The following is a 115343-nucleotide window of genomic DNA, read 5'->3' as shown; positions in this document are numbered from 1 at the left end:
TGTTAAATTTTTCAAGAACAGAAGAACAATTTAAATTAGGGCAAGTTACTTCGATTGAATTTAGACAAGCGCAAGTAAATTTACTAAATGCACAATCAAACTTAAATCAAGCTAAATTTGATGCCAAAAATGCAGAATTAATCATGCTACAATTATCTGGTGAATTACTGAATACTAATTTCTAACAACAATAATATCAATTAAATACAAAGAGCGTTGTAAAAACGCTCTTTTTTTATCACTCCTTCAAAGTAACATAAATTACTTTACAATAATAACATAAAATTCAATGACATAAGTCATAATAATCTTAAATCCCTCTCCGTAAATTTGTGATCTTAAATATAAAGATTAACATAAATATAAATAAAAGATGGAGACGCTACAAGAAGTCAAAACAAGAGTTTACAAGTTCGGAAATAAAACCGCAGATGGAAATAGTCAAATGAAGAACCTTTTAGGTGGAAAAGGGGCAAACTTAGCAGAAATGAGTTTAATTGGAATTCCAGTTCCTCCTGGTTTTACAATTACTACAGAGGTTTGTACTGAATATAACTTGCTTGGAAAAGACACTGTTGTAGAAATGATTAAACCTGAAGTTGAAAAATCAATTGAAAATATTGAAAATATAATGGGAGCTAAATTTGGTGACAAAGACAACCCATTATTAGTTTCTGTTCGTTCTGGAGCAAGAGTTTCTATGCCTGGTATGATGGATACCGTATTAAATTTAGGATTAAATGATGAAGTTGTAATTGGTTTAGCAAAGAAAACTAACAACGAACGTTTTGCTTGGGATTCATATAGACGATTTGTACAAATGTACGGAGATGTTGTTTTAGGGATGAAACCAGAATCAAAAGAAGATATCGATCCTTTTGAAGAAATTATGGAGCACTTGAAAGATAAAAGAGGTATTGAATTAGATACAGAATTTACAATTCAAGATTTAAAAGACTTAGTGTACGATTTCAAAGATGCTGTTAAAAAACGTACAGGACATGATTTCCCTTCAAATCCTTGGGATCAACTTTGGGGAGCAGTGGTAGCTGTATTTAATAGTTGGAATGGTGATAGAGCAGTTTATTATAGAAATATGCACGGATATCCAGCAGATTGGGGTACAGCAGTTAACGTACAAGCAATGGTGTATGGAAACATGGGTGAAAACTCAGGAACAGGTGTTTGCTTTACACGTGATGCTGGTACTGGTGAAAATATTTTTAACGGAGAATATTTAATTAATGCACAAGGTGAAGATGTTGTAGCAGGTACTAGAACTCCTCAACAAATTACAAAAACTGGTTCGTTACGTTGGGCTGAATTAGCAAAAGTTGAAGAAGAAGATAGAGTAACAAATTATCCTTCTTTAGAAGAATTGATGCCTTCTATTTATAAAGAATTAAACGAATACCAAGAAAAACTAGAAAAACATTATTCTGACATGCAAGATATGGAGTTTACTATGCAAGATGGTAAACTTTGGATTTTACAAACTAGAAATGGTAAACGTACTGGTGCTGCAATGGTTAAAATTGCAATAGATATGCTAAAAGAAGGTTTAATTGATGAAAAAGAAGCCTTACTTCGTATTGAACCAAACAAACTAGATGAATTATTACACCCAATTTTTGATCCTAAAGCGTTAAAAGCTGCCAATGTAATAGCACAAGGTTTACCTGCATCACCAGGTGCTGCAACTGGTAAAATTGTTTTCTTCGCAGATGAAGCTGCAAAATACAAAAACAGTATTTTAGTACGTATTGAAACTTCTCCTGAAGATTTAGAAGGAATGAACATTGCAAAAGGTATTTTAACTGCACGCGGCGGTATGACATCTCACGCAGCTGTAGTTGCTCGTGGAATGGGTAAATGTTGTGTATCTGGAGCAGGTGCTTTAAAAATTGATTATAAAAATCGTATACTTAAAGTAGATGGTCACGAATATCATGAAGGTGACTGGATTTCATTAAACGGTTCTACTGGAAATATTATTGAAGGAAAAGTTGCAACTATTGAGCCTGAATTAAGTGGTGAATTTGCTGAAATTATGAATTTATCTGACAAGTATGCTACTATGCAAGTTAGAACAAATGCTGATACCCCAAAAGATGCTAAAGTTGCACGTAATTTTGGAGCTCAAGGAATTGGTTTAACAAGAACCGAACATATGTTCTTTGAAGTTGACCGTATCAAAGCAATGCGTGAAATGATTTTAGCAGATACTGTTAAAGGTCGTAAAGAGGCTTTAAAGGAATTATTACCTATGCAACGTGAAGATTTTGAAGGTATTTTTGAAGCTATGGAAGGGCTACCTGTAACCGTTCGTTTACTAGACCCACCATTACATGAGTTTGTACCTCATCAATTAGCAACTCAAAAAGATTTAGCTGATGAAATGCATATTTCTTTAGAAGCTGTTAAAAATAAAGTTTCTGAATTAGAAGAATTTAATCCAATGCTTGGTCATAGAGGTTGTAGATTAGGAATTACATATCCTGAAATTACTGAAATGCAAGCTAGAGCTATTATAGAAGCTGCCTTAAATTTAAAAGCTAAAGGTATTGTTGCTAAACCTGAAATTATGATTCCATTAATTGGTACATTAGCTGAATTTGAAAGTCAAGAAAAAATCATTAGAGGTACTGCTAATACTGTTTTTGAAGAATACAACGATACTATTGAGTATTTAGTAGGTACTATGATTGAAATTCCTAGAGCTGCTCTAACAGCTGATTTAATTGCTCAAAAAGCTGAATTCTTCTCTTTTGGAACAAACGATTTAACTCAAATGGCTTTTGGATACTCTCGTGACGATGCTGGTAAATTCTTACCTATTTATATTGAAAAAGGAATTTTAAAAGTTGATCCTTTTGAAGTATTAGATCAAGAAGGTGTTGGTCAATTAGTTAAAATGGGTACTGAAAAAGGTAGAAGTACAAAAAAAGAATTAAAAGTTGGTATTTGTGGCGAACACGGAGGCGAACCAAGTTCAGTAGAATTCTGTTATAAAACAGGTATGAATTATGTAAGTTGTTCTCCTTTTAGAGTGCCGATTGCTCGTATTGCTTCTGCACAAGCTGCAATTAAAAGTGAAAAATAATTTAAATTAAATAAATTGGTTAACATTAAAATTCCATCTTTTTAAAAGGTGGAATTTTTTTTATACTTCATTTAAAGTATCTTCGCAATATGATAAAAGTTTGTATACTTGGCGGAGGCAATGTAGCATATCATTTAACAAATATTTTGTTGAAAACAAAAAATATTGAACTGGTTCAAGTTTATAACAGAACACTTAACCATATAAAATATTTAGAGAAATTCACTTCAGTTACCAATTCCTTAAATCAACTTAAAGAAGCTGATATTTACATTATTTGTATTTCAGATAATTGTATAGAAACCATCTCTAAAAAACTAAATTTTAAAAATAAACTTGTTGTTCATACTTCAGGAGGCATTGGTATTGATGAACTAAAATGTCAGGCAAATAAAGGTGTCTTTTACTTGCTTCAATCTTTTTCAAAAGAACGAGCTGTAAATTTTAAAGAAATCCCTATTTGTTATGAAGCTACTTTGAAAAAAGATGAAGAATTGTTAGAAAAATTAGCTAAATCAATATCAAATCATTGTTATAAAATAAATTCAAACCAAAGAAAAAGTATCCATGTAGCAGCGGTTTTTGTCAATAATTTTGTAAATCATTTATATCATATAGGAAATGAAATTTGTAAAAAAAATAAAGTTCCATTTGAAATTTTATGGCCAATTATTAAAGAAACAGCAGCTAAAATAGAAACACTAACTCCTTTAGAAGCACAAACAGGACCTGCAAAAAGAAACGATACTAAAACTCTTAAAAAACATCAAGCAATGTTAACCCAAAATCAGCAAGAAATTTATACATTGCTCACAAAATCTATTTTCAATACTTATGGAGAAAAGTTATAAAGAACTAATGCCACAAATAAACACCTTTATATTTGATGTAGATGGTGTTTTAACCAATGGAATTATTACAATTACTACAAATGGAGAACTTATTAGAAACATGTCAGTTAAAGATGGTTATGCATTAAAAACTGCTATTAATTTAGGGTATAATATTTGTATTATTTCTGGAGGGAGTAACGAAGGTGTTCGATCTAGATTAGAAGGTTTAGGAATCAAAGACATCTATTTAGGAACACACAATAAAACTATTCAATTAAACGATTATTTAAAAAAGAAAAATATAAAAATTGAAAATGTATTGTATATGGGTGATGATATTCCTGATTTCCCTGTAATGAAAGAAGTAGGCTTACCTTGTTGTCCTAAAGATGCTGTTCCTGAAATTCAGGATATTTCTTTATATATTTCTCAAAAAAAAGGAGGTAATGGTTGTGTGAGAGATGTTATTGAACAAGTTCTAAAAGTTCAAGGAAAGTGGGATTATCAATTTGATGCCAAAACAGATTAATACAATTTTAAAATAAAATAGTTAAACCATGAAAAAAATAATAACCCTTAGTATTTGTTTATTAGTTATTGGAGTTTTTAACACTTACTCACAATCTATTTTTGGGAAATGGAAAACCATTGATGATGAAACTGGTAATGAAAAATCAATAGTAGAAATTTATCAAAAAGATGGTAAAGCCTATGCTAAAATTATTCAACTTTTAGAAAAAGGAAAAGAAGATAAAGTGTGTGATAAATGCAAAGGTGCTAATAAAAATAAACCTATTAAAGGCATGGTAATCATAAACGGACTTTCAAAAGATGGTGACGAATGGAATGATGCCAAAATTTTAGATCCAAAAACTGGAAAAGAATACAAATGTTATATAACACTTGATACACCTAATAAATTAAAAGTAAGAGGTTATATTGGTTTTGCCTTAATTGGAAGAACACAATATTGGCATAGACTTGCTGAGTAGCATTTACCTTCTCAAATAAATTATTTAAGGTGAATTTTAATTTCGTTCTTTTAACATAGGCACAAATTTAAATTCACCTAATTCGTGTTTTTCAAAATCTTTTTCACTTTTTCTAATAAAAAGAGTCATAATTTGCACTTCATCTCCAACAGGTATTACCAACCTAGCACCTATTTTAAGTTGTGCTAATAAAGGATTAGGAACAAATGGGGCACCAGCGGTTACAATAATTCCATCAAAAGGAGCAAATTCGGGCATTCCTTTATAACCATCACCAAAAACTATTTTTTTAGGTTTATATCCTAATTTTGGTAAAAATAATTTTGTTTTTTTAAATAATTCCAATTGTCTTTCAATGGTAAAAACTTTAGCTCCCATTTCTATTAAAACTGCTGTTTGATATCCAGAACCTGTTCCAATCTCTAAAATTTGATCGTTAGGTTTAATTTTTAAGAGTTCGGTTTGAAAAGCTACGGTATAAGGCTGAGAAATGGTTTGTTCTGCAGCAATAGGAAACGCTTTATCTTGATAAGCAAAATCTACAAAACCAGAATCCATAAATAAATGTCGAGGCACATTAGCAATGGCATTTAACACATTTTTGTCACTAATACCCTTCTTTGTAATTGTTTTTACTAATTGATTTCTAAGACCTTGATGTTTATGCGTATCTTTCACTAATAATTTAAATTTGAGTTGCTAAAAATAGGAATAAATGCGCAAAGATTGTTATTTTTGCTTACATAAAAATAAACAATCTTATGATGCTAAAAGCAGGAGTTTTAGGAGCCGGTCATCTTGGCAAAATTCACTTAAAATTATTAAATCAATCCGATAAATACGAATTAGTAGGTTTTTATGATCCTATTGAAGAAAATGCACAAAAGGTAGCTGAAGAATTTGGGTACACTAAATTCAACTCTATTGATGAGTTAATTGAAGCTGTTGATGTTGTTGATATTGTAACTCCTACTCTTTCACATTTTGATTGCGCTAAAAAAGCTATTGAAAAAGGGAAACATATTTTTATTGAAAAACCAATAACTAAAACTGTTGAAGAAGCTGAAACATTAATAACTTTAGCTGATAAACACCAAGTAAAAGGGCAAGTTGGTCATGTAGAACGATTTAATCCAGCATTTACTGCGGTAAAAAGCTCCATAGCAAACCCTATGTTTATTGAAACACATAGATTGGCTGAATTTAATCCTAGAGGAACAGATGTACCTGTTGTATTAGATTTAATGATTCATGACATTGATGTTATTTTAAGTGTAGTGAATTCAAAAGTTAAAAATGTACACGCAAGTGGAGTTTCAGTTATTAGTGACACTCCTGATATTGCCAATGCGCGAATAGAATTTGAAAACGGTTGTGTAGCTAACCTTACCGCTAGTAGAATTTCACTTAAAAACATGCGTAAATCACGTTTTTTCCAACGCGATGCTTATATTGCGGTTGATTTCTTTGAAAAAGCAACAGAAGTTGTTAAAATGAAAGACGCCCCTAAAAACCCAGGAGATTTTGACATGATTCTTCAAAATGCTGAAGGTATAAAAAAACAAATTTATTTTGAAAACCCAACAATTGAAGCTAATAATGCTATTTTAGATGAATTAGAAACTTTTGCTAATGCCATTAACAATAACACAACTCCAATTGTTACCTTAGAGCAAGGCACCGAAGCTTTGAGAGTAGCTCATATGATAATAAACGATTTTTAAAATGACTATTTATCAAGTTGATGCTTTTACCAACAAATTATTTAAAGGAAACCCCGCTGCGGTTTGTCCTTTAAGTCAATGGATTTCAAATGAATTAATGCAAGCCATAGCTGAAGAAAATAATTTATCTGAAACTGTTTTTTTTGTTGAAAAAGAAAATCATTTTGAAATAAAATGGTACACACCAACTTGCGAAATTGATTTATGTGGACACGCTACATTAGCCGCTGCTCATATTATTTTTTCAGAATTTAACTATCAACATAAAAAAATAGAATTTCATTCCAAAAGTGGAATTTTAAGCGTAACAAAAAATAACGATTGGTACACGCTTAATTTCCCATCTGAGAAATATCAAGAAATTGTTACTCCTCAACTTTTACAAGAAGCGTTAAATTGTACTATCATAAAAACATTTACAGGCAAATGGAAATGTATGGTAGTGCTAAAAGATGAAGAAACTATACAAAACTTGAAACCAAATTTTAGCAAATTAAAAAAAGTAGCATTCTCTGGTATTATTGTGACGGCTAAAGGGGAAAATACAGATTTTGTTTCTCGTTTTTTTGCTCCAAAAATTGGTATTGATGAAGATCCAGTAACTGGGTCTGCTCACACGTTACTTATACCCTATTGGGCTTCAAAATTGAATAAAAATAAATTAACCGCTAAACAGCTTTCAAAAAGGACAGGTTTATTAAATTGCGAATATTTAAATAACCGAGTTGAAATAAGCGGACAAGCAATTACTTATTTAAAAGGTCAACTAACATTAAAATTATAAACCAATGAAAAATATTGCAGTTATAGGAGCTGGTACAATGGGAAATGGCATAGCTCATGTGTTTGCTCAAAACAATTACAACGTTCATTTAATAGATATTTCTCAAGATGCTATTAATAAAGGAATTTCTACCATTACTAAAAATCTCGATAGATTATTAGCTAAAGAAAAAATTACTGAAGCCATTAAAACTCAAACACTAAATAATATAACTTCATTTACTTCTATTGTAGAAGGTGTAAAAAATATTGATTTAGTTGTAGAAGCTGCAACCGAAAATGTAGATTTAAAGCTTAAAATTTTTAAGCAATTAGACGATGTAGCTCCTCAAAATGCTATTTTGGCATCAAATACTTCATCAATTTCAATTACCAAAATTGCCGCAGCCACCAAAAGACCCGAAAAAGTTATTGGAATGCATTTTATGAATCCTGTTCCAATTATGAAATTGGTTGAAATTATTAGAGGTTATAATACCAGTAATAACGTAACCAAAACTATTATGGAACTTTCCGAAAAGCTACATAAAGTACCAGTTGAAGTAAATGATTACCCAGGATTTGTTGCTAATAGAATTTTAATGCCAATGTTAAATGAAGCTATTGAAACGCTTTATAATGGTGTTGCTGGTGTTTATGAAATTGACACAGTAATGAAGTTAGGTATGGTACATCCAATGGGACCTTTACAGTTAGCTGATTTTATTGGTTTAGATGTGTGTTTATCTATTTTAAATGTAATGTATGATGGTTTTAAAAATCCAAAATATGCTCCATGTCCACTATTGGTAAATATGGTACAAGCTGGTAAGTTAGGTGCAAAATCTGGAGAAGGATTTTATGATTATTCAACCTCAAAAAAGGCTGAAATAATATCCAAACAGTTTCAATAACAAAAAAAGCCGCATTTAGCGGCTTTTTTAATTTTTACAAATACTTTAAGAAGAAATCCATCATATCTTCTTTTAATTGGTAATGCATTTTTACAAAAGTTTTCATTTCATCTTTCAATAAAATTTGTTTTTCTTGAAATACTATTTCTTGTGAATTATCCACTTTAGCTTTAGCCAATTCACGTTTTTTCATTCTAATTCTATGTCTTAAATGACCCATTACTTCACGTTCACGAATTATTTTATTTTGAAACCCTTCTAATTGTATCATAACCTCATTTCCAAGATTACGCATAGCTACATGTTCTAATTTTTCTTCAAAATAATCCATTTCACTTTCTTGAAATTTTAATTCTCTTTTCCAAACATCTAAGTTGAAATTAAGATCACTTAAGAATACTAACTGACTTTCCATATACGAATTGCTTTTAATATTATACTATAAAGTTCATTATTTTATTTTAATTTTTCTCTGATATAAATCATATAATAATTGTTTAAACAGAGATTGTTGCTTTTAAATAAGTACTTGTATAAAGATACAAAAAAAGCGTCTTAATTAAAATTAAAACGCTTTTTATAAATAGTTTTTTTTAACTATTAATTATTCCCTTCTTCTTCCTCTTTTTTGGAAGTTTTATTCCATATTTTAATATCATCATCTAAAGTAACACCTGATAATATTTCAACATTGATTCCATCTGAAATTCCTAATTCTACATCACGTCTTTCAAATTCTTGATCACCAACTTTGACTTCCACATAAGGAGTTTCTGTTTTTTTATCAAATTGTAATAATGCTTCTTTAATAGATAAAACACTGTCTTTTTTATCTAAAACTATATCTGCATTGGCACTATAACCTGCACGTACAAAAAACTCATCGTCTAGCGTTACATCTCCTTTAATTTTAAATTGAACTGCACCATTTTCTTCAGTTCCTTTTGGAGCAATAAAGTTTAATTTAGCTGGATACTTCTTTTTTTCTATCGCTCCTAATGATACTTCTAATACAGTTCCATTTTTTATTTTACCTACTTCAGCCTCATCTACTTTACCTTCAAAAATCATTTTTGTCATGTCAGCAATTGTAGCAATGGTAGTTCCAGCATTAAATGTGTTACTTTCAATTACTTGATTTCCTTTACGAACTGGAATTTCTAATATAGTTCCCGAAATTTCTGCTTTTACAAAAGTATTTGCTGTTTTTCCCATTCCAGCAGCTGAACCTTTTTTGATAATTTGAAGGTTATCTTGAGCATTTCTTAAATCTTGTAATGCACTATTATAATTTAACTCAGCAGTTTCAAATTCTTGTTCAGAAATAACCCCTTTCTCAAAAAGTTTTTTATTTCTATCATATAATGTTTTTGAGTTATCAAAACGTAATTGAGCATTTTTAACATTCCCTTGTGCACTATTTAAAGATTGAACATTAGGAACTACTCTAATGGTAGCTATTAGGTCACCAACTTCAACTTGTGCTCCTTCTTCAACAAAAATTTCTTCAATTATTCCTGAAACTTTAGGTTTAATTTCAGCCTCCTCCAGCGGAACTACTTTTCCTGTAGCTACTGTTTTTTTAACTATATTAGTTTTAAAAGCTTTTTCTGTTTCATATTGAATGGGTGATTTGCTATTTTTAGCTCCAAACCAAAGCAAAACAGCTATTAGTGCTACTGCTATTCCTCCAAAAATTAATGTTTTTTTCATTAGTTATTTATTTTCTTATTAGTTGTTTTTTTATTAAATATGTTGAAAAATAGTACTTAAATTATTTTTCTTACTCTTCTCTTAATGCTTCAATTGGTCTAATGCTTACTGCGGTTTGCGCTGGTATTAACCCAATTAATGTTCCTAAAACTACCAAGGTAACAGCTGCAATAATTATTACAGGAATATCTACTGTTGGATTTGTTAATGCGGCCTCTGGGCCACTCCCAATTGTAGCGTCTATCAGCATTAATACAAGGCCTCCAAATATAATTCCAAGCGCTCCTGCAATGCTAGTTAAAAATACAGACTCTAATATAATTTGTCGTTTAATTTCCCAAGGTTTTGCACCAATTGCACGTCTAATCCCAATTTCCTTGGTTCTTTCTTTTACAGTAATTAATAAAATATTTCCAATGGCAAATACTCCAGCAATTAATGTTGCTATACCCACAAACCAAGTTAAAAATTGCATTCCAGTTAAAAAACCTGTTACTTGAGCAATTCTTTCCCCTAAATTAAAACTTCCAAAGGCTCTTTCATCTTGAGGATGAACCTTATGTAAATTTCTTAAAAGTAATTTAACATCAGCTTCAATTTGTTTGATATCATATTCAGGTTTACCTGTAATCATCATCCATCCGATAGTATTTCCCCTATTATAAACTTGTTGAAAAGTAGTAAAAGGAATGTGTATATTTCCTTGTGGACCTCCAGTACCAACTTGACCTTGTTTGTACATACCAACCACATTGTAATTAATATTATTGATCTTTATATATTGTCCTATAGGGTACACATCTTTATCAAATAATTGTTTATAAATTTCTTCTTCAATAACACAAACTTTTTTCTTTTCTTTAATATCATTGTCATTTATAAATCTTCCATACACCAAATCTTTCTTTTGAACTTTATCTAGCTCTGGATAATCACCAAAGATTCCGAAATTACCAGATTTAAAATTATTAATAGCTAATGCCTGTGTTTGATGACGTGGCACCACAAATTCAAGACCTTCAATTTCATTTTTAATATTATCTAAATCCGTCATTTTTAAAGTGAGTCCTTTACCTTCTTGAAATCCTTTAAAAGGTTTACTTGTTGATTGCGCCCACACAAAAACACTATTTGTTGCAAAATTTCCAAATAACTTGTTAAAATTATTTTCTAATCCTTTAGCAGCTCCCAACAAAACAACCAATAAAAAAATACCCCACATAACTCCTATGATAGTAATTCCAGTACGCATTTTATTTTTACGTATGCTACTATAAATTTCTTGCCAAGTATCTTTATCAAATAAAAATTTCATAATTAATCATCGTTTAATGCTACAATTGGTTTAATACTTGCCGCTCTTTTTGCTGGAATATAGCCTGCAATGGTACCTGCTATAACTAATACAATTGTAGCCCCTACTACAACATACGTTTCTACACTTGGGTTTAAAATGAAATATTTTTCTAAACTATCTCCTAAAGATTCTAATGCGAAAACACCTAATAACAATCCTGAATATCCTGCGATAGCGGTCACAAATATTGATTCCATCATAATCATGCCTACAATAGCCTTAGGAGTAGCTCCTAGAGCTTTTCTAATACCAAGTTCTTTAGTACGTTCTTTTACTATATAAACCATTATATTGCTAATCCCAATAATACCAGCTACTAATGTTCCTATTCCAATAAATAATATAATTACTTTTAAGGCTAACATAAGTTGTTCAACATTCTTTGTCCCTTCGGCATAATTTCTTACTCTAATTGCTCCTTGATCTCTTGGATCAACACTATGCTTTTCTTTTAACAATTTTGTTAATGAATTTGTAAATGCTAATGCCTGATCAACTGTCAATTTTGGATTGAATGTGAGTCCTATATAATCTAACTCATCATTAGGTTTATACATTCCTTGAAAAGTGGTGAAAGGGGTGTAAATATAGCGTTCATCATTGTCTCCTCCAGGATCATTAAAAACACCTACAACTTTATAAGAAATACCTTCAATATTAATATTCTTACCTAAAGCATGTTTGTTCCCAAATAAATCTTTTTCAACAAGTCTTCCTATAGCTACTACTTTAGACCTTCTTTCCAAATCTAAATAAGTTAAAAATCTACCATCTTGAATAACAGCTGACTCTAAAGGTTGATAATCTGGATAAACACCTCTAACATTATATCTGTTTTGCTCTCCTTTATAAATCACCTGCATATTACGCTGAATATTGGGGCTGAAAAATTGAATTTTATCTTCAAATTTTTCATTTATAAATTTCATATCATCATTTCTATATTGAATTCTTCTACCACTTTGCAACCCTTTATACGGTTTTGTAGTTCTTCCAGAATTTATATATACTGAATTTGTAGCATCACCTGCAAATTGTTTTTCAAATGTATGTTTCAATCCATTTCCAACACCAAATAATAAGGTAAATAGCAAAATTGCAAATGCTATGGTAAAACCGGATAAAGCAGTTCTCAACTTATTTTTATTAAGTGCTTGGAATATTTCTTGCCAACGGTCTATATCAAACATACCTTATGCTTTTGATTTTTTTAGAGTTTTTTCATCACTAATAATTACTCCATCCTTTAAACGTACAATTCTATCTGTTTCTTCTGCAATATCTTCTTCGTGAGTAATTACAAAAACCGTCATACCTTCTCTGTTAATTTCTTTTAACAATTCCATTACAGAATGTGATGTTGTTGAATCTAATGCTCCTGTAGGCTCATCTGCCAATACAACTTTTGGCTTAGTAACCAATGCCCTAGCTATAGCAACACGTTGTTTTTGTCCTCCAGAAAGCTCACTAGGTAAATGATTTGCCCAATCGGCAATGCCCACTTTATCTAAATATTGAAGTGCTATTTTTTGACGTTCTTTTCTTCCCATTCCTTGATAATATAATGGAAGAGCAACATTTTCTAAAGCTGATTTATAATTAATTAAATTAAACGATTGAAAGACAAATCCTAAAAATTTATTTCTTAATATAGCTGCCTTTTTTTCATCTAAGTTTTCAATTAATTGACCATTTAAATAATAGTTTCCAGCATCATGGTTATCTAATAAACCAACAATATTTAACAACGTTGATTTTCCTGAACCTGATGACCCCATAATGGAAACAAATTCTCCTTCTTTTATGTGTAAATCTAGTCCTTTTAAAACATGTAATGAGTCTTTTCCTATTGGATATGATTTGTGTAGTTTTTCAATCTTAATCATTTGGGTTTGTTGTTTTAAACGAATTTATAAATTGCTATTGAGAGATGCTATTAATTTTTTGTTAAAAGAAAATACTTAATTTTACCTCATGAACATTTATAAAAACAAATCTATTATTCTTTTTGATGGTGTTTGTAACCTTTGTAATTCCTCAGTTAATTTTATAATTAAACACGATAAAAAGAAATATTTTTTATTTGCCTCACTACAATCAGACGCAGCAAAAGAAATTTTGTTACATCATTCTTTGAATAAAATTATTTTTGATTCAATTATTTTAATTGAAGACACTATTGTTTATGAAAAATCTACAGCAGTTTTAAGAATTGCAAAGAAGTTAAATAATGGATTTCAACTACTCTATATTTTTATCTTGATTCCTAAAATATTACGTGATAAAATATATGATTATATTGCCAAAAATAGGTACAAATGGTATGGCAAAAAAAATACCTGTATGCTTCCTTCTAAAGATTTAAAAAGTCGATTTTTATAACTATCAAAAATTATTTTTTATGGTAATTGTCATCCCATTCCTTTACTTTAGGTTTATGAAGTTTTCCTAAAGACTTTGCAACTAACATAGAAACAGAGGCATCTCCTGTTACATTTACAGTGGTTCTACACATATCTAATGGTCTGTCAATAGCAAATATTAAAGCCAAACCTGCTTCGGGTATACCTGCTTGACCTAAAACTATTACTAGCATTACCATTCCTGCCCCTGGTACAGCAGCAGAACCTATACTAGCTAAAGTTGCTGTGGCAATAATTCCTAATTGAACACCGAAAGATAAATCCATTCCAAACGCTTGAGCTATAAAAACAGCAGCTACTGCTTGATACAAACTTGTACCATCCATATTAATTGTTGCTCCAATTGGCAAAACAAAACTACTAACTTCTTCATCTACACCTAAATGTTCTGTTACTCTTTCCATAGTTACTGGTAATGTGGCTGCACTACTACTTGTTGAAAAAGCCAATAATTGAGCAGGAGAAATACCCTTTAAAAACGTTGATGGATTTTTTTTTGCAATCATCCAAACAATTATATTGTAAAAAGTAATCATTAAAATTAATCCTAAAATTACCGTAAAAGCATACCAAACAAGTGCTTTAAATAAATCAATACTTGGAGATTCTACAACCAATGCTGCCAATAATGCAAACACACCATAAGGAGCTGCAAGCATAATAAGGTCAATCATTTTCAATATCACTTCATTAAAACCATCAAAGAAATTTTTGACAGGTTTTGCTTTTTTTTCAGGAATTAAAATTAATCCAATTCCAAAAAATATGGCAAAAAATATGACTTGGAGCATGTTTTTATTTTCGGTAGAAGCTCCAAAAATATTGTCGGGAACGATATCAACCAACGCTTGTAAAGGACCACTACTTTTTTGTTTGTCAGCTTCCTCTTTATATTTCATAGCATCTCCACTATAATTTTGAACAAGTTCTTGACGTGTGTCTTCAGATATTGAATTTCCAGGCTTAATAACATTAACTAGCATTAACCCTATAGAAACTGCAACTATAGTAGTAATTAAATACAAACCGATAGTTCTTCCTCCCATTTTTGAAAGTTTTGAAATATCCTTTAAATCTGAAACCCCTTTTATTAACGAAGCCAATATTAAAGGCACAGCAATTAATTTTAAAGCATTGATAAATATTTTTCCAAAAGGTTTTATCCAATCTTGTACTATTTCTTTACCTCCTTCAAACTGGGTGAATACTAATCCTACTAAAACACCCAAAGCCATTCCTATTAATATTTGCCAGTGCAATGCTATTTTTTTCATTGAAATATTTTAAAATTCTCGGAAAGATAAAAAAATACAATTAAAAATACGGTGTGTTTTAAACATAAAAAAAAGCACTAAAAGTGCTTTTTCATTATAAATCAGTGTTTTGCTTTAAAATTGATACCTTAAAGAAATCGCTAAATCTAAATCGGTATCTTTACCATAATCACCAATAACTCCAATTTCTGGTCTAAAATCTAATGAAATTAATAGTGGGATTTCAAAATTATATTCAATTCCAATATTTCCATCAGCGTTTACAAATACTCCATCATCACCATTTCCAATATATTTGTTTCCATTACTCCAAAAACCAATACCAGCACCAAAACCTACATACCAATTAAAACCTTCATCAATATTCCAAACCCATTGGTAAATTCCTGAAAGTTTAAAAGCATCATATCTATCATGGTCTCTATATCCTAAATCCAATTCTAATCTATTTATTTCAGATAGTTGATGTTGATAAGAAATTTCACCTCCAAAACCATCATTATCACCTAATCGAATACCTAATGCATGTTTAGAAATTTCTTGTGATTGAGAAGTGAAAATCATTCCTAAAAATAAACTTAAACCTAAAAATACTTTTTTCATATTGTTAAAATTTTATAATTATTGCTTGTTTATTACAAAGTCTGTGCCATTTAAAATACAACGATTCATGAGTTTTTTTATTTTAAAGCAATCTTTTATTTTTAAACTTGATTTTATATTGATATCATTATTTTTATGTATTTTCAACCATAATTTTAAACTAAAAAAATAAAATGGCAGGATTAATAGATTTATTGAACAGTGATTTAGGAAAAAACTTAATAAACAACGCTAGTTCACAATTAGGAGAAAATAAAGTAAAAACAACATCGGCAATATCAACAGCTATACCTTTAATTTTAGGTGCTCTAAAAAATAATACATCTACCCAAAAAGGTGCAGAAGGTGTGCTAGGCGCATTATCCAATAAACATGATGGTAGTATTTTAGACAATTTAACAGATGTACTAGGAAATAAAGATATATTAGCCGATGGGGCTGGTATTTTAGGTCATATTTTTAATGGTAAACAACAAAATGTTGCAAAGGTTGTCAGTACAAAAAGTGGTATTGATATGAGTTCTGCTATGAGTTTATTAAAAATGTTAGCTCCAGTTATTATGGGATATTTGGGAAAACAATCTCGTCAAAAAAATATTGAAGATGCTAATGGAGTTGATAATTTATTAGGAAATTTATTAGGGTCTGGTGCACAAAAAGAACAAAGTTTAGTAACCCAAATATTGGATGCAGATGGTGATGGTAGTGTGATAGATGATATTATTGGTATGGCTGCAGGTGGTAAAAAGAAAGCTGGTTTAGGAGGTTTATTAGGAGGCTTGTTTGGAAAGTAAATTAATTACATAGAATACATAAAAGGTGAAGCTTTGCTTCACCTTTTTTTCGTTGAAAAATTTTCATTTTAAAATATAAATGTATTTTTGTGGCGAAACAAAATCACATGGAGAAATTAAAAAAACGTTGGGGACTAACTTCTAACTTTCAAGTTCTGCTTATTATTATTGTATTTTCAATAAATGGTTCTTTTGCTGCTTGGGTTGCAAAACCGGTTACTGAAATTGTAGGTATAAGCGAAGAAAATCCTTGGATTTTTTGGCCAATTAGAATTTTATTGATATTCATTATTTATCAAATAACACTCCCTTTGGTAGGTTTTTGTTTCGGTCAATTTAAATTCTTTTGGAATTTTTTCACTAAAAAAATACTACTAAGAATTGGTTTGAAAAAACTTTTTAAGGAAGTTTAGTTGCTGTTTCTTTTTTAAGAAGGTATTTATAAATCCACGTTAATGTAAAAGTTGGCAAAAAATCTGTTCCAAAAATACCTGCTTCTTCTATAAATGATACCAATCCGGCAATTTTACCTTCGGTGCCTTTAAACATTTTATAAATTAAATAAGATGATAACGGAGCCCAAATTACATCGGCAAACTCACCTATAAATGGAATTACAAAACTAAGCATTCCAATTGCATCAAATAAAATGCTTAAAAAAAGTAATTTATATTTCTTTGTCATAGGATTTTTTTAAAATTTTATTGCAATAAAAATACCAAATTAATTTTCCTTTAACTTGTCTTTATATTTTTTTATAAATTTTTCTAATTTAGGATTAATTACCGCTCTACAATAACCTTGGTTTTTATTATTATTGTAATAATTTTGATGATAATCTTCTGCTTTATAAAATGCTTCAAATTTAGTTACTTCAGTAACAATAGGGTTATCAAATATCTCCGCTTTAGTTAAGGCTTCTATAAAAATTTCTGCAACTTTTTTTTGAGCTTCAGAGTGATAAAAAACTGCAGAACGATATTGGGTACCTATATCATAACCTTGTCTATTTAAAGTTGTAGGATCGTGAGTACTAAAAAATACATCTAAAATTTCTTGAAATGAAATAATTGATGGATTAAATTGAATTTCAATGGCTTCTGCATGTCCAGTTCTACCTGTAGTTACTTCCCTATAAGCTGGGTTTTTAATAGTACCTCCTGAATATCCCGATGTAACAAACTCTACTCCTTTCAATCTTTGAAAAATTGCCTCAGTACACCAAAAACACCCATTAGCTAAAGTGGCCGTTTCAAGTTTTTTTGTCATTGCTAATGATTTTGTTGTTTGTTTTGTTTGCGAAAAATTTATGGTTATTGCAAAAACACAAAAAAGAATACTCACTAAAATTTTATTCATTTTATTTATTTTTTTAGTAAGACGTAAAAACGAATATTAAATTACACTCCTCATGTAATTTCTAAATATTTTCAAGTGTTGAAACTACTCTTTCTAACATTTCTTCTGTAAAATCTAAATGAGTTACCATGCGTAATTTACCTTGTCCCATAGAAATTAATGAAATACCTGCTCTATTTAGTCGTTGAATAAAATCTTGTTCATTAATAGAATCTATAACATTAAAAATAATGATATTTGTTTCAATTGGCTCTACGTTTTTAACCAGTTCACAATTTTGAAGAGCTACTCCAATAATTTTTGCTCTTGTATGATCAATTGCTAACCTTTCTACATGATTGTCTAAGGCATAAATTCCCGCAGCTGCTAAATATCCAACCTGACGCATAGCTCCACCAAAAAGTTTTCTAACTCTTAAAGCTTTTTCTATATGCTTTTTAGAGCCCAATAATACTGATCCTATAGGGGCTCCAAGACCTTTTGACAGACAAATAGAAATCGTGTCAAAAACCTCACCATATTGCTTAGGAGTTTCATTTTTGGCTACTAACGCATTAAACAATCTAGCACCATCCAAATGCAATGCTAAATTATTAGCTGTACAAACTTTTTTTATTTTCAATATCTCTTCAAAATCCCAGCAAGCACCTCCACCTTTATTTGTGGTATTTTCTAAAGTTACTAGCCTAGCATAAGGCACATGAATATCTGATCTACCACCTAAAACAGCTTCACTTAACTGGTTTGTTGTAAACATTCCTCTTGAACCATCAATTAAGTGAGAAGTTACTCCAGAATTTGCAGCTGCCCCTCCACCTTCATAATTATATACGTGTGCATACTTATCGCAAAACATTTTATCTCCCGGTTGGGTATGAATTTTAATTCCTGTTTGGTTAGCCATTGTACCCGAAGGAAAAAATAAGGCATCTTCCATTCCAAACATTTTGGCAATTTTTTCTTGAAGCTTATTTACCGTTGGATCAGTTTTAAAAACATCATCTCCAACTTCAGCATTCAACATTGCCTTTAACATGCCTTTTGTAGGTTTAGTTACAGTATCACTAATTAAATTTATTTGCATAGTTTAAATTAAATTATTTTATAAATGTCCAAAATTACAACTTACACTTCCAATAGGCGAACCATCAGGAATTTTAGGTGAATTCTTTTTTTCAAATTGTTTAGGATTAGCTAAAAAATTGTTAATCAATTCAATATAGCCTTCTTCATACATACGAGTTAAACTATCTTCTTTAGTCTTTTTATTCCTATTCTGATAAAACCAATTTTTCAATTCCTTTACCTTAGCTAAGGTAATAGATTTTACTTGAAAAGTTGCGTTACTATTGCTACATAATTCCAATAAATTTTGAAGTACAACAGCATTTATACTTTGTTGAATTTCGTTTTCATAGGTGCTTTTATAGTGCTTTTTAAAAGTTGACTCAACCACTATATCAATCATTTCATTTAAGCCCAGTTGGTTTTTAAAAAGTGCTTTCTGCTGTATCATTCTTGAAGCTCTTTGTGAATTAAACAATAAATCCAACACTAATTCTGAAGCTGTTGAAGCCGCATTTAAAGCGTCAAAAGCAACACCATTTTTTGAACCAAAAGACTCCCTACTTCTATTATAGTTATAAGCTCTAGGCGGAAATAATTCTAATAAATTTATTGGAATTTTCAACTTTTCAACTCTAATAGCATTCAATAAGCTTTGTAATGCTTCTTTTTCAATTAAAGCATCTATAGGTTTTACAATAGTTTGATTATCACCTTTTAGAGCATATGAATAATCCAAACCTCCGATTAATTTTGAAGTTGCTTCAACCTGATATCTATGAAAAAAATATAACGGAACAAAAACATCTTCTAAAACTGAATATGGCTGATTTTTATTTATGTTTTTAACTGAAAAATTATTAATAGCTGCTTCTCTCACTTTCAAAATTCTATCTAGTTCTTTTGCAGGGTTTGTACCATTATCCCATAAATGTGCATATATATGAGCCCCACCTTGAGCACGAGCATCAGAATCTGCGATAAATTTCATTCCTCTTTTAATCGAACTTTCAATAATAATATTTAAGGCATCTTCCTCATTCACATTTTTAGGAAAATCTTGATAAGAATATGCAACAGTTACTTTATCCCAATCACCAATTCCTTTTTCATAAGCTTTAGATACATCAATTTTATTATTGATTAATTTCACATAAGGGTGTGGATAATCCATTACCGAAGACCTATTATTATAACTTGCAGCAAAATTGTGAGTAAAGCCTAAAGTATGTCCAATTTCATGTGCAGAAAGCTGTCTAATTCTTGCTAAAGCCAATTGCAACAATGGGTTTTCATCACCCGTTTTTTCAGAAACACCTAATAGTGCTTGTGCTATTAAATAATCCTGACGTATTCTTAATGAACCTAAACTAACATGGCCTTTTAAAATTTCACCAGTTCGTGGGTCTACAATACTTGCACCATAAGACCAGCCCCTTGTACTTCTATGTACCCATTGCACAACATTATATCTAATATCTAAAGGATCTGCTCCTTCAGGCAATACTTTAAACTGAAATGCATTTTTATAACCTGCAGCTTCAAATGCTTCATTCCACCAACTTCCACCTTCTAAAAGTGCTGATTTAATGGGCTCAGGTGCTCCCCTATCTAAATAATAAACAATTGGTTCTTTTGCTTCACTAATAGTAGCACCTGGGTCTTTTTTTTCTAATCTATGTCGAATTATAAAACGTTTTTTAATTGGTTCTTCAATAGGAGTTGCATAATCTAAATATGAAAAACCTATAGCTCCAGAACGTGGATCAAATTTTCTCATTTTGTAATTATCATCCGGCAATTCAATAAATGAATGATGTTGGCGAACGGTAACAAAAGATGAATTTGGAGTTACACTTCTAATAAATTTTCCTTTTGCATCACCTTCAAAAGTCAAGATAGCCTCAAATTCAACATTTTTAGGAAATGCCTTTGTGCGTTCCATAAAAAAAGCACTTTTACTTAAATCTAATTTATAGTTTCCTTGCTTAGCATTTTGAAGTTTTCCTGCAACATTATGTGCATCTCGTAAAAAAAACTTGGATGCATCTATTAAATAGCTTTCTTTATTTTTTTCTTCAATAGGAAATCCAAATAAAACAGATTGAGCAAAAGCTTCTTCAACTGATTTTTTTTCTTCAATATTATTACTAACAGCTCTGTAATTTTGGTTAGGTTGTATTAATAATAATTTATTTCCTGCCTTTATAAATTTTACCACAGCTGTATTCCCTAACTGGCCTCTATCTATACCTATATCGTTAGATCCTATACCAGCTGCCAAAGAATTTACATACAAAAATTCTTCATTTAAATTGTTTACTTCAATAAAAATTCTGTCAGTAGAAGCATCGTAATAAAAATTAAAATAACCTTTAAATTGCTCCAATTCTTTTGCTTTTTGAAAACCTTGTGCAACTATTTGCTGAGATAGAAAAAAAATAAATACATAAATAAAATGTTTCATAAAATAGATTTTTAATTAGTAGATTAATGATCCATCTAATAAATTTAGTCTTAAAATTAATTTTCATTGTTTAAAAATGAAAGATTATTTTTGTATTACTTAAACACGGATATGATTTCAAACGAACAACTAAATAAATTACAAGAACGAATTAGCAAGTTAAAAACTTACCTTGATATTGACAAGAAAATAATTGAAGTAATAAATGAAGAAGAGAAAGCTGCAAATCCAAATTTTTGGAATAACCCAAAAGAAGCAGAACTTTTAATGAAAGACCTTCGTTCCAAAAAAAAATGGGTAGAAGATTTTAACACCATAACCACTAATTTAGAAGAAATTTCTATTTTATTTGAATTCTTTTCCGAAGGAGAAGCTTCTGAAGATGATGTTGAAAAATTATACAATACAACTTTACATTTAGTAGAAAGTTTAGAGTTTAAAAATATGCTTTCTGATGAGGGTGATAATTTAAGTGCTGTGCTCCAAATAACAGCAGGTGCAGGTGGTACTGAAAGTTGTGATTGGGCTCAAATGTTAATGCGTATGTATATGATGTGGAGTGAAAAACAAGGTTATAAAATTAAAGAATTAAACTTTCAAGAGGGTGATGTTGCTGGAATAAAAACAGTAACATTAGAAATTGATGGTGAATATGCTTTTGGATATTTAAAAGGCGAAAATGGTGTACACCGCTTAGTTCGTATTTCTCCATTTGATAGTAATGCAAAGCGCCATACTTCTTTTGCTTCTGTATATGTATACCCGTTAGCTGATGATAGTATAGAAATTGATATAAATCCATCAGAAATAACTTGGGAAACTATGAGAGCAAGTGGTGCTGGTGGTCAAAATGTAAATAAGGTTGAAACTGCTGTTCGATTACGCCATAAGCCATCTGGTATTATGATTGAAAATTCCGAAACTAGATCTCAACTAGAAAATAAAACCAAAGCCTTACAATTATTAAAATCGCAATTGTATGAAATTGAACTTCAAAAGCAACGTGAAAAACGCAATGAGATTGAAGCTAATAAAATGAAAATTGATTTTGGTTCGCAAATTAGAAATTACGTAATGCATCCATACAAATTAGTTAAAGATGTAAGAACCAATTTCGAAACTGGCAATGTAGATGCTGTTATGAATGGTGATTTAGATGGTTTTATTAAAGCATATTTAATGCAACAAGGACAAAAAGATACTAGTACAGAACTATGATAAAAAAAGAATTTGACACAATTATTTTTGATTTAGGTGGTGTTTTAGTCGACTGGAAACCTGAGTATGTTTACCGTAAAGTTTTTAATTACAATGAAGAAAAAGTGCAATGGTTTTTAAACACCATTTGTACCCCACAATGGAATATGGAACAAGATGCAGGCAGAACCATTGAAGAAGCTGTTAAACTTAAAGTTACTGAATTTCCAGAATATGAAAAATGGATTAAATTATACTACAACCATTGGCATCATATGTTTTCAGGAGCAATTAAAGAAAATGTTGAAATTTTTAAAAAACTAAAAATAAGCGGTAACTATAAAATTTATGCCTTAACTAATTGGAGTGCTGAAAAATGGGATATGGCTTTAAACTTATTTCCTTTTTTTTATGATTTTGATGGTGTCGTAGTTTCAGGTAAAGAAAAAACGAGAAAACCATACTTAAAAATTTACAATATTATTTTAAATAGATATCAAATAAACCCAAAAAAAACATTATTTATTGATGATAATTTAGATAATATTAAGGCAGCAGAAAAACTCAATATAACTGGAATTCATTTAGAAAATCCTACACAGCTTTCAAATAAATTAAATAAATTTAGCTTAAACTTTTAGACTTCTCTAAATTTATCTTTTAAAAAGCTAATAAACAGCAAAATATTTAACATAAACTGTTAATTATTCATAATAATTTGTATTTTTGAAATTATGAAAAAGTTAAGCAATCGTTATTAAAACGATTCTGAAAAATTGTTATGATAAATTAAATAGAATTATATGAAAAGAATTTTACTATTACTAATTATACTAACCCCATTTTTAAGTATTAGTCAAAACAACAACCCCAAAACATATTCAATATCAGGAAAAATTATAGATGCAGAATCTAAAATTCCTATCGAACTTGCGTCAATAATTTTTAAAAATCTAAATTCTAATGTAATTAAATATGGAGCTATCACAAACTCTCGTGGTAATTTTTCCATTGACGTAGAAGAAGGAACATATAATGCTACTGTTGAATATATTTCTTACAAAACAAAAAAATTAAACATTTCAAACATCACCAAAGATTTTAATTTAGGTACCATTTTATTAGAGCTTGATACTGAATTTTTAAAAGAAGTTGAAATCGTTGCAGAAAAAAAAGCTGTAGAATTTAAACCTAATAAAATTGTTTTTCATGTAGCGAAAGATATTGTTTCTAGTAGCGGCGTTGCTACAGATGTATTAAATAATATTCCTTCAGTTTCAGTAGATTCCAACGGAAATATTACCGTACAAGGTCAAAGTCATGTTCAAGTAATGATAAATGGAAGAACATCTTCAATGTCTGGAGTTGATGCCTTAAAATCATTACCTGCTGGCGCAATTGAAAATATTGAAGTAATTACTAATCCAGGTGCTCAATACAGTTCTTCCGCATTAAGTGTTATAAATATTATTTTAAAAAAAGGTAAAGACCAAGGTTTAAACGCATCACTTACGGCAACGGCTGGTCACAAAGATTATTCAGGAGGATTGTTTACATTAAATAATAAAGATGAAAAAATTAACTTCTTCATAAACTCATCGTATAACAAAAGTAACCCTATTAAAAATTCGTTTTTAGAAAGCGAATATTTTGAAAATAATAATACCATTTCATTTTTAAATGAAGGAAGTGAGTTTAATAACAAAAGAGAAGCTTTGTATGGAACTATAGGTACTGATTTTTACTTATCTAAAAGAAGCACCTTAACTACAAGCATTAATTATCAGAAAGTAATCAATAAAAGTAACACATTAACCAATTCTGAGATTTTTGATAACACTTATAATTTTATAGAATCTAATGATAGAAATCATAATGGAAAGTTAACTAATGAAATGATTGAATTTATTTCAGATTTTACCCATAATTTTAAAAAGGAAGGAAAAAGTTTAACAGCATACATCTCACATACTAAGGATATTGACAATGTTATTAACTCCATTGAAAATACCAACCCTAATTTTACAAACGAATATAATAAGGAAAAAAACAAACTTACAAATAACTCTTTTGAAGTTAAGTATGTGAGTCCTGTAAATAAAACTTCTACTTATACTTTAGGAGTCAAAGGAAATTATTATAAAATTCCTTTTAAATATATAAGTGGACTAGAAATTAATAATATTAACTATACTGAAAATGTAACTGCAGCTTTTATAGAATTTGAAAATGAAAGTGAAAAATTCTATTATGGGCTAGGGCTACGAACAGAGTTTATGGAATTAAAGGCAAACTATTTGACTTTAAATGAGGTTCAAAAAAATAATTATAACGAAATTTTACCCTCTGCCTATTTTGAGTATAGCCTAAGTGATTTCAAGAGTTTAAGCTTAAGCTTGTCAAGAAAATTAGCTACTCCAGGCTATTCTAGTTTACAACCTTACGAACAAAAATACAGTGAAACTTCTTCCTATATTGGAAATCCTGCCTTAAAACCTATCTATATTGATGCTGCAAATTTATCATACACATACTATGGAACTAAAATTACATTTGCACCATCACTCTTTTATCAAAAATTTAAAGGATATTGGCAAGAGGTTACTTATGAAACTGGTGAACAAATTAATACTATTAAAAAAGTTATCACTACACCTATTAATTTAGGTAAAGTAGATTATTATGGTGTTAACTTAAACACCATGTACAAACCTAATCAATTTTTAAATTTTACTGCTAATTTTAATCTTGTAAATTTTGATCAAACAGGAACATTTAAAACTATCAATGCCGCTAACGAAATTATTATATTAGACTATAATAAAGCTAGTATTGATGGTTCTTTTAGTTTATTAACACAAATAAAAATACCAAAAGTTTTTAATTTTCAAATAAATGCCAAACACCATCTAATTTCTGAAGGCTCCTATTCAACAAGAAAAGCATATACCTATGCAAGCGCAGCTATTAATAAAGATTTATTTAATAATGATGCCTCTTTTAGCTTAAGAGTTGATGATTTATTTTTATCAAATGAAATAGATAGAAACAGGTTTAATACCAACTACTTTTCTAAAAGCTTAATTAAAAATAAATATAGAACTATCTTATTTTCATTTACTTACAGATTTAATCAAAGTAAAAAAGACAGGCAAATTGATTTTAATAAAAAAGATCTTAAACCCAATTTTTAATTATTATTTTTGTTAAAATTTAACGTATGAAAATTTATCACAATCCTCGTTGCAGTAAAAGTCGCCAAGGACTTACTATCTTAGAAAACTCTAATTTCGAATTTGAAATTATAAAATATTTAGAATCATCTATCTCTAAAGAAGAATTGCAAAATATTTTAAATCTTTTAAACATATCTCCTATAGATTTAGTTAGAAAAAATGAATCCATTTGGAAAGAAAATTATAAAGGAAAAGAACTATCTGACGATGATATTATAACTGCAATGGTTGAAAATCCAAAATTAATTGAAAGACCAATAGTAATTAATAACGGTAAAGCTGTAATTGGACGCCCACCAGAAATCATAAAAACTATCCTCTAAAATTTAAGTTTTTTTTAACACTCATTTTTAATAAAAATTAACACTAAAATCAAATTTTTAAAACATTCAAAATACTTATTATCAACCACTTATATTAAAATAATACTAGTTTATTATTTAACTATTAACATTATTTACTAAACAATCATTAACACTAGTTAACACTAAATTATACGTTCCTAAACTATATTTGTAGTGTAATTAACTAAAAAAAGATTAATGAGAAATTTAACAATTATTATATTATTTTGTTTAGTCACTTTTTCAATAAATGCGAATGTTTCTACTTTGAATGATAAAGTAACTTTAACAGGAAAAGTAATTGATAACGAAACCAAACAAGCTCTAGAATACGCAACAATTGTAGTTAAAACCCTAGATAATAAAATTATTACGGGAGCAATAACTGATAGTAAAGGAGAGTTTGAAATTCAAGTTTCAAGAGGAGTATATAACATATCTATTGAATTTATTTCATTTAAAACTAAGAATTTTAACAACATCAAAGTATCTGGCGCTACAGATTTAGGTGTCATTTCTCTTGAAGTTGATGCAGAAACCTTAAATGAAGTAGAAGTTATTGCAGAAAAAAGTACTGTTGAAATTCGTTTAGATAAAAAAATATACAATGTAGGTAAAGACATGACAGTTAAAGGTGGTACTGCTTCAGACGTTTTAGATAACGTTCCATCTGTTTCTGTTGATGTTGAAGGTAATGTGAGCTTACGAGGTAATGAAAATGTTAGAATATTGGTAAATGGTAAACCTTCTGGATTAGTAGGTTTAAGCGGTACTGATGCTTTACGCCAATTGCCAGCAGATGCCATTGAAAAAGTAGAAGTTATTACCAGTCCGTCAGCTAGATATGAAGCTGAAGGTACTGCTGGAATTTTAAATATCGTTTTACGTAAAGGAAAGGCGCAAGGATTTAATGGTTCTTTAACAGCAACTGCTGGTATTCCAGATAATTTTGGTGGCTCTGTAAATTTAAATTACCGTACAAACAAGGCTAATTACTTTACAAGTACTGGCTATAATTACAGAAATGCTCCTGGTAATTCTAAAAATAATACCACCTATTTTGATGATGCTGGAGAAATCTTAAATTACAGAAACGAAAAAAGAACATACGATAGAGAAAATAATCGTTTTAACACTAGATTTGGTGTTGAATATTTTTTAACAGATAAAGCTTCAATTACTGGAACGGTTCTCTACAGAAAATCTGATGGAGATGATGTATCAACAAATTTTAGCAATTTATTTAACTCAAATAAAGATTTAATTGAAACTTTTGAACGTATTGAAACCGAAAAAGAAAATGATGAAACCACTGAATATTCTTTAAATTTTACACAAAATTTTAAAAACGATGGACATAAATTAATTTTAGATTTTCAATATGGAAAAAGTGTAGAGAATAGTAATGCTTACATCAAAGATTTTAATCCTGAAAGAAATTTTACCGATGAAGAATCAAAAGATATGTTAATTAAAGCCGATTACGTGTTACCTCTTGGAAAAGACGCTCAATTTGAGTTTGGCTTTAAGGCTGATTTAAATGATTTAAATACCGATTATTTAGTTGAAAGCTTTAACGAAGAAACCAATGAGTTTTATAACAATACTAATTTTTCTAACACATTAAACTTCGAACAAGATATTTATGCTTTATATACTCAATACGGTAAAAAAATTGATAAATTTTCTTATCTATTAGGTATTAGAATGGAAACTACAGATAGAAAAATAAATTTACTTCAAACCAATGAAGTTTTCAATAAAAAATTCACAGAATTTTTCCCAACAGTAAACTTAGGGCTAGAATTTAATGATTCTGAGAGTTTAACTTTAGGATATAGCAGAAGGTTAAGAAGACCAAGAAGCTGGTTTTTAAATCCTTTTGAATCAAGAACCAGTGAAACGTACATTAGAACTGGAAATATTAATCTTGACCCAACATACACTAATTCTTTTGATTTAGGGTTTCTAAAAAGATGGGATAAATTTACTTTCAATTCTTCTATTTACTATCAACATGCAATAAATAATATAGAAATGGCTCAAGTTGATGAATGGAGAGACAAAGAAGGAAATGTAATTACAAATCCTGATGCTCAAAACCCAAATCATATAAAAGTTATTATAAGAAGTCCTATAAATTTAAGCTCACAAGATAGGTATGGTTTTGAATTTACTACAAACTATAATCCTTTTAAATGGTGGAGACTTAACAATAGTTTTAACTTTTTTAAATCTGTTACTGACGGTGAATTTAATAATATTAGCTATGATTCTGATGATGTTAGTTGGTTCACTAGAATGGTATCTAGAGTTACTTTACCAGGAGAAATAGATTGGCAAACAACTGGATTTTATATGGGACCATCTGAAGGAGCACAATCCAAAAGAGAAGGAATGTTAAGTGTTAACCTAGCTTTCAGTAAAGATATTTTTAAAGAGAAAGGAACTATTTCTCTTAATGTAAGCGATTTATTTAACACTCGAAAAAGAAAATCTACAAGCTATTCTCCAACCACAGAATCTATAGGAGAATTTCAATGGAGAGAACGACAAATATTGTTAAATTTTACGTATAGATTCAATCAAAAGAAAAAACGTGAAAGACCTCAAAATAATTACGATGGTGGTGGTGAAGAAGAAATGTTTAAAGCATAAAAACAAAAAAGGGACAATTTATAAATTGTCCCTTTTTTTATTTATATAAAATAAAGTATTATTTTTTTGCTGCTTTTTCTTCTTTTCTATATTTCCAAGTTTCTCTAAAATACCCCACTAACCAATAAGGGATTACAAAAGTTAATAAGAAAATCATTAACCAAAACCCCATAGTGAAGATTGTTAAGAAAACTAAGAAACCTGAAAATTGAGATAAATCCATAACTGTTTTATGTTGTTTTAAACTTTTTTACAAAATTAAAATTTATTTTTAATTAATCTAACAACTTTTTATTTTTTTAATGACCTTTCTTATTTTATGAATTAAATTCTGCAAAAAAATCATTCCCCTTATCATCAACTAATAAAAATGCTGGAAAATCTTCAATTCTAATTTTACGAACTGCTTCCATTCCTAATTCTGGAAAATCAACAACTTCAACAGATTTAATACTATTTTTAGCTAAAATTGCTGCCGGTCCTCCAATGGAACCAAGATAAAAACCACCATTCGCCTTACAAGCATCTGTAACTTGCTTTGAGCGATTACCTTTTGCAACCATTACCATACTACCACCCACTTTTTGGAAAGCATCAACATATGGATCCATACGTCCTGCAGTTGTTGGTCCAAAACTACCTGAAGCCATTCCTTTCGGTGTTTTAGCTGGTCCAGCATAATAAATTGGATGGTTTTTAAAATATTCTGGCATTTCTTCTCCTTTGGCTAACATTTCACTAATTTTAGCATGAGCCATATCACGAGCTACAATCAATGTTCCTCGTAGGTTAAAACGTGTTTTTACTGGATGCTTTGAAAGTTCTTCTCTAATTTTATCCATTGGTTGATCTAAATCTAACTCAATAGCGTTTGCTAAATGTGGTGCTTCTTTTGGTAAAAATTGTCCTGGATTTTTCTCTAATTCTTCAAGAAAAATACCTTCTCCAGTAATTTTAGCTTTTACATTACGATCGGCGCTACAACTAACCCCTAACCCTACAGGACACGATGCAGCATGGCGTGGTAAACGAATGACACGTACATCATGTACAAAATATTTTCCGCCAAATTGAGCTCCTACTCCACTTTCTTGACAAATTTTTGTAATTTTTTCTTCCCATTCCAAATCTCGAAAGGCTTGTCCGCCATCATTTCCTTTGGTTGGTAAATGATCTAAATAACCAGCAGATGCCTTTTTTACAGTAGCCAAATTAGCTTCAGCAGAAGTACCTCCAATTACAAAAGCTAAGTGATAAGGTGGGCAAGCGGAAGTGCCTAAATCCATAATGTGTTTTTTCACAAAATTGGTTAGGTTTTCTTCTGTTAGCAATGACTTTGTCATCTGATATAAATAAGTTTTATTTCCTGAACCACCTCCTTTGGTAATAAATAAAAATTCGTATTTATTTCCTGTTTCTGCATAAATATCTATTTGAGCAGGAAGGTTGTTGCCTGAATTTTTTTCTTCTAACATTGTTTGAGGAACAATTTGAGAAAAACGCAGATTATCCGTTTGATACGTATTGTAAACCCCCTTTGAAATGTATTCAGCATCATTTACACCAGTATAAACATCTTCTCCTTTTTTAGCTACACAAATTGCAGTTCCAGTATCTTGGCAAGTTGGTAACTCTCCAGAGGCTGCTACCATTTGGTTTAACAGCATAGTATAAGCAACAAAACGATCGTTATCCGTAGCTTCAGGATCTTTTAAAATAGCTTCTAATTTTTTTAAATGAGAGGCACGTAAATAAAAAGAAACATCATGATATGCTGTTTGAGAAAGCAGTTCAAGACCTTCTGGTGCAACTTTTAAAATTTTTCTCCCATCAAACTCTATAACTGAAACATAATCTTTAGTTAATAACTTATATTTTGTAGTGTCCTTTGTAATAGGAAAAGGTTTTTGATATTTAAATTCAGACATCTTATTATATGTTTTTTGAAATTCATTTTAACTCTTACAAATATACGATGGAAGAAGAAAATAGTTGATATAAAAGGCGATTAATCCTCTTTGTAAATGAAAAAAAATTAAAAAATGTGACGATTTTAAAAAGTAATTTTAAGTAAATGCTCTATAGGAAGTTCATTTAATGTTTTTTGGTTGCACATAATAGCAAAACATACAATTTATTAATTTAATACTTATATTTAAACTAAAAATATAACATGAAGTACAGAATTGAAAAAGACACGATGGGAGAAATTAAAGTTCCTGCAAATAAATACTGGGGAGCTCAAACAGAACGTTCTAGAAATAATTTTAAAATAGGTTCTTCAAGCTCTATGCCAATAGAAATAATCTATGGCTTTGCCTACCTTAAAAAAGCTGCTGCACATGCAAATTGTGAATTAGGTGTTTTATCAAAAGAAAAAAGAGATGTAATTTCTACCGTTTGTGATGAAATATTAGATGGAAAACTTGATGATCAATTTCCACTCGTAATTTGGCAAACTGGTTCAGGAACACAAAGCAATATGAATTGTAACGAAGTAATTGCTAACAGAGCACACGAAATTTCTGGAAAAGTTATAGGTAAAGGAATAAAAAATATTCAACCAAATGACGACGTGAATAAATCACAATCAAGTAACGACACATTCCCTACAGGAATGCATATTGCTTGTTATAAAATGATAGTAGAAGTTACAATTCCTAGCATAAAAAAATTAAGAGATACGCTTCAAGTAAAATCTGAAGAATTTAAAACTATTATTAAAATTGGTCGCACACATTTAATGGATGCCACTCCTTTAACTTTAGGGCAAGAATTTTCTGGTTATGTTTCACAATTAAACCACGGATTAAAAGCATTACAAAACACATTGCCACATTTAGCCGAATTAGCTCTAGGAGGAACGGCTGTTGGTACTGGTTTAAATACACCTAAAGGGTACCATGTTTTAGTCGCCAAAAAAATTGCTGAGTTTACAGGGTTGCCTTTTATAACTGCCGAAAATAAATTTGAAGCTTTGGCTTCACATGATGCCATTGTGGAAAGCCATGGAGCATTAAAACAGTTAGCAGTTTCATTGAATAAAATTGCCAATGATATTAGAATGATGGCTTCAGGACCCCGTTCAGGAATTGGTGAATTATTGATACCTGCAAATGAACCTGGAAGTTCCATTATGCCAGGTAAAGTTAATCCTACTCAAGCTGAAGCTTTAACAATGGTGTGTGCACAAGTTATGGGTAATGATGTAGCAATTACTGTTGGTGGAACTCAAGGACATTACGAATTGAACGTTTTTAAACCAATGATGGCTGCTAATTTTTTACAATCAGCTCGCTTATTGGGTGATGCCTGTGTTAGCTTTAATGATAATTGTGCTGTAGGCATTAAAGTAAATAATGAGAGAATTAAAGAACTTTTAAATAATTCATTAATGCTAGTTACAGCTTTAAATCCTAAAATTGGGTATTATAAAGCTGCTGAAATTGCAACAAAAGCACACGAAAATGGTACTACTTTAAAAGAAGAAGCTATTCGTTTAGGATATGTAACTCCTGAAGAATATGATTCTTGGGTTAAACCTGAAGATATGATTGGCTCTTTAAAATAATTGTTGGCTCATTTTTAAAACAAAAAAAGCATTGAAACCTTCAATGCTTTTTGTTTAAATAATCTATTTTATTAACTAATTAATTGAAAAGACTGTTTTGCTATTTCAACTTCTTCATTCGTAGGAACAATTAATATTTTAACTTTTGAATTTTCTTTATGAATTTCGGTTAGTTTTTTAGCTCTAACTTTATTCTTCTCTTCATCTAATTCAATTCCTAAATAAGTCATATTTGTACAAACTAATTTTCTAATTACGTCAGAATTTTCACCTATACCAGCTGTAAAAACTATAGCATCCAATCCATTCATAATTGCTGCATAAGAACCAATATACTTTTTAATTCTATAAGCATTCATATCTAAAGCTAATTGACACTCTTTATTTCCTTTCTCAGCTTCAGATTCTATATCACGTAAATCACTATATCCAGTTAACCCATACATTCCACTTTCGTTTTGTAGCATAGATTTTACTTCTTCTAATTGATACCCTAAATTATTTACTAAATGAAAAATTATAGCTTGGTCTATGTCTCCACTTCTACTCCCCATAATAAGCCCCGTAACAGGTCCAAAGCCTAGAGAATGATCTATGCTTTTTCCATTTTTAACTGCGGTCATACTACATCCATTTCCTAAATGGATGGTAATAATATTAGATTTTTTAAGTTTTAAATGTGCTATTGCTTTTTCAGATACATATTTATGACTTGTTCCGTGGAAACCATATACACGAATATTTTTTTCGTTTAAAAATTTATTTGGCATAGCGTATTTATAAGCTTCAATTGGAATACTTTGGTGAAAAGCAGTATCAAAAACTGCAATTTGTTTTGCATTTGGAAAAATAGTTTCTGCAACTAAAATTCCTTCATAGTTTGGCGGATTATGCTGTGGTGCTAATGAAAATAATGCTTTTATTTTATCTTTTACCTTTTGGTTAACTACTGTAGTATTAGAAAATGTACTACCTCCATGAACCACTCTATGACCTACTGCCTCAATTTCTGAAGTAGATTTAATAACTCCTACTTTTTCATCTAACAACAAACTTACAACCTTTTCTAAACCAACTTTATGGGTTGGAATATTTACAACTTCATCAATCTTATTTTTATTTGATTTATAATGAATTTCGGCGTCATTTAAACCAATTCTTTCTACTAAACCTGAACAAATAACTTCTTCTTGAGGCATATTAAATAATTGATATTTAATTGAAGAACTGCCACTATTAATTACTAAAATTTTCATTTATATTCCTTGTGCTTGTATTGCTGTTAAAATAACCGTATTAAAAATATCATCTATGGTACAACCTCTACTTAAATCGTTTACAGGCTTATTTAAACCTTGTAACATTGGTCCAATTGCTAATGCTCCTGTTTCTCTTTGAACAGCCTTGTAGGTATTGTTCCCTGTATTAAGGTCTGGGAAAATTAAAACATTTGCTTGACCTGCAACTTCCGATTCTGGTAATTTACTTTTACCTACAGAAGCATCTACAGCTGCGTCGTATTGAATAGGTCCTTCTACTTTTAAATCTGGTCTAGTTTGTTTCACTATTTCCGTTGCTTTTCTTACTATGTCCACATCTTCACCCTTTCCTGATGCTCCAGATGAGTAAGAGAGCATGGCAATTTTAGGGTCAATTCCAAAGTTTTTACTTGAATCTGCTGATGATATTGCTATTTCTGCTAACTGTTCTGCAGTTGGATTAGGATTGATAGCACAGTCACCAAATACTGAAACTCTATCATCTAAACACATAAAAAATATTGAAGAAACTACAGAAACTCCGGGCTTAGTTTTAATAAACTGCAAAGCTGGTCTAATAGTGTGCTGTGTAGTATGAGCTGCTCCTGAAACCATTCCATCCGCTAAACCTTTATAAACCATCATAGTTCCAAAATAAGAAACATCTCCCATTAAATCTGCTGCAACATCAATGGTTAACCCTTTATTTTTTCTTAAATCAAATAAGGTATTTGTAAAATCTTCATAATAATCAGATTCAATTGGATTGATAATATTTAGTTTGCTTAAATCTAATTTTAAACCTAATCGAAGAATTTTATTTTCAATTTTATCTTTGTTTCCTAAAATAGTTAAATCAACAATATCTTGTTCAATTAAACGAACAGCGGCTGTAATAATTCTATCATCATTCCCTTCAGGTAAAACTATATGCTTACGTATATTGCGAGCTCTTTTTAATAAGTTGTATTGGAACATTCTAGGCGTAATGCCGTTTCCTTTAAATGTTATTAACTTTTCATTTAATTTTTCTATTTCAATATACTTATCAAACGTATTTAAGGATAAATTAATTTTTTCTTTATTATCTGCGTACATATGTGAGCGAACTGCTCCAATTTTATTTGCAACGTCAAATGTTCCTTCTTGTACAGATAGAATTGGAAGCTTTTGAGGCAAACCTTCAATTAATTTAACTATTGGTTCTTCTGGAATGATACCCCCTGTAAGAACTATACCAGACATTGATGGATAATTAGAAGAAATGTTTGCTTGTAAAGCACCTAAAATTATATCTGCTCTATCTCCAGGAGTTATAATTAAACAATTTTCTTCTAAATGAGTTAAGTAATTACGCAATTGCATTGCTCCTACTTTAAAGCTAGTGGTTTGGTTATTTATATGATCTTCACCAAATAAAACTTTAGCATCTACTGCTTTTGCAATTTCTTTAATGGTAGGATTATTTAATGATGGAATAAGTGGAATAGCATTTACCAAAATATCTTTAGGTAAATTCTTTTTAACACCACTTTTAACAATTTCTAAGTTCTTTTCTTGCACTTTATTTGCAATAACAGCAACTACCTCAACTTCTTTATCTTCAAAAGAATCATATGCCAAGTGCAATCCTCCAATAAACTCCTCTAATGTTTTACCAATTCCGCTAGAAACAATAATTGCAGGTATTCCAAGATTTTTTGCAATTAAAATATTAGCATCTAACTCAATAGCAGTACCTTCTCCAGAGAAATCGGTACCTTCAACCAACATAAAATCGTTTTTTTCTTCTAAAGCCTTATACTTTTCAATAATAGTATCAAAAATTTCACCATCTTTTCCTTTATTCCGCTTATTTATAAACTCGGTCCTCGTAAAAGCATAGGCATCATTGGGTTTAATATCTAAGTCAAAGTGTGTAATAATAGTGTTGATGTGATTGTCTTTTTTTCCTTTTTTTACATCATCTATTATGGGTCTAAAATACCCAACTTTAGGTGTTTTTCCTAACAGCATTCTCATTAGTCCTAAAGTTACAATTGATTTACCGCTATTAGCTTCACTCGTTGCTATATAAATGGCTTTATTCATTTTTTTAAATTTTTTGCAAAGATACTTTAATTCGTTGTTTATACCTTAGAAATTGCGTATAATTTTAGTGACATTTGTCACATATATCATTCTAAAAAATCATCTTAATTCTCTTTAAAATATTTCTATCTTTGAATTCATAAATTTAAAGAAAAATGACCACATTAATTATTAATATTAAAGAGCTACTTCAAGTTGAAAATACACCAAAAAAAATGGTAGCTGGAAAAGACATGAAGGTTTTACCAACTATTAAAAATGCTTTTTTATTAATTAACGATGATTGCATTATAGATTTTGGTCAAATGAAAGATTTATCAGAAATAACTTCTGATGAACTGATTGATGCCACTGGGAAAATTGTACTTCCTACTTGGTGCGACAGCCATACTCATATAGTTTATGCTGGAAATAGAGAGCAAGAGTTTGTTGACAGAATAAATGGACTGACTTATGAAGAGATTGCCAATAATGGTGGAGGGATTTTAAATTCAGCTAAAAAATTACAAAATACTTCAGAAGAAGAGCTCTACAAACAATCTGCAAAAAGAGTTGAGGAAGTTATGAAGTTAGGTACTGGGGCAGTTGAAATTAAATCGGGGTACGGCTTAACAAAGGAAGCAGAATTAAAAATGCTTAGAGTTATAAAAAAATTAAATGAAGTCTACCCTATCACCATTAAAGCGACTTTTTTAGGCGCTCACGCACTACCTTTAGAATATAAAAACAATAAAGTTGGGTATTTAAATGAAGTAATTCATGAAATTCTACCAATTGTAGCCCAAGAACATTTGGCAGAATTTATTGATATTTTTTGTGAAACAGGTTATTTTAGTGTTGAAGATACTGAAAAACTATTACAAGCAGCAGCGAACTATGGATTAAAACCTAAAATTCATGTAAATCAATTTACAGCAATAGGCGGAGTGCAAGCAGGGATAAAATTCAATGCTCTTTCTGTAGATCATTTAGAGGAAATGAGAATTGAAGATATTGAAGCCCTAAAAAACTCAAACACTATGCCAATAGCATTGCCATCTTGTTCTTACTTTTTAAGCATCCCATACACTCCTGCAAGAAAAATGATAGATGCTGGATTACCATTAGCTTTAGCGACAGATTACAATCCTGGCTCTACCCCTTCAGGAAATATGAATTTTGTTGTTTCCACAGCCTGTATTAAAATGAAAATGACTCCAGAAGAAGCCATAAATGCAGCTACCATTAATGCAGCATACGCAATGGGTCTAGAAAAAACGCATGGAAGTATTTGCAAAGGAAAAAAAGCCAATTTTATAATTACAAAAGAAATACCTAGTTATTATTTTTTACCTTATTCTTTTGGCAATAACCATATAGAAAAGGTTTATATTAATGGAAAGCTTATATAGATTAGTTAAGTAACTTTTCTATTTATTCTTTTTCCAATTAAATATCTTTTTAAAAAAAGATTTATTTTCAATCTGATGGTATCCTTTTGCATATTTTCCATAACCGTAGCCATAGCCATAGCCATATCCGTAACCATAACCATATTTATAGTTAATTTTAAAATCGTTTAAAACAAAACTAATATTTGAAATTTCTTCTTTACTGTACTTCTCATTAATCATCTTTAACATTCCCTTTTGAGAGTATAATTGTCTAATTACATAAATAGTAGAATCTGCATATTTTAATAATTCTACTGCATCACTAACTAAACCAATTGGAGGGGTATCTAAAATTATATAATCATATTTATCTTTTAGGCTATTAATCAAATCTTCTGTTGCCTCTGAAATTAACAATTCTGAAGGATTTGGAGGTACAGGTCCTGAAGTAATTACATCTAAATTTGGAATTTTTGTTTTTTTAATAATTTCATCTTCAGATACTTCTCCAATCAAATAATTAACTACACCCACTTCATTTGACAATTCAAAATCATCAAAAATTCTAGGCTTTCTTAAATCTAAACCAACCAATATTGTTTTTTTACCTCCCATAGCAAAAACTGTTGCTAAATTGATTGATAAAAAAGTTTTACCTTCACCACTTACAGATGAAGTTGTAATAATAGTTTTTGATTTTCCTTTAACATACCTTGTAAATAAAAACTGAATATTGGAGCGCAATGCTCTAAAAGATTCTGCAACGGTAGATTTAGGTTTTAAAAAAACTGCTAAATTATTAATTGCAGTATTTCTACCAACAACCCCAAGAATTGGAATTGGAGAAATTCGTTCAATATCATCGGTAGTGTGTATTCTAGTATCTAAAATTTCTTTAGCAATAATTACAAATAATGGCAAAATGGTACCTAGCAGTAAAGCAATCATATAATTAAATGAAACTCTAGGTAAAATTGCTCCTTGTCCTGTATCTTTAGCCGTATCTAATACAGAAATATCTGAAACACTTGCTGCTATTGCAATTTCGGCTTCATATCTCTTTTGCATAAGAAAAACATAGTTTGATTCTGTTAAACTATATTTTCTTTGATAATTTAATAATTTTTGTTCTTTATTAGGAAGTTTATTTAATTCGTAGTTATAACTACTTAGTCTTCTTTTACTATTTTCAAGGGTAACTCTAGTAATTTCTTTTAAAGAAGTTAAATTTTCTAATAAAACAGTTCTGGTAGTTTCAACATCTTTTTTAACTTGTATTAATGATGGATGATTTTCTGTGACTTCACCTTTTAATTTATCTTTTCTAATTGACAACTCTGTCAACTTACCTACCATTTCAGATATGGATCCATCTTCGATATTAATAATTGCTGGGGCTGGTATATTGGTATAACTTGTATGAGTTTTTATATAGTTTTCAAGAATATTAAAATACTCAATACGGTCTATTAAACTTTTCTGAATTTTATCTAAACTTGTGGTTTGTGAAAATATTTCGCTTCCTTCAGCAGATAATTGATATATTAAATTGTCTTGTTTAAATTTCCCTATTTTATCTTCAATCAGTTTTAAACTATCGGAAGTGTTTTTAAATTGTGCATCTATAAATTCTTTGGTGCTTCTGGCGTAATTTGTTTTTTGTTCTAATTCATCTTCAGCTAAAACTTCAACTGTTTTGTTTAAAAAATCTACTATTCTATTTTTATTGGTTCCGGTTAAAGTAAGTTCTATTAACGAAGTTCCTGCCAAACCTTTTGCGCTTACACCTTGATATAAACTAGTGACTTGGTTAATGGAATTTAATTTAATATAATAAAATTGTCCGGCCAAAGAACTCACACTACTAGCTTTTGGTTCAATTTGAGCTTTTAAAAATGGTAAGTTTATATATTCATTTACCAAATATGTTTTTGAAAATTTAGCATTTTCAAAAGTGTAAGGTTTGGTTGTTTCGTTAGTGTAGTTAATTAATCGGTAATTGTTTTCTTCATTAAAATCAACCGTTAAGGTAAATTTTTCATTATCTATAAATTGAATTTTAATGAGGGTATTCAGCAGTTGAAATTGATTGGGTTGCAATTTTAACACAAAAGGAGTTTTTCCATACACATCTTCATTTCTGAAACGACCTTCTTTTAAATAATCAACATAAAATTGCAATCTTCTTACAACTTTTTCATTATGAGATCTTGATATTAATGCTTTTCTAATAGATTCAACCTTATCGCTAACTCCTCCCCAATTGAATGCAATATTGGTCCCTGAGGAAAAAAGCGGATTTGATTTTTCTTTTACAACAATTGTAGTTTTTAATCCATAAATTTTTTCTGTAGAAATATTAAAATAATATGCTATGGCTAAGGCTAAAGCAATGGTTAAAACAAACCATTTCCAATTGTATAAAATTCTAAATAAATAATCTTTAATATTTGAAATTTGTTCACTTGGGTTTTCAATAAATTTGAATTTATTATCCATATTTAAAATTATAAATTTTTAACCAATAAAACAGTACTTGCCAAAAATGAAAGTACGGTAACAACTGTAGAGAATGTTTGAAATCCAGTAGTTCCTATCCCCCAAGATTTTTGTTTTAATGGTGCAACATAAATAATATCATTTGGCTTTATATAAAAGTTTTCAGATTCAAAAACTTCTATTTCAGTAAGGTTTACGTTGTATTTTTTTACCCCATCTAATGTTTTTCTAATTATGGTAATGTTTTGTTTGTTTCCATAAGAAGTTATCTCTCCTGAGTTCGCAATTGCATCTACAATTGAAACTTGGTTTTGTAGTAAATTTTTAGTCCCAGGAGAGCCTACTTCACCTGTAACAATAAAATTAATTCCTCCTAATTTAACAGTTACAAAAACCGATTCGGTATTTTTTAAAAATTTTTGTAATTCTATTTCAATTTTTTGTCTAATTTCTTTTTCAGTATAACCTAAAACATTTAAATCACCAATGTACGGTATTCTAATATTTCCATGTCTATCAACTGTGTATCCATTAAAATATAGATTTCCTCCTGTATTTGAACCACTACCTACTGAAGCACTGGTTTTAAACAGCGCAACTAGTTCAGGGTTCTCTGCTTTAAGGTCAATATGAAGTATATCATTAACCTGTAACCTATAAGGTTCATTATTTAACTTATAAATATCTGTTTTTTTTAATGGTTCGCCTTGAAAATACGTTGTTCTTTTAGTAGAAACACAAGACGAAAGTAAACCTAAAACTAAAATGTAATAAAATAATTTCTTCATATAAATTTTATGGAGGTTAAGGCAAATATAATTTTAAATAGCGTATTAAAATAATTTTTAAACTATTTTCGCACTAAAATAAGCTTGTATGTGGTTTAAACTTACTTCATATCTAAAATTTCTAACAACATCAACTAATCAACATGGAGTGCATTCTCCTTTTGTTTATCATTTAGTTACTCAATGTTTTTATACCAATACAAGTGTACAAAAAACAATAGCATTTCAAAAAATTAAACAATCACTTTTTAAAAATAAAAAAGCAATTGAAGTCACTGATTTTGGACAAGGCTCTAAGGTTTTTAAAAATAACGTTCGAAAAATTGCTGATATTGCTAAAGTGGCAGGAATTACTCAAAAAAGAGCATTGCTATTAATTAGGATTGTGGAGTATTTTCAAATTCAAAATGTTTTAGAAATTGGCACTTCAGTTGGGTTGAGTACTTCTGCTTTAAGCATTGGTAATCCTAAAGCAAATATTACCACTTTAGAAGGTTGTAAAAATACAGCTAATGCTGCTGAACAATTATTTCAAAAATTCAACCTTCAAAATATTGTGCTTATAACAGGAAATTTTAACAGCACTTTACCTAAAACAATTAAAAATAATGTGTATGATATGATATACTTTGATGGAAATCATCAAAAAGAAGCTACCATTAACTACTTTAAAATTTGCCTAAAATCTATACACAACAATTCTGTATTTATTTTTGATGATATTAATTGGTCACAAGAAATGCAACAAGCTTGGCAAGAAATTATTAAACATCCACAAGTTACAGTTACTATAAATACTTTTTATTGGGGTTTTGTATTTTTTAGAAAAGAACAAAAAAAACAACATTTTACAATTAGAGTGTAACTAAAATATTAACTATTTTTACCGTATGAAAATATATACAAAAACTGGAGATAAAGGACAAACTTCATTATTTGGAGGAACAAGAGTCCCAAAATATCATTTACGAATTGAAGCTTATGGAACTGTTGATGAACTAAATTCATATATTGGGCTTATTCGTGATCAAAAAATTGACGATTATACCTCACATATTTTAATAAAAATTCAAAATGAGCTTTTTACTTTAGGTGCTATGTTAGCAACACCTCCTGATAAGAAAGTTTTAAAAAGTGGAAAAGAACGCTTAAACATTCATCAAATTAACACCAATTCAGTACAATTATTAGAAGTTGAAATAGATAATATGAATGAGGAATTACCTCCAATGACTCATTTTGTTTTACCAGGTGGCCATACCACAGTGTCATTTTGTCATATTGCCCGATGTATTTGTAGAAGAGCTGAAAGAATAGTAGCTCAGCTTAGTGATGAAAGCACCGTTGATACACAAATTTTAATTTATTTAAATAGACTTTCTGACTTTCTTTTTGTACTGGCACGAAAATTGACTAAGGATAATAACGCTCAAGAAATACGTTGGATTCCTGAGAAAATAAAATAAGTTCTTTCAAAAAGTGAAAAAAAACAACAAATAACTTGCTTCTTAGTTTAAAAAATTTATTTTTGCAAAAAATTTAATACAAAAAGATTATGTATTGGACATTAGAATTAGCATCCTATCTAGCAGATGCACCTTGGCCGGCAACAAAAGATGAATTGATTGATTATGCAATTAGAACAGGAGCACCATTAGAAGTTGTTGAAAATCTTCAAGAAATTGAAGATGAGGATGAGAATTTTGAATCAATTCTTGAAATATGGCCTGATTACCCTTCCGAAGAAGATTATCTCTGGAATGAAGATGAATATTAGGTATAATTTATAATTTCAAAAAAAGTCTCAATTGAGACTTTTTTTTGCTTTAAACTTTAAATTTAAACATATTTTAAGGCAATTAAAATTTAAATATTTTAAATTCGCTTACAGTAAAAAATAACAAAAAAACTCCTTTAAAAAAGGGCAATAATAAAATTTTGAAATAATAATTATGAGTATTATAAATTCAGTACTTAAAGTATTTGTTGGTGATAAAAAGAAGAAAGATTTGAAATTGCTTCAGCCTGTAGTTACCAATGCTGCTACTTTCGAAAGTGAAATGGCAAACTTAACTAACGATCAATTAAGAGATAAAACAAATTATTTTAAGCAGAAAATAAATGATGCAACAAAAGATTTAACTCTTAAAATTAAAGCATTACAAGATGAAGCACACGATGCAAATGTTGATAGAAAAGAAGAAATTTATACTGAAATTGATCAATTAGAAGATGAATCATACGAAACTTCTGAAAAAGTACTCAATGAAATAATGCCTGAAGCTTTTGCAGTAATTAAAGAAACGGCAAAACGCTTTACTGAAAATGAATCAATTACCGTTACTGCAACTCCTTTTGACAGAGAACTTTCTGCAACTAGAGAAAACATTACACTCGACAACGAAAAAGCTATTTGGGCAAATAAATGGAATGCTCAAGGAAAAGAAGTTACTTGGGATATGATTCATTATGATGTTCAGTTAATTGGTGGTTCTGTACTTCATCAAGGAAAAATTGCTGAAATGATGACTGGTGAAGGTAAAACATTGGTTTCTACTTTACCTGTTTATCTAAATGCTTTAACTGGAAAAGGTGTTCACGTAGTTACCGTTAATGACTATTTAGCAAAACGGGATGCCGCTTGGATGGGACCTGTTTTTGAATTTCATGGCTTAAGTGTTGATTGTATTGATCATCACCAACCAAATTCTGATGCCAGAAGAAAGGCATATAATTCAGATATTACGTATGGTACAAATAACGAATTTGGTTTCGATTATTTACGCGATAATATGGCGCACTCGCCTAACGATTTAGTACAACGACCACACAATTATGCCATTGTTGATGAAGTGGATTCAGTATTAATTGATGATGCTCGTACACCATTAATTATTTCGGGTGCAACAGCCAATGCAGATAGACACGAATTTAATGAACTAAAGCCAAGTGTAGATAAAATTGTTTCTATACAAAGAAATTATTTAACTGGTGTTTTAGCCGAAGTAAAAAAATTAATTAAAGAAGGTAACACTAAAGATGGCGGATTTTTATTACTTCGTGTATACAGAGGTCTCCCAAAAAGTAAAGCTTTAATAAAATTTTTAAGTCAAGAAGGCATCAAACAACTTTTACAGAAAACGGAAAATTTCTACATGCAAGATAATAACCGTGAAATGCCAAAAATTGATGAAGAATTATATTTTGTTATTGATGAAAAAAACAACTCTATTGAGCTAACTGATAAAGGTATTAACTTTTTATCTGGAGATGATGGTGATGAAAACTTTTTTGTACTTCCAGATTTAAGTACTGAAATTGGTGAAATAGATAGCAGTAATCTTTCACCAGAAGAAACTGCAAATAAAAAAGACGAATTATATCGTGAATTTAGTATCAAAAGCGAACGAATTCACACAATGAACCAGCTATTAAAAGCATACACCCTGTTTGAAAAAGATGTGGAGTATGTAATTATGGATGATAAAATTAAAATTGTTGATGAACAAACTGGTCGTATTATGGATGGTCGACGCTATTCAGACGGATTACATCAAGCAATTGAAGCCAAAGAAAATGTAAAAATTGAAGCTGCAACTCAAACCTATGCCACAGTTACACTTCAAAACTACTTTAGAATGTACCGAAAACTTTCAGGTATGACAGGTACTGCCATTACAGAAGCTGGCGAATTTTGGGATATTTACAAATTAGATGTTGTTGAAATTCCTACAAATTTACCGCTACAACGTAATGATAAAGAAGATTTAGTTTATAAAACCAAACGTGAAAAGTACAATGCAGTAATTGAAGAAATTGAAAACTTAGTGAATCAAGGTCGCCCTGTTTTAGTAGGTACAACTTCTGTTGAAATTTCCGAATTATTAGGTAGAATGCTTGCCATTAGAAAAATACCACACAACGTATTAAATGCCAAATTACATAAAAAAGAAGCAGACATAGTTGCTCAAGCTGGTAATGCTGGTGTAGTAACTATTGCAACCAATATGGCTGGTCGTGGTACAGATATTAAATTATCTGATGAAGTTAAAGCCGCTGGAGGTTTAGCTATTATTGGTACAGAGCGTCATGATTCTCGTCGTGTTGACCGTCAGTTGCGTGGTCGTGCAGGTCGTCAAGGAGATCCAGGCTCTTCTCAATTCTACGTTTCATTAGAAGACAACTTAATGCGTTTATTTGGTTCTGAAAGAATTGCCAAAATGATGGATAGGATGGGCTTACAAGAAGGAGAAGTTATCCAACATTCTATGATAAGTAAATCAATTGAACGTGCTCAACGTAAAGTTGAAGAAAATAACTTTGGTGTTCGTAAACGTTTATTAGAATATGATGATGTTATGAACTCGCAACGTGAAGTAGTGTATAAACGTCGTCGTCATGCATTGTATGGAGATCGCTTGCAAGTTGATATTGTAAATATGGTTTATGATACTTGTAACTTATTGGTAAGAGAAAACAAATTAACAAACGACTTTCAAAACTTTGAATTCGAATTAATCCGTTTTTCTTCAACTAGTTCTCCTTTTACAGAAGAAGAGTTTAAAACTTTATCTGAACAAGAACTAACAGATCAGCTTTTTGACATAGTGTATAAACATTACAAAGAAAAATTAGAACGAAGCGCCAAAGCTGCTTATCCTGTTATTAAAGATGTTTATGAAAACCAAGGTGATAAATACGAAAGAATTGTAGTTCCTTTTACTGACGGAACAAAAGAATTAAAAGTAGTAACTAATTTAAAGGAAGCTTATGAAACAGGTGGAAAAGGATTGGTTACTGATTTTGAGAAAAATATTACACTTGCCATTATTGATGATACTTGGAAAGATCATTTACGTCAAATGGATGAATTAAAACAATCTGTTCAAAATGCTACCTATGAGCAGAAAGATCCATTATTAATTTACAAGTTTGAATCTTTTGAATTATTTAATGGTATGCTTGATAAAGTAAATAAAGAAGTTTTATCCTTCTTATTTAAAGGTGAATTACCTTCTCAAGATGCAAGTCAAGTTTCACAAGCTAGAGAACAAAAACGTGAAAAAGTACAGTTGAGTAAAGAAGATTATCAAAGTCCTACTGAAGGTACACAAACCAATCAAACTCAACAACCTCAAGTAGTTGAAACTATTGTTCGTTCTGAACGTAAAATTGGTAGAAATGAAAAAGTGACTATTAAAAATGTTATGAGTGGTGAAAATAAATCTTTAAAATACAAACAAGCAATTCCTTTAATTCAAAAAGGTGAATGGGTGTTGGTTGAAGAAGAATAAGGATAATTTTAATATAAAAAAAAGCCTGAATTTAAATTCAGGCTTTTTTTATATTTCTAGATTTTTATCGTAAGGGATACTTTTCAAAATATGATTTATTGCAGCAACCCTAGCATAGGTTTTTCGATTGGCTTTTATAATTTTCCAAGAAACTGGACCTACTTTTGTAACACTAAACATTTTGTTTTTATATTCAGTATAAACATCCCATAATTCTTGTGCCTTTTCATCAACTGGAGTCATTTTCCACTGTTTTAAAGGGTTGTTTTTAATATCTTCAAAACGTTTTGCTTGTTCTCTTTTTGATATAGACATATAAATTTTTACCAAACGTATTCCAGATTCAGTAATCATACGTTCAAAATCATTTACTTGATTCATAAAAACCTTATATTCCTCTTGAGAGCAAAATCCATTCACTGGCTCAACTACTGCTCTATTATACCAGCTTCTATCAAAAAACACAATTTCTCCAGCTTTTGGAAACTGATTAACATAACGTTGAAAATACCACTGAGTTTTTTCGTCTTCAGTTGGTTTAGGTAATGCCATGATTCTTAAATGTCTAGGGTTCATTCTTTCTGTAGCTCTTCTAATTGCTCCTCCCTTACCTGCAGCATCACGTCCTTCAAAAAGTACAATTATTCGTTCATTTTGATTAATTGCCCAAGACTGTAGCCTAATTAATTCTATTTGTAATTTTTTAAGTTTTCTTTCATATTTTACATACCTAATGGCCTTTTCTAAATTATAAGGTTCTTTAGAAAGTAGTGCTGTTAAGCCTTTATTAGTATTTAATATTTCTACTCCTTCTTCCGTTAGTTTAAATTCTTTCTCTTTCATAGTTAATCGATTTGTTTGGATGAACGATAATATCTCATAATTATATTAGGGTCGGTTAATAACGTTGTTAATGCTTCACCTTTACCATCGTAATTAAATTGAGACAATACATATCTAATACATTCTAAACGTGCTATTTTTTTATCATTAGCTTTAACTGTAATCCAAGGGCTATAACTTGTATGAGTTCTACTGTACATTTGTTCTTTGTAATGAGTGTATTTATTCCAAAGCTCCTGCCCCTTTCTATCTACTGGACTAAATTTCCAACGTTTTAAAGGTGTTCCCAAACGGGCGTTAAACCTTGCTAACTGTTCGTCTTTTGAAATTGAAAACCAAAACTTTATTAATATCAATCCATCTTCATATAGCATATGCTCGAACTCTGGTACTTGTACCATAAAGTTTTGATATTGAGCATCATTACAAAATCCCATTACTGGTTCTACAACAGCTCTATTATACCAACTTCTATCAAAAAACACAATTTCACCTGCGTTTGGTAGTTCTTTAATATATCTTCTAAAATACCATTGACCTTGTTCTACTTCTGTAGGCTTTGTTAATGCCACAACTCTCATAGATCGAGGGTTTAAATGCTCTGTAAACCTTCTTATGTTACCTCCTTTACCAGCAGCATCACGTCCTTCAAAAATAATAGCAACACGCTTTTTATTTTTAGAAACCCATTGTTGCAGTTTTACCAATTCTATTTGAAGCTTACGTAATTCATCCTCATAAAATAACTTTTTAGATACTTTATCTATTGGAATTTTTTTTTCTTTAATTATTTGTAATAATTCTTTATTTGAAGTTGCTTTATTAAAATCTTCAATGGTAAGTTTAGGAGTATCTTGCACTATTAATCATTATTTTCAACGGTTACACATTCTGCTGGGTTATTAGAAATTTGCAGTTTCGCATCAGATGGAGAAACATAAGGAATTCCTAATCCTAATCCTCGCAAAATAAATAATAATCCGATAATAACAACAAAAACAGGTATTACTTTTTGAATTTTTGTTCGTAAAGATAAATTTACAAAATTTCCTAACAAAATTGCACCTGTCATCATTGGAATTGTTCCTACACCGAATACTGCCATATATAAAGCTCCTTGGATACTGTTTCCAGTAGAAACTGAACCAATTAAAGCCATATATACCAATCCACAAGGTAAAAAACCATTGAAAAAACCAATTGAAAATAATGCTTTATTAGATTTTTTATTAAGGTATAGTCCTAATTTAGATTTGACTTTAGCTATAATTTTATATAAAGGTTTTGAAAAATTAAATTTATTGAAAATGGTAACTGGAATAATTACTAGTAGTATCATTATTACCCCCATTAAAATAGATAACCGCTGTTGAAAACCAGCTAAATATAACCCCTTACCAATTAAACCAAAAAGCATTCCTATAAATGAATAGCTTATCAGCCTTCCTAAATGATATAAAAAAGTTTGAAAAATTAATTTAGTTTTAGAACTTCTATCAACAGGAATTACAAAAGCAATTGGTCCGCACATACCAATGCAATGAAAACTGCCAGCCAAACCTAAAACAAGTGCAGTCCAAAGCATATTTAATAGGTCAGTTTTTGTTTAAATAAATAGTTTTTTTCATTTATACTCCAATCAACTCTAACGTCCCATCTACCATCAACTAAAGATTCATCTTTGATTAAAAATTTGTGTGAATCAAGTTTAATTGGAAATTTAAAGTCGATTTTATTGTTAGACATCCTCATAAATGAAATGCTTCCTTTTATTTCCTCAAAATTGAAATTAGAAGGAAAGTTAATTAATAATCCTTCTTTCACTTTTTGGATGGTTACATCTTCTCTTAATAAAACAGCATTTTTTAATTTATCAATATCTTGTTGGTAATTTAATTCATCTTTATAATAATCTTCTGATACTAAATAATGGTTGTATTCAGGCAAAAAGGTTACTTTAAACACAAAGTACAAGATAAATATTACAAATGCTGCTATGGAAATTATAATTCCTGCAGGCCAAGTTAGTTTTAATTTCATTTAATTTATTTTTATAGGTCCCGTAAAATTAGTTGAAGTAGTTTCAATTAATTTACCATTTGAATAAATTCCAATTTTAAGTTTCTCTTTTGACGAAGTTAAATCTTTTTTATTAATTTCAATAAATAAAGTTCCTTCTTTAAGTCCTTGTTTTTCTATATTAACAGCACCACCAACCATAGTAACAGTTCCTTCATGTGAAATTAACTTTACATCAACACTTTCAATGGTTTCAGTAGTTTTATTAATTAATTTTATTGTATAAACGTTTTTAATAGTTGTTGTAGTACTTTGAAATGTTTGACCTGGAAGACGTAGCACAGTTGCTTCAACATCATTACGTAAAAATAACATGGTAATTAAAACACCAATTAAGATGGTTAAAATTGCTGAATAGGCTATTAAACGTGCGTTGAATTTAAACTTTTCTTTTTTCTCTATATTATCTTCAGAAGCGTAACGAATTAAGCCTCTATCAAATCCCGATGTATCCATAATTGCATCACACGCATCAATACAAGCGGTGCAGTTGATACACTCTAATTGAGTACCATTTCTTATATCAATTCCTGTTGGACATACTTGAACACATTGCTTACAATCTATACAATCACCATGACCTAATTCTTCCCTATTTTCTCCTTTTCTTAATTTTTTTCTACCACTTTCACCTTCACCTCTAACAAAATCATAAGCTACATTAATAGATTTATTATCTAATAAAACTCCTTGCAATCTACCATAAGGACAAACAATAATACATACTTGTTCTCTAAACCAAGCAAAAACAAAATAAAAAACTGCTGTAAAAACTAATAATTTTATTAAGGTAGCTAAATGGGTTATTGGACCATCTGTAATATATCCCAAAACTACATCAGAACCTAAAACATAGGCTAGGAATACATTTGATATAAAGAATGAAATGATAAAAAAAGTGATCCATTTAGTAACTCTCTTTCTAATTTTTTCAGCATTCCAAGGTTGTTTCTCTAATTTTATTTGTTTATTTCTATCTCCTTCTATTAAATACTCCACTTTTCTGAAAACCATTTCCATAAAAATAGTTTGAGGGCACATCCATCCACAAAAAATCCGACCAAAAACTACAGTAAATAATATTACAAAAACAACACTTACCAATAATGAAATTACTAGTAAATGAAAGTCTTGAGGCCAAAAAGGAAATCCAAAAATATGGAACTTTCTTTCTAATACATTAAATAATAAAAATTGATTGCCTTTTATTTTAATAAATGGAGCTGCTAAAAAAAATGCTAATAAAATCCAACTAACAAATGTTCTATAATTGTAATATCTCCCTTTTGGTTTTTTAGGAAAGATAAAATTTCTTTTCCCTCTTTCGTCTATTGTTCCAATAGAATCTCTAAAGTTTTCTTGTTGTTCCATATTTAAATAAAAAAGGCTGTTTTCTAAATTTTTTCACCTTACAAATTTATGGTTAATTACTTATCCATCTTGATACAAAAGTGACAAAAATTAAAAAAACAGCCTATACTACTAACTAAAAAAATCAAAAACATAGTCTTCTAGCGAAGACTAATTTTTTAAATACTATTCTTCAGGCCAAGTAATATCACCTTCTGCAGCTTTTGGAGTTGCAGGTTGAGTTCCTTGCATTGAAATTATATAACTGGCTAATTGTATTCTTTCTTCTCTACTAATAGTGCTTTCCCAAGCAATCATTCCTTTTCCTGGTCGACCTCCATTAGTTATGGTATTGTAAATATTTTTAACTCCACCTCCTAAAATCCATTTGTCATCTGTTAAATTTGGGCCAATACTTCCTCCTAAATCAGATAAATGACAAGCAGTACAAGTTTTAGTTGTAAATAATTCAGCTCCTTTAGCTAAATTTTCTTCATCGGTAAAAGCAACAATATTTGAATCATCAAACTTTTCAGGATTGGCTGCTTTATAGGCTTCTACCTCTTGCTTTGCTGTTTCGATTTCAGCCGCTAACTCATCGTATTGATTATATTTTCCAAAACCAAAAATCATTATATAATAAAATATACTTGCAGCAATAGTAATATAAAATCCTGCCAACCACCAAGGTGGCAATACATTATCTAATTCTTTAATACCATCATAATCATGGTCTAACATTATGTCTTCTTCTGTTCCTAAATCGTGGGCTTTGGTTAAAGATTTCATCAACTTTTTCCATCCCGATATATTTTCTGAATTTTTATTCATGAGTAATTTCTTTAGTATTATTATCGTTATCTAATAATGGCATTTGACTTACCTCATCTATTCTTCTTTTTGGAAGTTTAAATACAAAAACTACCATAGTAATAAAAACTACAAAGAACAGTACAAGTGAAATTATAGGATAAATTTCAACACCATCAATACTTGCTAAATTATGTTTTATAAATTTTAACATACAAATTATTTTAATGCTGTTTTAGTTGTTTTAATATCTGTACCCAATCTTTGCAAATAAGCAATTAATGCTACAATTTCCTTATTTTGGATATTGCTTGATCCATAATTTTTAACAAACTCTGGATCTTGTCTTAAGTTATTTTCAATTTCTTTAGCTTGGGTTAAAAGTGCTTGTTTTGCTCCACTAATATCCTCGTCAGAGTATGGCACTCCTAAAGAGACTAACCCTTTCATTTTATTTTCTAAATTAGAAGCATTTATATCATTTTTAACTAACCAAGCGTAACGAGGCATAATAGATCCTGGCGATGTAGATCTAGGATCTAACATATGATTAAAATGCCAATTATCATTATATTTTCCTCCAACTCTATGAACATCTGGTCCAGTTCTACGAGATCCCCATAAAAATGGAAAATCATAAACAAATTCACCTGCTTTAGAATACTCACCATAACGTTCAACTTCAGAACGGAAAGGACGAATCATTTGTGAGTGACAGTTATTACAACCTTCTCTAATATAAATATCTCTACCTTCTAATTCTAACGGTGTATATGGTTTAACACTTTCGATAGTTGGCACGTTAGATTTTACTAATAATAAAGGAACAATTTCAACTAAACCCCCAATTAAAATAGCTACAGTAGTTAAAATAGAAAATAGCACTACTTTTCTTTCTAGCCAAGTATGGAATCCTTCACCAGCAACTCTTTGCCCACTAATTTTTTTCAATGGTGCTGCTTCTGCTAATTCATCTTCAACTGTTGAACCAGCTTTTGCAGTTTTAATAATATTGATTGCTAACAAAATGAAACCTGTTAAATATAAAGTACCACCAATAGCACGCATAGCATACATTGGAATTACTTGTGTTACGGTTTCAAGAAAGTTACCATAAACTAAAGTTCCATCAGGATTGAATTGTTTCCACATAAATGCTTGTGTAAAACCTGCAACATATAAAGGTATTGCATAAAACAGGATACCTAAAGTTCCTAGCCAAAAATGAGTATTGGCTAATTTTTTAGAATATAATGGTGTTTTCCATAATTTTTCAGCTAACCAATATACAATACCAGCAATCATAAATCCATTCCAAGCTAGAGCTCCAATATGCACGTGCCCAACAATCCAATCAGTATAATGTCCAATTGCATTTAAGTTTTTAAATGATAACATTGGTCCTTCAAAAGTTGCCATACCATAACCTGTAATTGCAACTACAAAGAATTTTAATACTGGGTTTTCTCTAACTTTATCCCAAGCACCCCTTAAGGTTAGTAAACCATTAATCATACCACCCCAAGAAGGGAAAATAAGCATTACTGAAAATACAGTTCCTAAGTTTTGTGCCCATTCAGGTAAAGCAGTATATAACAAATGGTGTGGTCCTGCCCAAATATATAAGAAAATTAATGTCCAAAAATGAATAATAGATAATCTATATGAATAAACAGGTCTATTCGCAACCTTTGGAACAAAATAATACATTAAACCTAAAACTGGAGTAGTTAAGAAAAACGCCACAGCATTATGTCCATACCACCATTGTACCAATGCATCTTGTACTCCTGAATACACTGAGTAACTTTTAAATGCAGAAACAGGCATTTCTAGATTGTTAAATATATAAAGAACAGCAATAGTTATTAATGTTGCAATATAAAACCAAATAGCAACATATATATGACGCTGTCTTCTTTTTAAAATAGTACCAATTAAATTAATTCCAAACACAACCCAAACTAAGACTACTGCTATATCTATTGGCCATTCTAATTCTGCATATTCTTTAGAAGATGTTAAGCCTAAAGGTAATGTAATTGCTGCAGCTACAATAATTGCCTGCCAGCCCCAAAAATGAATTCTACTTAAAACATCATTAAACATTCTTGCTTTAAGTAATCTTTGAGTAGAATAATAAATACCTAAGAAAATTCCATTACCTACAAAGGCAAAAATTACTGCATTGGTATGTAATGGTCTTAATCGTCCAAAACTTAACCACGAAATAGCATTTTCAGCTCCTGTAAATTCTAATAATCCTGGGAAAACAAAAAGTAGTGCTACTAAAAGCCCTACTAACATTCCTACAACTCCCCACAGAATTGTAGCCCAAAGAAACATTTTTACGATTTTATTGTCATAATAAAACTGTTCTTTTTCCATACTTGTTTGATTAATTGTTAGTTATTTTTGATTTTACTTTTTTGATTTTGTCCTTTTTTTCAGTAACCAATTCATCATCAAACAACATCCGTACGGCTGGTGTATGTGTATCTTCATACTGCCCAGACTTAACTGACTTTATAAATACAATGAAAAAAAATACGGCAACAACAATACTCACGCCTATTGTTATGTAGACTACTTCCATTTTTTAGTTACTAGTTTTCTTTTGATTTTTAATGACAAAAATATCATTTACTAATTGCAAATAAAATGATAATTATCATATAAACTTACGCAAAAATTGATTTACTTTTTAAGTTCTATAATTTTTTTGATACCCAATTGGTTAAAATTGTTACAAAAACCACTATAGTAATAGAACTTAAAGGCATTAAAATTGCTGCAACTACAGGGGTTAACATCCCTGTTAAAGCAAATGACATCCCAACTAAATTGTAACAAAAAGACAGTATAAAACTGGCTTTAATAATTGAAATAGTTTTTTTAGAAAGTGTTAAAAACTTTGGCAATTTGTTGAAAAGTTTTGCGTCTAAAATAGCATCACAGGCTGGTGAAAACACATTTACATCTTCAGAAATTGCAATCCCAACATTACTTTGTGCTAATGCACCTGCATCATTTAAACCATCGCCAATCATCATCACATGAGCTCCTTTTTCTTGTAGTTTCTTAATAAAGTTGAGTTTGTTTTCTGGTTTTTGATTGAATTGAAAAACTGTATTTTTAGGTAATAAGGTTTCTAAATAAGGTTTTTCTCCATCATTATCTCCAGATAGAATAACTAGTTTGTAATGTTTTGCTAAAGTTTCAAAAACTTCTTTTGTTCCTTCTCTATAACTATTTTTAAAAGTAAAACTTCCTTTTATTTTATGATTGATTTTTATATGTATTGAAGTTTCATTTGTTTTTTCTGAAATTGCATTAACGAAACTTGAAGACCCTAATTTAATAGTTAAATTATTGACGGTAGCTTCAATACCTTTACCTAATATTTCTTCAAAATTTATTGGAGATTCTTCGAAAGGTTCTTCTTCTAAAAAGTCATAGAGTGTTCTACTCAAAGGATGATTAGATGCTCTTAAAACAGTTTTTAAAGCTCTTAACTCTTTTAACGTTAAATCTTCTCCTTTATAAATTAATTGTGCTTTATCACTTGAAGTTATGGTTCCTGTTTTATCAAAAATAATGGTATCAATTTTGGAAATATTTTCTATAGTTTCAGCATTTCTTAAATAGAATTTTTTATATCCAAAAATTCGTAAAATATTGCCAAAGGAAAACGGAGCAGACAAAGCCAATGCACAAGGGCACGCTATAATTAAAACTGCGGTTACTACATTAAAAACCATTTGGGGATTATAAAAATACCAAAAAATACCAGCAAAAAAAGCAATCAATAAAATTGCTATTGTAAAATACTTACTAATTGAATCTGTAATATTTTTTATCGTTTTTTCATTATTTTTACTAAACACATCGTTGCTCCAAAGTTGAGTTAAATAACTTTGAGCAATTGTATTAATTACTTCCATTTCAATGGCTCCAGATGTTTGTTTTCCACCTGCAAATAATTTATCTCCTGATTGCTTCATCACAGGTAAAGATTCTCCTGTTACAAAACTGTAGTTAATTGCAGCATTTCCATTAATTAAAATACCATCAACAGGAATCAATTCTTCATTTCTAATTAAAAGCCTATCTCCTTTTTGAATATCTTTTACAGCAATATTTACTTCTTTTCCTTTGTTAATTTTGGTTACAGCAATTGGAAAGTACGATTTATAATCTCTTTCAAAAGATAAAAAGTTATAGGTTTTTTGTTGAAAAAATTTTCCTAGTAATAGAAAAAATACCAACCCTGCCAAACTATCAAAAAAGCCAGAACCTATATCTAACATAATCTCAATTGAGCTTCTAATAAACAAAACTGAAATTCCTAAAGCTATAGGCACATCAATATTTAAAATTTTATGACGTAACCCTTTATATGCCGATATAAAATAATCTTTAGCAGAATAAAACACTACTGGAATTGCCATTACAAACATTAAATACCTAAACAAATGTTTGTATTTTTCTAACCAAAATTCATCTACCTGAAAATATTCTGGAAAAGATAATAGCATAATATTACCAAATGAAAAAGCAGCAATTGAAACTTGATATATTAACGTTTTGTCAACAGTACTTTTTCTTCCTTCATCATCATCTAAACTAATATAAGGTTCGTAACCTATAGAAGTAATAAGTTCCACCACATCTTTTAAAGTTGTAGAACTGTTTTTAAAAGTTATACGAACCGTTTTTTTAGGAAAATTAACCATAGAAGTGGTAACCCCATTATTTAACTTATTTAAATTTTCTAACACCCAAATGCAAGAACTGCAATGAATACTTGGAATATAAAATTCAGCAACTGAAGTAGTACCATCATCAAACTCTAATAGCTTTTCAATAATTTCAGGTGTTTCTAAATAATTATATTTACCTTTAATATCACTTGGAATAGTTCCTGGTGAAGCTTCAAAATCATAATAACAAGTTAACTCGTTTGCATTTAATATTTCATAAACTGTTTTACACCCGTTACAACAAAATTTTCTTTCATCAAACTCAATTGGTTTTTTACCACAATCGGCTCCACAATGATAACAATTATTTTGGCTCATAGTTTTTTAAATACACCACAAAACTATTCAATTATTCCCTTTTAAGTATGATAAATATCATTTAATTTTGTACCTTTGAGCGTTTTACTACAAGATTAATTTAATCGAGATTATATGTCAAAATGTGGACAATGTATTATGAAGCGTTTTAACGCTTTGAAAACTTTAACTCACGAAGAATTAGAAAGATTTTCAGAACATAAAACTTCACTCCTCATAAAAAAAGGTGAGAATTTAATGACTGAAGGAAACTCTATTAATGGGCTCTATTGTATTAGGGATGGAAAATGTAAATTGACTAAATTAAATACTAACGGTAAAGAACAAATCATTAAATTTATTAAAGGTGGTGATATTTTAGGCCATAGATCTATTCTAAGTGATGAGCCTGTAGGTTTAAATGCTACTGCCTTAGAAGATATGCATGTTTGTTTTATTCCTAAAGGCGATATTTTAGATTCTATAAGAGACAACCCTCAATTTTCTTTAAATTTAATACGCAATATATCGCTTCAATTAAGTCAAGCAAATACTTCTATTTCACAAATGGCACAAAAACCTGTAAAGGATAGACTTGCTGAAACTTTATTAAATTTAGAGGATATTTTTGGAATTGATAATGAAGGTTGTATTGATGTAGTTTTAACCAGAGAAGAGATTGCTAATACTATTGGAACTGCAACAGAATCTGCTATTAGATTATTGTCTAACCTTAAAAAAGATGGCGTTATAGATTTAATAGGAAAAAAAATTAAAATTATAAATAAAAATATGCTTAAAAACCTTTCAGAAGGTTATTAAAGAATTACTATTATATAATACAAATAAAAAAAGACCTTTTAATTAAAAGGTCTTTTTTTATTTGTATTTCTTTATAAATTAAATCATTGATGCTGCGATACGTTTATAAATACCTTTTTCAAGTTTAGATCTAATTGCTGAGAAAGATTCAATAGTTTCTTTTACATCATCTAAATTATGAGTTGCCGTTGGAATTAACCTAAGAATAATTAATCCCTTAGGGATAACAGGATATACCACTATAGAACAGAAAATTCCATAGTTTTCTCTTAAATCATTTACCATAGCCATAGCTTCAGGTATATCACCCTCTAAAAATACAGGCGTTACACAAGTATTTGTTTTTCCAATATTAAAACCATTTTCTTTTAACCCATTTTGAAGAGCGTTTACATTTTCCCATAACTTGGCCTTAAGTTCTGGCATTGTTCTAAGCATATCCAAACGTTTTAAAGCTCCTTTTACCATTGGCATTGGTAAAGATTTTGCAAACATTTGAGAACGCATATTGTATTGTAAGTACTGAATTATATCTTTATCTGCCGCAAAAAAAGCGCCTATTCCTGCCATAGATTTTGCAAAGGTTGCAAAGTACACATCAATTTCATCTTGCACACCTTGTTCAAAACCTGTTCCTCTTCCTCCTTCTCCTAAAGTTCCAAAACCATGTGCATCATCAACTAATAATCTAAAATTATATTTGGTTTTTAAAGCGGCTATTTCTTTCAATTTACCTTGTTCACCCCTCATACCAAAAACACCTTCTGATATTACTAAAATACCGCCATTGTTTTCTTCTGCAATTTTAGAAGCTCGTTGCAAATTCTTTTCTAAACTTTCTATATCGTTATGTTGATATGTAAAGCGTTTACCATGGTGTAATCTAACCCCATCAATAATACAAGCGTGTGAATCGATATCATACACAATAACATCATGTTTGCTAACTAAAGCATCAATTGCAGAAACCATACCTTGATATCCAAAGTTTACTAAATATGCTGCTTCTTTATCAACAAATTCAGCACATTCTTTTTCTAATTGTTCATGGTATTTCGTATGCCCTGACATCATTCTAGCACCCATTGGATATGCCATTCCATATTCTGCAGCAGCCTCTGCATCAGCTTTTCTAACTTCAGGGTGATTTGCTAGACCTAGATAATCGTTAATACTCCAAGTAATTACATTTTTACCATTAAAAACCATTCTATTAGAAATTTCACCTTCTAACTTTGGAAAAACATAATAACCTTCTGCTTGCTTAGCCCATTTCCCTAACGGACCTTTGTCTTTTATAATTCTTTCAAATAAGTCTTTCATTGTATATATTTAAACATAAATAGCACTTTTAAAAGCATATTTACGATAGTGCAAATTACGTAATTTTTTTTATGCTATTCAAATGTAAATTAAACAAAAAAAGAGCTGAAAAAAATTTCCAGCTCCTTTTAATTAATTTATATTTTATTTACTTAATGTATTCAACTTGTTCATGAGCTTGTTTTTTTGCGTCAAAAAAACCTTGCTCTTTCATCCAATCATCACTATAAATTTTCTCCATATACCGAGAACCATGGTCTGGCAGAATTAATACTACTTTAGAATTTTCATTAAACATTCCCATCTCATTGTATTGCATAGCTGCTTGTACAACAGCACCACTTGTATAACCTGTAAATAGCCCTTCAGTTATCGCTAATTCTCTAGCTCTATGTGCAGCAGACTCATCTGTAACTTTTTCAAAGGTATCAATAACATCAAAATTAGTTGCTGTAGGAATTAAATTTTTTCCTAATCCCTCAATTCTGTATGGGTAAATTTCATTTTTATCAAATTCTCCTGTTTCATGGAATTTCTTTAAAATAGATCCAAAAGCATCAACTCCTAAAACTTTTACTTTAGGATTTTGTTCTTTTAAATACTTAGCCACACCTGAAATTGTTCCTCCTGTACCACTAGCAGCAATCAAATGAGTGATTTCCCCATTTGTTTGTTTCCATATTTCAGGACCAGTAGATCTGTAATGAGCTTCTGTATTTAAGTCGTTAAAATATTGATTAATGTATACTGAATTAGCTGTTTCATTATGCAATCTTTTGGCAACTTCATAATAAGAGCGAGGATCGTCTGCACTAACATGCGCTGGACATACATAAACCTTGGCTCCCATAGCCTTTAACATGTTAATTTTTCCAGCGGAAGCTTTAGAATTAACAGCTAAAATACACTTATAACCTTTAATAATACTAACTAAAGCCATACTAAAGCCAGTATTTCCTGAAGTAGTCTCTATTACAGTACTACCTTTTTTTAGTATTCCTTGGCGTTCAGCTTCTTCAATTATATACAATGCAATTCTATCTTTCATAGAATGTCCAGGGTTAAACCCTTCATACTTAGCATAGAAATTACCTGTAAGGTTTTTGGTTATTTTATTAAGCTTAATTAAAGGAGTACTACCAATAAGGTCTAGAATATTGTTACTTATACCGGTATTTTGTGTCATTTTTAAGAGTTTAATTCAAAATATGAAATATTCAAAAAATGAATTATGAATAATAATCTACAACGTGCAAATTTAATAATATTTTTTTAAAATTATGATTTTCCTTCTAAATCTATTAGAAAACTATAATCTCTAGCTGTTTCTTTTAATGAATCAAAACGCCCAGAAGCACCGCCATGACCGGCTTCCATATTGGTATGCATCAATAAAATATTTTTATCTGTTTTAAACTCTCTAAGTTTTGCTACCCATTTTGCTGGTTCAAAATATTGCACTTGAGAATCATGTAAACCAGTTGTTACAAGCATATTCGGATAATTTTGTCTTGATACATTATCATAGGGTGAATATAATTTCATATAATCATAATATTCTTTTTCATTAGGATTTCCCCATTCATCATATTCGCCCGTTGTTAAAGGTATTGAGTCATCAAGCATCGTGGTTAAAACATCAACAAAAGGGACAGAAACTAAAACTCCATGAAACAGCTCAGGATTCATATTAATAACAGCTCCCATTAATAAACCTCCAGCCGATCCACCACTTGCATATAAATGATTTTTAGACGTATATCCTATTGATATTAAATGCTTTGCACAATCTATAAAATCGGTAAACGTATTCATTTTATGAAATAGTTTACCTTCATCATACCATTTTCTACCTAAATATTCACTTCCACGCACATGAGCAATTGCAAATACAAAACCTCTATCCAACAAGCTTAAACGTGTAGTGCTAAAACCAGCATCAATAGTATAGCCATAAGATCCGTATCCGTACAATAACAATGGGGTATTTTTGGTTAAAGAGGTATTTTTATGATGGACTAATGAAATAGGAATTTTAGTTCCATCTTTTGATGTTGCCCAAATTCTTTCACTTATATAATTCTGTTTATTAAATTTACCTCCTAAAACTTCTTGCTCTTTCTTTATTTCTTTTGTTTTATTATCTACATTAAAATCTATTACACTACTTGGAGTTGTCATTGAATTATATCCATAACGAATAATATTAGTATCGAACTCAGGATTGTAATAAACACCAGCAGAATAGGTTTCTTCATCAAAAGGCAAGTAAAAATCTTCAGAATCATTCCAACGAATAATTCTAATTTTATTTAAACCATTAAAACGCTCTTCAACTACTAAAAAGTCTTTAAAAATGGAAATATCTTCCAACAATACCTCTTCTCTATGTGGTATCACATCATACCAGTTTTCTTTTAATGTAGCCTCTTCTGTGGTTTTCATTAATTTAAAATTGGTAGCATTGTCTTTATTTGTAAGTATGTAAAAACTCACCCCATAATGCGCAATATTATATTCTAAATCACGCTCTCGTGGTTGAAAAATTCTAAATTTTCCTGTTGGGTTATCAGCTTCTAAAATATGATATTCTGTTGAAACCGTGCTAAAAGAACCTATGATTAAATATTTATCTGATTTTGATCGATAAACATAAGCACTAAAAGTTTCATCCTTCTCAAAATAAATTTCTACATCTTCTGAAGGATCTGTTCCTAATACATGTCTAAATATTTTTTCACTACGTAAAGTAATTGGATTTTTTTGGGTATAAAAAATTGTTTTATTATCATTTGACCAAGATGAGCTTCCTGTAGTATTCTCTATTTTTTCAGGAAATATTTCACCTGTTTCTAGATTTTTAAATTGCAACGTGTATTGCCTTCTACTTACGGTATCAACACCAAAAGCAATATACTTATTATTTGGACTTACCGACATTCCAGAAAGTTTAAAATATGTATGTCCTTCGGCCATTTTATTAACGTCGAACATAATTTCTTCTGAAGCTTCTAAAGTTTCTTTTTTACGAGCATAAATGGGGTATTGCATCCCTTTTTGATAACGTGTAGTATAAAAATATTTATTTTTTTTATAAGGAACTGACTCGTCATCTTCTTTAATACGAGATTTCATTTCTTGAAATAAATCTTCTTGAAATTGCTTTGTATGAGCTGTTTGAGAATTGTAATAGGTATTTTCGGCATTTAAATATCCTATAACTTTTGGGTTTTCTTTTTCATTTAGCCAATAATAATTATCAATTCTAACATCCCCGTGAATTTCTAACTTCTTTTCAATCTTCTCTGCCTTTGGCGGTCTTAACATCATATACTTTAACGAATATTTTCTCTCAGCCGCAAAAATACTATATTTGCGCTTGTAACTTGTTAAATTTAAATAAAATGTTTGGAGATTTTTCTAGTATGATGGGAAAGCTTAAAGAAGCTCAAGAAAAAATAGAAGCAACAAAAGCAAGATTAAATACTATTTTTGTTGATGGTGAAGCAGGTAATGGCAAGGTCAAAGTTTCAGTTACTGCCAATAGATTGGTGAAAAGTATTTCAATAGCCGAAGAATTAACTGACAAAGAGGAAATTGAAGATTATTTAGTTTTAGCTTTAAATAAAGCACTAGATAAAGCCAATACCATTAGCGAAACTGAATTAGCTGCCGCCGCCAAAGATGGAATGCCTAACATTCCAGGAATGGATTTATTTAAATAGGACTCTTTTAAAATGTTAATTAAAAAATTCATCTTTAAAACCTATTAAATACACTTTTTCTTGTGCTCTAGTTACTGCAGTATACAACCATCTTAAATATTCTATATTTTGCCCATCTGGTAAATATGGTTGTTCAATAAATACTGTTTTCCACTGCCCTCCTTGCGATTTATGACAAGTAACAGCATAAGAAAACTTAACTTGCAAGGCGTTAAAATATTTACTCTTTTTGATTCCCAAAAATTGTTTGTATTTTGATTTTTCATGAGCAAAATCCTTCCCCACTTCTTGATACAGTTTATTTGATTCTTCATAAGTAAGTGAAGGTGATTCAGATGTTAAAGTATCTAATAATAAAACAGTATCAAATGGTTTTTGATTTGGGTAATCAATCATTCTAACTTTCACTTCTGCAAACCTAAATCCATACAATTCTTTGGTGTTATAAATTTGTAAAACTTCACAAATATCTCCATTAGCAATAAAACCTGCATCACTAGAATCTTTTAACCAGAAATAATTATTTTTTACTACCATCACAAAATCTCCAGTTGAAATCTCATTTTCTTGCCCTCTAATTTTACTTCTAATTTGCTGGTTGTATTGATTGGCTCTTTTATTAGAACGTACAATAAAAGCGGTATCTTCTACTCCAATATTATCGTAAGCAGTATTAATAGCATCTTCTATTTCATACCCATCAACTAGTCTAATCAAATCAGGAAAACCTAACTGAAATTTAAATTCATCAAAGCCATTATTCGCTAAAATTAAACGCAGCTCTGTAGCATTTATTAAAATTCCTGAATCTGAATGTTGTCGCATTACTTCATTTAATTCAATTTCAGTTACTATTTTATTATAATTTAACTCCAATTTTTGTGCATCAAGAGCTGGACTAATTGATAATTTTACAGGAGGTAACTGAGCTGTATCTCCAATAAAAATAATTTTACAATTTACACCTGAATATACATATGACATTAAATCATCTAATAATGAACCGTTTTCGAACAACTTAGCATTGCTAGGACTATCAGGAATCATAGAAGCTTCATCTATAATAAAAATAGTATTGGTATGTTTGTTTTGTTGTAAGGTAAAATCTACCCCACCCGCTTTATTTTTTTTAGGAAAATAGATTTTTTTATGAATTGTAAACGCCTGCCTATTTGAATAACCTGAAATAACTTTAGCAGCTCTTCCTGTTGGCGCTAATAAAACAGCCTTTTTCCCTATTTTCCATAAATTATTAACTACCGTACTAATTGTGGTTGTTTTTCCTGTTCCTGCATATCCCTTTATTATAAAAAGTGTTTCTTTACTCTTATCAAAAATAAATTCAACTAAATTTTCCAGTAATAATTCTTGCGAATTTGTAGGTTTAAATGGAAACTTATCTACGAGTGTTTTATAAAATTCAGTGGGAGTTTTTGTCATGTTTGTAATAAATTTCAAATATACAAATTGATTTATGCTTAAAAGTTTTTCTCATTAAAAAAAATTTGTAGATTTGCGTACACACATAAAATTAACATACACAAAAATGACAACAGTTCTAATAATAATAGCTGGTATTATAGTTACAGGCTTTTTGGCTTATGCAATTGTAAATTTTATTCCAAAAAAATTACATTGGATAATCTCAATAATTTTAATTGCCTTAGCGGCTTTTTTAGTTTATAAAATTAATTTTGAAATTTTAAAACCTATCAAGTTTAATAAAGAGAAAAAAGTAAAATATGCTAAAGTAATTAATAATTTAAAAATCCTTCGTGATGCTGAAGTTGCTCATAAAAAAGTAATTGGAACGTACACTTCTGATGGTGAGGCTCTTATTAAATTTTTAGATACAGCAAAATACGCATTAACTCAAACTAGAAACGTTCCTAAAACAATAAATGTTGGTGGTGGTATTACAAAAGAAATTGAAGAAAGAGTTGTTGATACTATTGGTTACGAAGATGTTAGAGCCTATTTTGTTGGAAGAGATTATAAAAATATGCTAAACATTCCAGGAACTGATCAAAAATTTAAAATAGAAATTGGTGAAATTGAAAAAATTGCTGGTTTAAAAGCTCAAGTTTTTGAAATTAAAGTTGATAAAGCCCTTATTTTAAAAGGAATGGATATTAACCTAGTAAAACAAGAAAAAGAAGCCATTGGCGGTGAAGAAGTTAGAGGTGAGTATATTAGAGTTGGTTCATTAACAGAAGTAAGTGAAGACGGTAACTGGCCTCCATTTTATGATAAAGGAGATAAAAAAGATAGCGAATAAAAATATAGATTTTTTTAATCTAGAAGAAAATCATTTATCCATCCAACTTAGTTTGGATGGATTTTCTTTTTGTATCTATAACAAAATTGTAAATGAATTTGGTTACTTTGCTAAATTTGAATTTGACAATCAAAACGGTATTTCCCCTTATAAACATTTAGAATTTGTAGAAGAAATTTTTAAAAAAGAGAAAATTCTTCAATTAAAGTTTAACTCGGTAAGTGTAGCACATTTTAATAACTTAGTAACGCAAGTTCCTAAGCCTTTTTTTGATAAAGAATATTTACCAGATTATTTAAAGTATTCTGTCAAAGTTTTAGAAAACGATTTTATTACTTTTGATGAAATAAATAATTCTGAAATTGTTAATGTATATATTCCATTTGTAAATATCAATAATTTTTTATTAGATCATTATGGCTCCTTTATATTTAAGCATTCCTCTACTGTTTTAATTGAAAAATTATTAAACGAATACAAAAATTCTGATGGAGATTTCTGTTTTGTGAATGTTACTAACAACAACTTTGAGATTGTGGTTTTAAAAGAAAAAAAATTTAAACTTTTTAACTGCTTCAACTTTAGTACAAAAGAAGATTTTATTTATTACATACTTTTTACAGCTGAACAATTAGAATTAAATCCAGAAGAACTTAACCTAGTACTAATGGGAGATATTGAAAAAGAATCTGAGTTGTACACCATCCTTTACCAATATATTAGAAATATTAATTTCTACTCACCTTCAAAAAAATCTACAAGCCTTAACGAATTGTCGGTGCATTCACAATTTATAGTATTGAATCAATTTTAAAATATGCGTATAATTTCTGGAAAATATAAAAGTAAACGTTTACAAGCACCCAAAAATTTACCTGTAAGACCAACTACTGACATGGCTAAAGAGGCTTTGTTTAACATTATTAACAACCTGTATTATTTTAGTGATATAAATGTACTTGATTTATTTGCTGGTACTGGTAATATAAGCTATGAATTTGCATCAAGAGGTACAGCCCAAATTACGGCTATTGATGCTCATTTTGGTTGTATTAAATTTATTAACAATACAGCTAAAGAACTTAATTTTGACATTAGTACCTTTAAATCTGATGTATTTAAATTTTTAGAAAAATCGACGGGTACTTATGATATTATTTTTGCTGATCCACCTTATGATTTTGAAGTTGATAAATTTGAGCGCATTGCTACATTAGTTTTTGAAAATAAATTACTTTCAGAAAACGGAATTTTAATAATTGAACACTCCAAACATACAGATTTAACAAAACATAAAAGGCTTAGCTACCAAAAAAAATACGGAGGAAATATGTTTAGCTTTTTTGAAAATGAAGTTCTAGAAATTAACAACTAAAACAATTCTTTAATTACTTGCTTTTCTGTAACTCCTTCAGCTTCTGCCTTATAATTTTTTACAATTCTATGTTTTAAAATAGCATAAGCAACTGCTTGTACATCTTCTATATCAGGCGAAAATTTACCACAAACTGCTGCGTTTGCTTTTGCTCCTAAAATTAAGTTTTGAGAGGCTCTTGGACCAGCTCCCCAATCAATATAATTATTTACAATTGTTGGTGCGTTAGGTGTGTTAGGACGAGTTTTAGAAACCAATTTCACTGCATATTCAATCACATTATCAGCAATAGGAATTCTTCTAATTAAATGTTGGAAATTATTAATTTCTTCAGCAGAAAGCAATGGTTGAACTTCATTTTTTATATCATTGGTTGTGCTTTTAACCACTTCAACTTCTTCATTAAAACTAGGGTAATCTAAATTTATAGAAAACATAAAACGGTCTAGCTGAGCTTCAGGCAATGGATACGTTCCTTCTTGTTCTATAGGATTTTGAGTGGCCAATACAAAAAATGGTTTTGCTAATTTATGATGGTGACCAGAAACCGTTACCGAATGTTCTTGCATAGCCTCAAGTAAAGCTGCTTGGGTTTTTGGTGGCGTACGATTAATTTCATCAGCTAAAATGATATTGCTAAAAATTGGTCCTTTTATAAATTTAAAGTGGTTGGTTTCATCTAAAATTTCACTTCCTAAAATATCTGATGGCATTAAATCTGGAGTAAATTGAATTCTCTTAAAATCTAAACCCAATGTTTTAGCTATGGTATGTACCATCAATGTTTTAGCTAGTCCAGGTACTCCAACCAATAATGAGTGTCCTCCACTTAAAATAGAAAGTAAAATGTGATCAACAGCTTTTTTTTGACCAATAATTACTTTTCCAATTTCATTTTGAAGTGCTTTATGCTTTTCAACCAACTTTTTTAATGCAGCAACATCAGACATATTATTCCTTTTTCCAATTATTTTTAAAGGTACATTTTTTAAAATCTTTATTGATTTTAATGTAGGTATCAATAATTTTATCTTTTGCCCATTTTTCAACGGTTTCTTCTTGCTTTTTTTGAAGTGCTAATTGTTGGATTTTTTCGTAATCTTTAGTGAAATTAGCTGTATGGGTATCATCCTTACTTTTTAATAGCAAAATTTTATGCATTTTTTCTCCACCCCTAACCTCTTCATAAAAAGGTTCTGTTATTTCACCTGCTTTTAAATTATTAACTTTGGCATATAAATCTGGCCCAATTAAGGTTAAATCAAAACGTGTATCGTTTGTATTAGGATTTAAAATTAAGCCCTTATTATTTTTAGTATCCTCATCGTCAGAATATTTTAAAACTGCATCTTCAAATGTTATTTCTCCTTTTAAAATTTCTTCACGAATTTTGGCTAACTCTTCTTTAGAAGCCTGTAATTCTGCTACACTAATTTTAGGTTGCATTAAAATATGACGTACATCGCGTTCTTGACCTTTAATTTTTTCTACTTGAATAATATGGTATCCAAAACCTGATTCAAATGGTTCTGAAATTTCACCTTCATCTAAACTAAAAGCAACTTCTTTAAACTCTTTAATAAAACCACTTTCGCGAGTAATGGTGTATTTACCTCCAGCACCAGCACCGTTACCAGATACCGCTGGATCATCAGAATTAATTATTGCTTTTAAACGAAAGCTATAACCTTCTTCAATTTCTTTTTTAAGTTCATTTAACTTATTAATTACTCGTTCAACCTCTTCTTCAGATGGTTTTACATATTTTACTATTTGTGCTAATTCTATTTCGGCACTAAACTCAGGTAAATTGTTATCTACTTCTAAATTTTTAAAATAAGTTCTAACTTCTTCAGGTGTGACATCTATTTTTTCAGTAATGGTCGCTCTTTCTCTTTTAATAAGTAGTTGCTCCCTTTGTATACCTGCCAATTCAGTTCTTAACTCTTCTTCATCACTAAAACCATAATATTCAATTGCTTTTTCTACAGATCCTAATTGCTGAGCAAAATAGGCAATGTTACGCTCAACTTCGCTATTTACTTCTGGATCAGAAACTACAATACTATCAACTACTGCATGATGTGCTAGCAATTTTTGTGTCATAATTTCTTCTAAAATTTCACAATCAGAAATATTAATTTTACCTTCTATTCTACTTTGAAGTTCTTTTTTAAACTTGTCAATGTCAGAATCTAAAACTATATTCTTTCCTACTACAACTGCTACTCCATCAACTTTAATTCTTTCTTGTGCCTTTGCACTAATAAAAAATAGGAATAAGATAAGTCCAATAATATGTTGTTTCATTTTAATATATTTCAAATTGTTGTTTTTTATTTGCATCATCAATTAATGTTTCTTCAATATTTTTTAATAATAACAGTTTACGCTGGTGTAATATCATTTGCTTTATGGTGGGTTCCATATAGCTTTTTGGTGCTATTTCATTTCTATTTAACACCTGTTTAATGGTCACCAAATATAAGCTTAATGAATCTTCTTTTTGAATAAAATTATCTTTTTTTAGCAATTCTTGTTTTTCTATTGCTTTTAAAATTGGGAGTTTAACTATTAAATCTCTATATTTTACCCAAATTGAATCGTTGAGATGATAAGAATTAAGGTTGAATTCTTTAGCTTGAAGACTGTCTAAATCTTCTTTTTTAGTTGATTTAAATAGTTTTATCAATTCTTTTTTGTTATTAATGTCTTTCCCAAATTTTATAAACTTCACTTTAACCAACTCTTCATTTAGCCTAAAATTTTGGTTATTCTCATTGTAAAATTGCGCTAAATCACTTTCAGAAATTTCGGTATCTAAATATTCATTTACAACACCTTCTTTATACGCATTTATGTATAAATCTTCACGATACTTTTTTACTAAGTTGTCAAATTTCTCAGCTTTATTTTCTAAATTTATTTGAGCTTTAGACAATAATAATTGTTGTTTTATCCAATTATTTATATAATTATTGGTTAACAAAATACTATCTTGAGAAGTAATTTCTGAGCTGTAAATGTTTTTTAAATCTTTTTTATACAAGTAATTATTATTCACTCTTGCAACAGGTTCATTTGTCTCCTTTTTAATAGTGAAATAATCACATGATTGGAATAAAAATAGTACTCCTATTAAAATTATAACTGGTTTCAATTTACTTAAAATTTGTTTTTAAAATTTTCTTTTTTTCTGAATTGTTAAATTTAACGTTATATTTTTTATGAAGCTCATTAATCCATATTTTTTCTAACTCATTTTGATAATCGGTAATAACAATTCCTTTGATGCTTTCAAACGCTTTATTTTTATATTTATCCTCTTTGTGTAATGCATAAAAATGAATGAGGCCTTCATTTTCTTTAGATTTTGTCCAAACTTTTTTTTCTAATAAATCAAAAAGTAACAAACCTTCTTTAAACTCTTTAAAAATAGCAGCAAATTCTGCATTTGTTTTTTCAATATTTTCTTTATAATAATTTAAAATTTCGTTTTCTTTAAATAAACTAAAGGCTATATAAATATCCGATAAGTTATTTCTTTTTAAATAATTAATAAATTTAAGTTGATTAATTTCTTTTGTTTCTATGGTTAATAATAGCTTTTGGAAATTTTTATTATTGTTTTTCCAATCATCAATTTGAAATTGACGCAATGCATTTTTATTAACATTAATTGCATATAGCTTAGATAATTTATTAATAAGTGATTTTTCAATCAATTTTGAGCGTTCATCCTTTTCAATTTGCTGTCTTATTTTACTTTTAAGTTTATCGAAACTTTCTAATGGGTACTTTTTAATTAATTTTATAATATGCCATCCAAATGGTGTTTTAAATGGCTTAGAAATAGTATTTTCATTAGTTAAAGAAAATGCCATATCTGTAAACTCTTCAATCATTTGACCTGTTCCAAATTTAGGCAATTTACCCCCATTAACAGCACTGGCTCTATCTTCAGAAAGCTTTGTTGCTATATTTTCAAAATTAGTTTTATTTATTACAAGTTCTTTATAAATTGAATCAATTGTAGTTTTGCTTTTTCCGGTATCACCTTCAATCATAATATGAGCAACTTCAACTTCTCCCCTAGCTTTTCTTATATTATGAACTTTTAAAATATGATATCCAAATTTTGTTCTAAAGGGCATAGAAATTTCAGAAATTGGTGTTGAATATGCAATATTTTCAAAAGGATAAACCATTTGTAAAGCTGTAAAATATCCAATATTTCCATTATTTTGACTAACTGTAGGATCCTCAGAATATTTTTTTGCAACTTCAGAAAAACTTGAACCTTTCAATACTAAATCTCTTGCTTGAAGCAATTTATTATATGCCTCTAATGTATCCGAAAAGGTGTAATTTGGTTTTAAATTTATTAAAATATGACTTACTTCTACTTCTTTTTGCAATCTTTCATAAGCTTCATTAACCAACTTTTCAGTTGTTTGTTCATCTTTTAAATAGGGTAATATTAATTTGCTTTTATAAGTATTTAATTCTCTCCTAAATTTAGGTAAAGTATCCAGCTTTAAATCTTTAGCTTCTTTTACTTTTAATTTATATGTTACAAATAGGTTTAAATAAGTTTCAATAGAATTTTCTTCAGACGAAGGCATTAAAGTTTGGTTTTTTTTATACACTTTTAAAAACTCATGGGTATAAAAAGGTTCATTATTGATAGTAAACAAAACTTTTTCTTTTTCCTGAGAAAAAGTTTTAGAGATGATAAAAAGAAAAATAATAATTACATATTTTAATTTCATAAAATAATTTTACCAACTTTAATTTATACTAAATAATGTGTTAAAAAAACGCTGCAATTTATTTTATATTATTATGAATTGCTGTTAAAAGAATCACAAAGATATAATTCCTTCAATTTTTTCTGCAGCTTGGTATTTTAAAATAATATCATCTGCTTTTTTCATAACAATATGAATTGAAACACTGGTGTATTTACCTGTTCTTGATGAAGTTTTATTAATAACAGCTCCTTGATAGTTAAATAAATCTTCTACTTGCTGAATTTTATTTTCATCTGTTGGAACTATAAATTTAAATAGATACTTTGTTGGAAAAGTTGTATCCTTCTTCAATTTTTTCTTTAACTTTTTATAAAATTGCGCTCTATTGTCCATTCTATTTTTTTACAAATAAGAGAAGCAAATATAATACCACCTTAATAATGTTAATATTTAGCTGACAAAATTACATTATTATTTTTAGTATAATTTAACGAATACCTTATTTTTGTGTTATGCAAAAGAAAATAGTCATTACTGGAGGTCCTGGCACTGGAAAATCAACTGTAATTGAAGAATTAGCAAGACGTAATTTTTTGTGTATGCCAGAAATTTCTAGAGAAGTTACTTTAAATGCACGTAAAAAAGGTATTGAACAATTATTTTTGACCAAACCTCTACTTTTTAGTGAAATGCTTTTAGAGGGTCGTATTCATCAATATACCGATGCTGAAATCAAAAATAATGATATCGTTTTTTTTGATAGAGGAATTCCAGATGTACATGCTTATATGAATTATATTAGTATTGATTATCCTAAAACTTACATTCACAAAAGTAATTTATACCGCTATAATTATATTTTTTTAATGCCTCCTTGGGAAGATATTTACATATCGGATAACGAACGTTATGAAAATTTTGAACAAGCCTTAGCTATACATAACCATTTAGAAAGAACTTACAAAGAATTAAATTACAACATTATTGAAGTTCCAACTGGAACGGTAACCAAAAGAACCGATTTTATTTTAGCGTGTATTAAACAATGAATACACCTTTACACATATTAAAAAAATATTGGAATTATAACGAATTTAGAACTCCACAACAAACAATAATTAACAATGTTTTAGATGGTAAAGATACATTAGTTTTATTGCCCACAGGAGGTGGTAAATCTTTATGTTATCAAGTTCCTGCTATGATTTTAGAAGGAGTTTGTATTGTAATTTCCCCCTTAATTGCACTTATACAAGACCAAGTAAATAGTTTAAAAGAAAAAAACATTAAGGCTATTGCTTTAACCTCACAACTTACACAAGAAGAAGTAATTGTAGCTTTTGACAATCTGCAGTTTGGAGGGTATAAATTTTTATACTTGTCTCCTGAAAAATTACAATCTAGTTTTGTTCAAGAAAAAATCAAACAACTTCAGGTTTCATTATTTGCAATAGATGAAGCCCATTGCATATCTGAATGGGGACATGATTTTAGACCTTCTTATCTTCAATTAAAGGTTTTAAAAAAATTACATCCCAAAACACCATTTATAGCCTTAACTGCTACCGCAACAAAAAGAGTATTGGAAGATATTCAATTACAACTAGAAATACCCAACGCCACCGTTTTTAAAAAATCATTTCAAAGAAAAAATTTAAGTTATAGTGTTCTTTTTACCGAAGATATTTATGGTAAATTACTTCAAATTTTAAAAAAACTAAGTGGTTCAAGTATTATTTATACCAACAGTAGAAAACAAACCAAAACAATTAGTAATCTTCTACAGATCAATAAATTTAAAAGTAGTTTTTACCATGGTGGTTTATCATTTTTAGAAAAAAATGAAGCCTTTTCTAAATGGATGAATGATGAAACTCCTGTAATGGTGGCAACCAATGCTTTTGGAATGGGCATTGACAAACCTAATGTAAGAGCAGTTATTCATATAAATATTCCTAATAGTTTAGAAAATTTTATCCAAGAAGCTGGAAGAGCTGGAAGAGATGGAGAAAAAGCATACTCTATCCTTTTAACAAACAACACACAACTTTTTGAAACAACTTCAAAATTTGAAAGCACCATAGCTTCTGTAAAATTTGTTAAAAAAGTATATTCACATTTAAATCAATATTATAAAGTTGCTTTAGGTGAAACACCAACAACCCCATTTAATTTTACACTTCAAGAATTTTGTCATACCTACCAATTAAACTTATTGCAAACTTATAATGCTATTAAAATTTTAGAAAAAGAGAGTATTTTAATTTTAGATGAAAATTACAGTAAAAGATCAACGTTAAAATTTATAATTAGCAGTAAACAATTAATTCATTATATAAATGAGCATCCTGTAAAAGGAGAACTAATTAAATTAATTTTAAGAAGTTACGGTGGAATTTCAGAACACCATACTATAATAAATGAATTTAATTTAGCTAAAAAACTAACAATCAATAAAAGTGATGTTGTCAATCATTTAAACGATTTAAATTCCTATGGAATTGTTGAGTATCTTTTTGAAGATAATAGTTCTAAATTGTTATTTTTAGTTGCACGAGAAGATGATTACACCATAAATAGTATTTCAAAAAGTATTCAAAAACGAAATCAAGTAAAATTTGATAAATTAAATGCAACGATAGCATATATAAGAAATATTAAAACCTGTAGAAACATTCAGTTATTAGCTTATTTTGATGAAACTAGTTCAACACCTTGTGGTCAATGCGACGTATGTAAAACAAAAACTACTAAACCTAGTTCCGTAAAAGATATTATTCAAGAAATAATTGAGCTTTTAAAACACCATCCTTTATCCTCAAAAGAACTAGTTACCCAATTAAAGTACTCCGAAACCGAAGTTTTAAATTCACTAAAAATATTATTAGAAAAAAATAAAATAACCATAACTTCGCAAAATAAATTTAAAAGTAACTTTTAATGAAAGATTTGAGAATTGTATTTATGGGAACTCCTGATTTTGCTGTTGCAACATTAGATGCACTTATAAAAGCTAATTTTAATATTGTTGGCGTAATTACAGCACCTGATAAACCTGCAGGTAGAGGAAGAAAGCTAAATGAATCTGCAGTGAAAAAATATGCAATTGCACATAATTTAAAGTTACTACAGCCTACAAATTTAAAAAGCGATGATTTTCTTAATGAATTAAAAGCTTTAAGTGTAAACTTACAAATAGTTGTTGCATTTAGAATGTTACCTAAACAGATTTGGCAATTACCAAAATACGGAACTTTTAACTTACATGCATCACTATTACCTAATTATAGAGGAGCAGCACCAATAAATTGGGCAATTATTAATGGTGAAACTAAAACTGGAGTTACTACTTTTTTTATTGATGAAAAAATTGACACTGGTCATATTATTTTACAAGAAGAAACCAATATTCAAGAAGAAGAAACAGTTGGAGAATTGCATGATAAATTAATGAATATTGGAAGTCAATTGGTTGTTAAAACCGTTCAATTAATAGAAAAAGGAAATGTAACCACAAAAAAGCAACCAACTGCAGAAGAAAAACCTGCACCCAAAATATTTAATGAAACCTGCCATATCAATTGGAATGATTATTTGACAAATATTTATAATTTAATACGTGGATTGAATCCATATCCTGCTGCTTGGACAACCCTTATTAATAATGGTGAAGAAATTAAAGTCAAAATTTTTGATGTAAAAAAAGAAATCATTCATCATCAACACAAAACAGGTTTTTTAGTTATTTCTAAAAATGATATTAAAGTTGCCGTAAATGAAGGTTATTTAATAATTGAATCTCTTCAAATTGCTGGTAAACGAAAAATGGATAGTAAAAGCTTATTAAATGGATTTACTTTTCATAAAAATGCAATGTTTAAATAAACCCATATTTTAAAGGGCTTACAGCTTATTTATATAAAAAGCCTCAAGGTTATTAACATTTAGATACATTTATTAACAAAAGAGGTACTTTTTTTAATAAAAACTTGCACAAACCCTTATTCCGTATAACTTTGTTAAGCATTTAAAAGAAAAAAATGTTTAACCAATTAATTTAATATTTAAATTATGAACAAATCAGATTTAATTGATGCTATGGCAGCTGATGCTGGCATCACAAAAGCAGCAGCAAAAGCAGCTCTAGAATCATTAACAGAAAATGTAACAAACACACTTAAAAAAGGTGGAAAAGTTGCATTAGTAGGATGGGGAACTTGGTCTATCTCTAAAAGAGCAGCTAGAACTGGAAGAAACCCTCAAACTGGAAAAACTATTAAAATTGCAGCTAAAAACGTTGTAAAATTTAAAGCAGGTGCTGGATTTAGTGACGCAGTTAACTAATAAATAAGACGACATCTTATTATTTTTAAAACTCTCTAACTTATTAGAGAGTTTTTTTTTTAGATAAAAATTACTATATTTAAACAAAGGTAATTGTATGTTAGAGCTTAATCCATCAAAAGGAAAATTACTTGTTGCAGAACCATCTATTCTAAATGACAAAGAATTTAATAGATCTGTTATCTATTTAACTGAACATAATAAAGATGGATGTATTGGTTTTATATTGAACAAACCAACCGATTTTGTTTTAAAAGATTTAATTCCTGAAATTAATATTGATTATACGATATTTCATGGAGGACCTGTTGAACAGGAAAATTTGTATTTTATGCATAAAGTGCCTCATCTAATTCCAAATAGCATAAAAATTGATAAAAATATTTATTGGGGAGGAGATTTTGATGTACTCACTGAATTATTAAATTCAAAAGAAATTGAAGCAACAGATATTAGATTTTTTTTAGGATATACTGGCTGGTCAATTACTCAACTAGATGAAGAACTTAGAGAAGCTACTTGGGTTGTTGTTAATAATAAATACCCTAACTTATTTAAAGTTAACAGTAATGATATATGGAAAAATCAATTATTAACATTTGGTGGTGAATACCAAATTTGGGCAAACGCTCCAAAAAACCCAGCTTTAAATTAAAACTTCTAGTTCTTCTTTTAGTTCATCTGCTACTTCCGTTTTATAATTACTTTTTTTGTATTTTGTTACAGACTGAATTCCTATAATTGTATTTGTTATAAAAACTTCATTTGCTTTTTGCAACTCAAATGGCGAAATAGGTGTTTCTTCTAAATTATAATTTGGATTTTTAGAAAGTATATCAATTAGTTTTTTTCTAACAATTCCCTTAACACACCCTTCAGTAATTGGAGGTGTTTTTATCTTGTTATCTACTACTATAAAAATATTTCCATTAATTGCTTCAGCAACAAATTTTCTTTCGTTTAATAAAATGCAATTATTTAAATTATTTTCTGAAGCGTATATACTTGCCAAAATATTTGTCAGTTTATTAGTGGTTTTTATTGTTGATAGTAACCCCGAATAGCAATAATAATCTTTAAATAAATCAACTGTATAGCTTGCTTTTTTTTCAACTTGTAACATTGAAGCTTCAACTAAATATTGTACTGAATTATTAATAGGAGTGTACAAACCTCCATTACCTCTGTAAACTATTATTCTTACTCTTGCATTGGTTAACTTATTCTCTCTAACAGTTTTTAAAATTTCTGATTCAAAAAAATCTAACGTAAATGACATAGGAATCTCCATTCGAAGCATTCTCATCGAAGCCATTAACCTAAAATAGTGGTCTTCTAAAAACACAACTCTAGAATTAAATACTTTAATTGTTTCAAACAACGCATCTCCATATTTAAAAGCTCTATTTTCAGCATTAAAAAAAGTTGTTGATTTTTCTAAAAAACTACCATTAAAATTTATCATTACCTCTATTTTAAGAGGCAAATTTACATAAAAAAAACCTTGAATAAATTCAAGGTTTTTTATTTTTAATAACTCGCTATAAACTAAGCTCCTATTGTATGTTTTAATTCATTGATTTGATTTTCCCAAAACATTTTAGATTCTTCAATTTCATCTTCTTCTGAAAAATCTGTAACAATTAAAGAAACGTCTTTAGTAATTTCATCTACTTCAATACGAAATTCAAAAAAAGTTTTATCATCTCCATCTTCTAACCATTTAAATTTAATTTTTTCACCTGGCCGTTCTTGTAGAACTTTAGCTTTTTCTTCAGAAGAATCCCAAATAAACGTATATATTTCTCCGCGTGAATTTACATTATCAGCAAACCATTCTGAAAGTCCAGAAGGGGTTCCGAAATATTGGTATAACATCTGAGGTGATGCGTGTATAGGAAACTCAATTTCAAATTTTACTTTTGTAGACATATTCTCATTTTAAAAGCACAATATATATAAATATTCTATTTAAAAAAAATTTAAATTATTAAAAAAATTAGTCAATAAATTTGCTGCATCAAATTATTTATTTTTATATTTGCACCCTCAATAAATGGCGTGGTAGCTCAGTTGGTTAGAGCGTCGGATTCATAACCCGGAGGTCTGCAGTTCAATTCTGCATCACGCTACAAAATTACACTATTAAAAAAAGCGATTTAGGGTTTCCTAAATCGCTTTTTAAATTTAAAACAAACAATACTTTAGATATTAAAAACTTATTTTTTATTTAAAAAGTTAAATGTTCATTTTTGTAGGCTACCATTCATTTTGCAATTTTCCTCATAGCAATAATATAAAAGCTAGTATTAATAAAATAATGCTTTATATTTACAAGTTACTTATTTAAAATATTATTAATCATTTCTTCAAGTTTACCAGACGATGGCCAAGGAGCAAATACATCCACAATTTTTTGATCTTTATCAATTACAAAAAAACGTGGGATACTAACAACCATATAATCTGAAAGCTCATTTCTATATATTTGAAGCTGATTCCCTTTTACTTCATTCTTTTCAAAATATTTTTTCCAAGTTTTTTCTGTATCTATAGAAAGTGAAATAAATTCTACATTATCATTATTATGAAATTTTTCTTCTAAAGCCTCAAAAGATGGCTTTTCAGCCATACAAGGGCCACACCAAGTTGCCCATAAATCAATAACTACAACTTTTCCCTTATAATCACTTAAATTAACAGTACTTCCATCCAACTTATTAAATTTTAAATCAGATGCTGGACTCCCCTCAGTTATAGCTTCATATTCTTTCTCTTTAAATTCAATTGCATTTATATATTCCTGATTCTTAATTTTACTTTTTTCTTGATTTAATTTTTCTTTAAAAGCTTTTGAATAACCTTCTTTAGAGAATTCTGAAATCAAATTGCCTGTAACAATATATTCCTTTAATTCTTCGCTTAATTCAGGCAAATTAAGTTTAGCTCTAAATGAATCATCTTTTAAATAATATAAAATTGATTGAAAGACTTCTAGTTGTAAATAATCTGTACTATTAAAATCTTTTAAATAAGACTCCATAAATGGTGTTAAATATTCTGAAGCTTCTTGGGTTAAGGTATTATATTGCTCTTCTGTAATATCTCCTGATCTCAATTTATAATAATAAAGATATGTAGTAGATTTCAAGGTATTTACATAATCAAAATTAATACGAGAACTCTCTAAACGTTTAAATTCATCAGAAACATTAGTGAGTGACTTTAAAACATTTAAACGATCCTCTACAACTATTTTAAAAGTCTCTGGCATGTCTTTATAAGACTTAATATTTGCTGACAACTCTTTATTTCCCCAGTAAGAACCTCCTTTTGGATACGGCAATTTTCTTAAAAAATTATTAGCTTCAGCTCCTTTTCCTGTAAATGAGGCTAAATCTCTTCCTTTAGTATCAATATTTGCAACTAAACTATCGCCTGGAGTTAAATAAAAAAAAGTTCTACCAGATTGAAAATAGTTTGGTTCTTCTAGGTCGAAGGTAAAATTAAAATTTGTTTTATTTATTAAAGGAATAGCATAAACAATATCTTTATATAAGGTATTTTTAGCTGTTATATTTTTTAAATATAAAGTATCTTGTTCATAATTGGCTACCGTTCCAACTAGAGTCACTTTTTTAGATTTTTTATCTTTATTAGCTGAATCCTTACAAGAAATTGTAAAAATAACTACACCAAACAAAAGAATTAAAGATTTAAAATTCATATAAAAATTTTTAAAAATTAATTAGTTCAACACCTCTTTTAAAAAGAATTTTTTTGTTGAAAAAAATACAATAATTTGAATGCTATAAATTTAAGCTTAATTAAAAAAGTTTCACTGGCGCTAACAAAAACACCAGTGAAACCAAATGAAACTCAGCTTAATAAGTATTTTGTTTTAAAACATTGTCCGAGGCTATAATATCGGTATCAGGTAGTGGATTAGCATACCTTCTTGAGTTTTTTTCTAATGAAAAATTTACAGGTGTTTCTGCTCCTAAAATTGAACTTCCATTATAAGGGTAAAAAGTTCTAGTTACAACAACATCATCTGAGCTATCTTCATTGTTATTATAGCGTCTAATATCATACCATCTATGTACAAAAGGCATTTCTCTTCTTCGCTCTTCTAAAACTTTCACTAAAGCTTCTGCTTGTGAAGCGGCACTTAAATTAATTATTTCTGAAGGTGCAGACGCATCCATTCTACTTGCCCTTAATTGATTGATTGTTTGAATACCTTGTGTATATGCTCCTGTTCTAACTTGGCATTCAGCTAAAATTAATAACATTTCTGGTACTGATGGACCACTTAAGATGTCTGATCTATGAAAGAAAACATAACCTGGGTAATTGTAAGGAGGATCTACAGCATTTGCTTGTTCGTATGAATATCCTTCAACCATATGGTATTTAAACCTTAAATCATAGGTTTGATTATAAAGTGATAATAACTCTTCAGATGGCCAATATTTCCAAGAGCCATTTGATAACGCTCTAAAGTAATACGATTCTCCCCAAGCTAACATTAAATCAGCTTCTTGTGAATCATGTGTATATGGAAAATCAATACTCACTTGAGTAGGCTCAGGATTAAATATAGTTACTTGCGTAGGTGCATTAGAAAAACTCATATCTGTATTATAATCTCTTAAAAAGTCATATTCATTTAATGCTTCTTGAGCATAAGATTGAGCTTTTTCATAATCATTTAATGCTAAATAATAACGTGCCGCAAAACCATTTACCGCAGCTGTACTTGCTCTCCAAGTACGGTTTAAATCATTTACTTGAGTAAAAGAACGTGTTAATTCTAAAGCTTTATTTAAGTCAGATTCAATAAATTTCCAAGTATCCTCTAAACTTACTCTTTCCATGCTTTCTTCAAAACTGGTAGTTTCTTTTATTGGAAGTCCTAGCTCTTGCTTATTTCCTTCTGTATAAGGTAAACAATAAATGTTTGCTAATTGAAAATAGCTATAGGCTCTAATAAAATGTGCTTCTGCTTTAATTTGTTTCTTTTCAGTATCCTCTCCTGCAACACTTCCTAAATTTTGCATTACTAAATTTGCGGTAAAAATTTTCTCCCATTCACGTGGCCAATAAGGTCTATTGGTATTTGGTAAATATTCTTTGTCCCATGTACCATATTGTAATGAAGTAAGACTGTATGAGCTCGTTGAAGCATCATATAAATCAGTTATAAAACCATAGTCATCTGTTGAAAAAATTAACTCGGAGGCTGGTTCACTATAAAACTCACCATAGTTATTAAGTAGTGCTTCTAAATGTTCTAATTTATCAGGGACAGTAGCTGTAGATTTTGATGGTTCTTCATCTAAAAAATCATTACAACTTGCTACTAAGTTTACTATTAAAATTAATAATATTATATATTTAAAATTTTTCATGTGTTTCTATTTTAAAAATTTAATTGAACTCCAAACGTAACTGTTGTTTGCGGCTTAATAGTACCTCTTGGGTATTCAGGATCTTCACCAAAATCATTAAATAAAATGGTTCCAAGATTATTAGCTTGTGTATAAACTCTAGCTGAATTTAAACCAATTTTATCAATAAATTTTGTTGGTACATTATACGTTAAATTCACCTCTTGAAACCTTATGTGTGAAGCGTCTTCTGTTAAATAGCTCATGTATGGGTAAAAACGATCATAAAAATAATATCTACCCTCTGTTTCAGGAATTGGAATAATTTTGTTTGGATCACCATTAGCTACTTCACTATATTGCCTATTTAAAGGTGTTACTCCTCCAGACATACTTGGATAATTAAAACTCTGTCTTCTAAACACATGTCCAAACTTTGCAGTTACAATAAATGAGAAATCGAAATCATATATTTTAAATGTGTTTCTCATTCCAATATTTGTTGGGGCAACCAAACTACCTTGATCTTCCATATAATTTACTGCATTTCCTGGAGCCCAAGATGTAAGTCCAACTTTATCACCATTTTCACCATAAATTGAAGGCTTCATAATTGGATTAGCATCGGTGCCAAAATTATGCATCCCTGCATACACAAAAGACCACAATGTATTTGCATCATGACCTTCTACGTATGATGTTGTTGGTCCATAGTATAAATCATATTGTCTATAATCTGTTTTAAAGAAGCTTGTAATTTCATTATTATTATGTGAATAATTTATACTTCCTCTCCACTTCACATCTTCTCCAATAATTGATTGAGAAGTTCCTAATTCTATCTCAAACCCTTTATTTAACATTTCTCCATTGTTAAACTTTTGAGTTGTTGTACCGTTTACTGATGCAATTGACTGGTTTACAATCAAATCTGAACCTTTTTTATTATATACATTTAAGGTTCCATTTAGATTTCCTTGCAAAATAGAAAAATCAATTCCTAAGTTAAAAGACTTTGTCTTCTCCCAACGTAAAGTAGGGTTTCCAAAACTTGAAATACCTGCTTCACTTTCTTGAGTTATATCATCTAATGAACCAAAGATATTGATTAACGGTTTAAACGAAGTAGATCTATCAATATTTCCATTTACACCATAAGTACCTCTTACATTAAGTCTGTCTATCCAATTAATATGACTCAAAAATTCTTCTTTCCCTAACTGCCATCCAAAACCAACTGACCAAAATGGATTGTATCTATATTTAGGATCGTCGGTAATTAAGTTAGAAGCATCTGTTCTATAGCTTCCCGTAATGGTATATTTATTATCATAGGTATATCCTAAATTTCCATACATAGAAAATAATCTCGTAGTTCCTTCACTAAAAGAATGTATAGGTCTAAAACTAAAAGGATAAAAGTAAGGAGCATAAACACCTGGTAAATAATCCCAAAGGTTTACTTTTTTGTAATCTCCTAAAAGCTGGCTAGTAGCAAGTGTTTCACTATTATATCCAAAAGCATCTGGGTTACTTGTATATTTAGTTATTCTATTAGATATTTCTGAACCAACCACTAAATTTACTGCATGTTTATCTTCAAAAACTCTATCAAAATTTAATTGATTTCTAAAATTATAAGCTGTAATATTTATTTCTGATTGTCTTAAAATTCCTCCATTTGGAACAAGTGGTTTTGGAGCATTTCCATCTAACCAATCTGGAGAAGATGTTTCATTAATAAATTGCCTTACCGTAAATGATTTGTCACTATAATAATTATCAATATCAGAATTATTTGCCTCATATTGAAATTTAGAGCTTACTGTCAATCCATCAATAATATCCAGTGTTAAACCCGTTTGAATTCTTGCATTCATTCTCTTTGTAGATAAGTCTCTACTTTTAATTTCTGTGATTGGGTTATATGACCAATCCGAATATGGGAACAATTCTGTAGGAACAAATTGAGTGAAATTTGGCTGATAATAATGTAAATGTGACATATCAACCAAACTACCATCTTCATTCACTAAATTATCAAATGGTGACATTGAATTGAAAGTAGAAAGTCCAATACCATTTCTAGTATTATCATTAAATTGAAGCATACTAGAAAAATCAAACTTTAATTTTTCTGTAACTTTAATACTGTTTGAAAAATTAATTAAGTATTTACTAACCTTATTTCCAATAAAATAATCTTTGCTATCTTCATATAATAACGAAAGACTATTCAACATTTTATCATTTCCTCCTGAAATTTTAATATTTGTTTGTTTTGTTATTGGAGCTTGTAACAAATGCTTCTTAATTTGACTCTCGTTATTTATACCTCTTAATTTTGTTAATATTGCATCCCTATCTGAATTTGAAATAATTCCTAAACGAGCATTATTCATTGCTGTAATAGCTTGAGAAAATGGATCTAAATCTAATGGATCTATTGATGGAGGACCACCAAATGGGCTTCCAAAAAAGTTAGAATCAAAAGCTTTTTGTTCATAATCTATAATATCTGAACTTGAAGCCAAACCAACTACATAATCTAAATCTAACTTACTAGATGCTCTTAAAAATGAAGAAATTGAAATATTTGTTTTTCCTTTCTCTGCTTTTTTACTTGTAATTACTATTACTCCATTTGCAGATTTTGCTCCCCAAATTGAAGCAGCTGCTGCATCTTTTAATATTGTAATAGATTCAACATCATTAGGATTAATAGAATTAAATCCTCCTTCAATAGGAAAACCATCATACACCACTAATGGTTGCTGATCGGCATATAAACTTGACTGACCTCTAATTTCAAAATCAATTGAACCATCTGAATTAACAGTACTTTGAAGACCTGCAACCATCCCAACTAATCTTTCAGAAATATCAGCGGCAGGTTTTTCCAGTTGTGTTTGATCTATTTTTTCATAAGACCCAGTAACTCTTTCTTTAGATATTTTTTGAAACCCCGTAACTACAACTTCAGCTAAATCACTTACATCCTCTAATAATATAACATTTAACACTGATTGATCTTCAATCGTAAATTCTTGTGTTGCAAAGCCTAAATATGAAAATTTTATAACTTCACCTTTTAAAACTTTGATACTATACTTTCCATCAAAATCTGTAGCAATACCTCTAACAGTTTTACTATCTTTAGGACCTACCAAAACATTTACACCTGGTAAAGGATTTCCTTCTTTATCAGTTACAGTTCCAGAAATAGTGTGTTGAGGCATTTCAACTAACTGAGTACCAACAAACTCGGGTTTTCTTTTGAGTACAATTGTATTATCCTCAGTAAAATCATACGTAAAAACCGTTTTAACTAAACAGCTTTCTAATAATTTTTGTGTACTAATAGTACCCTTTTTAAGTTGCACCATTGGTGCATTTTTAAATAACTCTGCTCCATAAACAAAATGATATTCAGTTTGTTCTTCTATTAAACTAAATACTTCATCTACAGTAACCGTTGTACTGTTAGCTACTTTAATCTTAGAGTTTTGCGAAATACTTTTTTTTGGTGATAACGCAAAAACAACAGAGCAAAATAATAGGATGAATGTTTTCATAATGAATTTAATCAAGTGTTTCCATTGTAATGGAATTGTGTTAGTAAATTTAATTTCCATAAATTTGCTTTTTGGTTAATTAATAATTGTTAATTGATCGAACTTTGGGATGAAGTTCTCTGTTTGGCGACAACTACTTCATCCCTTTTATTTTTATTTTATATAAATTATATCTTCTTTTATTTCATAAGTTATATTATTTGTGTTTTTTAAGGTTTTTAAAAAGTTTTCTATATTTTGATGTTTACTAGATACTCCAGTAATTTTAAAATCTTTTAATTCATTTTTTTCAAATACAATCTTCACATTATACCATCTTTCTAAAACTTTTGAAACTTCAAAAAATGATTTTTTATAAAATTTAAAATACCCAAACCTCCAAGCTGTTTCGTATAATGCATTTACGGTATTGATTTCGGAAGTATTGGTTAGCTTGGAATACTTTAATTGTTGATTTGGAAGTAAAATTTTATTTTCATTATTAATATCAACATTTATTTTTCCTTCAACAAGAACTGTTTCAACAACATTATCATTTTGATAAGCCTTAATATTAAACTCAGTTCCTAAAACTTCAATTTCTTGATGATTTGAAATTACTCTAAACTTATCTCCATGATGTTTTGTACTAGGCGACACAATGAAATAGGCCTCTCCATACAACAATTCTACATCTCTAGGCTGACCATCTATAAATTTAATTGGGTACTTTAATTTAGAATCTGCATTTAACCAAACTTTTGTTCCATCTTCTAAATCAATATAAAATTGCCCTCCTTTTGGGACTGTTAAAAAATTATAAGTTAATTTTGGAACTGGTTCTGATTGGGAAGCTTCGTAAACTATTTTCTCTCCATCACTTTTTATATTTTCCTTTTTGTAGGTTTTACCTTTTTCTAAAACTATATTTGAACCATCCTCTAAGGTAAGCGTAGCTTTATCTGTACCTATTTCAATATTATTTTCAATTACAATATTGGTTTTATTAGTTTCTTCATTATTAAAAATAAAATAACAAACTGAAATAAAAATTACTAGTACAGCGGCGTATTTAATGAAATTTAAACTTCTTAGTTTTGAAAGTTTACTTTCTTTATATGGACCTATCTTAGCTTGTTTTTGAATTTTATTGAAAATTTCTTTTTCAACCAGTTCTTTATTCTCAAATTCTTTCGGCCATTTAAAAATTGTTTGATGACTTAAGAAAAAATTATAAAGACTTATAATTTCATTTTTAGAAGCCTTACCTTTAATAAGTTTCTCAATTAATTCAGCTAATTTTTTTCTATCTTTTAAGCTCATTTCCTCTATCTCTGAAGTATATTACTATATATGTCGAAAAAACTTACGACCACACCTACTTGGAAATGATTTTTTTTTATTTATGGTAATAAATCGTGAAATATAAACATTACCATCTCTAATGAAACAGCATTGCCTAAAGAAGATCTCAAAATTTTAAGCGCTTTTGCAATATGACCTTCTACTGTTCTTTGTGATATGTTCAATTTTTGTGCAATTTCTTTATGAGTTAATTGTGCTTCTCTACTCAATTTAAAAACTTCTTTGCACTTTGTAGGTAAATCTTCAATCACTGAGTCAACAAATTCCATTAACTCAGCATGTATCAGTTTAGTTTCTGGGTTGGAAGATTGAATTCTTTTATCAAAATTTTCTAATAATTCAACTTTTACAACATTACTATTTTTTCTAAAATAATCGTATACCTTATAAATTGTACTAGTGTACAAATAACTTTTTAACGATGTGTTTATTTTAATATTTTCTCTATTGTTCCAAATACTCACAAATATTTCTTGTACAATATCTTCACAAACTTCTTTTTTCTTCACCAAATTATATGCAGCCAAATACATAATTTCCCAATACTCTTTATAAATAGTTACCAACGCAGTTTCATCACCTCTGCTGAGCTTTTCTAATAATAACTTTTGGTTAATTTTTTTTGGTTTTTGCATTAGAAAATTAAATTGGAAACAAATGTAGGTATTTAATAGATTTATTTTTGATGAAATTATTTTTTATAAAAATATTGAATTGAATCAGTAAAATAAACACTTGAAAACTCGATACTTATCATTTTAAAAAAATAATAAATTAATTAGAATTCTTTAAAATTCAATTAATTTAAGTGCAATTTTAACCAATAATGTTTTAAAACACAATAAAGATGTTTAATAATTTTTTTACACTTATTAAATATTAACATTAAGTAAATATTATTTTTTAATAAAAAAATAAGCTTTATAAACTTTAGTTAATTTCCTTTAATAAAAAATATTTTCTTAGTTTTTAATTCTGATGGGTTTCCTCCTATTTGCAGTTCAAACTCACCTTCTTCTACCGTCCAATTATTGTTTATATCAATACTTTTTAAGTCGTTTAGTGATAGGGTGAAATTTACTGTTTTGCTTTCTCCTACCTCTAAATCTACTTTTTGAAAACGTATTAATCTTTTAGAATCAGGAGATAAAATAGCAACCATATCTTTTAAATACAACTCAACAATTTCCTTCCCTTTAATTTTACCAGTATTTTTTACATCAATTGAAACATTAAATTGATCTGATCTATATAAAGTATCTTTATTTATATGAAAATTTGAGTACTCGAAGGTTGTATAAGATAAACCGTATCCAAACTCAAACTGAGGATAAAACCCATCATACCCCCAATTAACATCTCTTATATCTGTTTTTTTGTGATAATAGGTTAGTGCATTTCCAGAATATTTAGGATACGTATATGGTAATTTTCCGCTTGGATTAATTTTTCCAAAAAGCACATCAGATATGGCTCTTCCTCCTTCTTGACCAGGTAAATAAGCCATTAAAATCCCATCAACTAAAGGTTCAATATCTTTAATAATTCTTGGGCGACCTTGAACCATCACTAAAATAACTGGTTTTCCAGTTTTAGCTAATTTCTCAACTAATTCTTGTTGTACTCTTGGCAATTCCAGTTCATTAATATCTGAAGGCTTTTCAGAAGCAGGAATTTCACCAACACAAACTATAATTATATCTGCATTACCTGCTTTAGAAACTGCTAAATTTGAATTAACATCGTTCAAATAATCAGTTCCTTCTACATATGTCACATTGGCTGCTCCAATATGCTTTTCAATTGCTTGTACTACTGTTAATTTACTTGAATCGTTATAGGTGGTATCTCTTCCTAAAAATGATCTCGACCAAGCTCCATTCAATATATTTATAGAATTTGAAGCGTAACCAGTAACAACTATTTTTGAAGCTTTTGTAAGAGGTAAAATATTCCCTTTATTTTTTAATAAAGTAATTGATTCACTGGCTATTTGATAGTTTGCTTTAATATGTTTTTCATTTCCAACATTTGGATAGTCTTTGGGATTAGTATAAGGGTTTTCAAAAAGGTTTAGGTAAAATTTCAAACGTAAAATACGTGTAACCGCATCATCAATTCTGCGCATAGATATATCACCAGTTTCAACCAATTCAACTATTATATCTACAATATCAGCGTCGTATGGATTCATCAATAAATCTAAACCAGCATTTACTGCTAATTTAGTAGCTTCACGCATATCTTTAGCAGATTGATGAGCTTCAACCAAAAATTCAACATCACTAAAATCTGAAATTACAACACCTTTAAAACCTAATTCTTCTTTTAAAATATCAGTAATATAATACTTATTTATATGACAAGGAATACCGTTTACAGCATTAGAACTGACCATAACACCCATAGCACCTTTTTGAATTGCTTTTTCAAAAGGTGGTAAAAAATACTGACGTAAATTATTTTCAGGAATCAACGCATTGGCACGATCTTTCCCATTTTTGCCTGCTCCATAACCCAAAAAATGTTTTACGCATACTGCTGTTGAAATTTGACTTTGTAACCCTTCTTCCTGAGAGCCTTCAATATAAGCATTTGTCATCTCAGAAATTAAATATGGATCTTCACCATAACTTTCAGCAATTCTTCCCCAAAGTGGATTTACTGCTACATCTGCATTCGGATTAAAGTTCCAAGGTAATGATGCTGCTCTAGATTCGTAAGACGTAATTTTAGCTCCAAGTTTGGATAATTCAGGATTCCAAGTTGCTGCTACCGCAATTTGATGTGGGAATATTACTGATTCATTAACATAATTAGCTCCATGAATATTATCAATTCCGTATAATACAGGAATTTTTAATCGAGTGTGCTGCATCGCCGAATCTTGAATTTTCTTTATAATTCTATGCCAATCTTCTTTAAAAGCTGGATATCCTGGTGTATTATGGATTGATCCCACCGCATAATCTATGATAAATTTTTTAAATTTTATACTATCAAAAACAGCACTATCTCTCACATCCCAGTAATCACCTGTTAAAATAGCTGGCAAACCAATATTTAACATTTGACCAGCCTTTTCTTTTAAGGTCATTTTTGATACTAACTTTTTAATTTTTAGTTCTGTTTCATCTGTTTGAAATTCACTTATTTTAATTTGTGTTTCAACGATTTGTTCATGGTTATTACAGCTTGTAAATATTAAAAAGACTATAATTATTTGAATTAATATTTTCATTAGAAAGAGTTCTTTAATTTTTATAGACTCGTATATAATCCAATACAAAATCTTTAGGAAAAATAGTATTATCAATATCATTCCCTCCAAAATTACCTCCTATTGCTAGGTTAACAATTATATAGAAAGGTTGATTAAAAGGCCAAGTTTCTACGGTTTTATTTTTTGGTTTATAGGTATAAAATAATCGGTTATCTATTAAAAAATCTATTTTATTAGGGGTCCAATTAACAGTATATATATGAAATCCTTTTTCAATCCCTTGAATTTTAGCTTTTCGAGTATTTTTAGAGTTTCCATAACTGTCTTGTGTATGTACTGTTGTAAAAATATTTTCAGGTTCACGGCCAACATATTCTAAAATATCAATTTCACCACACAGTGGCCATTTTACCTCATCTATATTGCTTCCTAACATCCAAAATGCAGGCCATAAGCCTTTTCCTAAAGGCAACTTTGCCCTCACTTCAATTTTGCCATATTGAAATTCAATTTTATTTTTAGTAGTAATCCTAGTTGAAGTATAAATTGAATCTTCAAGTTTTGCCGTAATTGTTAAAAAACCATTTTTTAAGGTGTGATTATTTTTAGTATAAATCTGTTTTTCATTATTTCCCCATCCACATAGCTTTGGGCAACCATCTCCCAATTCAAAATTCCAAAAATTATTATTTAAACTTGTACCTTCAAAATTTTCTTCCCAAATTAATTCTTGTTTCGTTTTACAAGAAAAAAGCAAGAATGTTACTACTAAAATTAGTAAGTACTTTTTCATAACTATTTTAAAATTGACACTATTATTTTCTCAATTTCTCCTGTTCTACTAAAAATTTGATTACTTATAATTTTTGGCAAACTTAACAGGTTTAACTTCTTTTTAGCACCATTACTAAATATTACTTCTAGTTGTTTTTTTGTACCCAATTTATAAATGATAGGAATCTGACAATATGTAAAACAAAGACTATTGCTCTTTAAAATAAGTTCTTTAAGCTCTTTACTTATTGCTGTATACTTAAAAGCACTTGATTTTTGTAAAAATTCAGTTCTTTTTAATAAAAATGGATTAAAGTGTAATTTCCCATCTTTAATCAATATTCCTAACTCTCCATATCTACAAATTACATCTTCCTTAACTTGTCCTGTCATTCCTGGTTGTTGAGCACCTTTTCCTGCAGGTGTGTGCGAATATGGATCTGTTGGAAACGCCCCATAAATTTTTGGAGATTTATGAACTCCTATCCCTTTATTAATTTCGTGATAATGATGATTTAATTGATTTATTAATTTTATACTTTCATTATTATCAACTGCCTGTACACAATTTTCTTGAACTGCCAATAAAAGCTTTGAAACCATATGCCAGTAAATAGAGCCTAACCCTTCATATCCGAAAAAAGTACCTGATCTTCCAGTAAATGCCTTATGGTTAAAAACTTCTTCAAAAAGACTAAATAAATATTCTTTTTCTTTCAAAATTAAATTGGAATATGTATCTGAATTTAATTCTAACAATGCTTTTTTAAGACATTTTACATTATTGAAATTTCCATTAAAATGATAGTTTCCTTGGATATCTTTTTCAATAATTTGTGTATTTCCATTTTTTAGAAGTGTATGTAGAAACTTAGAATTATTCACTTTAGTTTTAGGAATTGTATTTTTTTCAGTAAATCGAGCTAATTCTTTGTTTGGATATAATAAATAACTATTCTGATCTTCCCTATACAATGCACTGTTTCTTAAAGAATCTATAATTTCTAAACTTTCAATGGTAGATATAGCGCCTGAACTTAATACAGCTACTTGACCTTCTAGCATTTCAGGTAAATGAGAAATCGAAACTTCCAATTCATTTTTAATATGAATTAAATTATAGGAGTGATAAAGTTTATCTTCTCTCTTATTTGCCCTAATTGTATGATCTATAAAAAACTTTGAAAGTTTAAAAAATTCTAAAAGTTCAGCTTTAGTAATGGCTATTTTATTACTTGTAAATCCTTTGTTATACACACTCATTCTATATGAACTTCCTGCTGTTGCTAAACTATCTAAAATTGTTTTACGTTTTCTATCAGATATTTTTCCATTTAACACATGTTCATTTTCAGTAAATGTTTTAACTACTTCTTTAAAAAACATATACAGTTCTTCAGAAATTTCAGTTTTTTCAATAGTATTATTTTTTTGAACAAGGTCTTCAAAAAATGTTATAAAACGGTTTAGATAATACAACGTTACCATAGAAACTCCATTACCAACTAGTGCATTGTTGGCATCATTCCACTCTGGCCGTTGTGTATTTAGCCAAATTCCAGCCTCTGGAATAAAATTTGAGATTTTCGCCAATACTGGAACTAACAATTTTTCTATTAAATTTACTTTGTGAATAAAGAAATTCTCGTCTCTTAACAATGCTCCATCTGAACCTAATTCAAGCTTTTTTTGATTAATTTTTTCGTTTAATTCAACATCAAATTCTATGGTATCTTTTGGATTGTTTAAAATTTCAGAATAGCTTTTAATTTTATAAGGAACATTGGCATAAACAAATAAGTCTTGGTTAAAATAGTTGCTTAATTCATTTGGAAAATAATTTTCACTAAATTCCAAAAACTTCAATAAATAAATAATTTGATGATCTCCCCAATAACCAATAAACGACCAAGGATCATTAGGCTCAATTACCTCCCAATCAAAACCTGCTTTTGTAACTCTGTATGGATTATAACCTTCAAAGGTTGTAGCATTTAAAAACTTATGAATCATACCTTCAATAAAATTAGGGTATGAATGTGCTAAAGCTTCCCAATTTTGAAATATATCTCTCCAATTCCCTTCATAATCTAATATTTTAGAACCATCTATTTCACTTTTGGTATTAATTGAAAATTTATTCCAAGGTCTACTTGGATCTCCGTGTCTTCTACTAAATTTTAACGGTAAATACTCAAAACACAGTCTTCTAAAGTTTTTATCTTCTTGATTTTTTGCAGTTTCTTTTAATAATTCTAATGAAAATTTATTTGGAATCTGATTTAAAAATTGTTCTTTTTTCTTATAAACTTTTTTATTTGCATTTAAAATATAAGCAGTAAAGTCTTTCTTTTCAATCTGGTAATTATCATCAAAAATTCCTCCACGCATGATATTAAAAAGCGTATTAGAAAAATGCCTAGTATTTACTAACGTATCTGAAGTTAACTGTATCCCATCTGAGTTCCCCGAAAGCTCAATTAATCTTTTGGTTCCTAGATCAATATCTTCTTCTACTAACCTTTGAAGATTTTTATTATTTTTAATTTGTTCTGAAATTTCGCAAATAGCACTAATTGTTTGATTTACATTTGCTACTTGCATCCAGGAAGTTGAATTATTTGACGCTATTTTGGTTTTAAAGCAAGTAAAATAAGCTCCTTTTTCAGCTTTTATATCTGTTTCTTGGGTAATTTTTACTTCTTTTCTAAAGTTATTTAATTGCAATGAGGATAATAAGTAGGTTGGATTTTTAATTCCTAAAGACCAAGCAATAGTAGCTTTTAAAGCTTCACTTGGTTCTGCTTTATCGACTATAATTGCACTCAAAGCATAAATTCCAATTCCTACTTCCTCTTCAAGTTCATTTTTTTTATATGCATCTACTAAATTACTTCTTGTATTTTGCATCTCTGCGGAAACTCCATAAGGAACAATGTTTTGAATTCCATCTAAAACTTGAGCTTGAATACTTTGGTGGTTGTTATTTATAATTGTTGATTTTTTGACAAAGCCAAACCTATTGCTAGAATTCCATTCATATCTAAAAATTACACTTAAATCATTATTAATTTCTTCAAAAATTAATTTATTTCCATAGCTATTTTTATATAAATTTCTTGAAATATTATAAATACTCTTTTGGGTTTCTGAAAAAGGTTCCCATAAGTATTTTTTTGAGTCGATTTCAATTTTTAAAATTGTTTTACTTCCTGTAATTTCAAAAGATTCTGTAATTTTATCGTCTGTATAATATGGAAAAAGTGCTAAATCGCTATTTTTTCTTCCAGCGCTTAAACCTCCATTACTTGCTATAAACATCCAATGATTAGAGTCACTAACAATGCTCATAAAAAAAGGCCTCATTTGGTCTACATTAGAAATTTTATAATAGCTTTCATTATTTAAATTTATCATTTCACCAGCCACTACATTAGCTTCAATAAAGGCTTTATTTTTTCCTATATACATTTGACTTAGTTAATTTTAACTATTTTTTGGTATTACAAAAACCTCTTAAAGTTACTGAAAGAGGTTTTATTTTTAACTATGATATTTTTTTATTATTCTACTTTAAAAGGAATATTTGCTGTTGCAGCATGTCCATTTCCATCACTTGCATAAACAAATAAACGATAAATACCCTTTTTTGGCGTTTTAAAAACATACTCACCATTGTCCTCATTAATCACTTCTACACTAATCGCTTTAGGTCGTTCTTCGTAATCTCCACCATCTTGTAAATCAGTGCTTTCAGGTAAAATTTCCCAAGAATATTTAATAGCATCATTTTCAAAATCGTAAATTTTAACTGAAGCGGTTCCTTCATCTCCATATTTAAAAATTACATCTTCGTAGGCTGTTTTTCCATTTAAGGTAAATGTTTTTATTTGTGGTGTTCTATTTTGAGGCCATGTACCATTCCAAATATAATGCATTACATCAACCGATTCTGTTTCATCTCCATTTTCTAAAAATATACCATACCAAGTAGGGGTTCGTTCTTGTTTATTTCCCCAAAGAAAAACATAAGAACCTATACATTGCAAAGTATCTGCTTGAATACCTTTTTGGTATCTTTTTAAATAATTAGCTGCTTTTAAAGTGCTGTTTTCTTCAATTGGAGCTCCCCAACTTGTTTTAGGAACTTCCCAATGTCCTGTTGCTCCCCATTCTGTAACCATATAAGCACCTTCCCAACCAAATTCTCTAACTAATTTGGGCAAGTTTGGTAAATCTCCATACATTTGTAAAGACAATATATCTAAATCTGAACAACGCTCTTTTATTAAATCAACTTCATTTTTAGAAATTCCTGCCAAACTAGTGGTAGTTAAGTGATTGGGATCAATTTTATGAATCATTTTAGAAATGTCATTAACTGCATTCCAAACTTTAGGATTTGTATATCTTAAATTCAACTCATTTCCAATACCCCATAAAAGTAAAGCTGGATGATCTTTTAATGCTAACACTTCTTTTTTAATTCTTTCTAGCTGGTTATTTACTGCAATTGTATCATTATAATCAAAACCATGTCTTTCTCTACCAACTTCAATTCCCATTGCAACCATTAGCCCATTTTTATAAGCCTCATCTAGAATTTCTTTTCCACTTTTTTTCCCATTTTCTGTTCTCCAAGTTCTAAAAGAATTTCCTTTATGTTTCGCTAATGACTCAATATTACCGTGTTCTAAACCAGCTCCCTTTATATAAAATGGTTTGTTATTTACATACAATTGAAATTTTCCATTTTCTTTTTTAAGTGTGACTTTTACAGGTTTATTTTTTGTGATTATTTGCTCACTTTTTGATTGATTGTCCTTACAACCAACAAAAAGAAAAATAGCAATAACTAGTCCAATTATTTTTTTCATCTTATTCTACTCTCATTAATAATTCTTCAACTTCTTCTAAACTTCTTCCTTTGGTTTCAACTATGTATTTTAATACAAACAATAAAGATAATACTGCCATTAATGCATAAATAGCAAAGGTTATTGTAGGTCCTAAATTGGTCAATTCCCAAGGGAAAAATTGAGTCACCGTATAACTTACTAAAGAGTTAAAGAAACCAACTGCTGAAATAGCTATTCCTTTCACATTTCCAGGGAAAATTTCTGATAACATTGTCCACATTACAGGTCCTAATGAGATTGCAAATGCAGCTACATATAATAAAATTGCAATTAATACTAAGGTTGCATTAATACTTATAAAGTTTTTTACCTCGTATCTTTTGAAGTTAAAAAGCTGTTCTTTAGTTAAAATTTGTTCTAAATTTTCAAACAATTCATTCTGTGAATTAAATGAAGTTCCTTTTATTTGATTAAGCGCTAATTTTAACTCGCTATTTTCAATTTTTTGAAGATTGTTTTCATTAAAATCATACGTTGCATTGTTAAATGCTAATGTTGCCATAGTCAAGGCAATAGTCATAGCAGAAGTTCCAATTATCAATAAAGGCTTTCTACCTAATTTATCAATTAACCTAATTGCAACCAGTGTAAAAACCAAATTAGTAAGACCTACAACTATTGCCTGTAAAAATGATGAATCTGTACTGCCTCCGGCTTGTTCAAAAATAGTTGGAGCATAATAAAAAATAGCGTTTATCCCTGTAATTTGTTGAAAAAATGCCAATCCAAATGCAATGATTACGACAGTGGTCATTCTTTTACTAAAAAAATCTGCATAAGTTCCTTTAGCTTGCTTTTTAGCAACTCCTCTTAGAATTTCTTCAATCGTAATTTTAGCAAATTGTTTACCTCCAATTTTGTTCAATATCTTTTCAGCCAAATCTACTCGATTCAATTTTTGAATTAGCCATCTTGGGCTTCTAGGCACTATAAATAGCGCTAAAAAATATAAGAATGCAGGAATTGCTTCAACTCCTAACATCCATCTCCAACTCTCTCCTTCAATATCTTTTAAAAAATAATTTGAAAAATAAGCAACTGAAATACCTATAACTATGTTTAATTGATTTAAAGAAACTAAACTTCCTCTTAATTTTGGCGGAGCAACTTCTGCAATATAAATTGGAGCTATTAAAATTGCGCCTCCTATACCAACTCCTCCAATTATTCTTGCTATTACAAATGAAATGTAATTGGTTGCTAATGCAGACCATGTTGCTGAAACTGTAAACAATATTGCTGTAACTATTAATAGTTTTTTTCTTCCATATTTATCGCTTAGTGGTCCTGCAAAAATATTTCCAGCCATAGCCCCAAAAATGACACAACCTACTGAAAAACCAAGCTCCCAATCAGACATTTCAAAATAAGACCTGATTCCTGTTATAGCTCCAGAAATAACAGCACTATCAAAACCTAGAAGAAAACCGCCTAAAGCTACAATAAAACTGATGGTAATAGTATATGATTTATTCATAATAATTTAGTTTAAAATAATCGTTTGAATTGATCTACCTGATATTTTAACATTTGAAGTTTGATTATCAATTGTAAGTCTGTAATCTATTTCAGCATCGTTTTCGTTTAAAACAACTATTACAATACTTCCATTAATATTTTTGAATGATGTTGCGCTTAAATTATTTGATGTTGATCCAGTAGAGATTCGTTTAGCTCCAGGTCTAATAAATTTTGAAAAATGACCAATGTAATAAAACGAGTTTGTAAAAGTAAGTTCTCCTGTTTGTGTATTGCCATGAACAGGAGCAAAACATAAGTTTCCAACGTGGTTTGGGCCACCAGTTTCGTTCAGCAAGATATTCCAATCTGTCCAAGCTACTGTTCCATTATTAAAATCGTTAATCATTGCTTTTGCATAACGTTCTGCCAATTTTGGATCTCCTATTCTATTTATATCATAAGCTTCGTTACAACCCTCTGTAAAAATTAATTTTTTATCTGGAAAACTTTCATTTACAGCAGCTACATTTTTAAACATTGGCGTTCCATCTTTCCAATCTTCATACCAATGAAATCCTGTACCCCAAACATATTTACTGGCTTCAGGATCCTTTAAAATTACACTTGCTCTATCAAAAAGTAAATCTCTATTATGATCCCAAACAATAATTTTTTTATCTCCCAAACCTTCTTTTTCAAGCGTAGGTCCTAAATAATTTTTTAAGAAATCTCTCTCTTCTTCAGCAGTATATATACAAGATTCCCATCGTTGTACAGCCATTGGTTCATTTTGAATAGACAATCCCCAAATTGGAATTCCTTCTGTTTCATATGCCTTAATAAACTTTACATAATAATTTGCCCAAGGCTGATAAAATTGAGATTTTAATTTTCCTCCTTGTAACATACTATTATTTGTTTTCATAAATGCAGGAGGACTCCAAGGGCTTGCATACATTAACAATTTACCACCAGCAGCTTCAATAGCTTTTTTAGTAAATGGTATACGATATTTTTTATCATGGGCAATTGAAAAAGTTTCTAATTTTTCATCTCCTTCTTCAACATAAGTGTAACTTTCACTTGAAAAATCACAGCTATGTATTATGGTTCTTGCCAACGAATAACCAATACCTTTATCTAAGCTAAAATAAGCTTCCATAAAACGTCTTTGTTGATCTTCACTTAACTTGAAAAATGTCTCGGCTGATGCATCGGTAAGTGCCGCACCTATCCCAATAAACTCTTGAAATTGTTTGGAAGTATTAACAAAAATTGCTACATCCGTTTCAAATGGTTGCTTAAGCGAATTAAATTTTATACTTCCTATGCTTTCTAGTTTTTGTGTTGTTTTTGATGACGTTTGAAAAATTTCATTTTTCGTTAATAAAAGAGTTTCAACGATATCTTTATTAACATCATTATTTTTAAAATTAGAAGTATTACAGCTAGTAAACAAGGCTACTAACAGGCAAAATAATCCTAGTAAGTTTCTATTTTTAGAATATCTAAACATTAAAGTTGAATAAAGTTATTATAGGTATTAACAGTGAAACATTTTTTGTTTGACTTTATCAAAAGTTTTAAAATTTGATGAAAGGTCAGAATAGTATTTTCTGACCTTTTAAATCAAATCTATTTTAAAAACTCAATTATTGATAAACTCTTACATAATCCACTTCCATAGAATCTTCTGTAAAACCAGCATCTATTGTTCCTCCTAAAGATCCTCCCATTGCAACATTTAAAATCATAAAGAAATTATCGTTAAAAGGTAAATCTCCATTATTAGCCAGTTCATAAAATTTTATGTCATCAACAAATATTTTAAGTGAGTCTTCAGTCCATTCTAAAGAATAAACATGAAACTCTGTTGAAGTATTTACTACAGCTGTAGTTTCACCATAACTTGCATTTGCATTAGTTCCAGAATCAAACCAGTGACAAGTTCCTAAAGTATTATTTTTATCAGCACCTGTTTGTTCCATAATGTCTATTTCACCACTAGCAGGCCATCCAACAGTACTAAAACTATCTCCTAGCATCCATATTGCAGGCCAAGTTCCTTGAGAAGCTGGTAATTTTGCTCTTACATCAACTCTACCATAAGTAAAGCTATATAAATCTTGAGTTTTTAATCTTGCTGAAGTATAACCTCCATTTCCATCTGATTTAGCTGTAATTTTTAAAATACCATCTGTTATAGAAACATTTTCTGCATTATTTGTATAGGTTTGTTCTTCACCATTTCCCCAGCCTCCATCGCCAAGATCGTATGTCCATTTTGAAGCATCTGGAGCTCCATCTGTATCAAATTCATCTGACCATACCAATTCTGAAAATCCTGTTTCCTGTACTGGTTTTGTAGAGGTAAATAATTGATACCAAGCAGCTCCAACAGACGAAGCTTCTTCAACTCTAACTAATAAATAATCTTCAGATATGCTAATAATATCATAAGTACCTGAACCTACATACCATCCTAAGAATCCTCCATCTGATATTTCAAAAGATGTTTGTCTATATGCTGTGTCATAGTAATTTCCTTCCAATGCAGCTCTGGTAGATGAAGGAAACATAGAAACATTTTTAACTCCATACATTGTTGTTGCAACAGTTTCATCATGACACGTATCTCCATCAACACCTAATACACCCGCATAAGTTCCAGGAATAAACGCTGGTCCAGCAGTCTGTTCAAATGTAATGCCATTTATTGTTTTAGTAAATACAAACTCATCAGCATACATACAAGACTTTTCATCATCCCAAGGTTGTATTGCATTCCACCAATTTGGCCAAGCAAATTCACCTCCACCGTAATCATCATTTGCAGGTCCCATACCAACATGCAATGGTAAATCAGATGCCCAGTACCAAGTTTTACCCTCACCTATAACACCTCCACTTAAAAGATCTTCGGCTTCTGCATCAGTAAATGAGCTGTATACCTCTATATCAACAGTAGTAGTTGATGTAACCCCTCCAGTACCTATTGCACTAACAACTACAGTAAAGTTATTTACTCCTACTTTGGTAAATCGATGCGTAATTTTTCCAGATGGAGCAACTTCAACATAACCATCTCCAAAATTAAATTTATAGCTTATAACATTATCCGCAACAGCTGTAAATGTTACAAAACCTGTTCCATCACCATTTAACAGATCAGGATTACTCAAATCTTGCCCGATAATTTCTGCAGTTACTTGGACATTTGAGGGAGCAACTATATCTCCAAATTCATATTTTTCTTCTTCACAACTAACTACAAGCGTTAATGTAAGAAAAAGACCTAATATATATTTTATATTTTTCATAATTTACTTTTAAAATTATTTTTAATTTTTTACAATATCATCTATGTATATTGTATAATCACTTGAACCATCTCCTGCTGTACCATTATCCATTATCAATACCATATTATAATAATCAACGTTTGGATCTACCCCAGTTAAGGTGAAACTTAATTCTTCCCATGTATTTGAAGTTGTTGTTTCTGCTACAATTTCAGCAGTTGCCTGTGTATTTGGCCAAGGGGTAGCATCTTCAAATTTCATCAATAATTTTAATCCTGCTCTTGGCGACCATACTTTAGCTCTTATTGTTATTGATTCTTCAATGCCAAAAGGAGTATCTACAGTAATTTTTGAACCTGCCCACGTTTGACCAGCTCCTTTAACTAATTTTGCAACTTTTAAAGAAGAATTCCCATTAGTATCTGGATTGTCAACAATTGAAATTTCTCCACCATCAAATGAACTTATTTCTAACTCTGGCTCAAAATCTAAGAAAGAAGCAACAGAGATATCATCTACATAAATTGTATAATCACTAGATCCATCTCCAGCGGTTCCATTATCCATTATCAACACCAAGTTATAATAATCAATATTAGGGTCTACCCCAGTCAAGGTAAAACTTAATTCTTCCCAAGCATTAGAAGTTGTAGTTTCTGCTACAATTTCGGCAGTTGCCTGTGTATTTGGCCAAGGGGTAGCATCTTCATATTTCATCAATAATTTTAATCCTGCTCTTGGCGACCACACTTTAGCATTTACTGTAACTGATTCTTCAATACCAAAAGGAGTATCCACAGTAATTTTTGAACCTGCCCACGTTTGACCAGCTCCTTTAACTAATTGAAGTACTTTTGCTGATGAATTTCCATTAGTATCTGGATTGTCAATAATTGAAATATCACCGCCATCAAATGAACTCAGCTCATAAGGAGATTCAAAGTTTATTGGTAATACTCCAGCAGCAGGGTTTCCTGTAGCTTCCTTCCAAAAATATAAGTTATCTATAAATACGGTAACCCCATTTGAAACAAATAACATTTGTGTTATTGCAGACATATCTGTAGTAAATTCAGATAAAGGAATATCAACACTTACCCAAGCACCTGCGGTAATTTCGGAAATTGTAACTTCATATTCTTTTTCAGGAGAACCATCAGGTTGGTTGGTATTTACAATTTTAAAACCAATGCTTTCTGCATCGTTAGTCCAATAGTCAAAATGAATATATTCCATTGCGGAAACATCAGTTGGGTTACCATAGTCAGTAACAATTCCTGTATAATTTAAATAATCGTATTTTAAAATATTATCTCCATCTACATCAAAAGGAGATAAAACAGTAGATTGTCCCCAGCCTGGATTCCATTCAGTAACTGTAATGTTAGAATATACATCACTAAAAATTGAAACTACATCCGCTTCATTTCTATTTCTTGGAGTTGGAGCTTTTTCAATTGGTTGAAGAATTTCAGTTACTTCAAATTCAACCGAATATTCATTGGTTTCAATTGCAGCACCTTTAACTACCACTTTTATAGTATAAACACCTGGTTCTGCATATACATAAGATACGGTTTCACCAATATTCCCTGAAACTGGCTCATCATTTCCTTCTTCACCAAAATACACTTCAAACATCGTAGCGTAATCTGCTGTTGCTTTAACGTTTACTTGTTTTGAAGTTGCTTCATCATTTGTAATTTCAACAACCAAATTTTCAGGAGCTTTAAAAGAAACTACCAATGGTTGTATAATTTCAGTCTTTAATCCTGATACACCTGTTGCTACCACTTTTACATCATAATTACCTTCTGCATAAACATGAGAAATATTTTCTCCTTGCTTGACTTTAACTGGTTCAACGGTACCATCTCCTAAATAAATAGTATAATTAACAGCTCCTTGGCTATTAGGTGTAATTGTAACTAAGCCTGTATTATCTTGTGTAATATTAAACTCAGCTACCACATTTGTTGGAGCTAATATGCTATCAACAAAATTTGTATTACCAAATTCATCTTCACTACAGCTAAAAACCACTGTGATAAGTAAAAGAATAGGTAAAATATATTTTAATGTTTTCATAATAATCGTGTATTTTAATATCCTGGATTTTGATTCCAATTACCATTTGAGAATTGAATTTCTTCTAATGGAATAGGAAATAATTCATTTTTATTTGCTGTAAAACCATCAATTTCTTGTGCAGCTCTACCTGTTCTAACTAAATCAAAGAAACGAAGCCCCTCTCCTGCAAATTCAACTCTTCTTTCCGCTAAAATTGCATTGTATAAATTAGAACCCGTGTAAGTAATTCTATGATTTTGGTCTCCAAATGCTCTGTCTCTAACAACATTTAAATATTCTGCAGCTTTTGCATCATTACCAGATTTGCTATAGGCCTCTGCAGCCATTAGTAATACATCAGAGTATCTTATTGCTCTATAATTATTTGGATTTGTAAGTTTTAAATCTAATGCCGCATTTTCACTTCTTTTTCTAGGAATATATTTTCTATTAAAATAAAACGTATTTTCATGTTGAATTGTGTATGTTGCTCCTGTTTCTTCCATCCAAGATATCATATCTAAAATGGTTACATCTTTTCTTAAATCATCTTCTTCAAAAGCATCTACAACTTCTTGTACTGGAAGGTTAAAATTGTTTCCTGCTGTAAATAAAGGTCCTTCATATCCATAAGGGCCACTATAACCAACCATCACATTTCCTTCAAAATATTGTTCTTGTCCGTAACTTGCACCCTCTACATCTGTATATTGTACTTCAAAAACAGATTCAGGACCATTTTCACCGTCCATTTCAAAAATTTCATCATAATTTTGAACCAATGTATATAGACCAGAATTGATAACTTTTTGTAAAGTTGAAGCTGCTAGTTCGTATTTTGCTGCTTGATTTGTTGAAGATGCTTCATATAAATACGCTTTTCCTAATAAAGCTAATGCAGCTCCTCTTGTTGCTCTACCTTGCTCATAGGCAACTGGATCTAAATTTTCTGAAGCAAAAATTAAATCTTCATAAATTGATATATACACTTCTTCAACTGAAGATCTAGGGATGGTAGTTTCATCACCAGGAACAAATCTTTCATCTCCTTTCATTGGAATTCCACCAAACCATTTAACCAGTTCAAAATGATAATAGGCTCTAAGGAAACGTGTTTCAGCAATGATTTGATCTTTGCCCTCAAACTCTGTTTTATCTTTAAACTCTAAAATATAGTTACATCTTTGAATTCCTGCAAACATAAAATCCCAAGATTTTTTAAGCATCACATTTACAGGAGTGTGAATCATATCATCAATTTGTTGATAACTTGGGACATCGGTAGGGCTATTTCCACCACATAAAGAATTATCGGATGCAATTTCTGACATTAATACATTAATTGCTGTTGATTGCAAAAGGTCGTAAGCTCCTATTAATGCGCTTTCATATTCAGCTTTAGAATTAAAGTAATTCTCAGAATCAATAGAATATTCAACAGGACGCTCAACAAAATCATCACTACAAGAAATAATTATTGTTAAAAACGCTGTTAAAAGTATAGTATTATATAAATTTTTTTTCATTTTAATACGTATTAAAAGTTAATGTTTAAACCTACCATATATGTTCTTGGAATTGGGTAAAACCCATCATCAATCCCACCACCAATAGGTGCTCCACTTGAAGCTCCAGGATCATAACCTCTGTATTTTGTGAACGTATATAAGTTATTTGCACTTGTATATAGTCTTAATTTATCGACTCCTATTTTTTCTAATAAATCAGGATTAAAAGTATAACCTAATTGAATATTTTGAATTCTAACATACGATGCATCTTCGACATAATATGTCGAGAATACATTGTTAACAGAGGCAGCAGTTGTTACTCTAGGTGTACTATTGGTTGTTCCTTCTCCTGTCCATCTATCTAAAACATAATTTAGGTTATTTGCATCTGGATAAATACTTTCATAATTTCTTACCATATCATTACCAACAGAGGCAAAGGTGTACATTGAAAAATCAAAAGATTTATAATTAAACTGAAGGTTTAAGCCCATTGTTGCCTCTGGGATAGGGTCTCCAATATTGGTTCTATCATTTACATCAATAACACCGTCATTATTAGTATCTAAATATCTAAAATCTCCTGGTGCAGATTCAGCTCCTAAAGCAATTTGTGAAGGATGTGCATCTACTTCATTTTGATTTTGGAAAATTCCATCGGTTTTATATCCATAAAAATAACCTATTGGTTGTCCCACTTCCATTCTTGATGGAGCTGGTTGAGAAATACCAAATACTCCTCCTTCAATAAACTCAGTACCATTAATTTCTGTAACTTCATTTTTAAGGAATGTTACATTGTAAGCTACATTTATTGAAAAATCATCTGTAAAGTTATTTTTATAATCTACAGAGAATTCTAAACCTGAGTTTTTTACAGTACCTGCATTGATGGTAGGTGAAGCCGCTCCAGGCGCTCCAGGCCCTAAAATTCCAGAAGTAGGAATAAATGGAATTAATAAATCTGCTCTAGTATCAATAAAATAATCGGCAACAACTCCAACTTTATTATCCAATAATTTTAAATCTATACCTACATCAAACTTTCTTGCTTCCTCCCATTTTAAATTTGGATTTGGAATTTGTCCTGTTGCCACACCATTAATTAAAGCACCATCAAAAACGTAAGTAGCTTCACCTGATAGTTGAGAAATATATCCATTTGTTGGAATTCTATCATTTCCTAAAGTACCGTAGCTACCTCTTAATTTTAAGAAGTTTAACACTTTAGATTCTCCAAAGAAACTTTCGTCAGATAAAATCCAACCAGCAGTAAAAGATGGAAAATAGCCAACTTTATTTCCTGGACCAAATTTAGTTGAAGCATCTCTTCTTATCATAGCTGATAAAAGATATTTTCCTCTAAAATCGTATTGTAATCTACCAAAGTATGAAAGCTTTCTTTCATCAAAAGTATATGAACTTACAGGAATGACACCTGGTGCTGGTGCCCCGTTTGCTAGCGAAATATCTGCATTACTCCACGAGTTATTTGGTATATCGTATCCTGTTGCATATAATCCATTTCCCCACTCTTTAAAAATAGTATTACCTAAAGTTCCAACAATTTTATGGTCATCATCAATTTGTTTGGTATAAGTTGCATAAATATCAAATGAATAATCGTTGTTATTAATTGCATTTTGATTAACTGAACTTCTTGCTACATCAAAAACTTTCCCTCCATAATCAACAATTTTTGCAAAGCTTTTACTTTCGCTGTTTGAGGTATTAAAGCCTATAGAACTTGATAAAACTAAACCTTCCATTAAGGTATAATCTAATCCAAAATTACCATTCAACTTTTTGAAATTATAATCGTTATACGTATTTGCAATTTGAGCTAAAGGGTTAATCATTTCATTTCCTAAATTTCCAATTGGAAAAACTGTATAGTCACCATTGGCATCATAAGGAGCAAGTGTTGAAGGGCTATTTACAGCATTTAATAATACTGATGCATTACCACCTTCTGGAAGGGTTTCTCTATTAAAATAAGTATAAATAACATTTGATTTTAATTTTAACTTATCTGAAAGTTCAGCTCCTAAAGATATTCTTGCTGTATTTCTTAAAAAACCCGATTTCTTTCCTCCAATAATTCCTTCTTGATCTAAATGCGAACCACTGATGGCATAAGTAATTTTATCGGAACCACCAGTCATAGTAATATCATGACTAACAATAGGCACATTGGTTTCAAAAACTTCGTCTTGCCAATCTGTACCTTTACTTAAACCTGATATATTTGGAAAAGGAATTTGTGCTCCACCACTTACGTAACTTTCATTAAGCAATGCAGCATATTCTGTAGCGTTTAAAACATTTAATTTTTTTGAGGTTTCTTGAAAACCATAATAAGTATTATAAGAGATTTTTGCTTTAGAGTTCTTTTTACCCATTTTAGTTGTAATTAAAATTACTCCATTTGCTCCTGTAGAACCATAAATAGCTGCTTGTGCATCTTTTAATACTGTAATAGTTTCTACATCATTTGGGTTTAACAAACCTAATTCTCCAATATAACCATCTATAATAGTTAAGGGTTTATTATCACCGTTTGTTGCAATACCTCTTATTCTAATGTTAATATCTGAACCAGGAGCCCCAGATGTGGTAGTAACATTTACTCCACTTACTGTACCTTGAAGTGCTTGTTCCATTTTAACCGGTTTAAGATCTTCTAAAGTTTGACTGTCTACTACAGATACAGCTCCAGTTACTTCTCTTTTTTTCTGAGTACCATACCCTACCACTACTACTTCATCAAGACTCTGAGTGTCTTCGGTAAGTGTTACATTTAACAAACTGTCATCGTTAATAACAATTTCTTTAGTTACAAAACCAAGATAGGAAAAGACTAGTGTTTCCCCTTTTTGAACATTAGACAATATAAAGTCCCCATCGAAGCCAGTCGATGTTCCTTTTAATGTATTTTTGACTACTATAGATACACCTGGTAAAGGTGATCCACTTGCGTCAACTACAATTCCTTTTATTTCATAGTTTTGTGCATATCCGTATATACCTACAAAACTTATAAAAATTGATAATAAAAATGATTTCATATATTGATGAGTTAAGTTTTAATAAAACTAGTGCTAAAATTTCCTTAAATCTAAAAAGCTACCTATACAAAAAACATACAGTTTATAAATCTTTCCTTTTTAAAAAGAATAATAATGAATGTTAATTTTATATCAAATTGAATAAATTCAGTGTTTTTAATAGAATTTTAACCTACTTAAAATAAGAAAAAAATATTTGATAAAATTTATAACTATAAGGTTATAGTTAATAACATGTTGTGGTAATGTTGTGGTATTTTTTATACTTGTAGCATTAACTTATAACTCTAAAATATACTCAACAAGGCTTTTTTCGTGTTCCAAATTAATTTTTTTACGCAAGCGGTATCTTTTAATCTCAACACTTCTAACAGAAATATTTAATAACGGAGCTATTTCTTTAGAAGATAAATTTAATCTCAAGTAAGCACATAGCCTTAAATCATTTGGAGTTAATGTAGGATGTAGTGATTTTGCTTTCTTTAAAAAATCACTATCAGCATTATTAAAAGCTTCTTGAAAAGCTTCCCAATCATCATTATTATTTAAATTTTGATTGATAATTTTTAAAACTCTTTTTACATTGTCTGTGCTATCTTTCTTTGATAACTCGTTTTTTATAGTACTTAGCAACTCATTTTTCTTAATAATATTCATTGCAGAGGCTGATAACTCTCTTGTTTTACCTTCCACTTCATTCCTAAGTTTTTCATTTCTCAATTTCATGATAACCTTATCATTTTCTAATTGTGAAAGTGTAAATTCTTGTTGTTTTTTTTCAATTAACTTACTTTTTTGTTTGGTATAATAACGCTTATAAAAATTATGAATTAAAAACACCATTAAAATAAATAATAACGAATAAAAAACAAGCATTAAATTAGATATAAACCAAGGTCTTTCAATGGTAAATGAATAGTTTGCAGTATTTTTTGATAATTTATTTCCTACGCGAGCATTCACTTTAAAAGTGTAATTTCCATAAGGTAAGTTTTTAAAAGTTGCTTCGGAATTTGTTGACCATTTACTCCAATCATTGTATAATCCAACTAGTTTATACTGATAATTAATCTCTGTAAATTTTTCATATTCTGGAACACTAAAATTAAAACTTAAATTGTTATTTTTAAATTTAAAAGAATGGTTATCATTTAACAATTTTACTTTAGATTCATTCAAATTAATGGAAGCTTTAGTAATTGAAGTAATTTTAACTTCATAATCTTTATCAATAAGTTTGTCTAAATTTAAAATAATATAGCCTCTTGCAGTACCTATAAGGTAAGATTGATCTTTTAAATGAGCTAAACTTTCATAGCCAGCAATATCTCTTCTTTTAGATTCAGGTAATGGTATTCTATTTATTTTTAACGTGTTATTTAAAATTCCAGGTGAAAAATATACGATGCTCTTATCTAAAAAACCCCATAAGGTATTGGTTTGGCTATTGGCAATCAATTTTCCAGAATAGTAGCTGTCATTTTTAAAAAATTGATTTGTAAATAATGAATCTAACTCAAAAAAATGTTTATCCTTGGAGTATTTAAAAACCCCTTTTTCAGATGAATAATATAAATTATTATCATAACTCACCAATCCTGATTTTAGTCCTTTTGTAACAGAAGTTTCTTCATTAATTTCAACAACTTTTTCAAACTTCTTATCTATTTCTAATTTAAAAACCCCTTTATATTCATGACTTACAAATAGTTGATGGGTTTCTGAAAATTCGAAAAATTTACTTGAAATATCAAATCCTGTAATTTTATTTTTAAAACGCCAAGAATCATTAACTTTTTCAAGTATGTTTAATCCGTTATAGTTGCCTTGTATCAGTAAATTTTCTTGTGTAGGAATGGGTTTAATATCCCAAGTTCCCTGAACATCAGAAATTAATTTTGCTTGATTATTTTTTATTATATATGTCCCAATATCATGTCCACAAAATAAGGTATTATCATAAATTGCTAAAGACCAAACTTGACCGTTAGTACCTTTAATGAAATTGAATGTTGTATTTGAATTTAATTTTTTATAAAATAATCCTTGATTGGTTCCTAAATATAAATAGTCATTAAAAATTACTGAAGTGTAAACTGAACCTAATTTCCCTTTTACATCATTAAAAACTTTAAATGGAGAACTAAAATTTACTACACTAATTCCATTATCTAAACCTAACCATATATTTTGATCCTTATCTTGAAATATTGATAGTACAGTATTGTTATTGAGTCCTACTTCTTGATTAATTTGATTGATTAAATTACCCTGACTATCAATATGATAAATTCCATTAGATATGGTTCCTAAAATAAAACTATTATCTTCTAATTTAATACTACTATAAACACTGGACGCTTCTAATATTTTATTAAATTCTATATTCCATTTGGTTTCGCCATCTTCATCAATAAAGTAAAACCCTTTTTGTTGAGTTTGCAGTAACAATTTAGCTTTAACTTTAAAAATATTGACAACTATATTATTTTTAAAAATCTCATTTGTAGAAATGGGTAATACTTCTCCATTTTCAACCTTATAAACTCCGTCATTTATTTTTTGAAAGTAAATAATCCCTTCAATATTAAAGGCTTTTGTAATGGGGGTTTTAGAATTAATTATTTTAAAACTCTTATCTAACGTATTGTAAATATAAATGCGATTGAGTGATTGAAATAGTATCCACTTATCTAACTCTAATATTTTCCAAAATTGTTCATCTTCAATTAAATCTTCTTTTAAAGTATTACTTAATGAGGTGTAATCTAAAACCCCAAACTCATTTTTTTCCCAAAAGCCAAACTCCATATAACATCCTGTATAAACTCTATTTTTCACAACATTAACAGAACGTAAAATTGTATTATTTGGAGATGGATATAAATTCCATTTCTCACCATTAAATTCAAGCAAACCACTATTATTTGCTATATAAATATAATTTTCATCTGATTGAGAAATTGCCCAATTTTGATTACCTCCTGAATAATTAAGTGGTGAAAAGTTTTCTATTGGAGGTAATTCTTGTGCTTTGATGTTTGCACAAATTAAAAATGTTAAGATTAAGGCTATTTTTTTGAATATATTTAACATTAAACTATTAAATTTTAAATAATAAAAATACAATTTTTATTATTGATACCTGTTAGTTAAATAAATTTAAACGTTTAATGTTAGCTTTTTTATATTATTTGATTGGTTAGCTTTTTCCCAATTGGGTAAAGTAAATGAAAAAGTACTTCCTAAGGTTAACTCACTTTCAACAAAAATTTCACCTCCATGCCTTTCAACAAATTCTTTACACAAGATCAATCCTAAACCAGATCCTTGCTCATTAGAAGTACCTAATGTTGATTTTTTGGTTTCTATATTAAATAAGTTTTTAAGATTTTCTTCAGAAATTCCAATACCCGAATCTTTTATAGAAATTTTAGTAAATCCATTTTTTGTATTAGAAATAATTTCAATTCTTCCCTCTGATTGTGTAAATTTAATTGCATTTGAAATAAGATTTCTCAAAATGGTACTTAACATGTTATCATCAGCATATAAAAAAATATTATCTTGTATTTTATTGGCTATTTTTATATCCTTATTAAATGCTTGAATTTCTAGAAAAGAAATTACGTTGGCTAATTCTACTTTTAAATCAATTTTTTGAGGGTTAAACTTTAAATTTCCAGACTGTGAGTTTGCCCAAATAAGTAAATTATTTAATAAACTAGACGCCTTTACAGTTGAACCTTTTACAACCTTTAAAAATTTTAATTGTTTTTCTTCAGTATATTCGTTTATATTCTCAATTAATAATTCCGTAAAACCTTTTATAGAATTAAATGGATTCTTTAAATCGTGTGCAATGATAGAGAAAAATTTATCTTTTGTAATATTCATTTGTTTTAAAACATCTCGTTGCTCCTGCATTTCATTATTTAATTTACTAATTTGATAATTTTTAAACTCCAATAAATTATAAGCTTTTTTCTTAGATTCTTGCTCGTAAATAAATAGTATTATTAAAAAAGCAAAAATTACTACTGCTCCAATTAAAAAATAAATTAACTTTTTCTCATTATCATATTTTAACTGTGTTATTTCATTTTCAGCTGCTAAATTATTAATTGTTAGCTCTTTTTCTTCTAATTTATTTAAAGCATTAAATAATTGAATTTTTTTATTACCATCAATTTTTATTAAACTGTCTTTAGATGTAGTATATTTCTTATAATAATTTAATGCTTCTTTAAAATTACCTAGCCCATCATATGCTACAGATAAATTCAAAAAATTAAGTCCTTGATATTCTAAATTACCAATCTCATTAGCTATTTTATTACTTTCATTGGCTTTCTTTATAGCTTCTTTAAAATTACCAGAGTTATTATATAAATCTGAAATATTTAACAATACAAGACTTCTTAAATCTTGGTCTTTAATTTCATTTGCTAATTCTAATGCTTTTGAAAAATAAGATTTTGATTTTTTAAATTCTTTTAATTTTATATAAGTATCTCCAATATTATTGTAAGCAATTGCGATGCCTGCCAAATCATCAATTTCTTTATATAGTACAATTGATTTCTTAAAAAATTCTAATCCTTTATTAAAATTTTTCTCATCAATATTGGTATTTCCCAAATTAGTGTAACTACTTGCTTCTCCAAATTTATCTCCTATTCTTTTATAGATTTCAAAAGCATCATTATAGTAACCTTCTGCAACTTTAAAATTTTCCTGTGCATAATACAAATTACCTATATCTGTATAATTATTGGCTATTCCAATATCATTTTTCAGCTTTTTATAAATACTTAAAGATTTTAAATAAAAATCAATAGCTTTAGATTCGTTGTATAAATGTGTATAACAAAAACCTATATAGTTATTTGTCATGGCTTCTTTCAAGCTATCTTTGAGTTCTATATATAATAATCTAGCTTCTTTATAATTTTGGATTGCTAAATTATGTTCATTAAAAAACTCATAGCTATATCCTAAATAAAAAAGAATATCGGCTATTTTTTTTTGATCATTTATATTTTTAGCTGTTTCTAAAGCTTTATTATAAAAAAATAATGAAGAATCGTTTTCTTGTTTTAAATAAGTATCTGCAATTTTTAGTGCAATTGAAATTTTGGTGGAGTCTACTGATGCGTTATACAGTTCCGCTTTTAAACTTTTTATTGAAGTTGAATCTTGACCATATAATATGGATGAAAAAATGTAAAAAAGAAAAAAAACAACAATTTTCCGCATCAATTAAAATTTAAATTTGCTGAAAGAGTATAAAAGCACCACCATTCATTCAGCTAAGCAAGCCATTTACTGCTTCAAATATACCATTTATCTAAATATAAACAAGTTAGAATCATTCTATTTTAAATTTTTGTTTATATCTAAAATGTTTTCTAAAGTATATTTTGCAATAATTTGATCAGTTATATATTTATTTCCTTTTAAGGAATTTTCTTTAATTATATCATTCAAATCTAGTATCAAAAACTGTTTTAACATAGGTTTTGAAATTGATTGATAGCTATAATGCCATGGCTCATATTTAAACCCTTTTCTATCCTCATCATTGTTATAGACCAAATAAAAACCAAATCTTTCTGAATTTATATCCATCCACTTTTTTAATTTGGAAAAGCTTCCATTTTCATTATAATTTTCTTCAATTAAAAGCTCTTTTGGTTTAATTACCGCTCCGTCAATAATATCAATATCTGTACCCCAATGATGTCTCGATGTCCCTGGAATTGTAGAATATTCAATAATTTTTTCAATAGCTCTCTGTGGAGTTAAACCCTCAGAAACATAGGATGCATACTTTCTATTCCAAATACTTAGCTGCCGATCAAAACTTCTATAAGCTGAGACAATTTGAATTAGTATTCCATCTTTTTTGGCTTGTAAAGACATTTGTTTAAAAGCTTCCAAAACTTTAGGTTGAAGCTTGTAATTTTCTCCTATCAAATTTAAATTTCCTTGGCCAGTTAAAGCGTTTTCAGAATATTTAATTTGAGAAAACACCATTTCTTTACCATAAAATATTAGTGAAATTATTAAAACTACTCTGAATGATCTGAAATAATTACCCATTTATCATCTATTTTTTTAAATATTAAAGTGTAAACTCCATTGGCATTGCCAACAGTTCTTTCTAAGTGATATTTGCCTGTTAAAGAATATAAATCTTTTGCTAAAAAATTAATGTTTAATATTTCAAATGTCAACTTTCCTGTATGCTCTTTACTTGGGTATCCTTTTTTGTAGTTTTCTAATGTTTTTTGCCAACCATATGTAATTCCATTTTTTCCAATAAATTGAAGCTTATCCGATTTCCAATAAACATTCATATAAGCATCTATATCTCCATTACTCCAATCTTCGGCACTTTTAAGCAAGGCTTTTTTTATTTCAATTTTATCTTTTTTTTGGTCAATTGAATGACAACCAACCAACATTATAATTGAAATTAATAACAACGTTTTTTTCATTTTATTTTAATTTTTTAAACATTACATAATGAGCTCCAACCAATGGTATTTCAAAAAGTTCTCCTAATGTTTCTAAGCCCTGTTTTTTATAAAAATCAACTGCAATTACTCTAGCATTGCACCAAAGTATATCAATATTCATTTTAGTTAGTATCGAAAAAGCTGCTTGTAACATTAATTTACCGGCTCCAGTACCTTGAGATTCAACTAGTGTAGCCATTCCTCTTAATTGATACTGTTTCCCTCTAAAATTTTTATTTTCAGCTTTCATATAACTTGAAACCGCTATAAGTTTTTTATTTCTATAAGCACCAATATGAAATGTATTTTCATCAAAATCACCATTAAATTTATATGGTAATGGAATATTTTCACGTAAAACCTCTAGCCTAATTGGATAAGTTTCTTCTGCAGAAATTTTTTTAATTTGAATCATTGATTATTGAATATATTACTGCTGGTTACCTCTGGCATAAATTTGTTCTGTTTCTAAAATTATTTTCATAAAATTGTTGTAACAATGCTAAATTACTATTATTATGCAAAACATAGAAATAAAGTTGATTTCAAAAAAACATATTTTAAACATACTACCTCTATTAAAAGAATTAAATACAACAACTAAAGAAACCATTTTAAAAAAACGAGTGTTAGAAATGTCTACCTATCAAAACTACAAATGTGTTGGCGTGTATATTGATAAGCAATTAATTGGAATTACTGGATTATGGCATTTAACAAGACATTATTGTGGAAAAACTATTGAACCAGACCATGTAATAATTAGTGATACATATAGAAACAAAGGAATTGGAAAAATTTTATTTAAATGGATTCATAACTATGCACAAAAAAATGGTTATGAAGCCTCAGAATTAAATACTTACATAAACAATATTAAATCTCATAAATTTTATGAATTAAAAGGGTACAAAAAATTAGGCTTTCACTATCTAAAAATAATTTAAATTTATTTAAAAAACGTTTGCAAAAATGTAAAAGGATTGTATATTTGCACCACCAACGCGAGAGTAGCTCAGTTGGTAGAGCTTCAGCCTTCCAAGCTGACTGTCGCCGGTTCGAGCCCGGTCTCTCGCTCAAAAAAAGCCAAACTTAAGTTTGGCTTTTTTTATTTTAATTTATTTCCAAATAGTAATAAAAGTACTATAGGAATTCCTAATAAAACAACCGTAGTAAAACTATGTGTAAATACCTGTGGGTAAACCAATAATAACAATGCATACCCTCCAATTGCTCCTCCCAAATGAGCTGCATGACCAATATTACCCATCTTATTTTTCATTCCATATATAGAATATAATAAATATCCTACTCCAAATATATACCCAGGAATTGGAATTGGTAATGGAAACATAAATAATTGCATTGCAGGGTTTAATAAAATTGCCGCATAAATAATACCTGCTACAGCTCCAGAAGCCCCAACTGCACTATAATATAATTCATCTTTATGAAATGTCAACGTCAAAAAATTTCCTGCAAATAAACTTCCAAAATAAAGTATTAGAAATTTTACAACACCTAACTTAAAAATAATAATTGGCGCAAAAATATAAAGCACATACATATTTAAAATTAAATGTAAGTAGTCTACATGTAAAAAAGCAGAAGTAAGCATCCTTATTTTTTCACCTCTGTTAATGGCACCAATTTGAAATTTGTACTTATCAAAAAACAAACGATCGCTAAATCCTTTTATTGAAGCAATCACATTAACTAAAATTATTAAAAGAAGAGTTTTATCTATATTCATTATTGAAATATTTTAATTAAGCGAAAGTATAAAAAAGTTATGATATTGATTTTTTTGTAAGCTAACTTTTAAAAATTAAATACGATATTTGCAGCTTATATTAGTTATGAATTTAATAGTTTACATTTTAGTATATCCCATTATTTGGTTAATTTCAATTTTACCTTTTAAAATTTTATATTTTATTTCAGATTTTCTTTACGTAATTATTTATTATGTTATTGGGTATCGAAAAAAGGTAGTATACAACAATTTAAAATTGGCTTTTCCTGAAAAAAGCAATGAAGAAATCATTCAAATTAGTAAAAAATTTTACAGTCACTTTGTAGATATTTTTATGGAAATGATAAAATCTTTTACCATTTCTAAAAAAGCTTTGGACAAGCATTACAAATATACAAACCTCACTTTTTTAAATGAATTATATAAAGACGGTAAAAGTGTTATTTTAACTGGAGCTCACTATGCAAATTGGGAATGGATTTTAGGTTTAGACCCTTATATAAGCTATAAAACGTACGGTGCTTTTACTAAATTAAACAATCCTTATTTCAATAAAAAAATTCTAAAATCTAGATCTCGTTTTGGTGTTAATTTGGTACCTACTTCTAAAACTATTTCAGAAATTGATTCTAATGAAAAAAATAAAATCCAATCTATGTATGGATTGCTAAGCGATCAATCACCTCAATTAAAAAAGACTTTTTATTGGAACCATTTTTTAGGAATTAAAGTCCCTATTCATACGGGTACTGAAATGTTAGCTAAAAAATACGATATGAATGTTGTATTATTTGAAACAAAAAAAATTAAAAGAGGTTATTATGAAACCACTTTTAGTTTAATTACAAATAATGCCCTAAAGTATCCTAATTACGAACTTACCGACGTGTTTTTAGAAAAAATTGAACAATTAATACGCAAACAACCTCAGTACTACTTTTGGACTCATAAACGTTTTAAGCATAAGGATAAAGCTCCTAATTAAGTTGTTTTATAAACTAAATCTAACTCCAAAAACATACATATTTTCAAAAAAAGTAAAATTTTGAGAAGCAGAATCTGATGTACTTGCTGTTGTTCTAATATCCTTCATATTAATATAGCCTACTTTAATATTAGATTGAATAAAAAAGTGTTTAAAAAATGTAATATTTAAACCTGCATGAGCACTAATACCATAACCAGAAACATGGAATTCATCATAACGTTCTTTACCTAATAAAGTAGTATTAGTTTTAGGATATAACAATCCAACTCCAACACCTTCGGTTAAATTAATATCTATATTTTTAACTTTAAACTTCAGCCAGTTATCTAAATTATCAAACCTGCTTATCTCAATATTTACATAATTCAACCCATCAGTATGTTCAAACAATAAAAAATCTTCTGTCAAAACGATCTCTTCATTAGTATAATTTCCATCAAAATCGCCTCCTAAATTAATCGTTCCATTAATTTTTACAGTTTGATCATTTTTCATTACATACTTCATATGATCTACTCCTAAAGCTACCGTGTAATTTTCTTTAAAAAAATAACCAATTCTAAAGTTCGTTTGAGGAATGGTGATTTCATCAGGTTTAAAATAATAAATACCAAAAGGCTTTGGTTTGTCTTTTGCCTTTACATTAGAAAGTGTAAAATTATAATTATCTCCTTTAAAGGTAATATCTGATGTAGAATAATGACCTCTATTCCATCCCCAATAAGCAAAAAACTTTCCCTTATTTAATCCGGAATCATTATAATTAGTAGTTTGTGAATGTGTAACACTACTGAATAGTAATAATACAATTACAATTATTTTAAATTTCATAAATAGCTTTATTATTTTATATACAATTTTTAATTTCAGTCATTAGTTTTTGTGCTAATGCATCTGCTTTTGCTTGCGAAGTACTTTCGGTATAAATTCTGATTATTGGCTCGGTGTTTGATTTTCGTAAATGAACCCATTCGCTATC

General features: G+C 29.3%; 96 protein-coding genes and 2 tRNA genes (1 of these 98 running past the window's edge). 36 read left to right on the top strand and 62 right to left on the bottom strand.

All coding sequences use genetic code 11. The annotated features are described in order from the left end of the window. The 5 genes from ACFQZW_RS08070 to ACFQZW_RS08050 all read left to right on the top strand — a co-directional run. A protein-coding gene (locus ACFQZW_RS08070; protein ID WP_372801823.1) for a TolC family protein crosses the window boundary here: on the top strand, nucleotides 1–185 show its 3' portion. 1135 nt of this gene lie to the left of the window's left edge; the window shows 185 of its 1320 coding nt (coding positions 1136–1320); the start codon falls outside the window, past its left edge; the stop codon is at nucleotides 183–185. 188 nt (nucleotides 186–373) lie between these two features. Beyond that, nucleotides 374–3103, top strand: a complete 2730-nt coding sequence (gene ppdK, locus ACFQZW_RS08065; RefSeq protein WP_386782236.1) for a pyruvate, phosphate dikinase — start codon at nucleotides 374–376, stop codon at nucleotides 3101–3103. Between the two features lie 89 nt (nucleotides 3104–3192). Beyond that, entirely contained in the window at nucleotides 3193–3954 is a 762-nt protein-coding gene (locus ACFQZW_RS08060; RefSeq protein ID WP_298287377.1) for a Rossmann-like and DUF2520 domain-containing protein, read from the top strand. Further along, the gene (locus ACFQZW_RS08055) at nucleotides 3938–4465 is read left to right on the top strand and encodes a KdsC family phosphatase (RefSeq protein ID WP_298262326.1); all 528 of its coding nucleotides are present in this window, start codon (nucleotides 3938–3940) and stop codon (nucleotides 4463–4465) included. The genes ACFQZW_RS08060 and ACFQZW_RS08055 overlap by 17 nt, the downstream gene beginning before the upstream one ends. 28 nt (nucleotides 4466–4493) lie before the next feature. Continuing rightward, nucleotides 4494–4928 (top strand): DUF2147 domain-containing protein, encoded by a 435-nt coding sequence (locus ACFQZW_RS08050; RefSeq protein WP_372801189.1) that lies wholly within the window; start codon nucleotides 4494–4496, stop codon nucleotides 4926–4928. A 36-nt stretch (nucleotides 4929–4964) separates the two neighbouring features. Here ACFQZW_RS08050 and ACFQZW_RS08045 read toward each other — a convergent pair whose 3' ends face one another. After that, the gene (locus ACFQZW_RS08045; RefSeq protein WP_386782233.1) at nucleotides 4965–5606 is read right to left on the bottom strand and encodes a protein-L-isoaspartate(D-aspartate) O-methyltransferase; all 642 of its coding nucleotides are present in this window, start codon (nucleotides 5604–5606) and stop codon (nucleotides 4965–4967) included. Between the two features lie 86 nt (nucleotides 5607–5692). On the opposite strand from ACFQZW_RS08045, the gene ACFQZW_RS08040 reads away from it, so the two are divergent. From ACFQZW_RS08040 to ACFQZW_RS08030, 3 genes are read left to right on the top strand one after another with little or no spacing between them, the layout of a single operon-like run. Then, nucleotides 5693–6652: a Gfo/Idh/MocA family protein gene (locus ACFQZW_RS08040; protein WP_298262599.1), complete on the top strand. Its 960-nt coding sequence runs from the start codon at nucleotides 5693–5695 to the stop codon at nucleotides 6650–6652. 1 nt (nucleotide 6653) lies between these two features. Next, nucleotides 6654–7436 (top strand): PhzF family phenazine biosynthesis protein, encoded by a 783-nt coding sequence (locus ACFQZW_RS08035; RefSeq protein WP_298262323.1) that lies wholly within the window; start codon nucleotides 6654–6656, stop codon nucleotides 7434–7436. Nucleotides 7437–7440: 4 nt separating this feature from the next. Then, nucleotides 7441–8328 (top strand): 3-hydroxybutyryl-CoA dehydrogenase, encoded by an 888-nt coding sequence (locus ACFQZW_RS08030; RefSeq protein WP_386782230.1) that lies wholly within the window; start codon nucleotides 7441–7443, stop codon nucleotides 8326–8328. 34 nt (nucleotides 8329–8362) lie between these two features. Here the strand turns inward: ACFQZW_RS08030 and ACFQZW_RS08025 are convergent, their stop codons facing one another. From ACFQZW_RS08025 to ACFQZW_RS08005, 5 genes are all read right to left on the bottom strand, one after another. Then, nucleotides 8363–8743 (bottom strand): hypothetical protein, encoded by a 381-nt coding sequence (locus ACFQZW_RS08025; RefSeq protein ID WP_298262321.1) that lies wholly within the window; start codon nucleotides 8741–8743, stop codon nucleotides 8363–8365. A gap of 185 nt (nucleotides 8744–8928) precedes the next feature. Beyond that, complete coding sequence (locus ACFQZW_RS08020) at nucleotides 8929–10041, bottom strand: efflux RND transporter periplasmic adaptor subunit (protein WP_298262320.1); 1113 nt, start codon at nucleotides 10039–10041, stop codon at nucleotides 8929–8931. A 70-nt stretch (nucleotides 10042–10111) separates the two neighbouring features. Next, nucleotides 10112–11356, bottom strand: a complete 1245-nt coding sequence (locus ACFQZW_RS08015; RefSeq protein ID WP_386782226.1) for an ABC transporter permease — start codon at nucleotides 11354–11356, stop codon at nucleotides 10112–10114. A gap of 2 nt (nucleotides 11357–11358) precedes the next feature. Beyond that, a complete protein-coding gene (locus tag ACFQZW_RS08010; protein WP_386782224.1) occupies nucleotides 11359–12588 on the bottom strand; it encodes an ABC transporter permease in 1230 nt (409 codons plus the stop codon). Nucleotides 12589–12591: 3 nt separating this feature from the next. Beyond that, a complete protein-coding gene (locus tag ACFQZW_RS08005) occupies nucleotides 12592–13284 on the bottom strand; it encodes an ABC transporter ATP-binding protein (protein ID WP_298262317.1) in 693 nt (230 codons plus the stop codon). 88 nt (nucleotides 13285–13372) lie between these two features. Here ACFQZW_RS08005 and ACFQZW_RS08000 point away from each other — a divergent pair, with 88 nt between their 5' ends. Further along, complete coding sequence (locus tag ACFQZW_RS08000; RefSeq protein ID WP_298262316.1) at nucleotides 13373–13780, top strand: thiol-disulfide oxidoreductase DCC family protein; 408 nt, start codon at nucleotides 13373–13375, stop codon at nucleotides 13778–13780. A 10-nt stretch (nucleotides 13781–13790) separates the two neighbouring features. Here the strand turns inward: ACFQZW_RS08000 and ACFQZW_RS07995 are convergent, their stop codons facing one another. Next, on the bottom strand, nucleotides 13791–15095 hold the full coding sequence (locus ACFQZW_RS07995; RefSeq protein ID WP_298262315.1) for a dicarboxylate/amino acid:cation symporter: 1305 nt from the start codon (nucleotides 15093–15095) through the stop codon (nucleotides 13791–13793). A gap of 114 nt (nucleotides 15096–15209) precedes the next feature. After that, nucleotides 15210–15698: a hypothetical protein gene (locus tag ACFQZW_RS07990; protein WP_298262314.1), complete on the bottom strand. Its 489-nt coding sequence runs from the start codon at nucleotides 15696–15698 to the stop codon at nucleotides 15210–15212. 173 nt (nucleotides 15699–15871) lie between these two features. Between ACFQZW_RS07990 and ACFQZW_RS07985 the strand changes: the two genes are divergently transcribed. Together ACFQZW_RS07985 and ACFQZW_RS07980 are read left to right on the top strand one after the other, a co-directional pair. Next, on the top strand, nucleotides 15872–16492 hold the full coding sequence (locus ACFQZW_RS07985) for a DUF937 domain-containing protein (RefSeq protein ID WP_386782220.1): 621 nt from the start codon (nucleotides 15872–15874) through the stop codon (nucleotides 16490–16492). A 107-nt stretch (nucleotides 16493–16599) separates the two neighbouring features. Then, nucleotides 16600–16905 (top strand): DUF6787 family protein, encoded by a 306-nt coding sequence (locus ACFQZW_RS07980; RefSeq protein WP_386782218.1) that lies wholly within the window; start codon nucleotides 16600–16602, stop codon nucleotides 16903–16905. Here the strand turns inward: ACFQZW_RS07980 and ACFQZW_RS07975 are convergent. The 4 genes from ACFQZW_RS07975 to ACFQZW_RS07960 form a co-directional block, all read right to left on the bottom strand. Further along, nucleotides 16892–17176, bottom strand: a complete 285-nt coding sequence (locus ACFQZW_RS07975; RefSeq protein WP_298262311.1) for a hypothetical protein — start codon at nucleotides 17174–17176, stop codon at nucleotides 16892–16894. The genes ACFQZW_RS07980 and ACFQZW_RS07975 overlap by 14 nt on opposite strands. A 39-nt stretch (nucleotides 17177–17215) precedes the next feature. Further along, the gene (gene msrA / locus ACFQZW_RS07970; protein ID WP_298287374.1) at nucleotides 17216–17761 is read right to left on the bottom strand and encodes a peptide-methionine (S)-S-oxide reductase MsrA; all 546 of its coding nucleotides are present in this window, start codon (nucleotides 17759–17761) and stop codon (nucleotides 17216–17218) included. A gap of 151 nt (nucleotides 17762–17912) precedes the next feature. Then, the gene (locus ACFQZW_RS07965) at nucleotides 17913–18935 is read right to left on the bottom strand and encodes a threonine aldolase family protein (protein ID WP_298287372.1); all 1023 of its coding nucleotides are present in this window, start codon (nucleotides 18933–18935) and stop codon (nucleotides 17913–17915) included. A gap of 18 nt (nucleotides 18936–18953) precedes the next feature. Further along, nucleotides 18954–21383 carry a zinc-dependent metalloprotease gene (locus tag ACFQZW_RS07960; protein ID WP_386782214.1) on the bottom strand — a complete coding sequence of 810 codons (2430 nt, stop codon included), beginning with the start codon at nucleotides 21381–21383 and terminating at the stop codon, nucleotides 18954–18956. 111 nt (nucleotides 21384–21494) lie between these two features. Between ACFQZW_RS07960 and prfB the strand changes: the two genes are divergently transcribed. From prfB to ACFQZW_RS07935, 5 genes are all read left to right on the top strand, one after another. Beyond that, nucleotides 21495–22601, top strand: coding sequence for a peptide chain release factor 2 (prfB, locus tag ACFQZW_RS07955; protein WP_298262308.1), 1107 nt, complete (start codon nucleotides 21495–21497; stop codon nucleotides 22599–22601). Further along, nucleotides 22598–23221, top strand: a complete 624-nt coding sequence (locus ACFQZW_RS07950; RefSeq protein ID WP_298262307.1) for an HAD family hydrolase — start codon at nucleotides 22598–22600, stop codon at nucleotides 23219–23221. Before prfB ends, ACFQZW_RS07950 begins: the two co-directional genes overlap by 4 nt. Nucleotides 23222–23383: 162 nt before the next feature. Next, on the top strand, nucleotides 23384–25774 hold the full coding sequence (locus ACFQZW_RS07945; protein ID WP_298262306.1) for an outer membrane beta-barrel family protein: 2391 nt from the start codon (nucleotides 23384–23386) through the stop codon (nucleotides 25772–25774). A gap of 26 nt (nucleotides 25775–25800) precedes the next feature. Further along, complete coding sequence (gene arsC, locus ACFQZW_RS07940; protein WP_298262305.1) at nucleotides 25801–26139, top strand: arsenate reductase (glutaredoxin); 339 nt, start codon at nucleotides 25801–25803, stop codon at nucleotides 26137–26139. A 219-nt stretch (nucleotides 26140–26358) separates the two neighbouring features. Continuing rightward, nucleotides 26359–28818, top strand: coding sequence for a TonB-dependent receptor domain-containing protein (locus ACFQZW_RS07935; protein ID WP_372801599.1), 2460 nt, complete (start codon nucleotides 26359–26361; stop codon nucleotides 28816–28818). 58 nt (nucleotides 28819–28876) lie between these two features. Here ACFQZW_RS07935 and ACFQZW_RS07930 read toward each other — a convergent pair whose 3' ends face one another. Together ACFQZW_RS07930 and ACFQZW_RS07925 are read right to left on the bottom strand one after the other, a co-directional pair. Continuing rightward, a complete protein-coding gene (locus tag ACFQZW_RS07930) occupies nucleotides 28877–29041 on the bottom strand; it encodes a hypothetical protein (RefSeq protein ID WP_298262303.1) in 165 nt (54 codons plus the stop codon). Between the two features lie 94 nt (nucleotides 29042–29135). Then, entirely contained in the window at nucleotides 29136–30746 is a 1611-nt protein-coding gene (locus ACFQZW_RS07925; RefSeq protein ID WP_298262302.1) for a fumarate hydratase, read from the bottom strand. Nucleotides 30747–30991: 245 nt separating this feature from the next. Between ACFQZW_RS07925 and fumC the strand changes: the two genes are divergently transcribed. Next, the gene (fumC, locus tag ACFQZW_RS07920) at nucleotides 30992–32389 is read left to right on the top strand and encodes a class II fumarate hydratase (protein WP_386782209.1); all 1398 of its coding nucleotides are present in this window, start codon (nucleotides 30992–30994) and stop codon (nucleotides 32387–32389) included. 71 nt (nucleotides 32390–32460) lie between these two features. Here the strand turns inward: fumC and ACFQZW_RS07915 are convergent, their stop codons facing one another. Together ACFQZW_RS07915 and pta are read right to left on the bottom strand one after the other, a co-directional pair. After that, nucleotides 32461–33645 carry an acetate/propionate family kinase gene (locus ACFQZW_RS07915; protein ID WP_386782207.1) on the bottom strand — a complete coding sequence of 395 codons (1185 nt, stop codon included), beginning with the start codon at nucleotides 33643–33645 and terminating at the stop codon, nucleotides 32461–32463. Then, nucleotides 33646–35739 carry a phosphate acetyltransferase gene (gene pta / locus ACFQZW_RS07910; protein ID WP_298262299.1) on the bottom strand — a complete coding sequence of 698 codons (2094 nt, stop codon included), beginning with the start codon at nucleotides 35737–35739 and terminating at the stop codon, nucleotides 33646–33648. A gap of 155 nt (nucleotides 35740–35894) precedes the next feature. Between pta and hutI the strand changes: the two genes are divergently transcribed. After that, entirely contained in the window at nucleotides 35895–37130 is a 1236-nt protein-coding gene (gene hutI / locus ACFQZW_RS07905) for an imidazolonepropionase (RefSeq protein WP_386782204.1), read from the top strand. An 18-nt stretch (nucleotides 37131–37148) separates the two neighbouring features. On the opposite strand, the gene ACFQZW_RS07900 is transcribed toward hutI, so the two are convergent. Then, nucleotides 37149–39611, bottom strand: a complete 2463-nt coding sequence (locus ACFQZW_RS07900) for a GumC family protein (RefSeq protein WP_386782202.1) — start codon at nucleotides 39609–39611, stop codon at nucleotides 37149–37151. 8 nt (nucleotides 39612–39619) lie between these two features. After that, a complete protein-coding gene (locus ACFQZW_RS07895) occupies nucleotides 39620–40399 on the bottom strand; it encodes a polysaccharide biosynthesis/export family protein (protein WP_298262296.1) in 780 nt (259 codons plus the stop codon). A gap of 88 nt (nucleotides 40400–40487) precedes the next feature. Here ACFQZW_RS07895 and ACFQZW_RS07890 point away from each other — a divergent pair, with 88 nt between their 5' ends. The 4 genes from ACFQZW_RS07890 to secA all read left to right on the top strand — a co-directional run bounded on the left by ACFQZW_RS07890 (nucleotide 40488) and on the right by secA (nucleotide 45693). Next, complete coding sequence (locus tag ACFQZW_RS07890) at nucleotides 40488–41264, top strand: O-methyltransferase (RefSeq protein WP_298262295.1); 777 nt, start codon at nucleotides 40488–40490, stop codon at nucleotides 41262–41264. A 25-nt stretch (nucleotides 41265–41289) separates the two neighbouring features. After that, nucleotides 41290–41865: a cob(I)yrinic acid a,c-diamide adenosyltransferase gene (locus ACFQZW_RS07885; RefSeq protein WP_298262294.1), complete on the top strand. Its 576-nt coding sequence runs from the start codon at nucleotides 41290–41292 to the stop codon at nucleotides 41863–41865. An 89-nt stretch (nucleotides 41866–41954) separates the two neighbouring features. Next, nucleotides 41955–42176 (top strand): DUF2795 domain-containing protein, encoded by a 222-nt coding sequence (locus ACFQZW_RS07880; protein ID WP_168815980.1) that lies wholly within the window; start codon nucleotides 41955–41957, stop codon nucleotides 42174–42176. 175 nt (nucleotides 42177–42351) lie between these two features. Next, nucleotides 42352–45693, top strand: a complete 3342-nt coding sequence (secA, locus tag ACFQZW_RS07875) for a preprotein translocase subunit SecA (protein ID WP_298262293.1) — start codon at nucleotides 42352–42354, stop codon at nucleotides 45691–45693. 48 nt (nucleotides 45694–45741) lie between these two features. Here secA and ppk2 (ACFQZW_RS07870) read toward each other — a convergent pair whose 3' ends face one another. The 10 genes from ppk2 (ACFQZW_RS07870) to ACFQZW_RS07825 form a co-directional block, all read right to left on the bottom strand. Beyond that, nucleotides 45742–46536: a polyphosphate kinase 2 gene (gene ppk2, locus ACFQZW_RS07870; RefSeq protein ID WP_298262292.1), complete on the bottom strand. Its 795-nt coding sequence runs from the start codon at nucleotides 46534–46536 to the stop codon at nucleotides 45742–45744. A 2-nt stretch (nucleotides 46537–46538) separates the two neighbouring features. Further along, a complete protein-coding gene (gene ppk2, locus ACFQZW_RS07865) occupies nucleotides 46539–47327 on the bottom strand; it encodes a polyphosphate kinase 2 (RefSeq protein ID WP_298262597.1) in 789 nt (262 codons plus the stop codon). A 71-nt stretch (nucleotides 47328–47398) separates the two neighbouring features. Then, nucleotides 47399–48121, bottom strand: coding sequence for a sulfite exporter TauE/SafE family protein (locus ACFQZW_RS07860; RefSeq protein ID WP_298262291.1), 723 nt, complete (start codon nucleotides 48119–48121; stop codon nucleotides 47399–47401). 2 nt (nucleotides 48122–48123) lie between these two features. Then, nucleotides 48124–48576: a FixH family protein gene (locus tag ACFQZW_RS07855; protein ID WP_298262290.1), complete on the bottom strand. Its 453-nt coding sequence runs from the start codon at nucleotides 48574–48576 to the stop codon at nucleotides 48124–48126. Continuing rightward, nucleotides 48577–49986: a cytochrome c oxidase accessory protein CcoG gene (gene ccoG, locus ACFQZW_RS07850; protein WP_386782195.1), complete on the bottom strand. Its 1410-nt coding sequence runs from the start codon at nucleotides 49984–49986 to the stop codon at nucleotides 48577–48579. It lies immediately after the preceding gene. A 165-nt stretch (nucleotides 49987–50151) separates the two neighbouring features. Further along, nucleotides 50152–50796, bottom strand: a complete 645-nt coding sequence (locus tag ACFQZW_RS07845; protein WP_298262288.1) for a cbb3-type cytochrome c oxidase N-terminal domain-containing protein — start codon at nucleotides 50794–50796, stop codon at nucleotides 50152–50154. Beyond that, a complete protein-coding gene (locus ACFQZW_RS07840; protein WP_298262287.1) occupies nucleotides 50789–50989 on the bottom strand; it encodes a CcoQ/FixQ family Cbb3-type cytochrome c oxidase assembly chaperone in 201 nt (66 codons plus the stop codon). The genes ACFQZW_RS07845 and ACFQZW_RS07840 overlap by 8 nt, the downstream gene beginning before the upstream one ends. 5 nt (nucleotides 50990–50994) lie before the next feature. Beyond that, complete coding sequence (gene ccoN, locus ACFQZW_RS07835) at nucleotides 50995–53163, bottom strand: cytochrome-c oxidase, cbb3-type subunit I (protein ID WP_386782192.1); 2169 nt, start codon at nucleotides 53161–53163, stop codon at nucleotides 50995–50997. 10 nt (nucleotides 53164–53173) lie between these two features. Then, nucleotides 53174–53371: a cbb3-type cytochrome oxidase assembly protein CcoS gene (gene ccoS, locus ACFQZW_RS07830; RefSeq protein WP_298287355.1), complete on the bottom strand. Its 198-nt coding sequence runs from the start codon at nucleotides 53369–53371 to the stop codon at nucleotides 53174–53176. A 115-nt stretch (nucleotides 53372–53486) separates the two neighbouring features. Beyond that, the gene (locus tag ACFQZW_RS07825) at nucleotides 53487–55856 is read right to left on the bottom strand and encodes a heavy metal translocating P-type ATPase (RefSeq protein ID WP_386782189.1); all 2370 of its coding nucleotides are present in this window, start codon (nucleotides 55854–55856) and stop codon (nucleotides 53487–53489) included. Between the two features lie 138 nt (nucleotides 55857–55994). On the opposite strand from ACFQZW_RS07825, the gene ACFQZW_RS07820 reads away from it, so the two are divergent. After that, nucleotides 55995–56657 (top strand): Crp/Fnr family transcriptional regulator, encoded by a 663-nt coding sequence (locus ACFQZW_RS07820; protein ID WP_363317294.1) that lies wholly within the window; start codon nucleotides 55995–55997, stop codon nucleotides 56655–56657. Between the two features lie 78 nt (nucleotides 56658–56735). Here the strand turns inward: ACFQZW_RS07820 and ACFQZW_RS07815 are convergent, their stop codons facing one another. The 3 genes from ACFQZW_RS07815 to ACFQZW_RS07805 all read right to left on the bottom strand — a co-directional run bounded on the left by ACFQZW_RS07815 (nucleotide 56736) and on the right by ACFQZW_RS07805 (nucleotide 61310). Further along, nucleotides 56736–57980, bottom strand: a complete 1245-nt coding sequence (locus tag ACFQZW_RS07815) for an aminotransferase class I/II-fold pyridoxal phosphate-dependent enzyme (protein WP_298262282.1) — start codon at nucleotides 57978–57980, stop codon at nucleotides 56736–56738. 148 nt (nucleotides 57981–58128) lie between these two features. Beyond that, on the bottom strand, nucleotides 58129–59166 hold the full coding sequence (locus ACFQZW_RS07810; protein WP_298287351.1) for a PLP-dependent cysteine synthase family protein: 1038 nt from the start codon (nucleotides 59164–59166) through the stop codon (nucleotides 58129–58131). 92 nt (nucleotides 59167–59258) lie between these two features. After that, nucleotides 59259–61310: a S9 family peptidase gene (locus ACFQZW_RS07805; RefSeq protein ID WP_386782186.1), complete on the bottom strand. Its 2052-nt coding sequence runs from the start codon at nucleotides 61308–61310 to the stop codon at nucleotides 59259–59261. Between the two features lie 74 nt (nucleotides 61311–61384). Here ACFQZW_RS07805 and ACFQZW_RS07800 point away from each other — a divergent pair, with 74 nt between their 5' ends. Then, the gene (locus tag ACFQZW_RS07800) at nucleotides 61385–61705 is read left to right on the top strand and encodes a YbaB/EbfC family nucleoid-associated protein (RefSeq protein ID WP_298262279.1); all 321 of its coding nucleotides are present in this window, start codon (nucleotides 61385–61387) and stop codon (nucleotides 61703–61705) included. A 15-nt stretch (nucleotides 61706–61720) separates the two neighbouring features. Here ACFQZW_RS07800 and ACFQZW_RS07795 read toward each other — a convergent pair whose 3' ends face one another. Beyond that, nucleotides 61721–63145, bottom strand: a complete 1425-nt coding sequence (locus ACFQZW_RS07795) for an ATP-dependent DNA helicase (protein ID WP_386782183.1) — start codon at nucleotides 63143–63145, stop codon at nucleotides 61721–61723. A gap of 106 nt (nucleotides 63146–63251) precedes the next feature. Between ACFQZW_RS07795 and ACFQZW_RS07790 the strand changes: the two genes are divergently transcribed. From ACFQZW_RS07790 to rsmD, 3 genes are read left to right on the top strand one after another with little or no spacing between them, the layout of a single operon-like run. After that, nucleotides 63252–63983 carry a hypothetical protein gene (locus tag ACFQZW_RS07790; protein ID WP_298262277.1) on the top strand — a complete coding sequence of 244 codons (732 nt, stop codon included), beginning with the start codon at nucleotides 63252–63254 and terminating at the stop codon, nucleotides 63981–63983. Continuing rightward, the gene (locus ACFQZW_RS07785; protein WP_298262276.1) at nucleotides 63952–64797 is read left to right on the top strand and encodes a DUF3822 family protein; all 846 of its coding nucleotides are present in this window, start codon (nucleotides 63952–63954) and stop codon (nucleotides 64795–64797) included. Before ACFQZW_RS07790 ends, ACFQZW_RS07785 begins: the two co-directional genes overlap by 32 nt. Nucleotides 64798–64800: 3 nt before the next feature. After that, nucleotides 64801–65358 (top strand): 16S rRNA (guanine(966)-N(2))-methyltransferase RsmD, encoded by a 558-nt coding sequence (rsmD, locus tag ACFQZW_RS07780; RefSeq protein ID WP_298262275.1) that lies wholly within the window; start codon nucleotides 64801–64803, stop codon nucleotides 65356–65358. On the opposite strand, the gene ACFQZW_RS07775 is transcribed toward rsmD, so the two are convergent. From ACFQZW_RS07775 to ACFQZW_RS07755, 5 genes are all read right to left on the bottom strand, one after another. Further along, entirely contained in the window at nucleotides 65355–66308 is a 954-nt protein-coding gene (locus ACFQZW_RS07775) for an AAA family ATPase (RefSeq protein WP_298262274.1), read from the bottom strand. The two genes, rsmD and ACFQZW_RS07775, sit on opposite strands and share 4 nt — an antisense overlap. Before the next feature lies 1 nt (nucleotide 66309). Continuing rightward, the gene (locus ACFQZW_RS07770; protein ID WP_298262273.1) at nucleotides 66310–67668 is read right to left on the bottom strand and encodes a peptidylprolyl isomerase; all 1359 of its coding nucleotides are present in this window, start codon (nucleotides 67666–67668) and stop codon (nucleotides 66310–66312) included. 1 nt (nucleotide 67669) lies between these two features. Continuing rightward, nucleotides 67670–68518, bottom strand: a complete 849-nt coding sequence (locus ACFQZW_RS07765) for a peptidyl-prolyl cis-trans isomerase (protein WP_298262272.1) — start codon at nucleotides 68516–68518, stop codon at nucleotides 67670–67672. Nucleotide 68519: 1 nt separating this feature from the next. Continuing rightward, on the bottom strand, nucleotides 68520–70130 hold the full coding sequence (locus ACFQZW_RS07760; RefSeq protein WP_372801004.1) for a peptidylprolyl isomerase: 1611 nt from the start codon (nucleotides 70128–70130) through the stop codon (nucleotides 68520–68522). Nucleotides 70131–70223: 93 nt separating this feature from the next. Beyond that, nucleotides 70224–70505, bottom strand: a complete 282-nt coding sequence (locus ACFQZW_RS07755; RefSeq protein ID WP_298287339.1) for a DUF493 family protein — start codon at nucleotides 70503–70505, stop codon at nucleotides 70224–70226. 119 nt (nucleotides 70506–70624) lie between these two features. On the opposite strand from ACFQZW_RS07755, the gene ACFQZW_RS07750 reads away from it, so the two are divergent. From ACFQZW_RS07750 to ACFQZW_RS07730, 5 genes are all read left to right on the top strand, one after another. After that, nucleotides 70625–71161, top strand: coding sequence for an ATP-binding protein (locus ACFQZW_RS07750; RefSeq protein WP_298287336.1), 537 nt, complete (start codon nucleotides 70625–70627; stop codon nucleotides 71159–71161). After that, nucleotides 71158–73053: a RecQ family ATP-dependent DNA helicase gene (locus ACFQZW_RS07745; protein WP_386782178.1), complete on the top strand. Its 1896-nt coding sequence runs from the start codon at nucleotides 71158–71160 to the stop codon at nucleotides 73051–73053. Before ACFQZW_RS07750 ends, ACFQZW_RS07745 begins: the two co-directional genes overlap by 4 nt. Continuing rightward, on the top strand, nucleotides 73053–73997 hold the full coding sequence (gene fmt, locus ACFQZW_RS07740; protein WP_298262267.1) for a methionyl-tRNA formyltransferase: 945 nt from the start codon (nucleotides 73053–73055) through the stop codon (nucleotides 73995–73997). Before ACFQZW_RS07745 ends, fmt begins: the two co-directional genes overlap by 1 nt. 186 nt (nucleotides 73998–74183) lie before the next feature. Next, the gene (locus ACFQZW_RS07735; protein WP_298262266.1) at nucleotides 74184–74456 is read left to right on the top strand and encodes an HU family DNA-binding protein; all 273 of its coding nucleotides are present in this window, start codon (nucleotides 74184–74186) and stop codon (nucleotides 74454–74456) included. A 97-nt stretch (nucleotides 74457–74553) separates the two neighbouring features. After that, nucleotides 74554–75111, top strand: a complete 558-nt coding sequence (locus tag ACFQZW_RS07730; protein ID WP_298262265.1) for a YqgE/AlgH family protein — start codon at nucleotides 74554–74556, stop codon at nucleotides 75109–75111. On the opposite strand, the gene ACFQZW_RS07725 is transcribed toward ACFQZW_RS07730, so the two are convergent. Both ACFQZW_RS07725 and ACFQZW_RS07720 read right to left on the bottom strand, forming a co-directional pair. After that, the gene (locus ACFQZW_RS07725; RefSeq protein WP_298287332.1) at nucleotides 75103–75921 is read right to left on the bottom strand and encodes an aminotransferase class IV; all 819 of its coding nucleotides are present in this window, start codon (nucleotides 75919–75921) and stop codon (nucleotides 75103–75105) included. The genes ACFQZW_RS07730 and ACFQZW_RS07725 overlap by 9 nt on opposite strands. Nucleotides 75922–76004: 83 nt before the next feature. Beyond that, complete coding sequence (locus tag ACFQZW_RS07720) at nucleotides 76005–76388, bottom strand: START-like domain-containing protein (RefSeq protein ID WP_298262263.1); 384 nt, start codon at nucleotides 76386–76388, stop codon at nucleotides 76005–76007. 126 nt (nucleotides 76389–76514) lie between these two features. Between ACFQZW_RS07720 and ACFQZW_RS07715 the strand changes: the two genes are divergently transcribed. Beyond that, nucleotides 76515–76588 (top strand) — tRNA-Met (locus ACFQZW_RS07715). Nucleotides 76589–76794: 206 nt separating this feature from the next. Here ACFQZW_RS07715 and ACFQZW_RS07710 read toward each other — a convergent pair. The 20 genes from ACFQZW_RS07710 to ACFQZW_RS07615 all read right to left on the bottom strand — a co-directional run bounded on the left by ACFQZW_RS07710 (nucleotide 76795) and on the right by ACFQZW_RS07615 (nucleotide 112035). Next, nucleotides 76795–78183 (bottom strand): TlpA family protein disulfide reductase, encoded by a 1389-nt coding sequence (locus tag ACFQZW_RS07710; RefSeq protein WP_386782173.1) that lies wholly within the window; start codon nucleotides 78181–78183, stop codon nucleotides 76795–76797. 157 nt (nucleotides 78184–78340) lie between these two features. After that, nucleotides 78341–79870 (bottom strand): RagB/SusD family nutrient uptake outer membrane protein, encoded by a 1530-nt coding sequence (locus tag ACFQZW_RS07705; RefSeq protein WP_386782171.1) that lies wholly within the window; start codon nucleotides 79868–79870, stop codon nucleotides 78341–78343. Between the two features lie 11 nt (nucleotides 79871–79881). Then, on the bottom strand, nucleotides 79882–83484 hold the full coding sequence (locus ACFQZW_RS07700; protein ID WP_372801015.1) for a SusC/RagA family TonB-linked outer membrane protein: 3603 nt from the start codon (nucleotides 83482–83484) through the stop codon (nucleotides 79882–79884). Nucleotides 83485–83577: 93 nt separating this feature from the next. Continuing rightward, nucleotides 83578–84726 (bottom strand): FecR family protein, encoded by a 1149-nt coding sequence (locus tag ACFQZW_RS07695; protein WP_386782168.1) that lies wholly within the window; start codon nucleotides 84724–84726, stop codon nucleotides 83578–83580. Nucleotides 84727–84806: 80 nt separating this feature from the next. Continuing rightward, nucleotides 84807–85403: an RNA polymerase sigma-70 factor gene (locus ACFQZW_RS07690; protein ID WP_372801019.1), complete on the bottom strand. Its 597-nt coding sequence runs from the start codon at nucleotides 85401–85403 to the stop codon at nucleotides 84807–84809. Nucleotides 85404–85702: 299 nt separating this feature from the next. Next, nucleotides 85703–88009, bottom strand: coding sequence for a glycoside hydrolase family 3 N-terminal domain-containing protein (locus ACFQZW_RS07685; RefSeq protein ID WP_386782166.1), 2307 nt, complete (start codon nucleotides 88007–88009; stop codon nucleotides 85703–85705). Nucleotides 88010–88022: 13 nt separating this feature from the next. Further along, a complete protein-coding gene (locus tag ACFQZW_RS07680; protein ID WP_372802624.1) occupies nucleotides 88023–88784 on the bottom strand; it encodes a glycoside hydrolase family 16 protein in 762 nt (253 codons plus the stop codon). Nucleotides 88785–88786: 2 nt separating this feature from the next. Beyond that, entirely contained in the window at nucleotides 88787–92236 is a 3450-nt protein-coding gene (locus tag ACFQZW_RS07675; RefSeq protein ID WP_386782163.1) for a hypothetical protein, read from the bottom strand. A gap of 92 nt (nucleotides 92237–92328) precedes the next feature. Beyond that, on the bottom strand, nucleotides 92329–93642 hold the full coding sequence (locus tag ACFQZW_RS07670) for a glycoside hydrolase family 2 TIM barrel-domain containing protein (RefSeq protein WP_386782161.1): 1314 nt from the start codon (nucleotides 93640–93642) through the stop codon (nucleotides 92329–92331). A 1-nt stretch (nucleotide 93643) separates the two neighbouring features. Then, nucleotides 93644–95161 (bottom strand): sugar porter family MFS transporter, encoded by a 1518-nt coding sequence (locus tag ACFQZW_RS07665; protein ID WP_298262254.1) that lies wholly within the window; start codon nucleotides 95159–95161, stop codon nucleotides 93644–93646. Nucleotides 95162–95167: 6 nt separating this feature from the next. Next, nucleotides 95168–96661, bottom strand: a complete 1494-nt coding sequence (locus ACFQZW_RS07660) for a glycoside hydrolase family 30 protein (RefSeq protein WP_298262253.1) — start codon at nucleotides 96659–96661, stop codon at nucleotides 95168–95170. A gap of 136 nt (nucleotides 96662–96797) precedes the next feature. Next, nucleotides 96798–98465: a family 16 glycosylhydrolase gene (locus ACFQZW_RS07655; RefSeq protein ID WP_298262252.1), complete on the bottom strand. Its 1668-nt coding sequence runs from the start codon at nucleotides 98463–98465 to the stop codon at nucleotides 96798–96800. A gap of 21 nt (nucleotides 98466–98486) precedes the next feature. Continuing rightward, nucleotides 98487–100535, bottom strand: coding sequence for a PKD domain-containing protein (locus ACFQZW_RS07650; RefSeq protein ID WP_386782158.1), 2049 nt, complete (start codon nucleotides 100533–100535; stop codon nucleotides 98487–98489). Between the two features lie 14 nt (nucleotides 100536–100549). Further along, nucleotides 100550–102043 carry a RagB/SusD family nutrient uptake outer membrane protein gene (locus ACFQZW_RS07645; protein WP_298262250.1) on the bottom strand — a complete coding sequence of 498 codons (1494 nt, stop codon included), beginning with the start codon at nucleotides 102041–102043 and terminating at the stop codon, nucleotides 100550–100552. 11 nt (nucleotides 102044–102054) lie between these two features. Then, nucleotides 102055–105096 carry a SusC/RagA family TonB-linked outer membrane protein gene (locus tag ACFQZW_RS07640; protein WP_386782155.1) on the bottom strand — a complete coding sequence of 1014 codons (3042 nt, stop codon included), beginning with the start codon at nucleotides 105094–105096 and terminating at the stop codon, nucleotides 102055–102057. A 279-nt stretch (nucleotides 105097–105375) separates the two neighbouring features. Further along, nucleotides 105376–108192, bottom strand: a complete 2817-nt coding sequence (locus ACFQZW_RS07635; protein ID WP_386782153.1) for a helix-turn-helix and ligand-binding sensor domain-containing protein — start codon at nucleotides 108190–108192, stop codon at nucleotides 105376–105378. A gap of 66 nt (nucleotides 108193–108258) precedes the next feature. Further along, a complete protein-coding gene (locus ACFQZW_RS07630; RefSeq protein WP_298262247.1) occupies nucleotides 108259–110355 on the bottom strand; it encodes a tetratricopeptide repeat-containing sensor histidine kinase in 2097 nt (698 codons plus the stop codon). Nucleotides 110356–110472: 117 nt separating this feature from the next. Further along, nucleotides 110473–111201, bottom strand: coding sequence for a M15 family metallopeptidase (locus ACFQZW_RS07625; protein WP_386782150.1), 729 nt, complete (start codon nucleotides 111199–111201; stop codon nucleotides 110473–110475). Beyond that, nucleotides 111171–111599 (bottom strand): YybH family protein, encoded by a 429-nt coding sequence (locus ACFQZW_RS07620; protein WP_386782148.1) that lies wholly within the window; start codon nucleotides 111597–111599, stop codon nucleotides 111171–111173. Before ACFQZW_RS07620 ends, ACFQZW_RS07625 begins: the two co-directional genes overlap by 31 nt. Before the next feature lies 1 nt (nucleotide 111600). After that, entirely contained in the window at nucleotides 111601–112035 is a 435-nt protein-coding gene (locus ACFQZW_RS07615) for a GNAT family N-acetyltransferase (RefSeq protein WP_298262244.1), read from the bottom strand. A gap of 103 nt (nucleotides 112036–112138) precedes the next feature. Here ACFQZW_RS07615 and ACFQZW_RS07610 point away from each other — a divergent pair, with 103 nt between their 5' ends. Together ACFQZW_RS07610 and ACFQZW_RS07605 are read left to right on the top strand one after the other, a co-directional pair. After that, nucleotides 112139–112567, top strand: coding sequence for a GNAT family N-acetyltransferase (locus ACFQZW_RS07610; protein ID WP_298262243.1), 429 nt, complete (start codon nucleotides 112139–112141; stop codon nucleotides 112565–112567). A 57-nt stretch (nucleotides 112568–112624) separates the two neighbouring features. Further along, a tRNA-Gly gene (locus ACFQZW_RS07605) sits at nucleotides 112625–112697 on the top strand. A gap of 31 nt (nucleotides 112698–112728) precedes the next feature. Here ACFQZW_RS07605 and ACFQZW_RS07600 read toward each other — a convergent pair. Further along, the gene (locus ACFQZW_RS07600) at nucleotides 112729–113373 is read right to left on the bottom strand and encodes a rhomboid family intramembrane serine protease (RefSeq protein WP_298262242.1); all 645 of its coding nucleotides are present in this window, start codon (nucleotides 113371–113373) and stop codon (nucleotides 112729–112731) included. A 106-nt stretch (nucleotides 113374–113479) separates the two neighbouring features. On the opposite strand from ACFQZW_RS07600, the gene ACFQZW_RS07595 reads away from it, so the two are divergent. Beyond that, on the top strand, nucleotides 113480–114361 hold the full coding sequence (locus tag ACFQZW_RS07595) for a lysophospholipid acyltransferase family protein (RefSeq protein WP_386782145.1): 882 nt from the start codon (nucleotides 113480–113482) through the stop codon (nucleotides 114359–114361). Between the two features lie 6 nt (nucleotides 114362–114367). Here ACFQZW_RS07595 and ACFQZW_RS07590 read toward each other — a convergent pair whose 3' ends face one another. Together ACFQZW_RS07590 and ACFQZW_RS07585 are read right to left on the bottom strand one after the other, a co-directional pair. Next, complete coding sequence (locus tag ACFQZW_RS07590; protein WP_386782143.1) at nucleotides 114368–115195, bottom strand: hypothetical protein; 828 nt, start codon at nucleotides 115193–115195, stop codon at nucleotides 114368–114370. 16 nt (nucleotides 115196–115211) lie between these two features. Beyond that, nucleotides 115212–115343 (bottom strand): hypothetical protein (locus tag ACFQZW_RS07585; protein ID WP_386781575.1); only part of this gene is annotated, 132 nt, incomplete at its 5' end.

The organism is Lutibacter aestuarii, from assembly GCF_042676885.1.
In the GTDB taxonomy this organism is placed as follows: domain Bacteria; phylum Bacteroidota; class Bacteroidia; order Flavobacteriales; family Flavobacteriaceae; genus Lutibacter; species Lutibacter aestuarii.
The sequence above is the reverse complement of the archived record's forward strand: the minus strand, read 5'-3'. Positions and strand labels throughout refer to the sequence as shown.

Coding starts and splice junctions, on each gene's coding strand:
- ppdK (WP_386782236.1), top strand. CDS start 374: ATGGAGACGCTACAAGAAGTCAAAACAAGAGTTTACAAGTTCGGAAAT.
- ACFQZW_RS08060 (WP_298287377.1), top strand. CDS start 3,193: ATGATAAAAGTTTGTATACTTGGCGGAGGCAATGTAGCATATCATTTA.
- ACFQZW_RS08055 (WP_298262326.1), top strand. CDS start 3,938: ATGGAGAAAAGTTATAAAGAACTAATGCCACAAATAAACACCTTTATA.
- ACFQZW_RS08050 (WP_372801189.1), top strand. CDS start 4,494: ATGAAAAAAATAATAACCCTTAGTATTTGTTTATTAGTTATTGGAGTT.
- ACFQZW_RS08040 (WP_298262599.1), top strand. CDS start 5,693: ATGCTAAAAGCAGGAGTTTTAGGAGCCGGTCATCTTGGCAAAATTCAC.
- ACFQZW_RS08035 (WP_298262323.1), top strand. CDS start 6,654: ATGACTATTTATCAAGTTGATGCTTTTACCAACAAATTATTTAAAGGA.
- ACFQZW_RS08030 (WP_386782230.1), top strand. CDS start 7,441: ATGAAAAATATTGCAGTTATAGGAGCTGGTACAATGGGAAATGGCATA.
- ACFQZW_RS08025 (WP_298262321.1), bottom strand. CDS start 8,743: ATGGAAAGTCAGTTAGTATTCTTAAGTGATCTTAATTTCAACTTAGAT.
- ACFQZW_RS08020 (WP_298262320.1), bottom strand. CDS start 10,041: ATGAAAAAAACATTAATTTTTGGAGGAATAGCAGTAGCACTAATAGCT.
- ACFQZW_RS08015 (WP_386782226.1), bottom strand. CDS start 11,356: ATGAAATTTTTATTTGATAAAGATACTTGGCAAGAAATTTATAGTAGC.
- ACFQZW_RS08010 (WP_386782224.1), bottom strand. CDS start 12,588: ATGTTTGATATAGACCGTTGGCAAGAAATATTCCAAGCACTTAATAAA.
- ACFQZW_RS08005 (WP_298262317.1), bottom strand. CDS start 13,284: ATGATTAAGATTGAAAAACTACACAAATCATATCCAATAGGAAAAGAC.
- ACFQZW_RS08000 (WP_298262316.1), top strand. CDS start 13,373: ATGAACATTTATAAAAACAAATCTATTATTCTTTTTGATGGTGTTTGT.
- ACFQZW_RS07995 (WP_298262315.1), bottom strand. CDS start 15,095: ATGAAAAAAATAGCATTGCACTGGCAAATATTAATAGGAATGGCTTTG.
- ACFQZW_RS07990 (WP_298262314.1), bottom strand. CDS start 15,698: ATGAAAAAAGTATTTTTAGGTTTAAGTTTATTTTTAGGAATGATTTTC.
- ACFQZW_RS07985 (WP_386782220.1), top strand. CDS start 15,872: ATGGCAGGATTAATAGATTTATTGAACAGTGATTTAGGAAAAAACTTA.
- ACFQZW_RS07980 (WP_386782218.1), top strand. CDS start 16,600: ATGGAGAAATTAAAAAAACGTTGGGGACTAACTTCTAACTTTCAAGTT.
- ACFQZW_RS07975 (WP_298262311.1), bottom strand. CDS start 17,176: ATGACAAAGAAATATAAATTACTTTTTTTAAGCATTTTATTTGATGCA.
- msrA (WP_298287374.1), bottom strand. CDS start 17,761: ATGACAAAAAAACTTGAAACGGCCACTTTAGCTAATGGGTGTTTTTGG.
- ACFQZW_RS07965 (WP_298287372.1), bottom strand. CDS start 18,935: ATGCAAATAAATTTAATTAGTGATACTGTAACTAAACCTACAAAAGGC.
- ACFQZW_RS07960 (WP_386782214.1), bottom strand. CDS start 21,383: ATGAAACATTTTATTTATGTATTTATTTTTTTTCTATCTCAGCAAATA.
- prfB (WP_298262308.1), top strand. CDS start 21,495: ATGATTTCAAACGAACAACTAAATAAATTACAAGAACGAATTAGCAAG.
- ACFQZW_RS07950 (WP_298262307.1), top strand. CDS start 22,598: ATGATAAAAAAAGAATTTGACACAATTATTTTTGATTTAGGTGGTGTT.
- ACFQZW_RS07945 (WP_298262306.1), top strand. CDS start 23,384: ATGAAAAGAATTTTACTATTACTAATTATACTAACCCCATTTTTAAGT.
- arsC (WP_298262305.1), top strand. CDS start 25,801: ATGAAAATTTATCACAATCCTCGTTGCAGTAAAAGTCGCCAAGGACTT.
- ACFQZW_RS07935 (WP_372801599.1), top strand. CDS start 26,359: ATGAGAAATTTAACAATTATTATATTATTTTGTTTAGTCACTTTTTCA.
- ACFQZW_RS07930 (WP_298262303.1), bottom strand. CDS start 29,041: ATGGATTTATCTCAATTTTCAGGTTTCTTAGTTTTCTTAACAATCTTC.
- ACFQZW_RS07925 (WP_298262302.1), bottom strand. CDS start 30,746: ATGTCTGAATTTAAATATCAAAAACCTTTTCCTATTACAAAGGACACT.
- fumC (WP_386782209.1), top strand. CDS start 30,992: ATGAAGTACAGAATTGAAAAAGACACGATGGGAGAAATTAAAGTTCCT.
- ACFQZW_RS07915 (WP_386782207.1), bottom strand. CDS start 33,645: ATGAAAATTTTAGTAATTAATAGTGGCAGTTCTTCAATTAAATATCAA.
- pta (WP_298262299.1), bottom strand. CDS start 35,739: ATGAATAAAGCCATTTATATAGCAACGAGTGAAGCTAATAGCGGTAAA.
- hutI (WP_386782204.1), top strand. CDS start 35,895: ATGACCACATTAATTATTAATATTAAAGAGCTACTTCAAGTTGAAAAT.
- ACFQZW_RS07900 (WP_386782202.1), bottom strand. CDS start 39,611: ATGGATAATAAATTCAAATTTATTGAAAACCCAAGTGAACAAATTTCA.
- ACFQZW_RS07895 (WP_298262296.1), bottom strand. CDS start 40,399: ATGAAGAAATTATTTTATTACATTTTAGTTTTAGGTTTACTTTCGTCT.
- ACFQZW_RS07890 (WP_298262295.1), top strand. CDS start 40,488: ATGTGGTTTAAACTTACTTCATATCTAAAATTTCTAACAACATCAACT.
- ACFQZW_RS07885 (WP_298262294.1), top strand. CDS start 41,290: ATGAAAATATATACAAAAACTGGAGATAAAGGACAAACTTCATTATTT.
- ACFQZW_RS07880 (WP_168815980.1), top strand. CDS start 41,955: ATGTATTGGACATTAGAATTAGCATCCTATCTAGCAGATGCACCTTGG.
- secA (WP_298262293.1), top strand. CDS start 42,352: ATGAGTATTATAAATTCAGTACTTAAAGTATTTGTTGGTGATAAAAAG.
- ppk2 (WP_298262292.1), bottom strand. CDS start 46,536: ATGAAAGAGAAAGAATTTAAACTAACGGAAGAAGGAGTAGAAATATTA.
- ACFQZW_RS07860 (WP_298262291.1), bottom strand. CDS start 48,121: ATGCTTTGGACTGCACTTGTTTTAGGTTTGGCTGGCAGTTTTCATTGC.
- ACFQZW_RS07855 (WP_298262290.1), bottom strand. CDS start 48,576: ATGAAATTAAAACTAACTTGGCCTGCAGGAATTATAATTTCCATAGCA.
- ccoG (WP_386782195.1), bottom strand. CDS start 49,986: ATGGAACAACAAGAAAACTTTAGAGATTCTATTGGAACAATAGACGAA.
- ACFQZW_RS07845 (WP_298262288.1), bottom strand. CDS start 50,796: ATGAATAAAAATTCAGAAAATATATCGGGATGGAAAAAGTTGATGAAA.
- ACFQZW_RS07840 (WP_298262287.1), bottom strand. CDS start 50,989: ATGTTAAAATTTATAAAACATAATTTAGCAAGTATTGATGGTGTTGAA.
- ccoN (WP_386782192.1), bottom strand. CDS start 53,163: ATGGAAAAAGAACAGTTTTATTATGACAATAAAATCGTAAAAATGTTT.
- ccoS (WP_298287355.1), bottom strand. CDS start 53,371: ATGGAAGTAGTCTACATAACAATAGGCGTGAGTATTGTTGTTGCCGTA.
- ACFQZW_RS07825 (WP_386782189.1), bottom strand. CDS start 55,856: ATGAGCCAAAATAATTGTTATCATTGTGGAGCCGATTGTGGTAAAAAA.
- ACFQZW_RS07820 (WP_363317294.1), top strand. CDS start 55,995: ATGAAGCGTTTTAACGCTTTGAAAACTTTAACTCACGAAGAATTAGAA.
- ACFQZW_RS07815 (WP_298262282.1), bottom strand. CDS start 57,980: ATGAAAGACTTATTTGAAAGAATTATAAAAGACAAAGGTCCGTTAGGG.
- ACFQZW_RS07810 (WP_298287351.1), bottom strand. CDS start 59,166: ATGACACAAAATACCGGTATAAGTAACAATATTCTAGACCTTATTGGT.
- ACFQZW_RS07805 (WP_386782186.1), bottom strand. CDS start 61,310: ATGATGTTAAGACCGCCAAAGGCAGAGAAGATTGAAAAGAAGTTAGAA.
- ACFQZW_RS07800 (WP_298262279.1), top strand. CDS start 61,385: ATGTTTGGAGATTTTTCTAGTATGATGGGAAAGCTTAAAGAAGCTCAA.
- ACFQZW_RS07795 (WP_386782183.1), bottom strand. CDS start 63,145: ATGACAAAAACTCCCACTGAATTTTATAAAACACTCGTAGATAAGTTT.
- ACFQZW_RS07790 (WP_298262277.1), top strand. CDS start 63,252: ATGACAACAGTTCTAATAATAATAGCTGGTATTATAGTTACAGGCTTT.
- ACFQZW_RS07785 (WP_298262276.1), top strand. CDS start 63,952: ATGATAAAGGAGATAAAAAAGATAGCGAATAAAAATATAGATTTTTTT.
- rsmD (WP_298262275.1), top strand. CDS start 64,801: ATGCGTATAATTTCTGGAAAATATAAAAGTAAACGTTTACAAGCACCC.
- ACFQZW_RS07775 (WP_298262274.1), bottom strand. CDS start 66,308: ATGTCTGATGTTGCTGCATTAAAAAAGTTGGTTGAAAAGCATAAAGCA.
- ACFQZW_RS07770 (WP_298262273.1), bottom strand. CDS start 67,668: ATGAAACAACATATTATTGGACTTATCTTATTCCTATTTTTTATTAGT.
- ACFQZW_RS07760 (WP_372801004.1), bottom strand. CDS start 70,130: ATGAAATTAAAATATGTAATTATTATTTTTCTTTTTATCATCTCTAAA.
- ACFQZW_RS07755 (WP_298287339.1), bottom strand. CDS start 70,505: ATGGACAATAGAGCGCAATTTTATAAAAAGTTAAAGAAAAAATTGAAG.
- ACFQZW_RS07750 (WP_298287336.1), top strand. CDS start 70,625: ATGCAAAAGAAAATAGTCATTACTGGAGGTCCTGGCACTGGAAAATCA.
- ACFQZW_RS07745 (WP_386782178.1), top strand. CDS start 71,158: ATGAATACACCTTTACACATATTAAAAAAATATTGGAATTATAACGAA.
- fmt (WP_298262267.1), top strand. CDS start 73,053: ATGAAAGATTTGAGAATTGTATTTATGGGAACTCCTGATTTTGCTGTT.
- ACFQZW_RS07735 (WP_298262266.1), top strand. CDS start 74,184: ATGAACAAATCAGATTTAATTGATGCTATGGCAGCTGATGCTGGCATC.
- ACFQZW_RS07730 (WP_298262265.1), top strand. CDS start 74,554: ATGTTAGAGCTTAATCCATCAAAAGGAAAATTACTTGTTGCAGAACCA.
- ACFQZW_RS07725 (WP_298287332.1), bottom strand. CDS start 75,921: ATGATAAATTTTAATGGTAGTTTTTTAGAAAAATCAACAACTTTTTTT.
- ACFQZW_RS07720 (WP_298262263.1), bottom strand. CDS start 76,388: ATGTCTACAAAAGTAAAATTTGAAATTGAGTTTCCTATACACGCATCA.
- ACFQZW_RS07710 (WP_386782173.1), bottom strand. CDS start 78,183: ATGAATTTTAAATCTTTAATTCTTTTGTTTGGTGTAGTTATTTTTACA.
- ACFQZW_RS07705 (WP_386782171.1), bottom strand. CDS start 79,870: ATGAAAAATTTTAAATATATAATATTATTAATTTTAATAGTAAACTTA.
- ACFQZW_RS07700 (WP_372801015.1), bottom strand. CDS start 83,484: ATGGAAATTAAATTTACTAACACAATTCCATTACAATGGAAACACTTG.
- ACFQZW_RS07695 (WP_386782168.1), bottom strand. CDS start 84,726: ATGAGCTTAAAAGATAGAAAAAAATTAGCTGAATTAATTGAGAAACTT.
- ACFQZW_RS07690 (WP_372801019.1), bottom strand. CDS start 85,403: ATGCAAAAACCAAAAAAAATTAACCAAAAGTTATTATTAGAAAAGCTC.
- ACFQZW_RS07685 (WP_386782166.1), bottom strand. CDS start 88,009: ATGAAAATATTAATTCAAATAATTATAGTCTTTTTAATATTTACAAGC.
- ACFQZW_RS07680 (WP_372802624.1), bottom strand. CDS start 88,784: ATGAAAAAGTACTTACTAATTTTAGTAGTAACATTCTTGCTTTTTTCT.
- ACFQZW_RS07675 (WP_386782163.1), bottom strand. CDS start 92,236: ATGTATATAGGAAAAAATAAAGCCTTTATTGAAGCTAATGTAGTGGCT.
- ACFQZW_RS07670 (WP_386782161.1), bottom strand. CDS start 93,642: ATGAAAAAAATAATTGGACTAGTTATTGCTATTTTTCTTTTTGTTGGT.
- ACFQZW_RS07665 (WP_298262254.1), bottom strand. CDS start 95,161: ATGAATAAATCATATACTATTACCATCAGTTTTATTGTAGCTTTAGGC.
- ACFQZW_RS07660 (WP_298262253.1), bottom strand. CDS start 96,661: ATGTTTAGATATTCTAAAAATAGAAACTTACTAGGATTATTTTGCCTG.
- ACFQZW_RS07655 (WP_298262252.1), bottom strand. CDS start 98,465: ATGAAAAATATAAAATATATATTAGGTCTTTTTCTTACATTAACGCTT.
- ACFQZW_RS07650 (WP_386782158.1), bottom strand. CDS start 100,535: ATGAAAACATTAAAATATATTTTACCTATTCTTTTACTTATCACAGTG.
- ACFQZW_RS07645 (WP_298262250.1), bottom strand. CDS start 102,043: ATGAAAAAAAATTTATATAATACTATACTTTTAACAGCGTTTTTAACA.
- ACFQZW_RS07640 (WP_386782155.1), bottom strand. CDS start 105,096: ATGAAATCATTTTTATTATCAATTTTTATAAGTTTTGTAGGTATATAC.
- ACFQZW_RS07635 (WP_386782153.1), bottom strand. CDS start 108,192: ATGTTAAATATATTCAAAAAAATAGCCTTAATCTTAACATTTTTAATT.
- ACFQZW_RS07630 (WP_298262247.1), bottom strand. CDS start 110,355: ATGCGGAAAATTGTTGTTTTTTTTCTTTTTTACATTTTTTCATCCATA.
- ACFQZW_RS07625 (WP_386782150.1), bottom strand. CDS start 111,201: ATGGGTAATTATTTCAGATCATTCAGAGTAGTTTTAATAATTTCACTA.
- ACFQZW_RS07620 (WP_386782148.1), bottom strand. CDS start 111,599: ATGAAAAAAACGTTGTTATTAATTTCAATTATAATGTTGGTTGGTTGT.
- ACFQZW_RS07615 (WP_298262244.1), bottom strand. CDS start 112,035: ATGATTCAAATTAAAAAAATTTCTGCAGAAGAAACTTATCCAATTAGG.
- ACFQZW_RS07610 (WP_298262243.1), top strand. CDS start 112,139: ATGCAAAACATAGAAATAAAGTTGATTTCAAAAAAACATATTTTAAAC.
- ACFQZW_RS07600 (WP_298262242.1), bottom strand. CDS start 113,373: ATGAATATAGATAAAACTCTTCTTTTAATAATTTTAGTTAATGTGATT.
- ACFQZW_RS07595 (WP_386782145.1), top strand. CDS start 113,480: ATGAATTTAATAGTTTACATTTTAGTATATCCCATTATTTGGTTAATT.
- ACFQZW_RS07590 (WP_386782143.1), bottom strand. CDS start 115,195: ATGAAATTTAAAATAATTGTAATTGTATTATTACTATTCAGTAGTGTT.